Here is an 86,053-nt window from a genome sequence, read left to right as displayed (position 1 = left end):
CCCCAAGGCTGCGTGCAACACGGGTCCGTACGTGGTGTTCTTCGACTTCGATAAGTCGGACATCACCCCGCAGGCTGCGAGCATTCTCAACAGCGCCGTCACCGCTTACGCGAACTGCGGCACTGCAAGCGTGATGCTTGCCGGTCACACCGACCGTGCCGGTACGCCGAAGTACAACGTGGCTCTGGCCGAACGTCGTAACGCTGCTGTCAGCTCGTACCTGAGCGGTCGCGGTATCCCGGCTGCTCGCATCACTGGCGAAGCCTTCGGTGAAACCAAGCCGCGGGTTCCGACCGCCGACGGTGTGCGTGAAGCGCAGAACCGCCGCGTGGAAGTGACCTACGGTCCGGGTTCGGGCATGTAAGCCACTGTTCCCAAGGAACATGAAAAGGGGCCGGAGCAATCCGGCCCCTTTTTTATTGTGCGCCGATCAAGCGAGGAGTCGCAGGAGGCCAAGGCTCACCGCAAGCTCACCAATAGGCACAGCTCTCGCATAACGTGCCGTCCTGCTATCTGGTCAGTGCGCCAGGCGGGGCTGAACGGCGCAAGGCCGCGCCGGATCTGGCAGTGAGCCATCGCACCGAGCAGACGATGATTCGCTATGCCCACAGTTCAGACTGTGGGTGCCGTCATTATCGCCGGGTGCTGAGTCCGACGGGCCAGCCCGCCCACGTCCCCGAATTATTCGCCAGCAGCGGCCCGTGCCCGCTCCGCAATCGTCGCCTCGGCCTTTGGCAGGGTGCGATAGGCGTAGATCAGCAGCGCCAGCGATATCGGCGCCACCCCGATCAGCGATAGAACGCCAATCCGCATGCTCCCGCTCAGCTCGGAAATCTGCCCCACCATATACGGCCCGAGCCCAAGGCCGACCAAGGTTGTCGCGAGGAAGAACGAGGCCGTGGCGGTTCCGCGCATCCGCGGCAGCACCAGATCCTGCGTCGTCGCCGCAGCAGCTCCCAGCGCAGTGGCCGCGAACATCCCCGCAAGGAAGTTCATCAGGTAGAACAGAGCGGGGATTTCGGTGGTGAATCCGATCCAGATCGGAATGACCGGCGCGACAATGCCGAACATGATAACGAGGATTCGTCCCGACGGATTGCGAGAGCGCAGCCAATCCGACAGGCGCCCGCCGAGAATCACCCCGAGGAAGCCCGACACCGCACCGCTGCCGCCCAGCACGAAGGCCAGTTGGTCCTTGGGCAATTTGAGCACAGTCTCGGCATAGGGCGCCGACCAGAAGGCCAGCGCATAGGCACCCAGCGATACGAGCCCGTAGCCCAGCGCCGTGCAGATGAAGGCCGGGGTGCCCCAGATCAGGCTGAAGGTCGCCGGATCGTGCCGCCGCAGTGTCGACGCCCATGAGAACACCGCATAATAGCCGAAGGCGATCGACGACCATTGCGGCAGATTGCCGGTAAGCTCGATCATGATCAGCGCAAAACCGATCATCGCGGCCGCCATCACGAGATTCACGACCGCCGCCATCGGGCCGCGGCGCATCGCGTGGTACAGCGTGAACGGCGGCAACAGCATCGACAGGTCGATGAAGAAATCGACCAGCGGATGACGCCCGCCCACGGTCTCGGCAGCTGGCCGTGCCGGTTCACGCAGCGAGGCAACCCAGATCGCAAGCAGGATGCCCGGAATCCCCACGGCAAGGAAAGCAGCCTGCCAACCCACCAGTCCGGCGATTCCGCCGCCCGGATAGGCCGCGTCCCACACCTTCGAAATCTTGGCGCCGATCAGCAGCGAGACCCCGCCGCCGAGATAGAGGCCCGAGGAATAGATCGCCAAGGCCGTGGCGCGCTTTCGCGCCGGGAAATAATCCGAGATCAAGGAATAGGCCGTCGGACTGGCCGTCGCCTCGCCCACGCCCACGCCCATTCGCGCGAGTGACAGGGTCAGATAATTGCGCGCAAAGCCGGACAGCGCCGTCATCGCCGACCACAGCAACAGGCCGATGGTCAGCAGGCGCACCCGGTGCCAGCGGTCCGCCAAACGGCCAAGCGGGACACCGAACAGCGCATAGAACACCGCAAATGCCGCGCCGCCGAGAAAGCCGAGCTGACCGTCGGTCAGCTGAAGGTCGCGCTTGATGTCGACCGCCAGGATCGAGAGGATCTGCCGATCGATGAAGTTGAGGATATAGACCACAACCAGCACCCCGAGCACATACCAGCTGTAGGCGGGGACGGAATCCTCGCTGCGGCTCTCGGCCGCTTCGGCTTTATCGCTCAATGCTGATCCCCTATCCCGGATGCTCTGCTTATCGACCGGCGCGCTAGAGGCCGGTTACGCCTTATAGCGCGTGCTATCGACAATCCCCGCCTCGGCAAAACCCTTTTTCCTGAGGCGGCACGAATCGCATAACCCGCAGGCGAGGCCTTCGGGCGTCGGATCGTAACAGGACCAGCTCCAGGCCGGATCAAGCCCCAGCCGCGCGCATTCGCGGGCGATGTCGGCTTTGGTCATGTGTTGGAGCGGCGCGTGGATGGTGAACGGTGCGCCTTCGACCCCTGCCTTGGTGCCGAGCCGTGCGGTCTCAGCAAAGCTGGCGATGAATTCGGGGCGGCAATCGGGATAGCCCGAATAGTCGAGCGCATTGACCCCGATGAACACATCGCGCGCGCCTGCTGCTTCAGCGCAGGCGGTGGTGAGCGCAAGAAATACGAGATTGCGCGCCGGGACGTAGGTGACCGGAATGTCGTCCCCCACCCCGCCCTTGGGCACATCGATTGTATCGGTGAGCGCCGATCCGCCAAATGCCCGTAGGTCGAGCGCGATTGGGGTGTGGCGAACAAGGCCCAGTTGCATGGCGATACGTGCGGCGGATTCCAGCTCAAGCCGGTGACGCTGCCCGTAATCGACCGTCAGCGCATGGACCGCAAAGCCGGCTTCCTGCGCCAGGGCTGCCGTCACCATCGAATCCAGCCCGCCGGACAGCAGCACCACCGCCAGCGGCTGCGTGCGCGTATGTTCAGAACCGCTCATGCCGCGCAACTAACACGCACGCGCGCAAAGGCAATCGCGGCGGGTTTCAGCAGTCGCCGGTGCGGCGCGCTTCAGCGGTCAGTTGGAACGGCATGCCATTATGAATGCCTTGGCTTTCCAGCTGAACCAGCGCGCCGGTCTCGCGGCGGATGCTGGTGCGGCCATAGCCGTTGCCCGGGCAGGTATACTGCACCGTGACACGCGCGGCACCATCCTCGACCACGAACTGGCTGCACCCGCTTTCCCGGTGCATCAGCTGGATCAGCTCCGCGCCTGACTTGACGCAGATCTTGCGATCCCGCGCCACGCCGCGCTGCTTGATGGTCCACTCGCCCTTGGCCAGCGTGCCAAGCATCGCAAGGCCATTGCCCTGCGCCACCACCGGCACGGCAAACCACAGCGCCGCCCCGGCTGCAATCGCCCCCAAAGCAAGTACGTGCATTCTGCTGTCGGTTCGATCGGTCATGCCTGTCCTCATGGCAGCTTTCTGCCGCGTCCCATTGCACATTTTGGCCGAAACGCGCCTGATGTGGTGCTTTTTTCGACGAAACGTCAGATCGATAGCGCGAAAGTGCGCGAACAGAAGGCGCAGTCGACCGCGATCAGGCCGTCGGTGCCGCGCATCTCTTCCTGCTCGTCGGCCGGGAAACGCGCGATGATCGTCTCGTAATGCGCCGCACTGCACCGGCATCCGCGCGAAAGCGCCGCACCGGGCACGACCCGGACCTCGTCTTCCTCATGGAACAAGCGCCACGCGATCGCCTCCAGCGAAAGCGTCCGGTCGAGCAGTTCGTCATGGCTGATCGAGCCGGCCATCACCGCAACATGCTCCCAATCGGGATGGTCGAGACGAACGTGCAGCCGTTCGCGCCCTTCTTCGCCATCGGCGAGGTGCTGGATCAGCAGCCCTGCGGCCATCCGCCCGCTTGCACCGGCACGGCTGGCGACGCGAATCAGCGTCGGGATCTGTTCGGACTGGCTGAAATAGCTCTCGCACGCTTCGGCGAGGCTATCGCCTTCCAGCGGGACGATCCCCTGATAGCGCTTATTGCCCTCGGCTTCGAATGTCATCGCGAGATAGCCTTCGCCGAACAGCGTCTGGAGCGCGGGATTGGAACCGAGCTTCGCCAGCCGCTCAGCATCGAAATCGGCATAGCCGCGCACGGCGCCGTCGCGATAATCGACCACCAGCAGTTTCACGATCCCGCCCTGCGTCTGCGCCTGCATGGTGAGCTGCGCGGCGTCGCCCTTCAGCAATCCGCCCATCAGCGTGCCCAGCACCAGTGCTTCGCCCAGCAGATGCGTGATCGGCGCGGGATAATCATGCGCCGAGAGCACCTGCTCCAGCACGCTATCCATCCGCACGATACGCCCGCGCGCGCTGCGGCCCGGCAGGGTGAAGCCCATCAGGGTGTCGGCGAAGGTCTCGGTCATGTTGGTCGTGTCAGTCATGCCGCGCCATATGGGGATCGAACGCGGGCTGCGAAAGACCCCCGCTGACTCCCCCCTAGGTGCCGAGCAGCCCGAAACTCCACAACAGCACCGATTTCTGCGCGTGGATGCGGTTTTCGGCCTCGTCGAACACCACCGATTGCGGGCCTTCGAAGACCTCTTCGCTGACTTCCTCGTCCACATGGGCGGGGAGGCAGTGGAGGAACACCGCATCGGGCTTCGCCTGCGCCATCAGCGCGGCGTTCACCTGATAGGGGGCCATCGCCGCGAGCTTGTTGTGGACGTGCTCCTGCCCCATCGAAATCCAGGTATCGGTCACGATCACATCGGCCCCGCGCGCGGCGGCGGCGGCATCCTGCGTCAGCGTGACGGTCGCCCCGCCAGCCCGCGCCAGTTCGACGAAGGCCGGATCAGGCTCGTAACCCGTCGGGGTCGCCACGCGGACGTTGAACTTCATCAGCCCGGCAGCCTCAAGGATCGAGTGCAGCACATTATTGCCATCGCCGAACCACGCGACCTCGAGCCCCGGCAGCGCCTTGCCATGCTCGATCACGGTGAGCAGATCGGCCATGATCTGGCAGGGGTGCGACATATCGGTCAGGCCGTTGATCACCGGCACCGTGGCATGGCGCGCCATCTCCTCGATCTTGGCGTGATCATCGGTGCGCAGCATGATGCCATCGACCATCCGGCTGAGCACGCGCGCGGTATCCGCGATGCTCTCCCCCCGGCCCAGCTGGCTGGAGGCCGAATCGAGCAGCAGTACGCTCCCACCCAGCTGGCGCATCGCGATGTCGAAGCTGACGCGGGTGCGGGTGGAGTTCTTCTCGAACACCAGCGCCAGCACCCGGCCCTTGAGCGGGGCATCGGCATCGGGCGCGCCTTTCGGCAGGCCCACACGCGCCGCCTTGCGATCAATCGCATCATTGATCATCGCCGCGATATCATCACCGCCCGCATCCGCGAGGTTGAGGAAGTGGCGGAACGCCCCAGTGCCCCCGGTCATGCGGCCTCGGGCACCTTGAAGCTCGCCGCGCCGGCCGACAGCTTGTCGAAGAACTCGTCGATCTCGGCATCGCCGATCACCAGCGGCGGGATAATGCGGATGGTGTTGTCGCCCGCCGCCACGGTCAGCAGTTGGTGATGATCACGCAAGTGCACGTAGAACGGACGGCTTTCCATCTTCATCTTGAGGCCCAGCATCAGACCCTTGCCGCGCACCAGTTCGAACAGCTCCGGGTAATTGCCGATAAACTGCTCAAGGCGCGAGCGCAGGCGCTCCCCCTTTTCGGTGACGGAGGCGAGGAATTCCTCATTCGCCACGGCGTCCATGACCGCCATACCGGCGGCCATCGCCAGCGGGTTGCCGCCATAGGTCGATCCGTGGGTGCCGAAGGTCATGCCACGCGCGGCGTGCTCGGTGGCGATACAGGCGCCAAGCGGGAAGCCGCCGCCGATGCCCTTCGCGGTCGCCATGATGTCCGGCTCAATCCCGTAATGCTCATAGGCATAGAGCTTGCCGGTGCGCGCGACGCCGCACTGCACTTCATCGAGGATCAGCATCAAGCCGTGTTCGTCACACAGCGCACGCAGGCCCGCCATGAACGCCTGCGAGGCCGGACGAATCCCGCCCTCGCCCTGGATCGGTTCAACCAGAATGCCCGCGGTGTGCGGCCCGATCAGCGCCTTGGCCGCTTCCAGATCATCGAAGGGCGCATACTTGAACCCTTCGAGCAGAGGGGCAAAGCCGTGGTGCATCTTGGTCTGGTTCGACGCAGAGATGGTCGCCATCGTCCGGCCGTGGAAGGCATTGTGGAAGGTGATGATCTCGAACCGGCTGGCATCACCCGCCCCGTTTGCGTTTTCTGGGCCCGCGTTCTGGTGATAGGCGCGCGCGGTCTTGATCGCGCATTCGACCGCCTCGGCGCCCGAATTGGTGAAGAACACCGTGTCGCCGAAAGTCGTGTCGACCAGTGTCTGCGCCAGTCGCTCACCCTGCGGGCTGCCATAGAGGTTCGAGACGTGCATCAGCGTCGCGGCCTGTTGCTGGATCGCGCCGATCAACCCTTCATGCGAATGGCCGAGCAGGTTCACCGCAATGCCGCTGGCGAAATCGAGATAGCGGGTGCCATCCTCGTCGATGAGATGGCAGTGCTCGCCGCGCACCGGCCGGACACCGCAACGCGGATAGACGGGCATGAGCGGGGTAATCGACATGGGCTTTGTCCTGAATTGTGAGAATCGGGGGGGGCTTGAAACGCAAATGGCGGCCCTGAACCAGAGCCGCCATCTACAATCCGGTAATCTTCCGCTGACCCTGCGTCAAACCGCGGGGGGCGGTTTCGGCCGAGGTCAGCCTTCGATCGGTGCCAGATTGACGGCGGAATATTTTCCGCGTCGATCGACTTCAAGATCGAATTCGTAGCGTTCGCCTTCGTTCAAGGCCGAAAGCCCCGAACGCTCGACCGCGCTGATGTGGACGAAAGCATCGGGCTGGCCGTCATCACGGACGAGGAAGCCGAAGCCCTTCATCCCGTTGAAGAACTTGACCGTGCCCTTGGCGCGCTCACCCGTCAGCTCGCGAGCCGGAGCAGCGGGCTTGGCCGCCACTGCGATAACATCGCCGACAACCTGGAGATCCTGCGCCGACACCTTGCCGCCGCGATCCACGAGATTGTACTGGAGCTCCTGCCCTTCAGCGAGGCCTTCAAGACCAGCACGCTCGACTGCGCTGATGTGAACGAACACATCTTCGCCGCCGCCTTCTTGCTGAATGAAGCCGAAGCCCTTCTGCGTGTTGAAGAACTTCACCGTGCCCTTGCCGGTACCAACGATCTGGGCAGGCATGCGCGGCGCGCCGCTGAAGCCACCGCCGCCGGGACCACGCGGGCCGCCGCTGAAGCCGCCACCGCCGCTGCGCGGGGCACCGCCACCGCCGCCGCCGTAGCGATCACCGCCGCCGCCGCCGCCGCCAAATCGGTCGCCACCGCCACCGAAGCGATCACCGCCTCCGCCGAATTCGCGCGGAGGCGAGAAACCATCATTCCCACCGCCAAACGGATCGAAGCCATCTTCGCCGAAACCGTCGCGCTTATCGCGTCCGCGCCGGCGTCCCCTATCGTAACCCATAGATCAGTACGTACCTTAGCCACACTGCCCGGCCTCAATCGCGCCGATGTCGTGGACAGTGAGCCGCACCGGAGCCGGACGCGCCGAGCTTGTGGTCCGGCGCGCACGTGTGAAACACATAGCGCACAAAAGCTTGCTTTGCGAACGATTTTACCGAGGGCCCGTTTGGCGTGCCGCCGCCGCGCAGCTGTGCTTGTGCGCCAGACCCGCTTTGGGCATGAAAGGCGGCAACAACACTGGACCAGGCACTGGGGAAAGCAGGACGTATCATGAGCGATTTTCGCCAACTGACCGAAAATGTGCTGGTGAGCCCGCAACTTGCGCTGGAGGATGTCGCGGCGGCTGCGGCGCTGGGCGTGGGTCTCATCGTCAATAATCGCCCCGATGGCGAGGAACCCTCGGCACCGCAGGGGGACGAGATCGCGGCAGCAGCGGCAGCGGCGGGGATGAATTACGTCGCCATCCCGATCGGCCACGCCGGCTTCAGCGAACCGCAAGTTAACGCGATGATCGACGCGCTGGAACAGGCCGAGGGCCCGATTCTCGCCTATTGCCGTTCGGGCACCCGCTCGACCTTGTTGTGGGCGCTGGCCGCCGCCAAGCAGGGCGTCGCGCCGGACGACATCGCCCGCACAGCGGCGCGGGCAGGCTATGACGTCAGCCCGATTCGCGCGATGATCGACATGCTCGCCGCGCGCTGAGGCGCTCCGACATGAATGTCCCGCCATTGCTGGTGCAGACCTTGGGGTCGTTGCTCGCGATCCTTGCGCTGGCGGGTTTAGCATGGTGGCTGAAGCTGGGTGGGTCTCCGACGCTCGCCAGTGATGATGATGTGCGGCGCGCGGCGGGCGAAGTGGAGGATGGCTTCACCCCGGTTGCCACCGCCCACGATGGCAAGGGCGCGCTCGCCCGCGATGCGGCCGGGCGGATCATGGTCATCAAGCGCCACGGCAACCGCTTTGCCGGGCGGGTGCTCGGACCCGGAACCACGGCAAGACTGTGGCGCGATTTGGGGCAAACCGCGGTCGAAGTCGATTGCGGCGAGATGCGCTTCGGCAAAGTGTTTCTCGACATCCCGGACGCCGAGACTTGGGCCGAGGCGATCAATCGGCTAAGCAGACCGCAGGATGCCTGACTTCAACCCCACCCAATATGCCGTGCCGCTGTTTGTGCTGGCGGTGCTGGCCGAGATGATCTGGGCCAAGCTGCGCGCGCCGGAAGCCTATGAGCCGAAAGACACGCTCGTCAGCCTGTCGTTTGGCCTGGGCTCGACCGTCGCGGGGGCGCTGCTGGGCGGTTTCGCCATCACTGTGATGCTGCTGGCCTATGAGTGGCGGTTCATCGATTTCGGGCCGGAATGGTGGGCGGTGTGGTGGGCGTGGCCGGTCTGCTTCGTGCTCGACGATCTCAAATATTACTGGGTCCATCGCGCCGGTCACCGCATCCGCTGGATGTGGGCGAGCCATGTGAACCACCATTCGAGCCAGCACTACAACCTGTCGACCGCGTTGCGGCAGAGCTGGACCGGAGCCTTCACCTTCGGGGTGCTGTTCGCCATCCCCTTGGTGCTGCTGGGCTTCCACCCGGTGATGATCGCGATCTGCGGCGGGTTCAATCTCATCTACCAGTTCTGGATCCACACCGAGGCGATCAAGCGGATGCCGGCGTGGTTCGAAGCGGTGATGAACACCCCCAGCCACCACCGCGTCCACCATGCGACCAACCCGCGCTATCTCGACACCAATTACGCGGGCGTGTTCATCATCTGGGACAAGCTATTCGGCACCTTTACCCCCGAGGTCGATGACGAGCCGATCCGCTATGGCATCGTCAAGCAGCTCGGCAGTTTCAATCTGTTGTGGTCGGTGTTCCACGAATGGATCGGGATGATTGGCGACATCTGGCGTGCGCCGTGGAAGCATAAGCTCAGCTACCTGCTGCGCGAACCCGGCTGGAGCCATGACGGCAGCCGCGAAACCTCTGACATGATCAGGGCCAAGTGGCAGGCCCGCACCGGCGAGGTTGCGCCCGTTGCAACTTCAGTGGCGGATCGAAACCCGATTGCAGGCAGCCAAGAAGCTGCCTAATCTCCTCCGCCAAAGGGAGAGATCATGGAAAGTTTCGACTACATCGTCATCGGCGGTGGCAGTGCCGGTAGCGCTGTCGCAGGGCGGCTCGCGGTGGATGGCACGCGCCGGGTGTGCCTGCTGGAAGCGGGCGGGCGCAACGACAATGTCTGGATCAAGACACCGGGCTTCATGCCCTTCATCCCCGAAAAATCGAACTACCGCTACGAAACCGTTCCGCAAAAGGGCCTGAACGGTCGCACCGGATACCAGCCGCGCGGACGCGGGCTCGGCGGTTCGTCGGCGATCAACGCGATGGTCTATATCCGCGGCAACCGCTGGGATTATGACAACTGGGCGGCAATGGGCTGCACCGGCTGGGCCTATGACGACGTGCTCCCCTACTTCAAACGCGCCGAGGCGAATGAGCGCGGCGGGGACGATTTCCACGGCGCGGGCGGGCCCTTGTTCGTTTCTGACCAGACCGCCGCCAACCCTGCGTCCTACGCCTTTGTCGAAGCGGCCGCCGCGCTCCAGCTGCGCACCAATGCCGACTTCAATGGCGCGCAACAGGACGGCTTTGGCCTGTATCAGGTCACGCAGCGCAAGGGCGAACGCTGGTCAGCGGCCCGCGCCTATGTCGAGCCGATCCGCGATGCGGGGAACTTTGCGGTGCGCACCGATACGCTGGTCGAGAAGCTGGTGATCGAGGGCGGGCGCGTCACCGGGGTGCAGATTCGTCGCGGGGGCCAGTCCGAAACCCTGCTCGCCCGGCGCGGGGTTGTGCTGAGCGCGGGTGCGTTCAATTCTCCGCAAATCCTGATGCTGTCGGGCATCGGCCCGGCGGATCATCTGAAGGCGCACGGGATCGACGTGGTGCTGGATCGCCCGGCGGTGGGCGGCAACCTTCAGGACCACATCGACTACGTCTCCGGCTGGGAGACAGAGAGCGATATTCCGATCGGCAGCACGCTGAAAGGCACGCTCAAGATGGCAGCGGCCATGGTCGAGCACCGCCGCAAGCGGACGGGGGTGATGACCACGCCCTATGCCGAGGCGGGCGGGTTCTGGAGCGTGATGTCGGATGCGCCTGCGCCCGATGTGCAGTGGCACTTTGTCCCCGCGGTCCTGGAGGATCACGGGCGCGAGAAGGTGAAGGCACATGGCTTCTCGCTCCACGCCTGCGTGCTGCGGCCCGAGAGCCGCGGGACGGTGCGGCTGGGCAGCGGAGACGCGGCCGCCGCGCCGGTGATCGATCCAAACTTCCTCGCCGATGATCGCGACATGGCGGTGCTGCGCGCCGGTGTGCGCCTGTCGCACCGGATCGCCGAGGCGCCGCCGATGCGGGCATTCGGCCCGAAGGATCGCCACCCCGTCGACCTGCATGATGATGCCGCGCTCGACGAACTGATCCGCAGCCGCGCGGACACGGTCTATCACCCCGTCGGCACCTGCCGGATGGGCAATGACCCGGATGCGGTGGTCGATCCGACGCTGAAGCTCAACGGGCTGGAGGGCTTGTGGGTGGCGGATGCGAGCATCATGCCCAAGCTGGTCAGCGGCAACACCAATGCGCCGAGCATCATGATCGGTGAGCGTTGCGCCGACTTCGTGATGGCAGCGGAAAGAGCCTGAGCCCCACATCGATGTAGCGTGCTGCTCCGGCCCGAAGGGCCGCGAGCGCACGCGCGCGAGCCGCAGGCGCTCAAGCCCGAAGGGCTTGAAACAGCGCCGAGGACGCTCGCCCGGAGGCGCAAGCGAAAGACAAAAAAAGGCCGGAGACGCTCAAGGCGGCTCCGGCCATATTCAGTCTGTTCGTTCGCAGGAGGAACGGGGTGAGGCGGGGGGAGAGGAGAGGGAGAGAGAGGTCTCCCCCCGCCAAGCTTGGTAGAGAGGGGCTTAGTTGTAAGCCCGCTCCCCATGTTCGGAGATGTCGAGACCGTTGGTTTCGGCTTCGGCGTCGGGGCGCAGGCCCAGGGTGTACTTGAGGATCAGGAACAGCACGGCCGAGACAACGCCGGTCCACACGATGGTGGTGCCCACCGCCCAGCACTGGGTGATGACTTGGCCGACCATGTCGAACTCGCCAGCGACAGCCACCGGAGCGGTGTAATCGATCCAGCCCTGACCGCCGAGCGCGGGGTCAGCGACAATGCCGGTGCCAATCGCGCCAACAATCCCGCCGACGGCATGGATGCCGAAGACATCGAGGCTGTCGTCGTAGTTCAGCTTGTTCTTCACCGTGGTGACGAAGAAGTAGCAAACCACCGAAGCCACAGCGCCGAGGATGATAGCGGTGCCGGGGTGGGCAAAGCCTGCCGCCGGAGTGATCGCCACAAGGCCAGCCACTACACCCGAGACCGCGCCGAGCAGCGAGGGCTTCTTGTGGGTGATCTGTTCGATGATCGCCCAAGCCGCACCGGCTGCTGCCGTGGCAACGAAGGTGTTGATGAAGGCAAGGGCAGCGAAGGCGTTGGATTCGAGCGCCGAGCCGGCGTTGAACCCGAACCAGCCGATCCACAGCAGGCTGGCGCCGATCATGGTCATCACCAAGTTGTGCGGGGGCATGGGCTCCTTCTTGTAGCCGATGCGCGGGCCGATGATGAGGCAGCCGATCAGACCAGCGATCCCGGCGTTGATGTGCACCACGGTGCCACCAGCGAAGTCGAGCGCGCCCCAGCCCCACAGCAGACCCATGTCAGTGGGCGCAGTGTGCAGGAAGTCCGGACCGGCCCAGTACCACACCATGTGTGCGATCGGGAAATAGGCGAGCGTCATCCAGGCGACCACGAAGATGATCAGCGAGGTGAACTTCACGCGCTCGGCAAAGGCGCCAACGATCAGGGCCGGCGTGATGCAGGCGAAGGTCATCTGGAACATCACGAAGACGAGTTCCGGCAGGTAGACCCCATTGGAGAAGGTCGCCGCCAGCGATGTGACGCTGACCCCCTTGAGGAACGCCTTGTCGAGCCCGCCGAACAGCGTCGGGAAGGGCGTGCCAGTGGAAGTGAAGGCCATCGAGTAGCCCCAGCCGAACCATACCAGCGCAGCAACGCAGACGATGGTGAGCACCTGCATCAGCACGCTCAGCATGTTCTTGGCGCGCACGAGGCCGCCATAGAACAGCGCGAGCGCAGGCACGCTCATCATCAGCACAAGCGCGGTCGAGACCATCATCCAGGCGACATCGCCCTTGTTGACCATCTCGGCGGTGGGGGTGAAGGCGGCAGGCGCGGCTTCGGCGGCGGCAGCGGCCGCATCGGCCACAGGCGCAGCAAAGGCTGGCGCGGCGAGCATGATTGCTCCCGTTGCCAGCGCCGCAGTTGTCGAGAGAATACGCTTCATTGCATGGCCCCTTTAAAGCGCGGTTTCGCCGGACTCGCCGGTGCGGATGCGAGTGGCGGACGCGAGATCCAGAACGAAGATCTTGCCGTCGCCGATCGCGCCCGTGTTGGCGGTCTGCTGGATGGTTTCGACCACCTGCGCGGCGATTTCGTCGCTGGCAGCGATCTCGAGCTTCACCTTGGGAAGCATGTTGGTGGAGTATTCGGCACCGCGGTAGATTTCGGTCTGACCCTTTTGCCGACCGAAGCCCTTGACCTCGGTGACGGTCATCCCGGCAATGCCGATGCCGCTCAGCGCTTCACGAACGGTGTCGAGCTTGAACGGTTTGATAATGGCGATGATGAACTTCATCTGTGGCCCCTGTTGCACCGGATTGGTCCGGCCACGGGATACACAGCAACAAGCGTGCCACATTCGTGTAACGGGGCTGACGCAACGGAATCAGCGCCTTTCTTCGCACTTGCAAAAGAATCTGTGCCTAACAATTAGGCAAGTGATTAACGATTGTGCAAGATTTGCGCTGAAGTGCGCTGCAACTTAGCTCTCGTCGCCAGCGATATAGCGGTCGGTCGCGCGGGTTGGCAGGCCGTCGATGCTGCGGGTGCGTAGCGCCATCTTGGCTTCCCACGCCGCCGGGTCGGACTGGCGATGTGCCTTTTTCAGCGTATCGCGCTCGCCCTCCAGCGTCATGAAGGGCACGCCCCAGCCGCACGACGACTGGACGCTCTCGACCGCGATGTCGAAGATCTGCCGCGTGCCGGGCATCAGCGTGAAATGCGCCGCCAGCCCCTCCCACGCGGCATCCTGCGGCAACACCGCCCGTCCGCGCCCATAAATGCGCAGGATCAGTGCAGGCTGCTGGAAATTGCAGAACATCAGCGTGATCCGCCCCTGATCGGCCTGCTCCGCGGCGAGATGCGCGTGAGTCTCGTTACCCGAACCGCCGAGGTCGAGATAGGCGACCCGCGTGGGCGACAGCACGCGGAAGGCGTCATAACCCTTGGGGCTGAGGTTGATCCGCCCCTCCGCCGCTGCGCTGGCGACAAAGAACACCGGCTGGGCGGCGATCATGGCGATGTGCTTTTCGTTCAGTGCCTCGAAGAAATCCGCCATCGCCGCCTCCGTATGCTCAGAGAAAATCGCGCAAGGTGGCGATGAAGCGGTCGAACTGGTCGTGGTGGAGCCAGTGGCCGGCCTTCTCGAACTCGATCACGCTCGCGGTCTTGAAGTGGGCGATCCGCCCGTCCTTCTCCGGGTTCGATGCCCAGCTGTCCGCCCCGTAGAGCAGCAGCGTCGGGCAGGAGATCGCCCCCCATAGCTGCTCGATGAACTCATCGCCGATGTCCTCGACCGGCCAGACGTTGAGGTGCGGATCGAACTTCCAGCTATAGGTGCCGTCCTCGTTGCGGTTGACGCCGTGGACGGTGAGGTGCCGCGCCTGTTCCTCGGTGAGGTAGGCGTTCTCCTCGATCATCCGCGCGAATGCGGCTTCGATGCTCTCGTATTTGCGCGGTGAGCGCCCGGCGGCCTTGCGCTTCTTCTCGATAAATTCGGCAAGGCGCTCGGGATAATGCACCGCGCGCTGCTTGGCGCGCCATTCGGGCGAGGGACCGAGGCCTTCGATCGCCACCAGCTTGGTCACCATATCAGGGAAGGCGCCTGCATAGCGCAGCGCCACGTTGCCGCCCATCGAGTGCGCCACCATCCGCACCGGGCCCACGCCGAGCTGATGGATCAGCTGGGCAAGGTCATAGACCATGTCACCAGCGGAATAGACCCCGTCCGACACCCAGTCAGAATCGCCATGCCCGCGGTGATCCATCGCAATGACGTGGTAATCGGCACTCAGCGCCTCGGCGGTCCAGTCCCACGAGCGCGCATGATCGCGCCCGCCATGCACCAGCACCAGCGGCGGCTTCCCGCGCCCGCCCCAATCGAGGTAATTCAGGCGAAGGCGCTGCGAAATAAAGGTCTGCGAGGTCGGGCCGGCGGTGTGCATAAGCCTGCCATGCCGCGAACCTCGGCCTGCCGCAAGACTACCGTTCCTTCGTGGCCGAGAAGGTCAGCTGCGGGTTCTTCTCGACCTGATAGCTCACGTCCCACGGGCTCTTGGCCATGAACACGTAATCGCCGTCGCGGTCGCGGGCGAGGTTGGCGCGGTTGAACCCGGCGAATTCCTCCAGCGTCTTCTCGTCGCCCTTGATCCAGCGCGCGGTGGCGAAGGGGGAGGGTTCGAGCACGGCTTCGACCTTGTATTCCGCCTCAAGCCGCGAAATCAGCACTTCGAGCTGAAGTTGGCCGACCACCCCGACGATGTGGGCCGAGCCGATGTCCGGGTAAAACACCTGGATCACGCCCTCTTCACTGAGATCGTCCAAGGCCTTGCGAAGCTGCTTGGTCTTGGTCGGATCGCGCAATTGCACCCGGCGCAGGATTTCCGGCGCGAAGTTCGGCAGGCCGGTGAAGCGCACCTGATTACGCTCCGACAGGGTATCGCCCACCCGCAGGGTGCCGTGGTTCGGAATGCCGATGATGTCGCCCGCTTCCGCCGTGTCGGCGAGTTCACGGTCCTGCGCGAAGAACAGGATCGGCGAATGCACCGCAATCGGCTTGCCGAGGCCGCTCGGCGTCAGCTTCATCCCGCGTTTGAAGGTGCCCGAAACCTGCCGCATGAAAGCGATCCGGTCGCGGTGGTTGGGGTCCATGTTGGCCTGCACCTTGAAGATGAAGCCGGTGACTTCGTCGCGCTCCGGGCTGATCTGCTCTTCGCCCGCAGGCTGGGGCCGCGGCGGCGGGGCGTAGCGGGAAATGGCGTCGATCAATTCGGTGACGCCGAAGTTCTTCAGCGCCGATCCGAAATAGACCGGGGTGAGATCGCCGTTGCGGAAGGCCTCAAGGTCGAACTCGGGATAGCCGCCGCGCGCCAGCTCGATCTCGTCGGCGAAGCGTTCGGGGATCGCGGCGGTGTCGCGGGTGCCGAGGTATTCGCGGCTCGGCCCTTCCGGGCGGCCAATGGTGCCGGTCGCGAAATCGAGCAGACCTTCGAACTCGCCGCCCATACCAATCGGCCACATCTGCGGGCTGACATCGAGCGCCAGCATGTCCGCCACCTCGTCCAGCGTCTCGAAGGGATCGCGGCCCTCGCGGTCGACCTTGTTGACGAAGGTGATGATCGGCACGCTGCGCAGGCGGCACACCTCGAACAGCTTGCGGGTCTGCGGCTCGATGCCCTTCGCGGCGTCGATCACCATCACCGCCGAATCCACCGCGGTCAACGTGCGGTAGGTGTCCTCCGAGAAATCCTCGTGCCCCGGCGTGTCGAGCAGGTTGAAGACGATCCCGTCCTTCTGGAAGGTCATCACCGAGGACGTGACCGAGATCCCGCGCTGCTGCTCGATCTTCATCCAGTCAGACCGCGCGCGCCGCGCCTGCCCGCGCGCCTTGACCTCGCCCGCCAAATGGATCGCCCCTCCTTGCAGCAGCAGCTTTTCGGTGAGCGTGGTCTTCCCCGCGTCAGGGTGCGAGATGATCGCGAAGGTGCGGCGATTGGAGGTCATTGCGGGTCGCGCGCGACGCGGAAGCCCGCGAAGTCCTGGTTGACCGGCATCAGCTCGATCCGGTTGATGTTGAGATGCGGCGGCAGGTTCGCGATCCACAGGATCGTGTCGGCGATGTCCTGCCCGGTCATCGGATTGACCCCGCGATAGAGATCGTCCGACGCCTGCTGGCTGCCGGTGCGGACCACGGTGAACTCGGTCTCGACCATGCCCGGCTCGATGCTGGTCACGCGCACGCCGGTGCCGTGGAGATCGGCACGCAGGGCCAGCGTGAAGTGGTTGGCGAAGGCTTTGGACCCGGCATAGACGTTGCCGCCGGGATAGAGGTAGCTCCCTGCGACCGAGCCGATGGCGATGATCGCGCCGCGCCGTTCGATCAGCAGCGGCAGCAGCTTGCGGGTCAACACCACCATCGCGGTGATGTTGGTGTCGATCATCGTGTGCCAGTCATTCAGATCGGCGTTTTGCGCAGGGGTGAGGCCTTGGGCGAGACCCGCGTTGTTCACCAGCAGATCAATGTCGCGGAAGCCCTCGGGCAGCGCGGCGAGCGCGGCATCGAGCGCGGCGGTGTCACGCACGTCGAAGCAGGCGGCGTGAACCTTGTCCGCGCCCAGCTCTGCGACCAGGGCGTCAAGCCGCTCCTGCCGCCGTCCGGTGGCAACGCAGCGCCAGCCGTTCGCGACCAGCGTGCGCACAGTCGCAAGACCGATTCCGGCGGTGGCCCCGGTGACAAACGCCGTTTTCATCCGCGTAGCTCCGCGCCCAGCTTGGTGGCGGCAGCCACAACCCTTTCGGCGATGGCCTTGAGGTCGGCGTCCTTGAAGCTGGTCTCGCCCGGCTGGAGCGTCACTTCGACCGCGACGGACTTGTGGCCTTCCGGCACGCCTTGGCCGGCGAAGACATCGAACACGCGCACGCCGGTGATTGCGGCCTTGTCCGCGCCCTGGACCGCGCGCACCAGATCGCCCGCTGCCAGCGTGGCCGGGACGAGGAAGGCGAAGTCGCGAGTCACGGCTTGCAACGCAGGCGGGGTGAAGCCGGGACGGGCAAAGGCCGCGCCCTTCTTCGCCGGGATCGCATCGAGGAACAGCTCAACCGCCGCAATCGGGCCGTCGACGTCGAAGGTCTTGAGCGTCGCAGGATGCACCATCCCGAAGCGCGCCAGCACGGTCTTGGGGCCAAGCCGCAGGGTCGCCGACTGGCCGGGGTGGAACTGCGGCCCCGCCTCCCCCATCACCATCAGATTGGCGACCGGTGCGCCCGCCGCTTCAAGCAGTTGGAGCGCCAGCGCCTTGGCATCATAGGCGTCGAACGGCTTGGTCTTGCCCGATTGCCAGCCGCGCGGCGTCTTCTCGCCCGCCAGCACGATGCCGAGGGTGGGCTTCTCGTCGCTGAGGCCATCGGCGGCCCGGAAGTAGCGCCGCCCGATCTCGAATAAGCGCGAGGCCGCCGCGCCGCGATCCGCATTGCGCTTGGCCGCCATCAACAGGCCGGGCAGCAGCGACGGACGCATGGCCTTCATGTCCTCGCTGATCGGATTGGCGAGCACCCACGGCCGGTCGTTACCATTAGCGAAATGGTCCGCGGCCCATTCAGGCAGGAAGCTCCATGTGATCGCTTCGTTGAGCCCGCTCGCGGCAGCAGCACGACGCAGGCCGCGTTCGAGCTTTTGTTGCGGCGTTGCGGTGGGGCGGGCGACGCCCTCTGTGCGCGGAAGCGCGACGCTGGCGACCTTGTCGAGGCCGTGGATGCGCACAACCTCTTCGACCAGATCGGCCGGGCCTTCGATGTCGTGGCGGCGCAGGGGGCTAGTCACTTGCCCGTCGCTGCTGACGTTGAAGCCGAGACTTTCGAGAATGCGCTTCTGTTCGGCCTCCGGCACGCCCACGCCGCCGAGGCGCGTTGTCAGTCCGGGGTCGAAGGTGATCACCTTCGCGGTGCTCGGCGGCGAACCGGCGCGGACGACTTCGCTCGGAGTCCCGCCTGCGAGTTCGACAATTAGACCGGTCAGGAGATCAAGGCCCTGATCGAGGAACTCAGGATCAACCCCGCGCTCGAACCGGGTGCGCGCATCGCTCGACAGCCCCAGCTTGCGCCCGGTCGCGCCGATGCGGGCCGGATCGAAATAGGCGATTTCGAGCAGCACATCGGTGGTCGTCTCCGACACACCCGAATGCTCGCCGCCCATGATCCCGGCGATGTCGTGCACGCCGTTGTCATCGGCGATCACCATCATCTCGGCATCAAGCGTGTAGGTCTTCTCGTTGAGCGCCAGCACCTCTTCGCCGTCCTTCGCCCGCCGCGCCACCACCGCGCCCGAGAGCTTGGCAAGGTCATAGGCGTGCGCCGGACGGCCGAAGCCTAGCATCAAGTAGTTGGTCAGATCGACCAGCAGCGAGATCGGGCGCTGGCCCGCGCTCTTGAGCCGCGCCTGAAGCCACTCAGGCGAGGGGCCATTTGTCACGCCAGTTACCACGCGGCCGTAGAAGGCGGGGCAGCCCTCGGCATCGTCGGTGCGGATTTCGACCGGGCAGGCGCCCGCCGCGGTGAACGCCGGCTTGGCAATCGGCTTCAGCGTCCCCAGCCCCTTGGCCGCCAGATCGCGAGCGATGCCATAGACACCCATGCAGTCCGGGCGGTTGGGGGTCACGGCGACTTCGATCACAGGGTCAGCGCCGTGATAGTCGGCGAAACTCACACCCACCGGCGCGTCAGCGGGCAGTTCGATGATGCCATCGTGATCGTCGCCCAGCTCCAGCTCGCGGGTCGAGCACATCATGCCGTTCGATTCGACGCCGCGGATCGCGCTCTTCTTCAGCACCATGCCGTTGGCGGGCACCACTGCGCCGGGGAGGCCCAGCACGCCCTTCATCCCGGCGCGGGCATTGGGGGCGCCGCAGACGACTTGCAGCGGATTGCCATCGCCGGTGTCGACGGTGAGCACCTGAAGCTTGTCGGCATCGGGGTGGCGCGCGGCGGTCAGCACATGAGCGATGCGGAAGCCTGCCAGCTTTTCGGCCGGGTCTTCCACGCCCTCGACTTCCAAGCCGATGGCGTTCAGGCCGTCGCAGATTTCGGCCACCGAAGCGGTCGTTTCAAGGTAATCCTTGAGCCAGGTCAGCGAGAACTTCATGCGCGCGCTCCCACACCAGCGGAGAGGGTCGGCTGATCGAACGGCGAGAAACCGTAATGCGCCAGCCAGCGCGGATCGCCGTCGAAGAAGGCGCGCAGGTCGTTCATCCCGTATTTGAGCATCGCGATACGGTCGATCCCGAGGCCGAAGGCGAAGCCCTGCCACTCTGCCGGATCAAGCCCGGCGAATTCGAGCACGCGGGCATTGACCATCCCGCTGCCACCGATTTCCATCCACGCATGGCCCGGCGCATCGCCGTGACCGCCGACCACGCGGCGACCGCCTTCGTTCGAATAGCCGACATCGACTTCGACGCTCGGCTCGGTGAAGGGGAAGTAGCTCGGGCGCAGGCGCAACACGATATCCTCACGCTCGAAGAAGGCCTTGAAGAAGGTCTCCAGCGTCCACTTGAGGTGGCCGAGGTGGATGTCCTTGTCGATCACCAGCCCTTCGACCTGATGGAACATCGGGGTATGCGTCGCGTCGCTGTCGCTGCGATAAACCCGGCCCGGCGCGATAATGCGGATCGGCGCGCCCTGATCGAGCATTGAACGGATCTGGACGGGCGAGGTGTGGGTACGCAGGAGCACATCCTTCCCCTCGGCGGTCTTGTCCGGGAAGTAGAACGTGTCGTGCATCGCCCGCGCCGGGTGCGTCTCGTCCATGTTGAGCGCGGTGAAATTGTGCCAGTCGTCCTCGATCTCGGGGCCGGTGGCGACCGCAAATCCCAAGTCGGCGAAGATTTCGGCGAGTTCGTCCATCACCTGGCTGACCGGATGCACCGATCCCTTGGGTGCGGCCTGCGCCGGCAGCGTCAGGTCGATCGTCTCGCGCGCCAGCTGTTCTTCCAGCGCGGCGGCTTCCAGCGCGGCTTTCTTCGCATCCAGCGCCTCAGCAATCGCAGCGCGGGCGGATTGGATCGCGGGCGCCGCGGCGGTGCGTTCTTCGGGGTTCATCCCCCCCAGTGTCTTCAGGGCAAGGCTCACCCAGCCCTTCTTGCCGAGCGTTTCGAGCCGCTGCGCTTCAAGCGCATCGAGGGTGGCTGACGCCGCAATCGCGGCCAGCGCAGCCTCTGTCTGGGATGGTATGTCGGTCATGGCCTCGGGTCATCTGCACGCAGGAAACTTGCCGCCGCCCGCTAGCGGCAAATCGCCCGCATTGCAAAGCGCCTGTCTGTTCCATCGCGGTGCAGGACAATTTCGGCCCCACCGGCCGGACCTCAGTCAATGACCTCGCCAAATCACCGCGGCGCAGGCGGGTCCAGGGTCTGCGCCGCACTGCCCCTCGCCCGCGCCCGCGCCTCCATGAACGAGGTCAGGATCGGGTGATCCAGCGCCGCATATTCGCTCGGGTTCATGGTCATGAATTCGCGGAACTCGCGGGTGAATTGCGCCTGATCGTGGTAATGCGCGTCCATCGCCTCGGTCCAGGGACGGCCGCGCTGGAGCATGTAGGTCGTCAGGCTGCGCATGAACCGCTGGCGGCGCATCAAGAGCTTGGGCGCAAAGCCGAAATAGCGCGTGCACACCCGTTCGAGCGTCCGGATACTCATCGCGCAGGCCTCGGCGAGATCGTGGACCGAAGCGTGGTCGCCGTTCACCAGCGCAGCGTGGACACGGGCGATGCGCGCCTCCTCCCGATTGGGCCGCATCGCGCGCTCCATCGCGCCCACCAGCGCTTGGAACTGCTCGTCCAGCGTGGCTTCGGGATCGCACAGGACATCGGTCATCCCGCCGAAATGGGCAAAGGCCGGGTGCGCTGTGCCGTCGCAGATGACGTTGGCGCAATCGCTCGCATCGGCATCGAAGAACCGCGCCCAGCCCAGCGGGAGAAAGCCGACGCCCCACATCCGCACCGGCCCGAGCGTGAAGCGGCACGGCAAGCTGCTCGGTCCGGTGCCGACGAAGGGTGCGCCGCTGACCTTGTGCGCGGCAATCTCGGCCTCGGGCGCGGTGCCGCAGAAAAAGCGGATATTGGCCCATTCCGGCTGGAGATAGTCGGTCACCACCGCGCCGGTTTCGGGCAGATCGAGGGTCAGGTGATAGAAGGTCGTAAAGCACCCTGCGAACTGCGCTGGCGGTTCGCGGAATACGGCTGTCAGCCGCTGGCCCACCGGCGGCCCTTGCCCGCCAGCGGCTTGCTGGTATCCTCCATTCCCCACCGGGTGAGATAACCGCAGGTGGCGCGGTTTTACAAGAAGGATGGCGGATTCATACAATTCACGGTCGCGCAGCGCGCAACAGAAAGGGGCGGCTTCCACAAGGAAGCCGCCCCAGATTTGGTGTTCGGGCCGAAGCCGCTCAGTGCTTACGCCGGAAGAGCAGCCTTCGCCTGAGCGATCACGGCCTTGAAGGCGCCGCCTTCGTTCATCGCGAGATCGGCCATCGCCTTGCGGTCGAGTTCGATGCCCGCCAGCTTGATGCCGTGCATGAACTGCGAATAGGTCAGGCCTTCCATGCGGACGGCGGCGTTGATGCGCTGGATCCACAGGGCGCGGAAGGTGCGCTTCTTAACCTTGCGGTCGCGGTAAGCGTACTGGCCAGCCTTTTCGACCGCCTGACGGGCGACGCGAATGGTGTTCTTGCGGCGACCACGATAGCCCTTGGCTTGCTCGAGGATCCGCTTGTGCTTGGCGCGGGTGGTAACACCGCGTTTGATGCGAGTCATATCAGTATATCCTTATTATCGGGACGCGTGGGGCAGAGCCCGCTCGCATCAATCCAGCCCGTAGGGCGCCCACTTCTTGATCGTCGGCGTATCATTCGCCGACAGGACCGAGGTGCCGCGGTTGGTGCGGATATACTTCGCATTGTGGCTGATCAGACGGTGACGCTTGCCAGCGACGCCGTGCTTGACCTTGCCGGTGGCGGTGATTTTGAAGCGCTTCTTCACACCGCTCTTGGTCTTCAGCTTGGGCATTTTCATCTCCTAGGTGAGACACGTCGGAACCGGCCATGGCAGCCCTTGTCGCCAGGCCGGCTGATTGATTCGTGTCAGTGAAGTGCGCGCGCTTAGGCGGGAAGGGACGCAAAGGCAAGGGGGATGGGGTGCAGGCCGCTACCGTCCGTCCGTGCAGCGGCGGCTTTCGGGAACTACCGTTTGGTGCCGGAGTGACCGGGGATCGGGTGAATTCTTGCCCTGTCCGTCATCCCAGCGAAAGCTGGGACCTAGGGCGGAAAGCGCCGCCCCATGAGGCCCTAGGCCCCAGCTTTCGCTGGGGTGACGGGGATGGCGGCCATGGAGTCGCTTCCCGAACGGCAGCTTCGGGGCGCAAAAGCCGCGAAAGCTGCCGTCGGCAAATCCCCCCGGGCTGCCTACCCGCCTTTGCGGCTGGCTTCAGCGGCTTCGATCGCGCTCTTGTCCCATGTCACGCGGGTCTGGGTTTGCGGATTGAAGCGGTTGTCTTCGTACTTCGCGGCCCCGGCAGCGGCGATTTCCGCTTCGGTCAGGTGCTCGCTCGGCTTCAGGGTAAAGACGTCGATCCCGCGGGTGATCTCGGTGCCGTAGATGTGGCCCTTGTACCAGTAGGTCGACCAGTAACCGCCCACGATCATCTGCTTGGTATCGATCGGCCCGCGGTCGAAATAGGCGATTTCCTTGGGGTTCGCGCTGTCGGTGAAGTCCATGATGCTGAGGCCGCCCTGATACCAGGCCTGCACGAACAGGTCGCGGCCCGGCACCGGAACAATCGAGCCATTGTGCGCGACGCAGTTTTCCATGTCGGTCTGAGGGGCAGGCATCTTGTAGTGCGCGCGGAACACTAGCTTGCGATCGACGATGTCGTAGATTGCGTTGGCGCCCCAGGTCTTGGGATCGGAGGCCTTGCAACGCGGCCGCCCGCCGCCGCCCCATTCGTCGGTGAAGATCACCTTGGTGCCATCATTGTTGAAGGTGGCCGAGTGCCAATAGGCAAAGGTGGTGTCGGTCACCGCATCGATCCGCTTGGGGTTGAGCGGGTCGGCAATGTCGAACAGCAGGCCGTTGCCCGAGCACGCGCCCGCCGCCATCTTCAGCGCCGGGAAGACGGTGATGTCGTGACACTGATCGGTCGGGGCGGTGCGCTGGGTGCCGTCGCCATGATCGCCGCCGGTCCACAGGCCCGCGATCGAGCCGGTTTTCTCGTCCGCGAAAACGCGCGGGCTCTTGACGATGCGCGCCTTGGAAGGATCGGCCAGCGGAATCTCGATCACGTCGATCGAGAACAGCGCGGTGCGGGTGTCGCCCGGAATCTCGCCGATGCAGCCGGCCAGCTCCTCGGTTTCGCGGATACCGGCGGTGCCGGAGTTATAGACCACGATCCGGGTTTCATCGGCGCTGACGATCGAGTGGGTGTGGCTGCCGCGGCAGGTCTGCACTCCGCCGACCTGCACCGGACGGGCGAGATCGGAGATGTCGAAGATGCGCAGGCCGCGGAAGCGTTCCTCGTTGACTTTGCCCGGCGCGCCTTCCAGCCCGCAATCGACCCGCCCGCGGGTCTGCTCGACGCTCATCACAAGGATATTGCCGACCACTGAGACATCGCCCTGCCCGCCGGGGCAGACGACGCTGCTCATCAGGTTGGGCAGGCCATCGGTGCCAAGCTTGTAGATGTTGAACCCGTGATAGGAGCCGGCCACCATCACATCATCGAAGAAGGCGATATCGGTGTTGGCGAAATCGAGCAGCGGGGAACGCTCGGCGAATTCGGTGAGGTCTTCCTCCTCGCGCGCCGGCGTGGCGGCGGCGGGGTCAGCCGCGGCGACGGCGGTTGCAGGCGTCGCTTCGGGTTTGGCTTCCTCCTTCGCTGCATCCTTGTCCTTCTTGGGCGGCACCGGTGGGCGCAGATCGGCCGGGTTGGCGGGGTTGAAGAACCCGGCGGGCTTGGGCAGGGTCGCCACCTTGGTGAGGTTCAGGATCGCCTCGCCCGCATTGTCGAACCCGGCGGCAAGACCCGAGCGCGGATCGCCCGACAGGCCAGCCAGCAGCTTGTCCATCCGCTTGATCTCGGTGGTCTGCTCGCTGTCGATATCGCCGACGAACTGGTAGAGCACGGGGTCAGCGGCCGTGCCGTCTTCGTCGAGCAGCTTTTCGACCATGTCCACCGCGCCCTCATGATGCGCGATCATCAGCGTCAGGAACTGGCGGTCGAATTCCACGCCCTTGGCCGCAGCCAGCGCCTTCATCTGATCGGGCGAGGCCATGCCCTTCATCATGTGGTGCATATGTTCGCCGTGACCCTTCATCATCGGGTCTTCGACCGGCTCGCCCCGTTCGCTCAGCCAGGCTTTCATGAAAGAAATTTCGTCCGCCTGGCTCGACTCGATCCGGCCCGCGATCGCGAGCAGGTCAGCGGTGTTGGTGCGATCCTTGACCAGCACCGCCATCTCGACCGCTTGCTGATGGTGGACGATCATGTGCTGCATGAAGGCGACGTCGGACGCGGTATAGCTCGCCTGCGCCAGCTTGGTCGCCTGATCCGCGGTCAGCGTCTTGCTCGCCTGCCCCGGCGCACCCGGCTGGACGATCTGCACGGTCTGGGCATAGGCGACGCCCGAGGTGGACAGCAGCAAAGCGGCAAAGGCAGCGCGCGCGGCGCTGCGGTGAGCGGTATCGGTCATGATTGTCCCCTTGGAGAAGTGCTTGACCCGCAGACTGCCGCCTTGGCGGGCGCAGTCAAGCCCATGTGATGGTCGGCAAGATGCCTTTCGACGAACCTCCTACCGCGGTCGAGCAGGTGCATGACGCTTCGGTGTGCGGCTCTGTCGCGTGCGCCGCACCTTTCGTCGCATGCGCCCAGATGAGCGCTTGCCGCGGCGAATCGGGCGTGGATAAGTGCATCGTTAAGCCCCAAGAAACCCTGTTGGAGTAGCTTGTCCTCATGACACGCCCCCGCTTTTTCGCTGCTTTCATCGGCCTCGCCACCTCGCTTGCGGTGATGGCGAGTCCTGCTGCGGCAGGCCCGGAGGATCTTGAGGACACCTTCGCGGCAACCTTCGGCACCGAAGCGCGCCAGCCTCCCAGCTTTGAGGCGCTCTACGCCGGCAACTGGCAGCAGCGAATCGCCGAACTTGCCGATCCGGCTCAGGGCCGAATCGGGGTCGCCGCGGTGGACCTGGCCACGGGCGAAGAAGTGATGGTGCTGGGCGACCAGCTGTTCCCGATGGCCTCGACCAGCAAGGTCGCGATTGCCGCCACCTTCCTCGAAATGGTCGAACAGGGGCGTTATACCCTGACCTCCGAATTTCCGCTGATGATGCCGGTCGCCTCGGCCAAGTATTCCTCGACCAAGGCGCCGGTGCGCGCGGGGCAATACATGCCCGCGATCGACCTGATCGAGATCATGATCACCCGCTCGTCCAACCCGGCGACTGACGCGCTGCTGGCAGCGGTCGGCGGCCCGGCAGTGGTCAATGACTGGATCCGGCGGCAGGGGATCACCAACTTCTCGATCAACCGCGACATTGCCACGCTGGTGCGTGATGACGGCGAGTACAACCCGGCCGTCCACATCGACACCCGCGATGCCGCGACGCCGCGCGCGATGGTGCGGCTGCTCTCCGGGCTTTATCGCGGCGATTTCCTGTCCGACCAGAGCCGGCAGGTGTTGCTCGCCGCCATGAGCCGCACCGTCACCGGCAAGCGCCGCATCCCCGCGCATATCCCGCTCGAAGCGCGGGTGAGCCACAAGACAGGTTCGCTCAACAACACCTCCAGCGATATCGGCATCATCGAATGCCCCGATGGCCGCACGATTGCCGTGGCGATCTATGTTACCGGACAGGGCAGCAAGGAGGCCCGCGAAGAACGCATCGCCGCAATTGCGCGCGCGCTTTACGATGGCTTCGCTGTCCGGGCGCAGGCCAACCCGACCCGGAATTGGGCGAACGCGCCTTACGCCACCGGCGGCTGAGCCTTCGTTCTTACGACAGGCAGCAAAAAGGGGCGGCGCCGGGTGGCACCGCCCCTTTTTTCGTAGCCCGTGCCGCCTGAGCAGCGTTGAGCTTCGGGCCGATTACTCGGCGGCGTCTTCAGCTTCGGCAGCGATGTTCGCGGCAGCTTCACCGATTTCGTCGGTGGTCTTCACAGCTTCATCGGCGGCTTCATCGGCAGCGGCGTTGATGTCTTCAGCCGTCGCGTCAGCAGCGGTGGTCACGTCGGTGGCAACTTCATCGCCAGCGGCTTCGGCGTCAGCGGCCATCGCGTCGACGGCTTCATCGGTTTCGGTTTCGGTGGATTCGCTGCAAGCGGCCAGACCGAGGGCCGAAGTAGCGATGGCGGCAGCGAGGATGATCTTGCGCATGGTGTGAATTCCTTATCTCTGCGATTGCAACGCGATGCTGGGCAATGCGCGCCGAAACCGGTTTCTCTCTCGTCCGGTTCACGAAAGAAGATAGGGCGGGAAACCCGGCTCGACAAGGTGGAATAAGGCAACCCGCCCCAATTCTGCCGCATTTTTGCCACAATTGAGATGCGAATGGGGCTGTTGCAGACCCCTACCCGCGAAGCACGGCGGGTGCTAGCAGGCGGCATGGCCGAAAAGCAGCACCTCTACCTCGTCGATGGCTCGTCCTATATCTTCCGCGCCTATCACCGGCTCCCGCCGCTGACGAACCCGGAAGGCACGCCGGTTGGCGCGGTCTATGGCTACACCACCATGCTGTGGAAGCTGGCCGCCGATCTCGACGCGGCGGAGGGGCCGACGCATCTGGCCGTGATCCTGGATGCCGGATCCATCAGCTTCCGCAACGATCTCTACGAACATTACAAGGCCCACCGGCCCGAGCCGCCAGAAGACCTCGTCCCGCAGTTCCCGCTGATCCGCGACGCCACCCGCGCCTTCAGCCTGCCCTGCATCGAAGTGCCGGGGCTGGAGGCGGACGATCTGATCGCCACCTATGCCCGCCGCGCACAGGAACGCGGCTGGGATGTCACCATCGTCAGCTCAGACAAGGATCTGATGCAGCTGATCGGCGACGTGAACGGTGCCCGCATCGACATGCTCGACACGATGAAGAACCAGCGCATCTGGCTGGAAGAGGTCGAGGAGAAGTTCGGCGTCGGTCCCGAACTGGTCGGCGACGTGCTGGCCCTGATGGGCGATGCGGTCGACAATGTGCCCGGCATTTACGGGATCGGCCCCAAGACCGCGTCGAAGCTGATCGCCGAGCATGGCTCGCTGACCGCCGCGCTCGATTCGGCGCCGGCGATGAAGCCCTCCAAGCTCAAGGAGCGCCTGATCGAGGGTCGGGCCGATGCGGAACTCAGCAAGGTGCTCGTCACGCTGAAAGAGGATTGCGACCTGCCGCAGCCACTTGAGGAAATGGTGCTGGGGCCGGTGCCGCCCGAACCGCTGGCGGCGTTCCTCCAGAAGCACGGCTTTACCTCGCTGCTGCGGCGGCTGGATGCGGGATCGGGCAGCCCCTCGCGCCCGACCGATCTCAACCCGCCCAAGCCGACAACCGTCGCGGCGAACGGCAGCGGCGAGGGAAGCCGCCAGCCGCTTCCCGACATGGCCCCGATTGATCACAGCGCCTATGAGACGGTGCAGACACTCGATCGGCTCGAAGCTTGGGTCGCCCGCGCCACTGCCGCACGGCTGGTGGCGGTCGATACCGAGACCACCTCGCTCGATCCGATGCGCGCGGAACTGGTCGGCGTCAGCCTCGCGCTCGGCCCGAATGATGCCTGCTACATCCCGCTCGCGCATGGCGGTACCGACATGTTCGCGCAAAAGCCCGAGCAGGTGCCGGTGTCGCAGGCCCTCGCCGCGCTGAAGCCGCTGCTGGAGGACGATGCTGTCCTCAAGGTGTTTCAGAACGGCAAGTACGATCTCAACATCCTCGCCCGGGTCGGCATCGCCGTGGCGCCCATCGACGACACGATGGTGATCAGCTTCGCGCTCGATGCCGGGCGCGGCGAGGAAGGCATGGGCGGCGGTCACGGGATGGACGAATTGTCCCAGCGCCACCTCGGCCACACCCCGATCCCGTTCAAGGACGTGTGCGGCACCGGCAAGAAGGCGATCCAGTTCGGCGAAGTCCCGCTGGACCGCGCCACCGCCTATGCTGCCGAGGATGCCGATGTCACCCTGCGGCTTTACCGCCACCTGAAGCCGCGCCTTGCTGTCGAGGGCGGCAGCCGGGTGTACGAGCGGGTCGACCGCCCGCTGATCCCGGTGGTCGCCGCGATGGAGCGCGAAGGCATCCGGGTCGACCGCGCCCGGCTCGCCAAGCTGTCGGAGGAATTCGCGATCGAAATCGGCCGGCTGGAGGGTGAGATTCACGCACTAGCAGGGCAGGAATTCACCGTCGGCAGCCCCAAGCAGCTGGGCGATATCCTGTTCGACAAGCTCGGCTACAAGGGCGGCAAGAAGGGCAAGAGCGGGCAGTATTCCACCGATGTGTCGGTGCTGGAGAAACTTGCGGTCGAAGGCGCGCCGATTGCCCGCAAGGTGCTGGAATGGCGCCAGCTGGCGAAGCTCAAATCAACCTACACCGATGCCTTGCAGGAGGCGATCAATCCGGCAACGGGGCGGGTGCACACCAGTTACAGTCTGGTCGGCGCACAGACCGGGCGCCTGTCCTCGACCGATCCGAACTTGCAGAACATCCCGATCCGCACCGCCATCGGCCGCCAGATCCGCGAGGCCTTTGTCCCGGAACCGGGCAATGTGCTGCTGGCGGCGGACTACTCCCAGATCGAACTGCGGCTCGCCGCGCATATGGCGGATGTTGCCAGCCTGAAGGAAGCCTTTGCCGAAGGCGAGGACATCCACGCCCGCACCGCGCGCGAAATGTTCGGCGAAGTCACCCGCGACACCCGGGCGCGGGCCAAGACCATCAACTTCGCGATTCTCTATGGCATCAGCCGCTGGGGCCTGGCGGGTCGTCTGGAAGTGCCGCCGGAAGAAGCGCAGGCGATGATCGACACCTATTTCCAGCGCTTCCCCGGCATCCAGCGCTACATCCACGAAACGCTCGAAAGCGTGCGGGCCAAGGGCTATTCCGAGACGCTGTTCGGCCGCAAGACATGGTTCCCGCGGATCAACTCCAAGAACCAGGCCGAACGGCAGGGGTCAGAGCGCGCCGCAATCAACGCCCCGATCCAGGGCACCAGCGCCGACATCATCAAGCGCGCGATGGCGCGGATGCTTCCGGCACTGGTTGACGCCGGGTTGCATGACGTACGCATGCTGTTGCAGGTTCATGACGAACTGGTGTTCGAATTGCCCGAGGCCCGGGTGGAGGCTGCAACCCCGATTATCCGGCAAGTGATGGCCGAGGCGGCTTTGCCTGCGGTCGAGCTGTCGGTGCCGCTGGGTGTGGATATTGGCACCGGGATGAGCTGGGACGCGGCGCACTAGCCATATCGTCACCTCAGCGGTCGCTGGGATGACGATACGGCCAATGTTTCACGTGGAACATTTGTAAAACACTTAATCGTGCTTCTTGTCCCGGGTCGGCGTCAGCGTCTCCGGTGGGAAGAAGCCGATCGGCTGCACGGCAGCAGCGCGCTTCTTCAGCTCGCCGCGCATTTTCTTGTATTCGTCCTCCATCTCGACCGTGACCGTTGCGCGCGAATCCAGCAGCGCGGCCTCAAAGTCCTGCGCTGCGACCTCGGTGACATCGCCGCCCAGACGCCGCAGTGCGGAAAGACCCGCGCGGCGCACCAGATCTTCGAGGTCCGCGCCGGTAAAGCGCTCGGTCTTGCCCGATAGCAGCGCCAGATCGACATCCTCGGCCAGCGGCATCTTGGCGGTGTGAATGCCGAGAATATGCTCGCGCCCGGCCTTGTCCGGGGTGCCGACGTAGACCAGCTCGTCGAACCGACCTGGCCGCAGCAGCGCCGGATCGACCAGCGTCGGGCGGTTGGTCGCGCCGATCACGACGACCGATTGCAGCTCCTCCAGCCCGTCCATTTCGGCAAGGATGGTGTTGACCACGCGGCCCGTCACCTGCGGTTCGCCCTGGCCTGACCCGCGGGCCGGAACCAGCGAATCGATCTCGTCGATGAACACCACGCAGGGCGCCACCGCACGGGCGCGGGCGAAGAGCTTCGCGATCTGCTGCTCGCTCTCGCCATACCACTTGGAGAGCAGATCGCTCGACTTCATCGAGATGAAGTTCGCCTCGGCCTCCTTGGCGACAGCCTTGGCGAGCAAGGTCTTGCCTGTCCCCGGAGGACCATAGAGCAGGAAGCCCTTGGCCGGACGGATGCCCAGACGGCGGAACGCCTCGGGGTTCTTCAGCGGCAGCTCGATCCCTTCGCGCAGCTTGTCGGTCGCCTCGCTCGCGCCGCCGATGTCGTCCCAGCCGACATTGGGCACCTGCACCATCACTTCGCGCATCGCTGAAGGCTGGACGCGCTTCAAGGCGCTGAGGAAATCGTCGCGCGACACGCACAGGTCTTCGAGCACTTCGGGCGGAATCGTGCGCTCATCAAGGTCAAGCCGCGGCATGATCCGGCGCACGGCTTCAATCGCGGCCTCACGCGCCAGCGCGGCAATATCCGCGCCGACAAAGCCGTGGGTGACGCGGGCGAGTTCATCGAGATCAACCGCGCCCTCGAGCGGCATCCCGCGGGTGTGAATGCCAAAAATCTGCCGCCGTCCGCGCTGGTCAGGGACGCCGATCACGATTTCACGGTCAAACCGGCCGGGACGCCGCAGCGCCTCGTCGATCGCGTCAGGGCGATTGGTGGCGGCGATCACGACCAGATTGGCGCGCTTCTCCAGCCCGTCCATCAGGGTGAGCAACTGCGCCACCAGCCGCTTCTCCGCCTCGCCAGGCACCTGCGTGCGTTTGGGCGCGATGGAATCGATCTCGTCGATGAAGATGATCGCAGGCGCAGCGCGGCTGGCTTCCTCGAACACTTCGCGCAGGCGCTTTTCCGATTCGCCATAGCCCGAACCCATGATTTCCGGGCCGTTGATGGTGAAGAACTCGGCGTCGCTTTCATTCGCGACAGCCTGCGCCAGGCGGGTCTTGCCCGTGCCCGGCGGGCCGTGGAGCAGCACGCCCTTGGGCGGTTCGACCCCGAGGCGGATGAACAATTCGGGATAGCGCAGTGGCAGCTCGACCATCTCGCGCAGTGCCCGTATGGTCTCCTCCATCCCGCCGACATCGTCATAATTCACCACCGCGCGGCCGTGGCTCGGATCCTCGAACTCGGCGCGCAGTTCGACTTCGGTGTTCTCGTCAATATGGACGATGCCCTTGGGGCTGGTCGAGGCGACGGTGAGGCGGATCTGGGTCAGGGCATAGGCGGGCGCGCGCAACAACTGGCGCACGTCGGCCGGCATGTTCTGCACCGGCTGCTGCCCGGTGGTGGCGACCAGATCGCCTGCCATCAGCGGACGGCGGAAGAAGTTGCGCTTCAAGGCCTGCGTCGGCCCGTGCAGCCGCATTTCGCGCTGGGCCGGGGCGAAGACCACGCGCGTGGCAGGGCGCGATTCGCCGCGCACGATCTCGACATGCTCACCCGACCCGCCTTGCGCATTGCCGCGCTGCAAACCGTCGAGCCGCACCACATCCAGCGCGTCATCCTCCGGATAGGCCGCCATCGCGATTGCCGCGGTGGTGCGCTTGCCGCGGATTTCGACCACATCGCCCTCGGTTATCCCGAGCTTCTGAAAGGCCGAACGCGGCATCCGCGCGATCCCGGCTCCCGATTCTTCCTGGCGCGCTGGGGCAACCTGTAACCGCACGCTGCGGATGGGTGTGGCGATTTCGGCGTCGGCCATGGGGCGTTCCTGTGCAGTCGAAGAGATTCATTTGCGAGACCGATAGCTAGGAACGGCAGCAATCGAATGCAATCGGAGGGTTGGCCGACAGAGGCGGACACGAGCCCGGCGACCTCCAACCGGCGCGCGGCGACGCTTCGGGACCGGGCAAGAAAAAAGCCCGGCACTGGGTGCCGGGCTTGAAAAGTTTGGGAGAGGATGCCTGAAAGGCAGGATCTAAATGGCGCAACCGGCTTCATTGTGCAAGTGCGAAACAAGCCTATTTTGTTGCAAAGAACGCAACTAGACCCCAAAAATGTGCAGGTTTGTGCGCAATCTTGCAAATTTCTGCCCAAATCGGCGGCATCCGCTTAATATTTGGGCAGATTTCTTGAATGTGACGGTATTGCGACGCAACATGAACCGCGATTCGACTTTACCCATCGGTGGGCGTGACAGCGGGACGGTAACGCTCTAGTCACGGCCTCGATCCCGAGAGGAGGGATTGACCTTGCCCACGACCACAAAAGGCAGACAGGCCCGATGACCAAGCTCTATCCCGACGCCGCCAGCGCGCTCGCCGGCGTGCTGCGCGATGACATGCTGATTGCCGCAGGAGGCTTCGGCTTGTGCGGACTGCCAGAACGGCTGCTGGATGCGATCCGCGATTCGGGCGTGAAGGGACTGACCTTCGCCAGCAACAACGCCGGGATCGACAATGAAGGCATCGGGAAGCTGCTGCGCACGCGGCAGGTCAAGAAGATGATCAGCTCCTATGTCGGGGAGAACAAGGAGTTCGAACGGCAATATCTCGCAGGCGAGCTTGAGGTCGAGTTCTGCCCGCAAGGCACGCTCGCCGAACGGATGCGGGCGGGCGGCGCGGGCATCCCCGGCTTCTACACCCGCACCGGGGTCGGCACCGAGGTCGCACAGGGCAAGGAGCACAAGGACTTTCCCGATCGTGACGGGGTGATGCAGACCTATATCCTTGAACATGGCATCTTTGCCGACCTCGCCATCGTCAAGGCGTGGAAGGCGGACGAGACCGGCAACCTCATCTTCCGCAAGACCGCCCGCAACTTCAACCTGCCCGCGGCGACCTGCGGCAAGATCTGCGTTGCCGAGGTCGAGGAAGTGGTCCCGGCAGGCGCGCTCGACCCCGATCAGATCCATCTGGCGGGCGTCTTCGTCAACCGGATCGTCTGCGGCGCGCCCTATGACAAGAAGATCGAATTCCGGACTGTCCGGGAAAGGGAGACAGCATGATGGGCTGGAACCGCGACCAGATGGCCGCCCGCGCCGCGCGCGAGCTGAAGAACGGCTATTACGTCAATCTCGGCATCGGCATTCCAACCTTGGTGGCCAACCACATTCCCGAAGGGATGATGGTGACACTGCAAAGCGAAAATGGAATGCTCGGCATCGGGCCCTTCCCCTATGATGACGAGGTCGACGCGGACCTCATCAACGCGGGGAAGCAGACCATCAGCGAGCTGCCGCATTCGGCCTATTTCGACAGCGCCACCAGCTTCGCGATGATCCGCGGCGGGCATATCGACCTCACCGTGCTCGGCGCGATGGAGGTGGCCGAGAATGGCGACATCGCCAACTGGATGATCCCCGGCAAGATGATCAAGGGCATGGGCGGCGCGATGGATCTGGTCGCGGGGGTCAAGAAGATCATCGTGGTGATGGACCACACCGCCAAGGACGGGACGCCCAAGTTCATCCCCGCCTGCACTCTGCCGCTGACCGGCGCGGGCGTGGTGGACATGGTGATCACCAACCTCGCGGTGTTCCAGCGCCCCGACCACAATTCGCCGTTCCGCCTGATCGAGATGGCGCCAGGCGTGACCGAGGCGGATATCGCCGCGACCACAACCGCGCATTACGTGGTCTGATGCGGCGTGGCATTGCGCTCGGGCTGTTTGCGCTGGTCCTCGTGATCGGGAGCTTCCTCGCCTTCACCTCGCCCCCGCGGCTGCTTTCGCTCTATGACAGGGCGCGCGGCGGGACCGCGGGCGCGCAGCAGGTGGCCGAGGGCGCCGCTTTCGGCAGCCACGGGCAAACCCTCGATATCTGGGTGCCCGAAAGGGCGGGCGGCGCGGCGCGGCCGGTGGTGATCTTCTGGTACGGCGGCGGCTGGGCCAAGGGCGACCGCACCTCCTACGCCTTTGCCGGGCGGGCCCTGGCGCGGGCAGGGTTTGTGGTGGTGATCCCGGACTATCGCAAGGTTCCGCAGGTCCACTTCCCCGCCTTCCTTGATGACGGCGCCGAAGCGGTGGCGTGGGTCGAGGACAACATTGCGCAGTTCGGCGGCGATCCCGAGCGCCTCGCCTTCATGGGCCACTCCGCCGGGGCTTACGAGGCGATCATGCTCGCGCTGGACAGCAAGCGCCTGGTGGCGGTCGGGGCTGATCCGGCCAATGTGAAGGCAGCGGTCGGCCTGTCCGGGCCCTATGACTTCTACCCCTTCGACAGCCCGCGCTCGATCGCGGCGTTCAGTGAATGGCCGCAGCCCGAGGCGACGCAGCCGATCACTTTCGCTCGCGCCGATGCGCCGCCCCTGCTGCTGGTGACGTCCGACGGTGACGAGACGGTGCGTCCCCGAAACGCCAACAATCTCGGGGCAACGCTGCGCGAGCTTGGCGCGCCGGTGGAGGTCAAGAACTACGGGCCGCTTGATCACGAGGAGATCGTGATGGCGCTTTCCGTCCCGTTCCGCAGCAAGGGCCCGGTGCTGGCTGACTCTGTCGCTTTCCTCAAGGCGCGGATGGGCGAATGACGATGTGGCTGGCTGAGCCTCGTAACCCCAACGCGCCACTCGCCGGCCTCAAGGTGGTGGAGCTGGCTCGCGTGCTGGCTGGGCCGTTCTGCGGGCAGATCCTCGCCGATCTCGGCGCGGATGTGATCAAGGTCGAAAGCCCGGAAGGTGACGGCACAAGGCTGTGGGGCCCTCCGTGGGTCGAACGCACCGATGCGCAGGGCAAAGTCCACCGCGAGGCCGCCTATTACCACGCCTGCAATCGCGGCAAGCGCTCGATCATCGCGGATTTCGGCGACGCGGATGACCTCGCCCGCGTGCGCGGCCTGTGTGCCGATGCCGACGTGGTGATCGAGAACTTCAAGACCGGCAGCCTCGCCAAGTTCGGGCTCGATTACCCCAGCCTTGCTGCCACCAATCCGGGTCTCGTCTATTGCTCGATCACCGGCTTCGGACAGACGGGGCCGAGGGCGCATGAGGCGGGGTATGACTTCGTCGCGCAGGGCATGAGCGGGCTGATGTCGCTCACCGGCGAGCCGGAGGGGCATCCGGTCAAGATGGGCATTTCGATCAGCGACTTGGCGACGGGCGTCTGGGCCGCGAACGGCGTGCAGGCGGCGCTCTTGATGCGGGCGCGCACCGGCAAGGGCCAGCAGGTCGATATGAGCCTGATCGAGTGCTCAGTCGGACTGCTTGCCAATCAGGCGACCTATTTGTTCACCACCGGCCACAACCCGCCCCGGATGGGCAATGCCCACGCACAAGTGGCGCCTTACGGGGTGTTTGCCGTGCGTGATGGGCATGTGATCCTCGCCCCTGCCAATGACGGACTGTTCCACAAGCTGATGGCAGTGCTGGGGCTGGAGCATCTCTCCACCGACCCGCGCTTCGCCGCCAATGGCGACCGCACCGCGAATGCCAAGGCGCTCGACGCGGAGATTGCTGCGGCGACGGCGGGCTGGACCAAGCAGGGCTTGCTCGATGCCTGCCATGCAGCGGGCGTGCCCGCAGGGCCGATCAACCGGCTGGACGAGGTCTTCGCCGATCCCCAAATCATCGCGCGCGGGATGCGGGTGGAGCTGGGCGGGATGGCGGGGGTGCGCAGCCCCTTCGTGTTCTCGGACGCGGAACTCGCGCTCGACCGACCCTCCCCGATCCACGGGGAACACGGCTGACCACGCCGCGACGGTGTCGGAGACACATGAGACACTGTCCAGAAGCACAAAATCTGCCACCCGGCGCAGGAGTGGGAAAGCTGCGCTATTCGTCCCCCCTAAACACATCACGCTTGCCTCCATCTTAATTTTCTGTATTTTCAGAAATCAAGAAAGGAGCTGCGAGTCGTGGCTGATCTGATGGATATCCCTGAAGCGCGCGCCTTCATCCTCCATTGGGGGGAGATGGGTAGTGCCTGGGGCGTCAACCGTTCGGTCGCGCAAATCCACGCGCTGCTCTATCTCAGCGATCAGCCACTCCATGCAGAAGACATCACCGAGGTGCTCGGGCTCGCCCGCTCCAACGTCTCGACCGGGCTGAAGGAACTGCAATCCTACGGCATCGTCCGCCGCGTCCACATCGAGGGCGACCGGCGCGACCATTTTGTTGCCGAGACCGACCTGTGGGAGGTGCTGATGCGCTTGGCCGAGGAGCGCAAGAAGCGCGAGCTTGACCCCACTATCCGCCTGCTCGGCGAACTGTCCGACAGCATCAAGGCGCGCGGCGAAGTGCCGCCCCATGTGCGCGAGCGGATCGGGCGGATGCACGAATTCATTGGCACACTGACCGGCTGGTATGCCGACGTGCGCCATTTGCCCAAGCCGACGCTGGTACGGCTGATGAAGCTCGGCCGCGGCATCGCCCGCTTCCTGCCGGGCATGGGCGGCGGCGACAAATCCTGACCTGAACCCCTGACGAAGGAGAACCGCCTCTTGGAGCACAACCACGCAAAGTAATTTCGGAAATTCCAGAAATAACAGGAGAAGAAGATGTACGTTATTTACGCCTATGTCGCTTACCTGATCGTCAGCATCGGCCTCACCATCTGGGTCGCGCAGACCCTGTCGAAGAACGGCCTCGTCTTCCTCGTCGAATGCTTCGGGCATGACCGGACGCTGGCGGAATCGACCAATCACCTGCTGGTGGTGGGCTTCTACCTCGTCAATCTCGGCTGGATCCTGCTGACCCTGCGCTTCGGCGCCTCGCCCGAAGATGCGGCGGACGTGATCCGCTTCCTCTCGACCAAGATCGGCATCGTGGTGGTGGCGCTCGGCTTCATGCACTTCTTCAACATGAATGCCATCGCCAAGTTCGGCCGCAAGGTCGGCACCTGGTTCCGCGAGGAACAGTGGGCGGCGCAGGCGCGGCCCGCGAGCCCCGAGGCCTGATCAACCCGCAGGGGGCGACCTTCGCGCCGCCCCCTCCGATTGCGAGGAGGCTGCCATGACACACGCTTTGATCGCCTTTGCCCGCGCTGTCGGCTGGGGGACGCTGGCCGGCGCCGCGCCCTATATGGCGTTGCTGTTAGGCCCCATGCTCTTTAGCCTCTGGGACGGCCAGGACCCGCTTTCGGCCTCCATGCTGGTGCTGTTCCCACTCGTCCTGTCCGGGGCTTTCGTGCTGGGATCGGCGCTGCTGTTCGGCTTGCCGCTGACCTTTTTCCTCAGCGAAAGCGCGCACGAGCACGGCGGCACCTATGCCATGACGGGCGCGGTGCTCGGCCTGCTGGTGCCGGTCGCGGTGCTCGTGTGGATGGGCGGAGGCGTCGGTAGCGAAGTGCTGTTCCTCAGCCTTCCTGGCTGCTTCGCGGGCCTCGTCACCGGCACCAGCTGGGGCCGCTGGCGCGAGGCGCAGCGGGCCCTTTAGGACAAGGCACGCGCGCCTGCCCGCCACAACCGCTCGAACGGACCCTGTCCCACCTTCGCAACCCACCACGGCGACCATGCCAGCATTGCTGCCACCGGCACCAACCCGAGCGCGAGGGATTGCCAGCGGGTCACCTCGCCAAACAACCCCAGCCCCCAGCTGGCAAAGATCGCGGCGAGGATCACGCTGGTCATCAGGTAATTGGTCAGCGACAAACGGCCCACCATTGCCAGCCTGCGGGTCAAGCCGCTGTCCTGGTTGAGAAACGCCATTGCCAGCGCGGCATAGCTCACTCCGAGCAGCGTGTCGAACGGCGCCGAAAGCACCAGCGCCACCGGCCCCACAAGCGGCGCGGGGAAGCCCGTCTCCTCCAGCCACACCGCCAGCAGCAACAGCCCCGGCAGCGCCACCAGCGCGCTCATCCCGGCGATGCGTTGCAGCCGGAACATCCGCCATTCGCCTTTGAGCATCCCGCCCCGCCACAATCCCATGCCAAGCGCGATGGCTGAGAGGTTGAGCGGCAGTGACGCCGCGACCGTCGCCAGCTGGGCCGGAATGCCAAGGCTGCGGCGCGCCACCCTCTCCGCCAGCCCCTCGCGGCCCTGTTCGAGCAGCATCGCAATCGTCGGCGCATCGCGGCCGAACTGCCGCTCGGCCCACAGCAGGGCATCATGCCCGCCCTGCCCCACGTGATAGGCCACCAAGGGCGCACCCAGCGCGACGAGGCCCAGGGCAACGTGAACCAGCAGCAGGCCTAGGGCGACGTTGATCAGCGCCCGCGCCGAGAGCCCCGTCAGCAGCGGCAGCGCCATTCCGGCCAGCGCATAGGCGCGCAAAACGTCATTGCTGGCGAGCAGGGTCGCGTGCGCGAGGCCAATCACCAGCAGCACCGCCATGCGCGCATAATGCGCCCGCCATGGGGCCGTCCCGCTTCGCTCGATCAGGATCAGGCACCCGGCTCCGAACAGCATCGCGAACAGCGTGCGGAACTTGTCTTCGATGAAGACGAAGCTCCCGAGCCACACCCAGTAATCGAGCGGGCTCGTCGCACCGTAGGACAGCGGATTGTAATAGGCTGGCCCCGGCAGCGCGAAGGCGTGGACATTCATGCCCACGATCCCGATCACGGCAAGTCCCCGCAGCGCATCGAGCGCGAGGATGCGGTTCGGGGAAGGAGCGGGTGCCGTCACTGACAGCACCCTTACTCCAAAATCAGGCGAGTGCAGCCTTCAGATCTGCCACCAGATCAAGCCGCTCCCACGGGAAGAAGTCGCCCTCAGCCGCGCGGCCAAAATGGCCATAGGCGGCGGTTGGCTGGTAGATCGGCTTGTTGAGGCCGAGATGCGTGCGGATCGAACGCGGGGTCAGACCGCCCAGCTTGGCAATGCCGAGGATCGCCTGTTCGATTGTGTCGTCGCCCACGGTGCCGGTGTCATGCGTATCGACATAGAGCGACAGCGGCTTCGACACGCCGATCGCATAGGCGATCTGGATCGTGCAGCGGGTGGCGAGGCCAGCGGCGACCACGTTCTTGGCGAGGTAGCGGGTGATGTAGGCGGCCGAACGGTCAACCTTGGTCGGGTCCTTGCCGCTGAACGCGCCGCCGCCATGCGGGGCCGCGCCGCCGTAAGTGTCGACGATGATCTTGCGGCCGGTCAGCCCGGCGTCACCATCCGGCCCGCCGATTTCGAACGTGCCGGTCGGGTTGATGAAGTACTCGGTCTCACGCAGGAGAACCGGCGGGATTACATCGGCGATCACCTTCTTCACATAGGCTTCAAGCTCGGCCTGCTTGGCCGGATTGTTCTCGTCATAGCCCAGCTTGTGCTGGGTCGAGACGACGATCGCGGTCGCGGCGACCGGCAGCGAGCCTTCGTAACGCAGCGTCACCTGGCTCTTGGCATCGGGCTCAAGGAAAGGCGCCGCGCCCGAGTGACGGTCGGCCGCCATACGTTCGAGGATCTTGTGGCTGTAATAGAGCGTCGCGGGCATCAGGCCCGGGGTCTCATCGGTGGCGTAACCGAACATGATCCCCTGATCGCCCGCGCCTTCATCCTTGTTCTCACCCGCGTCCACGCCCTGCGCGATATGCGCCGACTGGCCGTGCAGGCGGTTGATGAATTCGAACTTCTCCCAGTGGAAGCCGTCCTGCTCGTAACCGATGCGCTTGACGGTCTCGCGCACGGTGGCTTCGATTTCTTCCTGAGCGCCGGGCGCCCATTCGTTGTTCTCGAATACGCCCTTGCAGCGGATTTCACCGGCGAGGACAACCAACTGGGTGGTGGTCAGCGTTTCGCAGGCGATGCGCGCTTCGGGGTCTTTCGACAGGAACAGATCGACGATCGCGTCGGAAATCTGGTCGGCGACCTTGTCGGGGTGGCCTTCGGAAACGCTTTCCGAGGTGAACAAGTAATTGGTGCGCATGAATACTCCGGGGGCTGGAGAGTGCGGATCGGGGCGGGTGCGAAGGCCGCCTTATAGAGATATAAGGAAACCTTTATGTCTCACTTTCTTGCCGACCGCCCTAGCCGCGCACGCGGGTGAGCGCAAGCACTCTCGGCAGTCCCAAACCGAGTGCGATGAACAGCGCCGCCCACGCCAGCGTCAGCGCATGGCCGAACTGCGCGAAGAGGGTGGCCGGTTTGGCTGCGGGGATAAAGCCCTCCAGCGTGTCCGCCTTGCCCGTGGCGATATGCCCGCGAACCACGCCGTCCGCGTCGATCACCGCACTGATGCCGGTGGTGGTCGAGCGCAGCACGGGCAGGCCTTCCTCAGCCGCACGCATCCGCGCCTGGGCGAGGTGCTGCGGGGGCCCCCACCAGCCGAACCAGCCGTCATTGGAAGGGTTGAAGATGTAGTCCGGGCGATTCGCCTTGTCCGCCACCGCGCCCGAGAACACGATCTCGTAACAGATCATCACCCCGGCCTTGCCATGCACTCCCAGATCAAGCGTGCGCGGGCCGGGGCCGGGCAGGTAGTCGATGCTGCCCGCCACCAGTCGCGACAGGCCGAGCGGTTCGAGGATGGGCCGCAGCGGCAGATATTCGCCGTAAGGGACCAGATGCGCCTTGTCATAACCGCCGACGATCTGCCCTTCGCCATCGAGCGCCATCACCGAATTGCGTGCGCTGACAGCGCCGGGGACATTGCCGGGACGCGGCGCGATATTGAGGTTCACCACCCCGGTCAGCAGTGTCGATTGCGGGCCAATCACCGTGCCAATGCGCCGCCGCGCCAGCTTGGGATCGCCGCCGGCGGTCATCTGGAGATAGTAGCGGGTCGGGTAGCCGTCCTCGAGATAGTCCGGCAGCGCGCTTTCCGGCCACAGCACGATCCGCGATTGGTCGCGTCCCGGCGTGGTGAGGCGGGCGATCCGGACGAATTGCTCGTCGAACTTCGATCCGTCGTTGATCTCTGACTGGGGGATGTAGGGCTGGACGAGGGTGTAGCGCAAATCGCTGTCAGCTGCGGGCGTGGCCGGGACAAGCATGACCGCGATCAGCGGCACCAGCGGAACGATCAAGTCGGTCGCGCGCCTGCGGATGATCGCGGCGAGCACACCGCAGCCGAGCAGCACGGTCAGGCCCGACAGGGCATAGGTGCCCATGAACGGCAGCACCCTCGCAACGCCCGGCGTGTCCCACCCACCCAGCAGCATCAGTCCGACCGGCGGCCACGGGTAGCCGGTGAACACCCAGCCGCGCAGCCATTCGGTGACGATCCACGCCCCTGCCAGCACCAGCCCGAAGGCCCAGAGCGGACGCTTCTTCGCCAGCACATGCGCGGCGAGCGCGGCGAGCGCGGGATACCAGGCGAGGTAGATGCACAGCAGCGGCACTGCCAGCCAGCCGAGAAACTCGGGCATCTTGGCCTGATGGGTGAAGGCGGTGGCGATCCAGTTGTTGGCGAGCGTCAGATGCGCCCAGCCAAAACACCACCCGATCCACAGCGCTGCGCGCTTGGTCGGCGCGGCATGAACCAGCCACACGAATCCTGCCAGCGCGGCGAGGCCCAGCGGCCACAGGTGCAGCGGCGGGTAGGCGCAGGCCCCGATCAGCCCGAGCGCGATGGCGGCAAGCGCCGGACGGCGCTGCATCAGCGCCGCAACCGCAGCCAGCCGCTCAATCATCGCAGCTTATTCGACCGTTTCGAGCGCGCCGCCGGTATCGCCCGAGCCGCCATCGTCGCCGCGGATCGAGGGCGGGAGGATCGACGAATCGATCACAGCGCGATCATCATCCGCCACCTTGCGCGGACGGCGCGCACGGACGGGCTTTTCGGCGCGCGGTTCAACGGGCTTCTCCGCCCGCGGTGCTTCGGCCCGCTCAGGGCGGCTTTCGCTGCGTTCTTGGCGCTCAGCCCGTTCGGGACGAGCGGCACGCGGCGCGCGGTCATTGCGGTCCTGACGGTTGTCGTCACGTCCGCCTTCACGTCCACCCTCTCTGGGCTTGCGCGGCTGGCGACGCGCATTCGGCTGGCGGTCGCCGCGATCATCATTGCGGTCATCGTTGCGCCCGTCATCACGACCGATGTCGCGATCATCGTTCAGGAAGCTCTCGCCTTCCTGACCGGGCTCGCCCTCGTCCATGTCGGAGCGCGGGGCATTGTCCTGCTGTTCGTAGCGCGAGCGGGTCGGCTGTTCGTTACGACGGCCCGAGCCGAAATCGATATCGTCATCGCCGTATTCTTCGGCCTGGTCGCGCTCGTCATTGCGACGCGGTCCGCCGCGCTGCTCGTCCACGCGGGCCTTGTTATCGGCGATCACGCGGAAATAGTGATCCGCGAACTGGAGATAGTACTCCATCTGCACGCGGTCGCCATTGTGGTGGGCGTCCTGCGCGAGCTTCTTGTACTTATCGAGCATCTGCGGGGCATTGCCGCGCGCCCGGCTGTCGATCCGGTTGAGCTGGGCGCCATTGCCGCTCTGATTCCGGTTACCGCGCCCACGGCGACGGTTATTCCGATTATTATTGTTGTTATTCAAGGAAGTAGTTCCTTATCAGCGACCCGGCGCAAAAAAATGCCTGCACGCGCGGTCAACAGACCCCTTGTCCCTGCGCCTTACGTCAGGCCCTGACATCATGTCAGGCCGGGCGTGCTGCGCGCTCCGCGCTGCCGCAGTCGGGGACACGCCCTGACGGCCGAATCAGCTGAGTTTAGGAGCTTGGCTCAGCGATTTGCGCCCTTCGCAGATCATCTGGCCTTCCGGGGACGTAGCGATGCCGAAGCGGTTTGCCAAGCCCCGCCTTGCTTTTCTGTCACATGAGAATCAGCCCACGGGGCCGGCCGGCGAGGTCGCGGCGCAGGACCGTCGCAAAGCCCGATGCCGCCGCCAGCGCACCGACAGCCTCGGCCTGGTTCGCTCCGATCTCGAGGATCGCGATGCCATCCGGGTTCAGCAGAGCGCGCAATTGGGGGATCAGGACGCGGTAATCGTCGAGCCCCTCCGGCCCGGCGAACAACGCGCTGGCAGGCTCATGCTCGCGCACCTGCGGCTCAAGCTGCGCGTCCACCTCGACATAGGGTGGGTTGCACAGGACGAGGTCGAAAGTGCCAAGACCGTCCGCCCAGCCGGGCGTGTGCCAGTTGCGATGAAGCCATGCGCTGCACTGCGTCAGCCCCAGCGCAGCAGCATTGCGTGCCGCCACCGCCAGCGCATCGTCTGAGGCATCTATGCCGACGCCCTCCCAGCCTTCACGGTTCGCCAGCACAGCGAGCAGGAGCGCGCCTGAGCCTGTGCCCAGATCGATCACGCGGCCCTGCATGCCCTCGCGTTCGAGCGCCGCTTCGATCAACGTCTCACTATCCCCGCGCGGGATCAGGGTGGCGGGGGTGACGGCCAGCGTGAGGCCGTAGAACTCAGCGGTGCCGGTGATGTAGGCGACGGGTTCGTGCGCCGCGCGGCGCTCGATCAGCACGGCGAATCCTTCCGGCGCGGGGTCGCGCATCGCCCTCAGGAGCATCTCCGAGCGGGTGAAGCCGAGCGCGTGCGCCATCAGCAACTCCGCATCCAGCCGCGCGGTGTCGCTGACGGAGGCGAGGCGTGTCGCGGCAGTGCGGATGGCGTCGCCGACGGTCATGCTACACTCCGTTCGTGTCGAGCGAAGTCGAGACACCTTTGCGGCTTCACCTCTCGACTTCGCTCGAGGCGAACGGGAATGGGGTGCTGCATCACTCAGCCAGCGCCGCCAGCCGCTTGCCCTCGTCCTCGGCGATCAGCGCGTCGACCAGTTCACCCAACCCTGGCCCGGCGAGCACCTCTTCCAGCTTGTGCAGCGTCAGCCCGATGCGGTGATCGGTGACGCGGCCTTGGGGGAAGTTATAGGTGCGAATGCGTTCCGAACGATCGCCGCTGCCGACCATCGCCTTGCGCGCCTCGGCCTCGGCGCCCTGGGTGGCCTCGCGCTGGGCGTCGTAGAGCCGGGTGCGCAGCACCTGCATCGCCTTTTCCTTGTTCTTGTGCTGGCTGCGCCCGTCCTGACAGGTGACCACGGTGCCGGTCGGCAGGTGGGTGATGCGCACCGCCGAATCGGTGGTGTTGACGTGCTGCCCCCCCGCACCCGACGCACGATACACGTCGATCTTGAGGTCTTTTTCCTCGATCGAGACATCCACCTCGTCCGGCTCCGGCAGCACCGCGACGGTCGCCGCCGAGGTGTGGATGCGCCCGCCGCTCTCGGTCACGGGGACGCGCTGGACGCGGTGGACGCCGCTTTCGAACTTGAGTTTCGCGAACACGCCCGTGCCGGTGACGTTGGCGATCACTTCCTTGAACCCACCGATGTCGCTCGCGTTGATGCTGACCGCCTCGACCTTCCAGCCCTGCTCGGCGGCGTAGCGTTCGTACATCCGGTAGAGATCGGCGGCGAACAGCGCGGCCTCATCGCCCCCCGTCCCGGCGCGGATTTCGAGCATCGCGGGCTTGGCATCGGCCGAATCGCGCGGCAGCAGCGCGATGGCGAGGCGGCGTTCGAGATCGGGGAGGGTCGCCTTGATCTCGGCGAGCTCGTCCTCGGCCATGGCCTTCATCTCGGGGTCGGCGAGCATCTCGGCCAGGCCCGCCATCTCCTCACGCGCCGATTTCACCTCGGCGGCGATCTTCGCCACGGGTTCCAGTTCCGCATAGTCGCGGGAGGCGCGCACAAAGGCCTCGCCCTCGAGCGTGCCCGAGGCCATGCGCGCTTCCAACTCCGCAAAGCGATGCGCGATCTGGTCAAGGCGTTCGGGGGGGATTTGCATGGTGATCAGGCGCCAAGTTTAACGGCGAACTCGCGCAATGCCTGGCCGATGCGCTCGATGTCAGCCTCATCACCCTTCATCCGAGGTGGCTGGAGATTGCCGTCAGCATCTTCGCTATAGGCCATGATCACCTTCGCACCGCTTTTAACTGCCTTGTCAAACCGTTTGCGCGGCGATCCGGCTGCAAAGACCTCGGCTGTTACGCCCTCGCTCCGGGCCATCATCGCGGTCCGCACGCCCGCCGCATGAAGTTGCTCGCTGTCTCCTTCGACTACGACGGCGAATTCCAGCGCAGCTTCCTCCCGCGCATCCACCAGCATAGCGAGCCGCTCGATCCCTGCCGCCCAGCCCACCGCCGGGGTCGACGCGCCGCCGAGGCTTTCCATCAGCCCATCATAGCGCCCGCCCGCCAGCACCGTGCTCTGGCTCCCCAGGGCCGCAGCCGAAACGCCGCCCTCGTCGGGGATGAATTCAAACGCGGTGTGGCGATAGTAGTCGAGCCCGCGCACGAGGCTCCCCGCGCGCACCCACTTCACGCCCGCTGCATCCAGCCCGCTCGTCACCGCAGCGAAGAAGCCCCTCGCCTCCTGCGAGAGAAACGCATCGATCTTCGGCGCATCCGCCAGAAACGCCTTGTCCCGCGGGTCCTTGCTGTCGAGAATCCGCAGCGGGTTCTTTTCCAGCCGCTCCTGCGATTCCTCGGACAGCTGATCCTTCACGGCGCGGAAATAGTCGATCAACGCCGCCCGCCACGCCTCGCGGCTTGCACCGTCGCCCAGCGTGTTGAGGTGCAGGGTCACATCATGGATGCCCAGCTCCTTCAGCAGCTGGTCGGCCATCGCCAGCAGCTCGACATCGGCCTGCGGTTCGCCCGCGCCGATCACTTCGGCGTCGATCTGGTGGAACTGGCGGTAGCGGCCCTTTTGCGGGCGCTCATAGCGGAATAGCGGGCCATGCGTGGCGACCTTCAGCGGCGCATATTGCTGCCAGCCGTTGGTAAGGAAAGCGCGCGCGATCCCGGCGGTGAATTCCGGACGCAGCGTCAGGCTCTCGCCGCCGCGGTCGTCGAAGGAATACATCTCCTTCGACACCACATCGGTCGTTTCGCCCAGCGAGCGGGCAAAAACCTCGGTCTTTTCGAACACTGGCATTTCGACCCGGCGGAAGCGATACAGGCGGCGGACGCGCTCGAAGGTTTCGACCACGAAGGCGAAAGCCTCGGCATCGGCGCCGAAGATGTCCTGGGTGCCTCTGATGGCCTGAGGGGTTTTTGTGCTCATAGGGCTGCGCGATTAGGCTTACGCAGGCTCTTTCGCAATCCTGCGGCACGCATTAAGGGCCCGCGCGTTACCTCTCTCATTCGCAAGCCATAAAGAGACCTGCCATGCGCATCGACAAGATCCCCACCGGCGTCAATCCGCCCGACGATCTCAACGTCATCATCGAAGTGCCGACGGGCGGCGAGCCGGTGAAGTATGAATTCGACAAGGAAAGCGGCGCGCTGTTCGTCGACCGCATCCTGCACACACCGATGCGCTATCCGGCGAACTACGGCTTCGTGCCGCACACGCTGTCGCCCGATGGCGATCCGCTCGACGCGCTGGTGATCTCGCGCTCGCCCTTCATCCCCGGCTGCGTGGTGCGCGCGCGTCCGATCGGCGTGCTGAACCTCGAAGACGAGCAGGGCGGCGATGAAAAGCTGATCTGCGTGCCGGTGAACGAGACGTTCCCCTATTACGCCGATGTGATCGAGACGAGCGATCTGCCGTCGATCATCTTCCAGCAGATCGAGCACTTCTTCACCCACTACAAGGATCTGGAAGCCGAAAAGTGGGTCCGCGTGGGCAAGTGGGGCAACGCCGCCGAAGCGCGTCAGATCACCATCGAGGCGATCGAGCGTTATAACGCTGGAAAGTAAGGTTCTGCCCTCCAAGTCCCTCCCCGTCCGGATCGGATGGGGAGAGACCGATTTCATCCAATCCTGGTTGATATGCGCTGGGATCGGTCGCTTTAGCGACCGCCAGGCCAACGGCCGCCCGCAGGCGCCGATAGCGTAGCGAAGAAACAGAGCAGAGGATGGGCGGGCGGAGGCCCGCTCACCGCCTAGAACAGGCTCAAAACGGCCTTGAACACCAGCGTCAGACCGAAGGGCAACCCGATCGCCAGCGCCCACAGGGTCATCACATCGCGCTTGAACGCGGGGGCGTAGGCGGGGTCGATGGCTTCGGCATCGCTCAGCACCGACCAGCGCTTTTCGAACCAGCGGCACACCGGGATAATCCCGGCCACCAGCACGATCAGCGCGAGATAGGGCAGCAGGCTCGACGTGCCTTCCGCCAGCGCCTTGACCGTCACGAAGATTTGCAGCGCCGTATAGACCAGCAGACCGTAAGCGACATGATCGCTCATCGCCTTGCGCCAGTCCCGCGCCCGCGTGGCGGACAGTGCCTGGCTTTTGCCCTGCTCATTGGATTTCATCATGCTGGCCGCTCCCCAACGGTCTGTTGTGATCCGGGCAGTATCGCAAAGCTTCTGCAAGGTTGCAAGAAGGCGCGGAAATCCGCCATTTTGTTGCGCCAAACGCACAGAACGAGGCACAAGTTGCTCAAATGACGCGGGCTTTGCCGGGCGTTGCGACAGGACGACGTCGATTGGTCAGCACTAAGCAAAAATCCTGCCAAACGCCTCGCGCCCCTTTTCTGCGGCTCGAAGGCTGCTAAAGCTCCCAGACACATGACCACGACCCTTTCCGATCCGCCCAGCGAGGCAGCGCCGGTTCAGCCGCTCGGCAGCGGCCTTGAAGTGATCTCGATCGCCAAAAGCTACGACAAGCGCGCGGTGCTGACCGATATCTCCTTCGAGGTGGCCAAGGGCGAGGTGTTCGGCCTGCTCGGCCCCAATGGCGCGGGCAAGACCACCTGCTTTTATTCGATCATGGGGCTGGTGAAGCCGGATTCGGGCCGCATCCTGATGGACGGCGAGGATGTGACCAAGCTGCCGATGTATCGCCGCGCGATCCTCGGGCTGGGCTATCTGCCGCAGGAAACCAGCATCTTCCGCGGGATGACCGTGGAGCAGAATATCGCCTGCGTGCTCGAACTGGGCGAGCCTGATGCGGCGACCCGCGCCAGCGAGCTTGAGCGGCTGCTCGACGAGTTCGGCCTCACCCGCCTGCGCGAATCGCCGGCGATGGCGCTATCGGGCGGGGAGCGGCGGCGTTGCGAGATTGCCCGCGCGCTGGCGGCCAAGCCCTCGATCATGCTGCTGGACGAGCCCTTCGCAGGGATCGACCCGCTCTCGATCAGCGACATCCGCGATCTCGTGAAAGACCTCAAGCAGCGCGGCATCGGCGTGCTGATCACCGATCACAACGTGCGCGAAACGCTCGATATCGTTGACCGCGCCTGCATCATCTATGGCGGGCAGGTGCTGTTCGCGGGCTCCCCCCAGGAACTGGTGGCGGACGAGAACGTGCGGCGGCTCTATCTCGGTGAGAGCTTCACGCTCTAGCGCTGATTGGCATGGCATTAGGTCCCCGCCTTGACCTGAGGCAATCGCAATCGTTGGTGATGACGCCGCAGTTGCAGCAGGCGATCAAGCTGCTGGCGGCGTCAAACCTCGAAATCGAAAGCTTCATTGCCGAGGCGCTGGAGGCCAATCCGCTGCTCGACACCGGCGGGCCCGCCGATGTGGGAGAGCCGGAACGGATCGAGGTCGCTGCCCCCCCGGGTGAGGACGCGCCTGCCGATGAATTGATGCTGCGCGGCGGGGGCGAAGGCGACGCGCCGCTCGATCTGTCCTCGGTGGATCGTGACTGGGACACCGGCGACGGGGAAGCGCGCAATGCCCGCGATGCCGAATGGGGCGCGGCGGCCGGCGGGTCTGGTGGCGACTTCGATGACGCGCCCGACTGGGAGCAACTGCGCGCTGCGGAAATCACGCTGTCCGAACATCTCGAAGGGCAGATCGGCGCGCTCACCAGCGATCCGCGCACCGGGTTCATCGCGCGCCACATCATCGGGCTGCTTGATGATGCGGGCTACCTTGGCACGCCGATCGATGAAGTCGCCGATGATCTGGGGGTGGAGCTGTTCGAGGCCGAAGCGGCGCTGACGCTGGTGCAGTCGCTCGACCCCACCGGCGTGGGCGCACGCAATCTCGCCGAATGCATCGCGATCCAGGCGCGCGAGGCGGATCGTTATGACCCTTGCATGGCCGCGCTCATCAGCAATCTCGATCTGGTCGCGCGCGGCGAAGTCGAGCGGTTGAAGCGCCTGTGCCGCGTCGATGACGAGGATTTCGCCGACATGCTGCGCGAACTGCGCAGCTACAACCCGCGCCCCGGCCTCACCTTCATGCCGTCCGACAGCAGCTCCGTCGTGCCCGACATCCTGATCACCGCCAATGCGGCGGGCGGGTGGGACATTGCGCTTAACGAGGACACCCTGCCCAAGCTGATCGTCAATCGCGGCTACTTCGTCGAATTGAACGCCGGGGCGACCAGCAAGGAATCGCAAGGCTGGCTCAAGGAGAAGCTTGCCGACGCGCATTGGCTGATTCGCGCGCTCGACCAGCGGCAGAAGACGATTCTCAAAACCGCTGCGGAAATCGTGAAGCAGCAGGACGGCTTTTTCCGCCGCGGTGTGTCCGAACTGCGCCCGCTCACCTTGCGCGAAGTGGCCGAGAAGATCGAAATGCACGAAAGCACGGTCAGCCGGGTGACCAGCAACAAGTACCTCGCCTGCGCGCGCGGGACGTTCGAGCTGAAGTATTTCTTCACGAGCGGGGTCGCCTCAGCCGACGGCGAAGGCGCGTCCTCTGCCGCGATCAAGTCCCGCATCAAGGCACTGATCGACGCCGAAACCGCCAAGAATATCCTGTCCGACCAACAGCTTGCCGAAATGCTCCAGAAAGAAGGCTTCGACCTCGCGCGGCGCACCGTGGCGAAATATCGCGAGGCGATCGGGCTGGGCTCCAGCGCCGAGCGGCGGCGGGCCAAGAAGCTGGCGGGCGCGTCTTAGGATTTGCCTGCAAGGGGCGACCCATACGTAAACGTCTCACCCTGCGCGATAATTCGCTGCTGCGGCGGTGTGACTCGAAAGACTCACTTCAAAACGTTAACGCGCTAAACTTCTTATTAACCTTTTTTGGTGAGAAGTGGCGTGGTTAACAGACGGCAACCTCTCCTAAGCAGGGGTTACCAGGGGACAGACAGGGGACTAAGATGCGCGTTCTGCTGATCGAAGACGAACCGACCACTGCCAAGGCGATCGAGCTGATGCTCACCACCGAAGGCTTCAATGTCTATTCGACCGACCTCGGCGAGGAAGGTTTGGATCTCGGCAAGCTGTATGATTACGACATCATCCTGCTCGACCTGAACCTGCCCGATATGCATGGCTATGACGTGCTCAAGAAGCTGCGCGTCGCCAAGGTGCAGACGCCGGTGCTGATCCTTTCGGGCATTTCCGAGATGGATTCGAAGATCCGCAGCTTCGGCTTCGGCGCGGACGATTACGTCACCAAGCCGTTCCACCGCGAAGAACTGGTCGCCCGCATCTATGCTGTGGTGCGCCGTTCGAAGGGTCACTCGCAGTCGGTCATCCGCACCGGCAAGCTGGCGGTGAACCTCGACGCCAAGACGGTCGAAGTCGATGGCGCCCGCGTGCACCTCACCGGCAAGGAATATGCGATGCTGGAGCTGCTCTCGCTCCGCAAGGGCACCACGCTGACCAAGGAAATGTTCCTCAACCACCTCTATGGCGGGATGGACGAGCCGGAACTCAAGATCATCGACGTGTTCATCTGCAAGCTGCGCAAGAAGCTGTCGCTGGCGTGCGGCGGCGAGAACTACATCGAAACCGTGTGGGGCCGTGGCTATGTGCTGCGCGACGACGAAGCGGTGGTCGAAGCGGCGTAATCTGTTTTTCGAGGGCGCCTCCTCGCCCTCGTCCTCGGCGCGGTTCGATCCCTGCGGGATCGAGCGCCTGCGGGCGGCCGGTCGGCCTTGCGGCCCTGACGGGCCGGCACAGTGCCATGAGATTTGAACGCCCGGGGCCTTGGCTCCGGGCGTTCTGCTTTTCATCCTACGCGGTTGAAGACGATGGCCTTGGGCTCGGGCATATCCCCGTTCGCCCAGACGATCGTTTCGGTCATGGTCCGACCGTCCTTCGCAACCGTATAGACCCGCGTCGAAACGCGCTGGCCGTCCTTGGCGAGCGTCATCACCAGCGTATCGGGCTCCGGCTGGCGCAGCGCGACCGAATCGATTTCCGCCATCGAGCCGCCCACCGGCACCGCCACCCCATCTAGCGCCGCAGTCGATTCGGCTTTGATTTTCGCGCCGTCGCGGTTCTCGACCCACACCAGCGTATGCAATCGCCCGTCGACTTGCGGCGTGAAGGTGATCGTCACCGCGAGAGGACGCTCGTTCTCGGGGAGCCGCGCCACATCGAGCGACCAGCGCCCGGCGAGCGGTGTGGCAGCGGCCTGCGCGGTTTCGGCAGCCTCGGGCATGGTCATGGTGCCTGCAACCAGTGCAAGGCCCAGAGCAGCAGCGGGGAGCATGAAAGCCATGGCGATCTTTCCTTTCGTCCATTCGAACCCCTTTCGGCGGGGCACGGACGGTTCCTCGGCGGAAGGTTCGCCAGGGAACAGATCGATTTTCCTGTCCCAGATTTTCTGGGCATCAAGCAGCCGCGCCAGTTCGCGGCTGCTGCCCACCCCGGTCTTGCGCCGCGCCTCGCGCAGCCGCTCGTTGATCGACGCTTCCGAGCGATCCAGCCCGGCAGCGATCGACTTCACCGTGTGCCCCGCCGCCAGCAGGCGCAGGACTTCGAGCTCCTTGTGGTTGAGCACCTCGGCACAGATGGGGGACGGGGTCGTCATCGGCTCTGATCACCACAAGGCGCCGCCGTGCGTCCAGCACGATTTTCTTGTGCCGCGACGGGCTGCGTGCCAAGCGCCCGCCCCATGACAGCGTTCAAGGAAGGCGATCCGACCACCATTGCGCGGCTTTATGGCCGCTCGGTCGGGAAGAAGTTGCGCAAGTATCAGCAGGGGTTGGTCGATACCCTCCTGCCGCAGATTTCTGTGCCTGCCGAAGGCCCGGTGACGAGCGAGATCCTGTTCAGCGATTCGCGCCCGCTGCATTTCGAGATCGGCTTCGGCGGGGGTGAGCATCTCGCCTATCGCGCCGATTTGCTGCCCGATCACGGCTTCATCGGCGCAGAGCCCTTCGTCAACGGCGTGGCGCAGGCGTTGACCCATGTCGCCGACCAGCGCCTCGCCAACATCCGGTTGCATCACGGCGACGCGCTGGAGGTGCTCCAGCGCATCCCCGATGGCGCGCTCACGATGGCCTATCTGCTCCACCCCGACCCTTGGCCCAAGGCGCGCCATGCCAAGCGGCGCATGGTCAACGACGGTCCGATCAAGCTGCTCGCTGCCAAGATGAAGCCCGGCGGCGAATTCCGGTTCGGCACCGACCACGCGGTGTACCTGCGCTACGCGCTGATGGTGATGCAGCGCCACACCGACCTGTTCGAATGGGTGGTGGAGAAACCCGCCGACTGGCAGGTGCGCCCGTCAGGCTGGCCGGAGACCCGCTACGAACACAAGGCCCGCACGGTCTATGGGCACGAAGTGTGGTACTTCCGGTTCCGACGGCGGTAAGCCTCAGCGCCTGTCGGCGGGAAGAAGCGCATAGGTGACCACATAGGCGTCGTGATCTGACAGCTTGCCACCGGCATCCGGCCCGTCAAACCACGCCTCGATCCGCACCGGGCGGAGGAACGTGCGTGCGCCGTCATCGTAGATTTGCAGGTCCTGCGTGTCGAACCACGGTTCGTCCCCGTCGAAGCTGAGGCGGATGTCGCAGGCTGGCTTGGCCGGATCGGCACGGGCTTCGAGGCAATAACGGCGCGCCAGTTGGTAGCCGTTCTGCTGCTCGAAAGCATCGAACCGGGCGGGGTTGCGGCGCATGTTGAAATCACCTGCCAGCACCAGCGGGCTGGCGACCTGGCTGACCCGGTCGAGGAAGTCGGCCAGCTCGGCTGCCTGGGCGTTGTGGGCGGCGAGGTGCTTTTCCGGCGGGGCCTTGGAGGCGCCTTGTGCGTTCATGTGGGTGGTGGCGATCTCGATGGGATCGGGGAGTCCCGGCACCGCGATCCGCACCAGCATCACGCCCTTGTTCGCGAGGCAATCCCACCCCGCACAGGAGGTCGGCCCATAGGGCTGGGAATAGGCCGCCGTGATCGGATAGCGCGAGGCGATGGCGATGCCGCTGCCCATGAAGCGGATGCCCCACTCGCCGCGCAGATAGTTGCGCTTGCGCAGCACCGGATCGCGGGTCTTGGGCAAGCCGGAACGGGTCGGCGCGCGCGGGCCGAGTGCGACATAAGGATGCGGGGTCGAGGTGGCGGTGCGCAGCGCTGCGGTGCTGAAGGCTTCCTGAAACAGGATCACGTCAGGCAGGACACCGGCCTGCTCCATCCGCGCGAATTCCGCTGTCATCGCCTCAAGGAACGGTGTTCGCCCGGTGCGCGCGGGCCAGGTGAGGCCTTCGATATTGTAGGTCATCACGCTGAGCGTGGCTGGGGCCGGGCCGGGCGCAGGCGCGACTCCGGCGACTGGCGCGGGCACGTCGGGATAGGACACGCACCCACCCAGCCCCAGTGCCAAGGCAGCGGCCCGCCAGCCCGCGCGGATCATTCCGCAGCGCTTTTCACGATCACCCCGTCCTTCATGATGACGGTGAAATTGCGCGCCGGATCGCCGATCAGGTCGATATCGGCCAAGGGATCGCCGCGCACCAGAATGAGATCGGCGAGCGCACCCTGCTCGACCACGCCCAATCGCCCTTCATAAGGCGTGCGCGGGCCGGACAAGGCGAGCAGTTCGGCATTGCCCGAGGTCACCAGCTTGAGCAGTTCGGCGGGGGTGAAATAGGGCTTCAGCCGCAGGATATAGGCGTTCTGCTGAGCATTGAGGTCAGGCTCGAACAGGAAGTCCGTGCCCCACGCCAGCTTCACGCCGAGCCGCTTCGCCATCGGCCAGACGATCTTCTGCCCTTCGATCACGGGTTTTCTCTTCTCGCGCCGCTTGGGGTCCATCGCCTCGGTCGAATCGACCAGCATCTGCCCTGACAGCCAGATGCCCTTTTCCGCCATCAGCTTGAGCGTGTCTTCATCGAGCAGGTTGCCATGCTCGATCACCTTCACCCCCGCCTCGATCGCGCGGCGCACCGATTTGGGGTGATAGGCGTGGACCGTGACATAGGTGTTCCAGTCAGACGCGGCATCGACCGCCGCCTTCATTTCGTCGAGCGTGTATTGGGTCACGTCGAGCGGATCATATTCCGAACTCGTGCCCCCGCCGGCCGCGATCTTGATCTGGCTGGCGCCGAGCCTGAGGTTCTCGCGCACCGCGGTCAGCACTTCGTCGCGGCCGTCGGCGACGACGCTCGCCCAGATTTCCTCAGCCTTCGACATTTTGCCGGAAAAGCGGCGCGACGGTTCGCTCGGATGCCGCAGGTCGGCATGGCCCGAGGTCTGCGAGATCATCGGCCCTGACGGCCAGATGCGCGGGCCCATCACCTTGCCGCTGTCGATCAACCGCTTCAGCTGGAACGCGGGCCCGCCGACATCGCGCACCGCGGTAAAACCGCGCAGCAGCATCGCACGCGATTGCGCGGCGGAGAGCGTCATTACCTTCTCAAGGCTCATGTCCGGCGCGGCCATCTCGGCTGGGGAGAGGCTGTTGAACATCATGTGGACGTGGTTGTCGATCAGGCCGGGCATCAGGGTCTGCCCCGTGCCGTCGATCACGGTCGCTTCCGGCGAGGCAGGCGCGGCGTCAGGCCCGATCGCGGCGATGACATTCCCGCGCACCACCACGGTGGTCGGCGCAGACAAGGTGTCGGCGGTGCCATCGAACACCCGGACATTGGTAAACACCACCTCCTGCGCGGCGAGCGGCGCGAAAGGCGCCAGCAGGCACGCGGTCAGCACGGCAAGGCCAGCGCGCAGATAAGCCGAAATCATGTCATCCCCCTCGTCCCGTGATCGCGCGGCGAAGATGCCATGCCGCGTTCGACATGCCAATGTTTTGTCAGGGAATTGGTTTCGCAGTTCGCCACCACGGCATGAACGCGAACACCACCTGCCCTGCCAGCCCGAGCAGCGCATGCGGTTGCCGCAACCCCGCGAGCCACTGCGCCGGTGTCTCACCCGAAAGCACCCCAGCCAGTGCGCACTCCGCCGCCATCAGAATCGCGAAGGCCAGCACGCCAAGGGTCAGCGCCTCGCGCCGCGTGGCGATGGCGAAGCGGCGCAAAATCCATCCGGCCGCAAACCAGCTCGCCGCGAGGATGATCGGCAGTTCCAGCAAGGTCGCGGGCATCAGCCCCACCCGCGGAATCACCCACAGCACCCGCACCGTCCCGAGCACGAAGCCCAGCGCAAACACAATGGCCCAATAGGTTACCGCTGCCGTCACGACCCGCATCGCCCCGCCTCCTGTCTCGCCCTGCCGCAGCCAGCCTGCGGCTCGTCCGATCCCCGCAGCTTACCACACCCATGACAGAACATCGCGGACCGGTTGGGGCCACAGCGGAATGGGGGTGCAATCATTCACCGGAGACGACCAACATGACCATCACGACGCTCAAGGATCTCTACGTCGATCAGTTGCAGGACCTCTACAGCGCCAATCGCCAGGCCATTCAGGTCACGCGCGAGCTGAAGGAAGCCGCCAGCTCGGCCCAGCTGCGCAAGGCGCTGACCGCAGGCGTGGACGGGATCGAGGAGGGCATGGATCACCTCAAGACCCTGATCGAGAACCACGACGCCAACCCGCGCGGCGAACATTGCAAGGGTATGGAAGGCCTCGCCGCCGAAGCGCGCGCGCATGGGGTCGAAGCGGATTTCTCCGACGAGGACGTCCGCGATGCCTCGATCATCGCGCAGTACCAGCGCATGACGCACTATGGCATCTCGGGCTATGGCACGGCAGCGGCCTTCGCGCGGCGGCTTGGGCTGGAGAATGACGCCAGCGTCCTCGCGCAGTGCCTCGAAGACACCCGCAGCGGCGACAAGCACATGACGCAGATCGCTTCGGGCGAGGTTAACCCCGCCGCTGCCGAAGCGTAAGGGTGGCAGGAGCCCGGCGTGATCCGCCGGGCTCCGCTATCTCACCCCACGATGCCCGCGCCCGCCAGCACGGCGAGGGTCAGCACATCGGGCACGCTGGCGGTCATCGGCACGATCTGCACCGGCTTTTCCATGCCGATCAGCATCGGGCCGATCGTGGCATTGCTGCCCAATTCGCGCAGCAGCTTGGCCGAGAGGTTCGCCGATTGCAGCCCCGGCATGATCAGCACGTTCGCCGGGCCGGACAGGCGGCTGAACGGGTACAGCGCCATCACCTTGGGATTGAGGGCGGCGTCAGGCGCCATTTCGCCTTCATATTCGAAGCCCGGATCCTCCCGGTCGAGAATCGCCACCGCCTCGCGGATTGCCCCAAGCCACTGGCCCGAGGGGTTGCCGAAGGTCGAATAGCTGAGGAACGCCACGCGCGGCTCATGCCCCATGCGCCGGGCGACCGCGGCGGTCTCCTTGGCGATATGGGCCAGCTCAGCGGAATTGGGCCGTTCGTTGATCGTCGTGTCGGCGAGGAAGGTGGTGTGGTTCTTGCCGATCATCATGTGGATGCCGAACGGCAGCGCGCCCTGCTTGTGATCGAGCACCAGGTTCACCTCGCGCACGGTCTGCGCAAAGGTGCGGGTCATGCCGGTGATGATGCCGTCGCCGTGGCCGAGCGCGACCAGCAGCGACGCAAAGACGTTGCGGTCCTGATTGACCATGCGCCGCACATCCCGCTCGGTATAGCCGCGCCGCTGGAGCCGCTTGTAGAGGTAATCGACCATCGCGGGCACGTGCTCGCTATCGGCCGAGTTCTGGATTTCAAAGCTGCCCGGATCGCCAACCGAAAGCTGGTGCAGCTTGTCGAGCACCGCCTTGGTGCGGCCCACCAGGATCGGCGTGCCATAACCGAAATCGCGGAACTGGATCGCGGCGCGCAGCACCACTTCTTCTTCCGCCTCGGCAAAGACCATCCGCTTGGGGTTGGCCTTGGCGACTTCGTACACGCCGCTCAGCACCGACGTGGTGGGGTTGAGGCGGCTGCGCAGCTGGATGCGATAGGCTTCGAAATCCTCGATCCGCGCCTGCGCCACACCCGAATCCATCGCCGCCTTGGCGACGGCGGAGGACACCACCTCGATCAGACGCGGGTCGAACGGAGCGGGGATGATGTAGTCGGTGCCGAACTTGTGGTTCTTGCCATAGGCGCTCGCCACTTCCTCGGGCACCTGACGGCGCGCAAGCTCGGCGATGGCGTGGGCGGCGGCGACCTTCATCTCTTCATTGATCGTGGTCGCCTGCACATCCAGTGCGCCGCGGAAGATGAAGGGGAAGCCCAGCACGTTGTTGACCTGATTGGGGAAATCGCTGCGCCCGGTGGCGATGATCGCGTCGGGGCGAACGGCCTTGGCTTCATCCGGCATGATTTCCGGGACGGGATTGGCCATGGCGAAGATGATCGGCTTGTCCGCCATCTTGCGCACCCATTCGGGCTTCAGCGCACCGGCAGCCGACAGGCCGAGGAAGATGTCCGCACCCACCAGCGCTTCTTCAAGGCTGGTCGCGTTGGTGGAGACCGCGTGGGCGCTCTTCCATTGGTCCATGCCTTCGCGGCCCGGGGTGATCGGGCCGGAACGGTCGCACATGATCACGTTGTCGTGGCGCACGCCCATCGCCTTGATCAGCGCGGTGCAGGCAATCGCCGCCGCGCCCGCGCCATTGACGACGACCTTCACGTCCTTGAAGTCGCGTCCGGTGATGTAGCAGGCGTTGAGCAGGCCCGCGGCGGTGATGATCGCGGTCCCGTGCTGATCGTCATGCATCACCGGAATCTTCATCCGCTCGCGCAAGGCGGCTTCGATGATGAAGCATTCCGGCGCCTTGATGTCTTCAAGGTTGATGCCGCCAAAGGTCGGCTCCATCAGCGCAACCGCGTTGATGAAAGCCTCGGGGTCTTCGGTGGCGAGTTCGATGTCGATCGAATCCACGTCGGCGAACCGTTTGAACAGCACCGCCTTGCCTTCCATCACCGGCTTGGAAGCGAGCGCGCCCAGGTTGCCCAGCCCGAGGATCGCGGTGCCATTGCTGATCACGGCGACCAGATTGCCTTTGACGGTGTAGCGCGCGGCGAGCGAGGGATCGGCGGCGATCGCTTCCACCGGCACGGCGACGCCCGGCGAATAGGCCAGGCTCAGGTCGCGCTGCGAGGTCATCGGCTTGGTGGCGACAATCTCGAGCTTACCGGGGCGGATGGTCTCGTGATAGAACAGCGCCTCGCGCGCGGTGAAGCCGCCCTTGTTCGGTGTGGCGTTCTCATCGGCCATGATGCCTGATCCCTCTGCTTGTCCGAATGGAAAATCGCGTTCCGCTTAGCCTCACCAAGGCCGTTGCGATAGGCCGGAAATGGCGCGGCGCGGGGGAAAGCCGTAGCGGCGGACATTTCCGAATCGCAGGCGATGGGGCAATGCCGGAATGATGGCCGCCCTTCCCGATTCCAAACCCACGCCGATGATGGCGCAATACCTCGCGCTGCGCGAGGAAGCGGGCGATGCGTTGCTGTTCTACCGGATGGGCGATTTCTTCGAACTGTTCTTCGAAGACGCGCGCACGGCGGCTCAGATTCTTGACATCGCGCTGACCACACGCGGCGAACATGGCGGCGCGCCGATCCCGATGTGCGGGGTGCCGGTGCATTCGGCGGAAGGCTATCTCGCGCGCTTGATCAAGGCGGGCTGCCGGGTCGCGATTGCCGAGCAGGTCGAAACGCCCGACGAGGCCAAGGCGCGGGCCAAGCGGGAAGGCACACCTTCGTCAAAGGTGCTGGTGGGCCGTGCCATCGTGCGACTGGTAACGGCGGGGACGCTGACCGAGGAAGCGCTGCTCGAACCGCGCCGTGCGAATGTGTTGGTGGCGCTGGCGGAATTGCGCGGGACGGTGGGGATTGCCGCGGTCGACGTGTCCACGGGCGCGATGGTGCTGGAGGAATGCGCTCCCGATCAGCTCGGCGCGGCGCTGGCGCGGCTGTCTCCGAGCGAGGTCGTGGTCCCCGAAGACTGGCCACACGGCCCCGATGAGAGGATCTCCCGCCCGCGCAATTCTTTCGCGAGCGATGCCGGGGCGGAACGGCTGAAAGCGGTGCATGGCGTGGCGACGCTCGATGCGTTCGGTGATTTCTCGCGGGCGATGCTAGGCGCGGCGGGCGGATTGATCGCCTATCTCGACCATGTCGGACGCGGGAGGCTGCCGCTGCTCCTGCCCCCGGTGGCGCGCGCTGCCGAGGCGGGCATGGCAATGGATGCGGCGACGCGGGCGAGCCTCGAAATCCTTGAAAGCACCACCGGCGGGCGCGCGGGCAGCCTGATCGGCGCGGTGGATCGCTGCGTGACGGGCGCAGGTTCGCGGCGGCTGGCGGAGGATCTGTCTGCGCCCCTGCTCGATGTCGCGCAGATCGAAGCCCGCCTCGCGCTGGTGCAGTTCTGGCGCGACCGGCCGATCGAACGCGCGCAATTGCGTGAAGCCTTGCGCGCCATTCCTGATCTGGGCCGCGCGCTTGGGCGGGTGGTGGCAGGCCGCGGCTCTCCCCGCGATCTCGGCCAGCTGCGCGACGGGCTGTCCGAGGCGATGCGCCTGCACCATTGGCTGAGCGGTGCGCCGGATCGGCCCGCGCTGCTCGATGCCGTTCTGGCAAAGCTCACCGGCCACGGCGCGCTGACCGATTGGCTGTCGCGCGCGCTGGTGCCCTCACCCCCGACCGAGCGCAGCGGTGGCGGGTTCATCGCGGACGGTTATGACGCCGCGCTCGACGAATTGCGCGCCACCTCCGGCGATGCGCGCCGCGCGATTGCGGCGATGGAAGCGCGCTATCGTGACGAGACCGGCATCGCCACGCTCAAGATCCGCCACAACGGTGTGCTCGGCTATTTCATCGAAGTGGGCGCGCGCTATGCCGATGCGCTGATGGCGCCCGACAGTGGCTTCACCCATCGTCAGACGATGGCAGGCGCGGTGCGGTTCAACTCGCTGAAGCTCCATGAGGAAGCCGCCCGCATCGCCGAGGCGGGGGGCCATGCGCTGGCGGCAGAGGAGGCGCACTTCGAGGAACTGGTCGCCGCAGTGGTCGCCGCGCGCCACGCCATCGCCGCCACCGCCGCCGCGCTCGCCCGGATCGATGTCGCCGCCGGCAATGCCGAACGCGCCAGCGAATCCGATTGGTGCCGCCCCGAGATTGCCGAAGACGCAGGCCTCTCGATCACCGCAGGCCGTCATCTGGTGGTCGAAGCGGCACTCGCCAAAGCGGGTGAGCGGTTTGTGGCGAATGACTGCCAACTGGCCGAGGCCAATCGCCTCTGGCTGATCGGCGGGCCGAACATGGGCGGCAAGTCCACCTTCCTGCGCCAGAACGCGCTGATCGTTCTGTTGGCGCAAGCGGGATGCTTTGTACCATCATCGGCGGCGCGTATCGGCCTGGTTGACCGGTTGTTTAGCCGAGTGGGCGCGGCCGACAACCTCGCACGGGGCCGCTCCACCTTCATGGTCGAGATGGTCGAGACCGCCGCCATTCTGGCGCAGGCCACCTCCCGCAGCTTCGTGATCCTCGACGAAGTGGGGCGCGGCACCTCGACCTATGACGGGTTGGCGCTGGCCTGGGCGGTGGCCGAGGCGGTGCATTCCACAATCCGCTGCCGGTGCCTGTTCGCGACCCATTATCACGAACTCGCGCGCCTGGCCGAAACCTGCGAGGCACTGAGCCTCCACCACGTCCGCGCGCGGGAATGGCAGGGCGATCTGGTGTTGTTGCACGAACTGGCCGACGGCCCGGCCGATCGCTCCTATGGCCTCGCAGTCGCGCGGCTGGCGGGTGTCCCGGCCCCGGTGGTCGCCCGCGCCAAGGCGGTGCTCGAAAAGCTCGAAGCGACCCGCACCGCGACCGGCGGGATTGCCGCAGGCCTCGGCGATCTGCCGCTCTTCGCCGCGCTGGCTGCCGAGCCGACACCCGCCTCACCCGAGCAGCAACTCGCCGAAGCCCTGCGCGACGCCGATCTCGATGCGCTCACCCCGCGCGAGGCGCTCGATTTGCTTTACGAGTGGAAGCGGGCGCTGCCCAAACCCAAGCACTGAGCGCCAAGGCGCAGCACAAGCCCGACGTCAGGGCCGGCGAGTTTCATGCAAAGCGTCCGGCCCGGCATCGTCATCATCTTCATCCTCGTCGAGCGCGTCTTTGCCGCTGTCTCGATAGCGGGTGGGCTCATCGTCATGTTCGGGCTCGCCTGCAAAGGCTGAATTGTCGATCGTGCCAGTCTCTTCCATGTGGCGCATGATGTCGATCAGATCGGCGGCGTCCCCACCGTCATCGTCCAGACCAGTCGCAGGTGGCTTGCGGCTCTCGGTTCCCCCGGCGCGGCCTGACACGCGATCAAGCGCATCTGCGGCGACATCCTGCGCCTGTTCGCCGCGCTCATCCTGTTCGGCATTGCGGGTTTCATGTGCCAGCCCTTGCAGGCGATCGTCATCCAGTGAGGGAGCGGGGGTCTTGCGGTCGGACATGGTTCTTCTCCTTGCCCAAGCATAAGCCTGCAAACCGCCTCGATGTTGCACGCGGGGCGGCAGTCCGGTTGCCCAGCGGGACGGAGCACTTTGCACGAAGTTTTAACCGCGTCTGCGCTATGCACGAGCCATGTACAAGTCGGTGTTCCAGAACAGCAAAGCCGCGCTCGCCTTTGCCGGACTGACAGTGTTCAGCGCGGTATCGCTCGTCGGCTCGTCGGAAGACAGCGGCATCGTCGGCAAGGCGGCCGACTTTATCGGCGCCCAGCGCGCGAACATTGCGAGTGAGGCGCAGGCATTTGCCGAGGGCCAGAGCCAGGGCGACAAGCCGGGCCAGGCCGGTTCGGGTTCGGGCAGCAATAGTGCGGTCTTCGGCGACTATGGAGCGGACAGCGCGAGCGGCGCGAAGGCCTCTGGCACGGCTGCGAATTCAGTCAGCAATCCGATGACCGCGCCGCTATCGCCGACCGCGGTGGTGGATCACCGCGGACCCACGATAATCAGCGAGCCGTTTATCTCAGAGCGCGAAATGACGATTGAGCCGAAGTAGCCCCTCAGCGGGTCGGCACCGGAACCTCACCCGTGTAATCGTAGAACCCGCGTCCGGTCTTGCGGCCGAGCCAGCCGGCCTCGACATACTTCACCAGCAGCGGCGCCGCGCGATACTTGCTGTCGCGGGTGGTGGTGTAGAGCACGTTGATAATGTCGAGACAGGTGTCGAGCCCGACGAAATCAGCGAGTTGCAGCGGCCCCATCGGGTGGTTGAGGCCGAGGCGGCAGCCCTTGTCGATATCCTCGATTCCCGCCGTCGACTGGCCGAGCACGAACACCGCCTCGTTGATCATCGGCAACAGGATGCGGTTGACGACGAAGCCGGGTTCGTCCTGACTCAGCACCACTTCCTTGCCCAGCCCCTTGGCAAAGGCAGTCACACGGTCCGTGGTGTCCTGCGCCGTCGCGAGGCCGGGGATGACCTCGATCAGCCCCATGACGGGCACCGGGTTGAAGAAGTGCAACCCGATGAACCGCGCCGGATCGGGCGAGTGGTTGGCCATGCGAGTGATCGGGATCGATGAGGTGTTCGACGCCATGATCGCGCCCTCGCTGAGCACCTTGCCAGCGTTTGCGAAGATCGCGTTCTTGATCTCCTCACGCTCGGTCGCGGCTTCGATGATGAGGTCGGCCTCAGCGAAAGGGGCGTAATCGGCGACAGGGGTGATGCGCGCGAGCAGGCTTTCGGCCTCCGCTGCTTCGATCTTGCCGCGGCCCATCAGCTTGACCAGCGCCTTCTCAACATTGGCCTTCCCCGCTTCGGCGCGGGCGAGGTCAACATCGGTCAGCATCACGTTCATGCCGTTGGCGGCAATCGTCTGGGCGATGCCGGTGCCCATTTGTCCGGCCCCGATGACGGCGATGGTGCGCATGATGTGTCCTTCGCAAGTGCAGCAATTGGCCGCGCTGTTAGCGACGGGCTCAGGCAAAAGCTAGCGATTAGCGCCGGGGACCCACTTCACATCGCGCTTGCCGTTATCGTTCACCACACGGGCGAGTACGAACAGATAGTCCGACAGGCGGTTGATATAGGCCAGCGCCGCCGGATTAACGGGCAATTCGGCGGCTAGCATCACCATGGCCCGCTCTGCCGCGCGGGTGGTGGCGCGGGCGACGTGCAGACGTGCGGCAAGTTCGGTCCCGCCGGGCAGGATAAAGCTGGTCAGCGGCTGAAGCTTCTCGTTCAAGGCATCGATCCGCGCTTCGAGCCATTCGGCCTGCGACGGCACCATGCGCAGCACCATTTCCGACGGCGCGAAATCTTCGCCCGGCGTCGCCAGATCGGCGCCCAGATCAAACATGTCGTTCTGGATACGGGTGATGTCAGCGCCCGGAGCGCCGGACATCAGCACCGCCGCGAGCCCGATCGCGCTGTTCGCCTCGTCCACCAGCCCCATCGCGTTGATGCGCGCGGAGTGCTTCGGACAGCGCGAGCCATCGACGAGGCCCGTGGTGCCATCATCCCCGGTGCGGGTGTAAATGCGGTTCAGCTTGACCATGGGGCGAAGGGCTTAGCGCGATGCTGCCATGATGATCGCCACCACCACGATTGCCAGCGCCTGATATTTGATACGCGCGAACATCGCCTTGTTCTGGGCGAGCTGCATATCAGTCGCGGTCGAGCCTTCGCCGGTTTCAAGGTCGATCTTGGTCGTCTTGAGGAAGGCGACGATCCCCTTGATCAGCGAAAAGGCCACCAGTCCCATGAGGACAAGCAATACGGGCACGAGGACATAGTTCATGCGTCTCTAAATGGACGCTTGCGCGCTAGGTTCCAAGTGACAAATGTTGCAACCTGAGTTGCTCGGCAAGCATTCGCCCATCCTCGCCCGCCGCGCGCCGCTCTGCCAAGGCCGGTGATCCCCGGCGTTTGGCAAGTTTTTCGCCATCTGTGTCGAGCAATAGCGGGTGGTGATGCCAGCGCGGCACCGGGAGCCCGAGCAGGGCCTGCAGGGTGCGGTGCACGTGGCTCGCTGCAAACAGATCGGCCCCGCGCGTCACCAGCGTCACGCCGTCCGCCGCGTCATCGAGCGTCACCGCGAGGTGGTAGCTGGCGGGCAGGTCCTTGCGCACCAGCACGACATCGCCAAGGCCGGAGAGGTCGACCGCTTGCGATCCGGCGAGCGCGTCCTCCCAGATCAGCGGGCCGGTCTCCGCCATCGCCTTCGTCGCGTCCAGCCGCCACGCGGCGGGGCGGGAGGGGTCAGGCGGTTGCCGCTTGCAGGTGCCGGGGTAGATGAGGCCGCTTGCCCCGGCCGACGCGCCGGGGTCGGAGCCTTCCATCGCCCCCGCTTCCTCGATTTCCTTGCGGGTGCAGGTGCAGGGATAGATGAGCCCGCGCGCCTTCAGCGCCTCGGCGGCAGCGGCATAGTTGGCGAGCCGGGTCGATTGTGCGGGCACCTCGTCCCATTCCAGCCCGAGCCATTCCAGATCGCGGCGGAATTCATCGGCCAGTTCCGGGCGGGAGCGCGGGCCGTCGATATCCTCGATCCGCAGCAGAAACCGCCCGCCGCTTTGCCGCGCCAGATCATGCGCGACAATGGCGCTCAAGGCATGGCCAAGATGCAGGTGCCCATTGGGGCTGGGCGCAAATCGCGTCACATGCGGCACACGGTCATGCATCGTCGCCCCATGCCACAGGACATATTGTTGCGCTATCCACAGCCTCTCCACAGCGCGTCCCTGTGGATACCCACCCTGTAACGGGTTTGACTCTTTGCCGTGCCACGTCAGGATGCACGTCAATCAGGGAGGAACGCGCATCGTGTTCAATGCCGAACTGATCGAAAGAGTTGCCCGGTTCCGCGGGGTTGATGAGGACCCGACGCGCAACCTGTCTGCGTGCCCGGCGCTGGTGCTCAACGCCGATTACACCCCCTTGTCCTATTACCCGCTGAGCCTGTGGCCGTGGCAGACCGCGATCAAGGCGGTCTTCCTTGACCGGGTGGACATTGTCGCCAGCTACGACCGCGAAGTGCACTCGCCCAACTTCGACATGAAGATCCCGAGCGTCATCGCGCTCCGGCAATATGTGAAGCAGAGCGAATTTCCCGCCTTCACCCGCTTCAACGTGTTCCTGCGCGACCGCTTCCAGTGCCAGTATTGCGGGAGCACGGAACATCTGACCTTCGACCACGTGACCCCGCGCCGGCTCGGCGGAAGGACGACGTGGGAGAATATCATCACCGCCTGCGCCCCGTGCAACATGAAGAAGGGCGGCCGCACCCCCAAGCAGGCCGCGATGCCGGTCCACCAGACGCCGATCCGTCCGACCAGCTGGCAGTTGCAGCAGCACGGCAAGCTGTTCCCGCCCAATTTCCTCCACGAAACCTGGCGCGACTGGCTGTATTGGGACGTCGAGCTGGAGGCGTGATCGCGCTGACGCGGGCTGACTTCAACGTGACCAGTGCGCCGCGCGATTGCTGCGGCTGACGCGCAGCGTGGCGGGGTCATCACCGTGCCGACGCTCAAAGGTGAAGCCGTCAGTGGCCGGATTGTCCCACAGGGCAGGCGTCATCGGCGCACCTTCGGGTGACAGCCACGCCCCGCCCTCGGCAAATGTGATGAATGAGGCGAGGTAATGCGCGCGCTGTGCGGCCAGCGCGGCGACATGATCCTCAAGCGCCGTGTCGCGCCCTTCCCATACCACCGGCATATCCTGGCAATAGGCGTTGTTGTTGCCGTGCTGGGTTCGACCGAACTCGTCCCCGGCGGTCAGCATGATCGTGCCGGTCGAGGCGAACAAGGTGCCGAGCAGCGCGCGCACATCGGCAGCGCGGCGGGCGAGCACTTGCGGGTCGTCGGTCGGCCCCTCGACGCCGCCATTCCACGCGTGGTTCTCGCCATGTCCGTCGCGATTATCCTCGCCATTGGCGTGGTTGTGGCGGTGTTCGTAGGCGACCGTGTCCGCGAGGGTGAAACCGTCATGCGCGGCGAGAAAGTTGATGCTGCGACAATCGGCACCGAACAGATCGGATGATCCCGCGATGCGGGTCGCGAGCGCGCCTGCCGTCCCGGTCCCGCGCCAGAAGCGGCGGACATCGTCGCGGAAGGTGTCGTTCCATTCGAGCCAGTTGGCCGGGAAGCGCCCCAATTGGTAACCGCCGGGGCCGATGTCCCACGGCTCGGCAATCATCACCCGGTCGGCGAGGCGCCGGTGGGCGGCGAGTTCTTCGAAAATCGGAGCGTGGGGGTCAAACCCCGGCCCGCGCGCGATCACGGGGGCGAGGTCGAAGCGGAAGCCGTCGATACCGCAGTGGCGCACGAAATGGTCGAGCGTGTCGATCATCAACTGCCGCACCGCCGGGTTCGCGAAGTCCAGCGTATTGCCGCAGCCGGTGTCGTTGATGAGGCTGCCATCGGGCGCGCGGGCATAAGCGGCGGGGTCCAGCCCGCGCAGGGACAGCGTGCCGCCGTGAATGTCGCTCTCGCCCGAATGGTTGAACACGAGGTCGAGGATCACGCCAATCCCTGCCGCGTGGAGCGCTGCCACGGTCTCGCGCAACTCCGCCACGCCGCCGGGACACAGGCCCACATCCAGCGCCATCATCGCCACCGGGTTGTAGCCCCAGTGATTGGCGAGGCCCAGCGGCGGCAGGTGCCGCTCGTCGATCCAGGCGATGATCGGCATCAGTTCGACCGCGCTCACATGAAGCTTCTTGAGGTGCGCGATCACGGCAGGGTGGGCGAGCGCGGCGACGGTGCCGCGCTGGGCTTTCGGCACATCGGGGCGGAGCGCGGTGAAGCCCGCGACGTTCAATTCGTAGATCAGCCCGCCGCGCTGGAACCGGGGAGGAGCGGGCGGCACCTCCGGCAGCGGCCCTGTTGCGATGGCGCGCGGGACGATGTCGGCGGTGTCCTCGCCAAATTGTGCGAGGCGCGGGTGCTGGACGAAGCGGCGATCGAGTTCCAGCGCGTAGGGATCGACCAGAAGCTTGGCCGGATCAAACCACAGATTGTGCTCTGGCGCATAGGGGCCGTGTGCCCGATAGCCGTAGCGAGCGCCGGTCAGGTCGCCGGGTAGGTCAAGGGCCCACCCCTCTTGCGCGCGGGTCATCGGGTGGCGGGTCTCAGCTGCGCCATCGAACAGGCACAGCTCCACCGCTTCGGCCTGCGGCGCGCGCACCGCGAAACGGGTGCTGCCGCCCGCAACCTTCGCACCCAAACTTGTGGTCACGTCACCACATCGGGCGCGGTGCGGCCGGTGTGCGCCGCGATACCGGCAATGGCCTCGGCCGCGGCGATCAGATCAGCGAGCATGGCGGGGGTTTCCTCGGCCAGCCGCCCCTCCGGCCTTTCGTAACGCTCAAGATAGACCCGCAAGGTCGCGCCTTCGGTCCCCGTTCCCGACAGGCGAAACACGATCCGCGATCCGCAGGCGAACATCACCCGCACGCCCTGATTGCGGCTCTCCGATCCATCGACCGGATCGACATAGGCGAATTGATCGGCGGCAGCGACGGTCAGCGGCCCGAAGCTCTGTCCCGGCAGGGCCGGCAGCGATGCCTCCAGCCCCGCCATCAGCGTGTTGGCTTTGGCCGTTTCGATCGCCTCGTAATCGTGGCGGGCATAGTAATTCCGCCCGAACCGCGCCCAGTGCTCTTTGGCGATCTGCATTACCGACTTGCCCGTGACGGCGAGGATATTGAGCCACAGCAGCACTGCCCACAGCCCGTCCTTCTCGCGCACATGATCGCTGCCGGTGCCAGCGCTTTCCTCGCCGCAGATCGTGGCCTTTCCGGCATCGAGCAGCGTGCCGAAGAACTTCCACCCCGTTGGCGTTTCCCATGCTGGAATGCCGAGCGCTGCCGCGACCTTGTCGGCGGCGGTGCTGGTCGGCATGGAGCGGGCGATGCCCTTCAGCCCTCCGGCATAGGCAGGCGCGAGATGCGCGTTGGCCGCCAGCATCGCCAGCGAATCTGACGGCGTGATGAAAACACCCTTGCCGATGATCAGGTTGCGGTCCCCATCCCCGTCCGAGGCCGCGCCCAGCGCCGGGGCATCGGGGGACATCATCAGATCGTAGAGCACCTTCGCGTGAACCAGATTGGGGTCCGGGTGATGCCCGCCGAAGTCCTCCAGCGGGGTGCCGTTGTGAACCGTGCCCGCCGCAAAGCCGAGGCGGCGTTCGAGAATTTCATGAGCATAGGGCCCGGTCACCGCATGCATCGCGTCAAAGGCGATCGAGAGCCCCTGCGCCGCCGCCGCGCGGATCGCGGGGAAATCGAACAGCTCCTCCATCAGATCGGCATAGTCAGCGACGGAATCGATCACTTCGACCACCATTGCGCCGATCTGCGAGGTGCCGATCCGGTCGAGGTCCACCGCCTCGCCCTCGACCATCATCCACCGGTCGATGGTCCGGGTGCGAGCGTAGATCGCCTCGGTCACGGCTTCGGGCGCGGGGCCGCCGTTGGCGATGTTGTACTTTATGCCGAAATCCTCGTCCGGCCCGCCGGGGTTGTGGCTGGCCGACAGGATCAGCCCGCCGCTCGCGCCATATTTGCGGATCACGTGGCTGGCGGCGGGGGTCGATAGGATGCCGCCCTGCCCCACCAGCACACGGGCATAGCCATTGGCGGCCGCCATCTGGATCGCCCGCTCAATCACCGTGCGGTTGTAAAACCGCCCGTCGCCGCCGATCACCAGCGTCGATCCGGCTGGCCGTTCCGCCACATCGAACACCGACTGGATGAAGTTTTCGGCATAATCCGGCTGCTGGAACACCCGCACCTTCTTGCGCAGGCCCGATGTGCCGGGCTTCTGGCCGTCGAACGGCGTGGTCGCGACGGTCGTGATCATCTCTGTTCCTCAAGCAACTGGCGGTAGAGCCCGGCATAGGCAGCGCCGCTCGCCCCCCATGAAAAGTCCGCTGTCATCCCGTTTTTCTGGAGCCGCTTCCACTGCGCTGGCTGCGCGTAAAGCGCGACCGCGCGGCTCACCGCCATGGCGAGCGCGCCGTGGGTGACGGCGTTCATCTCAATGCCGGTCGCCACTCCTGCGGCGAGCGCGGCAGGGTTGGCATCGATCACCGTATCGGCGAGGCCGCCGGTGCGCGAGACGACCGGCACGCAGCCATAGGCCAAACCGTAAAGCTGGGTCAGGCCGCAGGGCTCGAACCGGCTCGGGATCAGGATCGCATCCCCGCCGCCCTGCAAGCGGTGGGAAAGGCCCTCGTCATAGCCCAGCCGCACGCCGACGCGCCCCGGATGGCGCGCGGCGGCGGCGAGGAAGGCATTGGCAATCTCCACATCGCCCGAACCAAGCAGCGCCAGCCGTCCACCGATCCCGACGAGGTGATCGACCACGGTTTCGAGCACGTCCATGCCCTTCTGCCAGGTGAGCCGACTGACCACCACGAACAGCGCGCCATCATCGCGGTCGAGCCCGAACTCCTGCTCGACGGCGCGCTTGTTCTTCGCCCGCGCGGCCAGCTTTCCTGCGGAGTATTGGGCGGCAAGATGCGGATCACTCGCCGGATTCCATTCCGCAGTGTCGATCCCATTGAGAATGCCGTGAACGCGGTTCGATCGCGCCAGCACCACTCCCTCCAGCCCCATCCCGAATTCGACCGAGCGGATTTCGCCCGCGTAGGTGGGGCTCACGGTAGTGATCGCATCGGCGAGCTGCATTCCGGCCTTGAGGAAACCGACCCCGCCGTAAGACTCAACGCCATCGACCGTCCACGCCGCTGGCGGCAGGCCAAGCTGCGGGAAGATCTCGGCGGGGTAGTAACCCTGAAACGCCATGTTGTGGATGGTGATGACACTCGGCACCGCGCGTCCGCCTGTCAGCGGGGCGAGGCGCAAATAGGCCGGCACCAGCCCGGTCTGCCAATCATGCGCATGGACCAGATCGAAGCTGCGGCCCTTCACCGCCCCACCCGCAATATCCGCCGCCGCGCGGGCGAAGGCGGCAAAGCGGCGCCAATTGTCGTCCCAATCCCGGCCCGTAGCGTCCGAGTATGGCCCGCCCGGCCTCGCGAACAGTGCCGGCGCATCGAGCACCAGCAGCGGATAGCCGCCGATTTTGCCCGCCAGCAGCCGCGCTTTCTCGCCCAGCAGCGCGTCCCATGAATGGACCGCCTTCGCCTTGCCGAGCGCTGTCAGCACTGCGGGATAGCCGGGGATGAACGTCGTCACCTCCACGCCTTGCGCCGCCAAGGCGGCTGGCAGCGCGCCCGCCACATCGGCAAGCCCGCCGGTCTTGACCAGCGGCACCGCCTCTGACGCGACCGACAGGACTTTCATCGCCATGCTTCGAGCCCCCCTGTCGCTACAGCCTTGCCATCATGTCGCGGGTGACGAGCGCCACGCCTTTCTCCGACACGCGGAACCGCTGCGCATCCAGCACCGGGTCTTCGCCGATCACCATGCCTTCGGGGATGCGTACGCCGGAATCGATGATCACCTTGCTGAGCCGCGCCCCGCGCCCGATGTTGCAATAGGGCAGGATCACCGCTTCGTTGACGTTGGAATAGCTGCCGATCTTGACCCCGGTGAACAGCAGGCTGCGGCGCACTTCCGAGCCAGAAATGATGCAATCGCCCGACACCAGCGAGGACACCGCAAAGCCGCGCCGTCCGTCCTCGTCATGCACGAACTTGGCGGGGGCGGCGACGACGGCGTCGGTCCAGATCGGCCAGTCACGGTCATAGAGGTTGAGCTTGGGCACCGTATCGGTGAGGTCGAGATTGGCCTCGAAATAGGCATCCAGCGTGCCGACATCGCGCCAATACTCCTCGATCTCCTCGGCCGCGCGGATGCAGGAGTTGGTGAAGCGGTGGGCCACCGCTTTGCCGTGCTTGACGATATAGGGGATGATGTCGCCGCCAAAGTCGCGGCTGGAGGCCGGATCGTCGGCATCGCGGCGCAGCTGCTCGAACAGGAAATCGGTGTTGAAGACGTAGATGCCCATCGAAGCGAGCGCCATGCCCTCGTCCCCCGGAATGCCCGGCGGGTCTTTGGGCTTTTCGACAAAGGCGGTGATGTTGTCCGCGCCGTCGACATGCATCACGCCGAAACCGGTCGCCTCCATCCGCGGCACCACTAGGCATCCCACCGTGACATCCGCACCCGAATTGACGTGCTGTTGCAGCATCAATTCGTAGTCCATCTTGTAGATGTGATCGCCCGCGAGGATCACCATGTACTTGGGCGCGTGAGCGGCGATGATGTCGATGTTCTGGAACACCGCATCGGCGGTGCCTTCATACCACTGGTTTTCCGAGACGCGCTGGCTGGCGGGGAGGATATCGAAGCTTTCGTTGCGTTCGGGCCGCATGAAGTTCCAGCCGCGCTGCATATGGCGGATCAGCGAGTGCGCCTTGTATTGCGTCGCCACCCCGATGCGGCGGATGCCGGAGTTGATCGCGTTCGAGAGCGCAAAGTCGATGATCCGCGACTTGCCGCCGAAATAGACCGCCGGCTTGGCGCGCCGGTCGGTCAGCTCCATCAACCGGCTGCCGCGTCCGCCTGCCAGCACATAGGCCATCGCATCACGCGCAAGCGGTCTGCCCGAAGTCCTCTCAATCATCCCATTCTCTCCCCGTGGATCTGGCTTTTGCGCCTTCTTATCCTGTGAATTGCAGCATTATCGTGGCGAGCGGCGGCAGCACGATATGTGCCGCGCCGTCTGCGGCTGTGACTTGACCCATGTTGCCCTTGCCGCTGCCGCCGTAGATTTCGGCATCGCTGTTGAGCACTTCGGCCCATGTCCCGTCATGGGGAAGGGGCAGGCGGTAGGCGGTGTGGAACGCGGGCGTCATATTCGCGATGACAGCCACCGGTGCCTCGCCGGGCGCCTTGCGCAGCCAGGCGAACACCGAGTTGTCGGCGTCATCGGCGATGAGCCATTCGAAGCCCTCACCCTCGCAATCGCGGGCGTGGAGCGCGGGAGTCTGGCGGTAGAGGCGGTTCAAATCCCGGATCAGGTCGGAAACCCCGCGATGCGCAGGCGCGTCCAGCAGCTCCCAATCGAGCGCGCGCTCCTCGCTCCATTCGCGGCGCTGGGCGAATTCCTGCCCCATGAACAGCAGCTTCTTGCCGGGATAGCCCCACATCATCGCATAGTAAGCGCGCAGGTTGGCGAATTGCTGCCAGTCATCGCCGCTCATCTTGCCGAGGATCGTGCCCTTGCCGTGCACCACCTCGTCATGGCTCAGCGGCAGGACGAAATTCTCGGAGAAGGCATAGACGAGGCCGAAGGTGATCTCGTGATGATGGTATTTCCGGTGGATCGGATCACGCGCCATGTACTGGAGCGTGTCGTGCATGAAGCCCATGTTCCACTTGAACCCGAAGCCCAATGCTGTGCGCGGGCCTTCGTCGAAAGCGGGGTGGGAGACGCCGGGCCATGAGGTCGACTCCTCAGCAATCGTCATCACCCCGGCGTGGCTGCCATAGAGCGCACGGTTGGTGGCGCGCATGAAGTCCACCGCCTCCCAATTCTCGCGCCCGCCTTCGGCATTGGGGATCCATTCGTCGGCTTTGCGGGAGTAATCGCGGTACAGCATCGAGGCGACCGCATCCACGCGCAGGCCGTCGACGTGATATTGCTCGGCCCAGAACAGCGCGTTGTTGACGAGGAAGGAGCGCACCTCCTTGCGCCCGAAATTGTAGATCGCGGTGTTCCAGTCGGGGTGGAAGCCGAGGCGCGGGTCTTCATGTTCGTAGAGCGCGGTGCCGTCGAAGCGGGCAAGGCCATGCTCGTCGACGGGGAAGTGCGCGGGAACCCAGTCGATCAGCACGCCGACTCCGGCACGGTGCGCGCCATCGACGAACCTAGCGAAGCCCTCAACGTCGCCGAACCGGGCCGATGGCGCGTAAAGCCCGGTGGTCTGGTAGCCCCAGCTCGGGTCATAGGGATGCTCGGAGACCGGCAGGAACTCGATATGGGTGAAGCCCATTTCCGTGACGTAGGGAATCAGGCGCGCGGCCATTTCGTCCCAGGTCAGGAACCAGCCGTTATCGTCGCGCTGCCACGAACCGGGGTGGACCTCGTAGATCGATATGGCCTCGCGCCGGGGATCGACACTGGCCCAGTGCGCGCGGTGGGCGGCGTCGCCCCATTCGCGCTTGCCGGGGCGAGCGACGATGCTGGCCGTCTTGGGGCGCAGCTCGCTGACGAAGGCGAAGGGATCGGCTTTCAGCGGCTGCACCGTGCCATCCGGGCCGGTGATGCGATATTTGTAAGCGGTGCCTGCGCCGATATCGGGGATGAAGATTTCCCACACCCCGATGTCGACCCGGCGGCGCATCATGTGGGCCGCGCCGTTCCAGCCGTTGAAATCGCCAACAAGGTTCACGAGCCGCGCATTGGGTGCCCAGACCGCAAAGTGCACGCCCTGCACGCCTTCGTGGTCGATCACATGCGCGCCGAGCTTGTCAAACAGACGCAGGTGCGTGCCTTCCGCGATCAGGAAATCATCCATTGGGCCGAGCACCGGGCCGAAGCTGTAGGGGTCCGTCACCCACCATTCGTTGCCGTAACCGCGGCAGCGATACTTCACCGGCTTGGGCTTGCCCCGCAGCTTGCCCTCGAACACCGCGCTATCCACGCGGGTCATTGTGCCGAGCTTGCCGCCCTTCAGCGAAAACGCCTCGGCTTCTTCCGCCCCGTGCAGAATCGCGCGGGCGAAGGTGCCTTCCGGCCCTTCGTGCGGCCCCAGCAGCGCAAACGGATCGGCGTGAGTGCCGTCCAGCAGCGCAGCAATGGCCTCTGGTGGGGGTTTCACAGCACGCCCCAGATCTCGCGCGCATATTCGCCAATCGTGCGATCGGACGAGAACCAGCCGACATTGGCGATGTTCATGATTGCCGATTTGCGCCACGCCGCCCGGTCGCGCCAGCGCGTGTCGACGTCCCGCTGGGCGGCGGCATAGGCATCGAAATCGGCCGCGACCATGAACCAGTCGGAGCTGTAAAGCGCGTCCATCAGCCCCTTGTACCGGTCTGGCTCGTCCGGGCTGAACACGCCGTTGGCGATGGAATTGACTGCCTGCGCCAGTTCGCGCGAGCCTTCGATCACGGCGCGCGGGTTGTAGCCATCGGCCCGCTGGGCGGCGACTTCCTCCGCCGTCAGCCCGAAGATCACGATATTCTCGCGCCCGACGCGCTCCATGATCTCGATATTCGCGCCATCCAGCGTGCCGATGGTGAGCGCGCCGTTGAAGGCGAACTTCATGTTGCCGGTACCGGAGGCTTCCATCCCGGCGGTCGAGATTTGCTCCGACAGGTCCGCTGCCGGAATGATCCGCTCGGCCAATGACACGTTGTAGTTGGGGACGAACACCACCTTCAGCAATTCACCCACGCTGGGGTCGCAATTGATCCGCTTGGCGATGTCATTGGCGAGTTTGATGATCAGCTTGGCGTTGTGATAGGTCGGCGCGGCCTTGCCGCCGAAGATCTTCACGCGCGGCACCCAGTCGCGTTCGGGATGGCTGCGGATCTGGTCATAGAGCGCCACGGTCTCGATCAGATTGAGCAGCTGGCGTTTGTATTCGTGGATGCGCTTGATCTGGACATCGAACAGCGCGTCGGGATCGAGCCGGATGCCGGTCAGTTCGCGCAGGTGGTTCGACAGATCGACCTTGTTGGCGCGCTTGATCTCGTCAACCCGCTCCCCAAAAGCGGCATCGCCAGCAAATTTCGAAAGATCGGCAAGCTGCTCGGCCTCGGCCATGAAGCCATTGCCGATGCCCTCGCGGATCAGGCTGGTGAGGCGCGGGTTCGACTGGTGCAGCCAGCGGCGCGGAGTCACCCCGTTGGTCTTGTTGTTGATCCGTTCGGGGTAGAGCTGGTGGAGATTGGCGAACACCGTCTGCTTCATCAGATCGGTGTGCAGCGCGGCGACCCCGTTGACCGAATGCGCGCCCACGAAAGCGAGGTTCGCCATCCGCACGCGCCGCTCGCCATGTTCGTCGATCAGCGAGATCGCGGCAATCGCCGCATCGTCCAGCCCGGCCTTGCGCGCCTCGCGCAGCACCTTGGCGTTGATCGCGTAGACGATCTGCATGTGGCGCGGCAGCAGCCGTTCGAACAAGGGGAGCGGCCAGCTTTCCAGCGCTTCGGGCAGCAGGGTGTGGTTGGTGTAGCCGATCGTGGCGCGGGTGATGTCCCATGCTTCGTCGAAGTCCAGCCCATGCTCGTCCTTGAGCAGCCGCATCAGCTCGGCCACCGCGACGGAGGGGTGGGTGTCGTTCAGCTGGATTGCCGCCTTGTCGGGCAGGGTGCGGATGTCGCCATAATATTGCACGTGGCGGCGGACGATGTCCTGAATGCTGGCCGACGAGAAGAAGAACTCCTGCCGCAGCCGCAATTCCTGCCCGGCCGGAGTCGAATCCGCCGGATAGAGCACCCGCACCAGACTATCGGCGCGCACCTGCCCGGCGAGGGCACCGGCGTGATCGCCGGCATTGAAGGCATCAAGCTGGATCGGGTCCATCGCATTGGCGGTCCACAATCGCAGCGTGTTGACCCGCTTGCCCTGCCAGCCCACCACCGGGGTATCGACTGCGGTTGCCTCGATCTTTTCGCCCGGGGTCCAGCGGATCTTCCCCGCATCGCTGGTCACCTCACCGCCGAAGCCGACGAGGTAGGAGCTTTCGCGCCGCTCGAACTCCCAGGGATTGCCATGGGCGAGCCAGGTTTCGGGCAGCTCGACCTGCCAGCCGTCGTCGATCCGCTGGCGGAACATGCCGTTGATGTAGCGGATGCCGTAGCCGAAGGCGGGGATGTCGAGGCTGGCGAGGCTCTCCATGAAGCACGCCGCCAGCCGCCCCAGCCCGCCATTGCCGAGCGCGGCGTCAGGCTCAAGCTCCTCCAGCGCCGCCAGATCGAGGCCGTGTTCGCGCAGCGCCTGCTCCATCTCGCGCGTGACGCCGAGGTTCGACAGCGCATCGCGCAGCAGCCGCCCGATCAGGAATTCGAGGCTGAGGTAATAGACCCGCTTCGCCCCGGCCTCATGCGCGCGGGAGGTCGAGGCGAACCAGTTGTCAATGATGTCATCGCGCAGCGCGAGCACGGCGGCATTGTACCAGTCATGCGGCTTGGCCGCGCGTTCGTTCTTGCCGACGCGGTGGCGCAGGGCGCCGACAATGCGGGCTTCGAGTTCCCCTGACTTGCCGTTCGGGCCAATTGTCACGCGGCGCATACTCCTTCTGGTGCCCACAAGGGCTGGGGTTGGCGATGTGCCAGCACTTTGACAGTTGCCCGTGTGCCCCCCGGCTGTGGGTACCACACTAATCCGGTGCGCCGGTGTGCAGCAATCGCAGAAGTGACGCCACAATCGTATTCATGCGCATGAGATGGCCGCGTCCGACTTGCCAAGCGGCCGATGCGGCCCGATGCCGGGCTAAGGACAGGCCCAATCGGACGGAGACAGCGATGGAGCAACTGCACGCGCTGGCACAGGCTTGCGGGGTCGCGCGCGAATGGACCGACGTCGAGGGCCGCCAGCAGATCGTCGCCGATGACGCGCTGGCGGAGGTGCTGGCGGCCCTCGGCCATGAAGCGGGCAGCGAGCGGCAGATTGCTCGCAGCCTCGTCGCAGTCGAGGAGCGTCGCGCTGCACTCCCGCCGATGCTGGTCGCCGATTGCGGGGCGAGTATTTCCCTGCCCTTCACCCCAACCCGCGCCGAGGCAAACGGTGAGGACGGCCTCACCCGCCCGCTCGCGATTGAAGGTGATCGGCTGACGGCCCCCGATGCGCCGGGCTATTACGACATCGTGCTGGATGGCCGCCCGCTGAAGCTGGCGGTCGCTCCGGCCAAATGTCCCTTGCCTGCCGCAGCCGGTCGCCGCCCGTGGGGCGTGTCGTTGCAAATCCCGGCATTGCGCAGCGCGCAGCCTTCGCCCTTCGGCACCTTTGGCGAGCTGGCCGAGGCCGCGCGGCAGTTCGGCGCGGCGGGCGCGGACGCACTGGCAATCAATCCGGTGCACGCGCTGTTTCCGGGACATGGGGTGGGATACAGCCCTTATTCGCCCTCCAGCCGGTTGTTCCTCAACGGCGCGATGGGCGATCCCGCGCTGGCGGGCCTGCCTCCGCTCGCACCTTCGGTCGAGGCCGGGCCGCTGATCGACTGGGCGGGCGCATTGCCGCGCCGCCTGGCCGAATTGCGCAAGGTCTTCGCCGCGCTCACCCCGGCGCAGCGTGCGGGGATGACCGCGGCGGACGACGCAATGCTGCGCCGCCACGCGCTGTTCGACGCGCTCGATTGCCATTTCCGCCCGGCGGGTGCGCATGGCTGGCGCGATTGGCCTGCCGCGTTCCACGATCCGCAAGGCAACGCCGCCAGCCGCTTTGCTGCCGAACACCCGGAGGAGATCGCCTTCCACCTGTTCCTGCAATGGCTCGCGCGGCAGGGGCTTGCGGCGGCGCAGACTGCAGCCAAGGACGCGGGCATGGGCGTCGGTCTGATCGCCGACCTTGCCGTCGGCGTCGATCCGGCGGGCAGCGATGCGTGGTCGCTGCGCCATGCGATGCTCGACGGGCTGACCATCGGCGCGCCGCCCGATCCGCTCGGGCCGCTGGGGCAGAACTGGTCGATCACCGGCTTTTCGCCCGAGGGCCTGCGCGCGAGCGGCTACGCGCCATGGACCGCGATGATCCGCGCGGGCCTCGCCGCAGGCGGCGGGCTCAGGATCGACCACGCCTTCGGCATCGCCCGGCTCTGGGTCATCCCCGCAGGCGGCGCGACGCGCGACGGCGCTTACCTCAGCTACCCCTTCGAAGACCTGATCCGCCTCGCCACACTTGAAGCGCACCGCGCCAACGCCTTTATCATCGCCGAAGACCTCGGCACTGCGCCCTACGGCTTCACCCAGGCCGTGACCGAGCGCCAGATGCTCGGCATGCGCGTGCTGTGGTTCGAACGCGCCGCCGATCACGGCTTCATCGGCGCGGCTGATTACGAGCCCCTCAGCGCCGCGATGAGCGGGACGCATGATACCGTCACTGTCGCCGGATGGTGGCGCGGGCGCGATCTCGACTGGGCGGAGGAGCTGGGCCGCCTCCCCGAAGGCACCACCCGCGCCGAGGCCGAGGCGATCCGCGACTGGGACCGCGGGCTCTTGTGGTCAACGCTCGACCACACCGCCCCCCGCCCCGCGCCCGACAATCCCGCGCCGGTGGTCGATGCCGCCATGGCCCACATCGCCCGCACGCCTGCGGCCATCGCGCTGGTGGCGCTGGAGGATTTGCTCGGGCTGGAGGAGCAGCCGAACCTGCCCGGCACCGTCACCGAGCATCCCAACTGGCGCCGCCGCCTCGACGCGCCGACCGGCGATCTGATCGCGGACGCGCATGTGCGGCACCGCTGCGCGATTCTCGGCGGCACAGACGCGAGCTAGGCGCAGCTTTCGGGCCATCCCAACAAAATTGACGATACGCCCCGCCCCCTAGCTCGGCTATCCCCTTGGGCCACAACCGCGACCAGGGAGAGGTGCGCTATGGATCTGGGACTTAAGGGCAAGAAAGTCATCATGAACGGCGGGGCGCACGGCCTTGGCCTGCAAGCGCTCAAGCTGTTCGCGGCCGAGGGCGCGGATGTCGCGTTCTTCTCGCGCAAGGAAGACAAGATCGCCGCTGCTGTCGCCGAAATCGACGCCGTCGGGCCGGGCAAGGTGTTTGCCGAAGTGTTCGACATGGCGACCGGCACCGAGGCCTATCAGGCGTGGCTGGAAAAGGCCGCGCAGGAACTCGGCGGCTGCGATATCTTCGTTCACACTGCGAGCGCCTCAGGCACTGGCGGGGCGGGTGACTGGCAAGCCTGCCTCGACATGGACATCAAGGGCGCGGCCTATGCGGTCGAGACGCTGACGCCTTACCTTGAGGCGTCTGGCACCGGCTCGATCGTGATGTTGTCGAGCACCGCCGCGCTCGAAACCTTCATCGCGCCCAACCCGTTCAACGCGCTGAAGGCTGCGCTGATCACCTATGCCTCGCAGCTTAGCCAGGCCTATGCGGCCAAGGGCATCCGCGTGAACACGGTTTCGCCGGGTGCAATCTATTACAAGGGCGGCAACTGGGAGATCATCGAGGAGCACATGAAGCCGCTCTACGATGCGACCCTCGCCAAGATGCCCACGGGCCGCTTCGGCGAGCCGGTCGAGGTCGCCAAGGCGATCGTCTTCGTGGCGAGCCCGGCGGTGCCCTACATGACCGGCGCGAACATCGTGGTGGACGGCGGGTTCACCCAGCGCGTCCAATTCTAATCTTCCCTCTCCTCCAAAGGTGACACAAATGGCCGAGATCGACCGCGACAAGCTGCTCGACATCTACACCCGCACGATGAAGGTGAACCGCACCGACGAGAAGTTCCGCGAGCTGCTGATGGGCGGCAAGGTCGCGGTGATGTATTACTGCGTGCGCGGGCAGGAGCTGGTCTCGGCAGCGGCCATGGCGGCGCTGGAGAAGGAAGACTACGTCGTCTGCACCTATCGCGGCCAGGGCGAACAGACCGCCAAGGGCATCCCGATGGAGAAGTGGTGGGGCGAATGCCTCGGCAAGGCGACCGGCACCTGCAAAGGCAAGGGTGGCACCATGCACATCACCGATCCCGAGACGGGGATCATGGTAACGACCGGCGTCGTCGGCTCGGGCCTCCCGATCGCCAACGGCCTTGCCATGGCGAGCCAGAACAATGGCGACGGGCGTGTGACGCTGGTGAGCTTCGGCGACGGCGCGGCCAATATCGGCGGCTTCCACGAGGCGATGAACATGGCCCAGCTCTACAAGCTGCCGGTCATCTTCCTGTGCCAGAACAACCGCTACGGCGAGCACACCGCCTACGCCGATCACACCGACAGCCCCAATATCGCCACGCGCGCGGCAGGTTACGGGATGAAGGGCGTGACGGTTGACGGCAACGACGTCCACCAGATCTACCCCGCGATGCAGGAAGCCGTCGCCCGCGCCCGCGCCGGTGAGGGGCCGACGCTGGTTGAAGCCATGTGCTACCGCATGATGGGCCACTTCTTCGGCTCGGACTTCAGCTACATGCCGCCCGAGCACATCGCCGAAATGAAGGCCGAAGACCCGTTGCCCAAGCTGCGGCAGGTGATGCTCGACTACCAGTTCACCGAGGAGGAGCTGGACGCGATCGTTGCCGACATTGACGCGCAGATCAACGCAGCGGTCGAGCACGCGCTGAATGCGCCGCTGCCCGATACCGACGAAATCTACAAAGACGTGCTGGAGGAGACCGCCTGATGGCCCAGATCACCATGACCCAGGCGCTGAACCTCGCCATCGACGAGGCGATGGCCGACGATCCGGGCGTGTTCTGCCTCGGCGAGGACGTCTCCGCCAAGCAGGGCGGCGGGGTGTTCAAGGTCACCTCGGGCCTGACCGAGAAATATGGCGAACACCGCATCCGCGCGACGCCGATCTCGGAAACCGCGATCATCGGTGCGGCTGTCGGTGCCGCTCTCGCCGGGCAGCGCCCGATTGCCGAGATCATGCTGATGAACTTCGTCGGCGTGTGCATGGACCAGATCGTCAACCACGCGGCCAAGCTGCGCTTCATGTCGGGCGGGCAGACCCCGTGCCCGATGGTGATCCGCACCACCACCGGCGTCGGCGTGGGCTTCGGCGGGCAGCACTCGGACATGCTCGAAGCGTGGTTCGCCCACGTGGCGGGCATTCATGTGGTGACGCCCTCCAACCCCGCCGATGCGCGCGGGCTGATGCGCGCCTCGATTGACGCGAACGACCCGGTGATCTTCATCGAGAACATCCTGTGCTACGGCCTCAAGGCGGAAGATCCCGGCCCGGGTTACCGCGTGCCGCTCGGCAAGGCGGCGATTGCGCGCGAGGGGACCGACATCAGCCTCATCACCTATGGCCGCACCGTGCTGGACGCTCTGGCCGTGGCGGATGATCTGGCGAAGGAAGGCATCTCGGTCGAGGTTATCGACCTGCGCACCATCGCCCCCTACGATGAGGCGACCGTGCTGGCGTCCGTCCGCAAGACTGGCCGCGCAATCACCCTGCACGAAGCCGTTCGCCCGTTCGGCACCGGCGCGGAAATCGCGGCCAACATTCAGGAAAAGTGCTGGGACAGCCTCAAGGGCCCGGTGCGGCGCATTGGCGGGACGTTCTCGGCCGTGCCCTTCGCCAGTCACCTCGAACAGGCATGGATTCCGCAAAAATCGGACCTCATCGCACAAATCAAAGCAAGTGTGGGCAAACTCTAAATGGCATCAGAAATCCGCATCCCCAAGCTCGGCATGAGCGCGGTCGAAATGACTCTCGTCGAATGGATGTTCGGCGAAGGCGAACGCGTCGAGAAGGGCGAGATCATCTACACCGTCGAAACCGACAAGAGCACGACCGAGATCGAAGCCCAGGCCAGCGGGATCATCCATCCCACCGGCGAGGAAGGCGCGGTCTACAAGGTCGGCGATCTGATCGGCACCATCGACGAGGGCTGAGGGTGTGGCTTCTCCCAGAGAAATGTTGGCGAATGTCTACGCCACCGCCGGCACCCGCGACTGGGCGGCGGTGGAGGCGCTGATCCACCCCGATTTCGTGCTCTACGAGGCCAATTCGCTCCCCTTTCCGGGCGAGTGGCGCGGCAAGGACGCGCTGCAACGCTGCGCGGCGGCGATGTATGGCACCTGGGCCGATACCAAGCTCGAAATGCTCGATTGCACCGGGGGTGATACCTGGGCGGTGATGGTGATCCGCCTGACCATGCACCCCAAGGACGGATCCGCCCCCTTCACCCAGACAATCTGCGAGGCCGGGTGCTTCGAGGACGGGCTGCTGCGCGAATTGCGCATTCATTATTTCGACGCCGCCGAAGTCGCCGCGCGGGCTTAAAACGCAGGTTCACCGATCCCCTCGACCGCTTACGCAGAATGGCGTATTCTCTCGGCCCGGAACGCCGCCATAGAGCGACGGCAATCAACATGGGGCCGATCCGGTGAAACAGTCGCTTATCAACCTGCTTCCGCCTGCCACCGTCGCGGCGATCTGGGCCTTCTGGGGCTTGGCGCCCGCCGCGTGGACCCAAGGTCCGTGGGCGATCATGGCGGTGGGCCTTGGCACCCTCGCCTTCGTCCAGCTGCTTGAGCTGGTGTTCGAACGGCACGAAGGCTGGCGCATCAACCGGCGAGAGCTGTTGACCGACGTTTTCTATGTCGCCTTCGGCTACGGCGTGATCGGGTTCCTCAGCGACACGCTGGTCAACGGCCCGCTGGGCGAATTGAAAGAGGCCTGGGGCATCGGCACCCCGTGGCTCGCAGCCAGTCCGTTCCTGGTGCAGGTGCTGGTGGTGATGTTCGTGTTCGAATTCGGCCAGTACTGGATGCACCGCGCGATGCACAACTGGACGCCCCTGTGGCTGACCCACGCGCCGCATCATCACATCACGCAATTGAATGCGATGAAGGGCTTTATCGGCAATCCGATCGAACTGTTCCTGATCAGCCTCGGCATAACGGCGCTGCTGGATGTGGACCTCAACGCCCTGTTCGCCGCCATCACGGCAGGCGGCGCGATCGCGACCTATGCCCATGCCAATGTCCGCGCCGATCCGCCGATCTGGTACGGGTATTTCTTCACCACCATCCGCAACCACAGCCTGCACCACACGGCGCTGAGCTATGAGGACACTCGCTGCAACTACGGCAACAGCGTGATCTTCTGGGACCGCGTGTTCGGCACCTACAAGGAGGGTGAGAGCGAGGTGGTCGGGCAGGATGATCGCAAGCGGCTCTCGATCAAGGAGCAATGGCTGTTCCCGCTGCGCCCGTGGCTGGAGAAACGCAAAACCGCGGCCTGAGCATCGAAGTGAGTCAAACCCTGTGTCAAGCACGGGGCGACGAGTCCGTCAGGCCTGACCTCAACCGGTCCCATAGCGACCCCAATCGCAGTCGCCCTCAAGTAGCGCAGCGATAGGGCGCACAAAGACGCGCGCGCAGGTGCCCGGAACGTAGCGCAGCGAAGGGGAAGAATAGCGCTGAAGGCGTCGGCCCGGCTGGGCCGGCAAAACGCCAAAGGCTCATTTCCGCCCCGCATGGGCGGAAATGGTGCTGCTGGGGAGGATTGAACTCCCGACCTCACCCTTACCAAGGGTGCGCTCTACCACTGAGCTACAGCAGCGCCGGTATGGGCGGGCGCTATTGTCGCGCGGCCTCGTCTTGTCAACGCCCTTATTGCGCTAACGCTGCGGTAGCCGTGCGCAGGCTTGAAGCTGGCGACCACTCAGGCCAAAGGGTTTCGCATGGGTGAAGGCTCCCGCAAGAATATGTCGCGCGAGGAACGGCTCGCGGCCAAGCTGCGCGAGAATCTGCGGCGCAGGAAGGCGCAGGCGCGGGCCGCGGGTGGCCTTGCGCGCGATTCGGATGCGGCAAATGCAACGGAATCGCTTCCCAATCCCGCGCGCGAAAGCTAACCCCGCGCGCTCTGACGCAGTGAGGGGATCGGGCCGCTCGCGGCGCGGTAATACGGAGTAAGAATGCCCAAGCTCATCCTTGTCCGCCACGGCCAGAGCCAGTGGAACCTTGAAAACCGCTTCACCGGCTGGTGGGATGTCGATCTGACGCCGCAGGGCGTGGCCGAGGCGACCTCAGCGGGCGTGCTGCTGCGCGAGAAGGGCGTGCTGCCGACCTACGCCTTCACCTCGCTCCAGACCCGCGCGATCAAGACGCTGCATCTGGCGCTGGAAGCGGCCGGACGCTTGTGGATTCCCGAGACGAAGGACTGGCACCTCAACGAACGCCACTATGGCGGGCTGACCGGCCTCGACAAGCAGGAGACGCGGGACAAGCACGGTGACGAACAGGTGCTGATCTGGCGCCGCAGCTTCGATGTCCCGCCGCCGGAGCTTGAGGCCGCGAGCGAATTCGATCTCGCCGCCGACCCGCGCTATGCCGGGATCGCTATCCCCACTACCGAAAGCCTCAAGCTGACGATCGAGCGCGTGCTGCCCTATTGGCAGGAGGCGATCCTGCCGGTGCTGGCGCGCGGCGAGACGGTGATTATCGCCGCCCACGGCAACAGCTTGCGCGCGCTGGTCAAGCATCTCTCGGGCATTTCCGATGCGGACATCACCGATCTCGAGATTCCCACCGGCCAGCCGATCATCTACGACTTTGACGCCGATATGGTGCCCGGCGCGCGGTACTATCTGAAGGACGCATGATGGAAGCCACCGGGGGGAAGGTCGCGATCGTGATGGGGAGCCAGTCCGACTGGCCGACCATGAAAGCCGCCGCCGACGTGCTGAGCGAGCTGGAAGTGGCTTACGAGGCGCGAATCACCTCGGCCCACCGCACACCGGACCGGATGGTCGCCTTTGCCAAGGGTGCGGAGGGCGAGGGCTTCAGCGTCATTATCGCCGGCGCGGGCGGCGCGGCGCACTTGCCCGGCATGATCGCCAGCATGACGCATCTGCCGGTGCTGGGCGTGCCGGTGCAGTCGAAAGCCTTGAGCGGCATGGATAGCCTGCTCTCCATCGTGCAGATGCCGGGCGGCGTTCCCGTCGGCACGCTGGCGATTGGTGAGGCAGGCGCGAAGAACGCCGGGCTCCTCGCCGCCGCGATCCTGGCGCTGGGCGACGAAGATCTGTCCGAACGCCTGCAAGACTGGCGCGCCGCCAACAGCGCTGGCGTTGCCGAGGTGCCGGAGGATTGATGCTTCCCCCCGGCTCCACCATTGGCATTCTGGGCGGCGGTCAGCTGGGCCGGATGATGGCCGTTGCCGGTTTGCAGCTCGGCTACAAGGTGATCGGCTTCGCGCCGGAGGGTGATAATGTCGCCGCCGATGCCTCGTCCGATTTCATCACCGCCGATTGGGACGATGCCGCTGCGCTCGCCGCATTCACGGGCCGCTGCGATGTCGTGACCTGGGAGTTCGAGAACGTGCCGCTCAGCACGGTCGCCGCGATCCCCCCGCACCTGCTCGCCTGCCCTGCGCGCGCGCTGGAGGTGGCTCAGGACCGGCTGAGCGAGAAGGCGTTTGCCGCAAGCCTCGGCGGCACGCCTGCGCCCTACGCACGGGTCGAGACCGAGGATGACTTCGCCGCCGCGCTTGTCCGGGTCGGCACCCCCGGCATCCTCAAGACCGCGCGCGATGGATATGACGGCAAGGGCCAGTGGCGCGTGCGATCAGCGCTGGAAGCCAGCGGCGTGCGCTTTCCCGGCGTGACCTGCATATACGAAGGCTTCGTGACCTACGAGACCGAGTTTTCGGTGATCCTTGTGCGGGGCAAGGACGGCAGCGTGAAGTTCTGGGACTCCACCGCCAATCTGCATGAAGGCGGCATGCTGGCGCAATCGATCCTGCCCGCCGGTGCGCTGGTCGAAGCGCAGGTGCCCGCCGCGCGCGAGCTCGCTGCCAAGGTCGCCGAGGCGCTGGGCTATGTCGGGGTGCTGACGCTGGAGTTCTTCGCCACCCGCGAAGGCCCGGTGTTCAACGAGATGGCGCCCCGCGTGCACAATTCCGGCCACTGGACCATCGAGGGCGCGGCCGCCAGCCAGTTCGAAAACCACATCCGCGCGATCTGCGGCTTGCCGCTGGGGGTCACCAAGACCCGCTTCGAAGCCATCGAAATGCGCAACATCGTCGG

Annotated in this window: 79 protein-coding genes and 1 tRNA gene (1 of these 80 running past the window's edge); 34 read left to right on the top strand and 46 right to left on the bottom strand. The window is 65.3% G+C overall.

What is annotated here, in order from left to right; translation table 11 throughout:
- A partial coding sequence (locus GVM20_RS10500; RefSeq protein ID WP_199799550.1) for an OmpA family protein occupies window positions 1-364 on the top strand: 364 nt, incomplete at its 5' end.
- Window positions 365-681: 317 nt separating this feature from the next.
- On the opposite strand, the gene GVM20_RS10495 is transcribed toward GVM20_RS10500, so the two are convergent.
- The 7 genes from GVM20_RS10495 to GVM20_RS16455 all read right to left on the bottom strand — a co-directional run bounded on the left by GVM20_RS10495 (window position 682) and on the right by GVM20_RS16455 (window position 7,572).
- Window positions 682-2,238, bottom strand: a complete 1,557-nt coding sequence (locus GVM20_RS10495) for a spinster family MFS transporter (protein WP_166547137.1) — start codon at window positions 2,236-2,238, stop codon at window positions 682-684.
- 54 nt (window positions 2,239-2,292) lie between these two features.
- A complete protein-coding gene (queC, locus tag GVM20_RS10490; protein ID WP_166547136.1) occupies window positions 2,293-2,991 on the bottom strand; it encodes a 7-cyano-7-deazaguanine synthase QueC in 699 nt (232 codons plus the stop codon).
- 46 nt (window positions 2,992-3,037) lie between these two features.
- Window positions 3,038-3,457: a DUF3617 domain-containing protein gene (locus GVM20_RS10485; protein ID WP_234031949.1), complete on the bottom strand. Its 420-nt coding sequence runs from the start codon at window positions 3,455-3,457 to the stop codon at window positions 3,038-3,040.
- Window positions 3,458-3,543: 86 nt separating this feature from the next.
- Window positions 3,544-4,443, bottom strand: a complete 900-nt coding sequence (hslO, locus tag GVM20_RS10480; RefSeq protein ID WP_166547135.1) for an Hsp33 family molecular chaperone HslO — start codon at window positions 4,441-4,443, stop codon at window positions 3,544-3,546.
- A 55-nt stretch (window positions 4,444-4,498) separates the two neighbouring features.
- Window positions 4,499-5,449, bottom strand: a complete 951-nt coding sequence (argF, locus tag GVM20_RS10475; protein WP_166547134.1) for an ornithine carbamoyltransferase — start codon at window positions 5,447-5,449, stop codon at window positions 4,499-4,501.
- A complete protein-coding gene (locus GVM20_RS10470) occupies window positions 5,446-6,660 on the bottom strand; it encodes an aspartate aminotransferase family protein (protein WP_166547133.1) in 1,215 nt (404 codons plus the stop codon). The genes argF and GVM20_RS10470 overlap by 4 nt, the downstream gene beginning before the upstream one ends.
- A 135-nt stretch (window positions 6,661-6,795) precedes the next feature.
- Complete coding sequence (locus GVM20_RS16455) at window positions 6,796-7,572, bottom strand: cold-shock protein (RefSeq protein ID WP_166547132.1); 777 nt, start codon at window positions 7,570-7,572, stop codon at window positions 6,796-6,798.
- 269 nt (window positions 7,573-7,841) lie between these two features.
- On the opposite strand from GVM20_RS16455, the gene GVM20_RS10460 reads away from it, so the two are divergent.
- The 4 genes from GVM20_RS10460 to GVM20_RS10445 are packed head-to-tail and all read left to right on the top strand — an operon-like array spanning window position 7,842 to window position 11,273.
- Window positions 7,842-8,273 carry a protein tyrosine phosphatase family protein gene (locus GVM20_RS10460; protein ID WP_166547131.1) on the top strand — a complete coding sequence of 144 codons (432 nt, stop codon included), beginning with the start codon at window positions 7,842-7,844 and terminating at the stop codon, window positions 8,271-8,273.
- Between the two features lie 11 nt (window positions 8,274-8,284).
- Window positions 8,285-8,707 carry a hypothetical protein gene (locus tag GVM20_RS10455; RefSeq protein WP_166547130.1) on the top strand — a complete coding sequence of 141 codons (423 nt, stop codon included), beginning with the start codon at window positions 8,285-8,287 and terminating at the stop codon, window positions 8,705-8,707.
- A complete protein-coding gene (locus GVM20_RS10450; RefSeq protein ID WP_166547129.1) occupies window positions 8,700-9,659 on the top strand; it encodes a sterol desaturase family protein in 960 nt (319 codons plus the stop codon). Before GVM20_RS10455 ends, GVM20_RS10450 begins: the two co-directional genes overlap by 8 nt.
- A gap of 24 nt (window positions 9,660-9,683) precedes the next feature.
- Window positions 9,684-11,273 (top strand): GMC family oxidoreductase, encoded by a 1,590-nt coding sequence (locus GVM20_RS10445; protein WP_166547128.1) that lies wholly within the window; start codon window positions 9,684-9,686, stop codon window positions 11,271-11,273.
- 264 nt (window positions 11,274-11,537) lie between these two features.
- On the opposite strand, the gene GVM20_RS10440 is transcribed toward GVM20_RS10445, so the two are convergent.
- The 12 genes from GVM20_RS10440 to GVM20_RS10385 all read right to left on the bottom strand — a co-directional run bounded on the left by GVM20_RS10440 (window position 11,538) and on the right by GVM20_RS10385 (window position 25,270).
- Window positions 11,538-12,983, bottom strand: a complete 1,446-nt coding sequence (locus GVM20_RS10440; RefSeq protein WP_166547127.1) for an ammonium transporter — start codon at window positions 12,981-12,983, stop codon at window positions 11,538-11,540.
- A 12-nt stretch (window positions 12,984-12,995) separates the two neighbouring features.
- Window positions 12,996-13,334 (bottom strand): P-II family nitrogen regulator, encoded by a 339-nt coding sequence (locus tag GVM20_RS10435; protein WP_066531788.1) that lies wholly within the window; start codon window positions 13,332-13,334, stop codon window positions 12,996-12,998.
- Window positions 13,335-13,520: 186 nt separating this feature from the next.
- A complete protein-coding gene (locus GVM20_RS10430) occupies window positions 13,521-14,096 on the bottom strand; it encodes a pyridoxamine 5'-phosphate oxidase family protein (RefSeq protein ID WP_166547126.1) in 576 nt (191 codons plus the stop codon).
- Between the two features lie 16 nt (window positions 14,097-14,112).
- Complete coding sequence (locus tag GVM20_RS10425; protein WP_166547125.1) at window positions 14,113-14,982, bottom strand: alpha/beta fold hydrolase; 870 nt, start codon at window positions 14,980-14,982, stop codon at window positions 14,113-14,115.
- Window positions 14,983-15,019: 37 nt separating this feature from the next.
- Window positions 15,020-16,540: a peptide chain release factor 3 gene (locus tag GVM20_RS10420; RefSeq protein ID WP_166547124.1), complete on the bottom strand. Its 1,521-nt coding sequence runs from the start codon at window positions 16,538-16,540 to the stop codon at window positions 15,020-15,022.
- Entirely contained in the window at window positions 16,537-17,286 is a 750-nt protein-coding gene (locus GVM20_RS10415; protein ID WP_166547123.1) for an SDR family NAD(P)-dependent oxidoreductase, read from the bottom strand. The genes GVM20_RS10420 and GVM20_RS10415 overlap by 4 nt, the downstream gene beginning before the upstream one ends.
- Complete coding sequence (pheT, locus tag GVM20_RS10410) at window positions 17,283-19,673, bottom strand: phenylalanine--tRNA ligase subunit beta (RefSeq protein WP_166547122.1); 2,391 nt, start codon at window positions 19,671-19,673, stop codon at window positions 17,283-17,285. Before pheT ends, GVM20_RS10415 begins: the two co-directional genes overlap by 4 nt.
- A complete protein-coding gene (gene pheS / locus GVM20_RS10405) occupies window positions 19,670-20,770 on the bottom strand; it encodes a phenylalanine--tRNA ligase subunit alpha (RefSeq protein WP_166547121.1) in 1,101 nt (366 codons plus the stop codon). The genes pheT and pheS overlap by 4 nt, the downstream gene beginning before the upstream one ends.
- A 143-nt stretch (window positions 20,771-20,913) precedes the next feature.
- Window positions 20,914-21,834, bottom strand: a complete 921-nt coding sequence (locus tag GVM20_RS10400) for a helix-turn-helix domain-containing protein (protein ID WP_166547120.1) — start codon at window positions 21,832-21,834, stop codon at window positions 20,914-20,916.
- Window positions 21,835-21,980: 146 nt separating this feature from the next.
- Window positions 21,981-22,340: a 50S ribosomal protein L20 gene (rplT, locus tag GVM20_RS10395; RefSeq protein ID WP_160759675.1), complete on the bottom strand. Its 360-nt coding sequence runs from the start codon at window positions 22,338-22,340 to the stop codon at window positions 21,981-21,983.
- Between the two features lie 48 nt (window positions 22,341-22,388).
- Entirely contained in the window at window positions 22,389-22,592 is a 204-nt protein-coding gene (gene rpmI, locus GVM20_RS10390; protein ID WP_026092007.1) for a 50S ribosomal protein L35, read from the bottom strand.
- A gap of 395 nt (window positions 22,593-22,987) precedes the next feature.
- Window positions 22,988-25,270, bottom strand: a complete 2,283-nt coding sequence (locus tag GVM20_RS10385) for a DUF305 domain-containing protein (RefSeq protein WP_166547119.1) — start codon at window positions 25,268-25,270, stop codon at window positions 22,988-22,990.
- Window positions 25,271-25,530: 260 nt separating this feature from the next.
- On the opposite strand from GVM20_RS10385, the gene GVM20_RS10380 reads away from it, so the two are divergent.
- The gene (locus GVM20_RS10380) at window positions 25,531-26,562 is read left to right on the top strand and encodes a serine hydrolase (protein ID WP_166547118.1); all 1,032 of its coding nucleotides are present in this window, start codon (window positions 25,531-25,533) and stop codon (window positions 26,560-26,562) included.
- Window positions 26,563-26,664: 102 nt separating this feature from the next.
- On the opposite strand, the gene GVM20_RS10375 is transcribed toward GVM20_RS10380, so the two are convergent.
- A complete protein-coding gene (locus tag GVM20_RS10375; protein ID WP_160759679.1) occupies window positions 26,665-26,952 on the bottom strand; it encodes a hypothetical protein in 288 nt (95 codons plus the stop codon).
- Window positions 26,953-27,180: 228 nt separating this feature from the next.
- Between GVM20_RS10375 and polA the strand changes: the two genes are divergently transcribed.
- Entirely contained in the window at window positions 27,181-30,015 is a 2,835-nt protein-coding gene (gene polA, locus GVM20_RS10370; protein ID WP_166547150.1) for a DNA polymerase I, read from the top strand.
- A gap of 72 nt (window positions 30,016-30,087) precedes the next feature.
- Here the strand turns inward: polA and GVM20_RS10365 are convergent, their stop codons facing one another.
- Window positions 30,088-32,394: a CDC48 family AAA ATPase gene (locus GVM20_RS10365; protein ID WP_166547117.1), complete on the bottom strand. Its 2,307-nt coding sequence runs from the start codon at window positions 32,392-32,394 to the stop codon at window positions 30,088-30,090.
- A gap of 522 nt (window positions 32,395-32,916) precedes the next feature.
- On the opposite strand from GVM20_RS10365, the gene GVM20_RS10360 reads away from it, so the two are divergent.
- The 7 genes from GVM20_RS10360 to GVM20_RS10330 all read left to right on the top strand — a co-directional run bounded on the left by GVM20_RS10360 (window position 32,917) and on the right by GVM20_RS10330 (window position 37,999).
- Window positions 32,917-33,639 carry a CoA transferase subunit A gene (locus GVM20_RS10360; RefSeq protein WP_166547116.1) on the top strand — a complete coding sequence of 241 codons (723 nt, stop codon included), beginning with the start codon at window positions 32,917-32,919 and terminating at the stop codon, window positions 33,637-33,639.
- Window positions 33,639-34,274: a 3-oxoacid CoA-transferase subunit B gene (locus tag GVM20_RS10355; RefSeq protein ID WP_166547149.1), complete on the top strand. Its 636-nt coding sequence runs from the start codon at window positions 33,639-33,641 to the stop codon at window positions 34,272-34,274. Before GVM20_RS10360 ends, GVM20_RS10355 begins: the two co-directional genes overlap by 1 nt.
- Window positions 34,274-35,158 (top strand): alpha/beta hydrolase, encoded by an 885-nt coding sequence (locus tag GVM20_RS10350; RefSeq protein ID WP_166547115.1) that lies wholly within the window; start codon window positions 34,274-34,276, stop codon window positions 35,156-35,158. Before GVM20_RS10355 ends, GVM20_RS10350 begins: the two co-directional genes overlap by 1 nt.
- Window positions 35,159-35,160: 2 nt before the next feature.
- Window positions 35,161-36,312, top strand: a complete 1,152-nt coding sequence (locus GVM20_RS10345) for a CaiB/BaiF CoA transferase family protein (RefSeq protein ID WP_166547148.1) — start codon at window positions 35,161-35,163, stop codon at window positions 36,310-36,312.
- Between the two features lie 168 nt (window positions 36,313-36,480).
- Window positions 36,481-37,035 carry a GbsR/MarR family transcriptional regulator gene (locus GVM20_RS10340; RefSeq protein WP_353653140.1) on the top strand — a complete coding sequence of 185 codons (555 nt, stop codon included), beginning with the start codon at window positions 36,481-36,483 and terminating at the stop codon, window positions 37,033-37,035.
- Window positions 37,036-37,122: 87 nt separating this feature from the next.
- Window positions 37,123-37,521, top strand: coding sequence for a hypothetical protein (locus tag GVM20_RS10335; RefSeq protein ID WP_166547114.1), 399 nt, complete (start codon window positions 37,123-37,125; stop codon window positions 37,519-37,521).
- Window positions 37,522-37,576: 55 nt separating this feature from the next.
- Window positions 37,577-37,999: a hypothetical protein gene (locus GVM20_RS10330; RefSeq protein ID WP_166547113.1), complete on the top strand. Its 423-nt coding sequence runs from the start codon at window positions 37,577-37,579 to the stop codon at window positions 37,997-37,999.
- Here GVM20_RS10330 and GVM20_RS10325 read toward each other — a convergent pair.
- From GVM20_RS10325 to hisS, 7 genes are all read right to left on the bottom strand, one after another.
- Window positions 37,996-39,189 (bottom strand): DUF418 domain-containing protein, encoded by a 1,194-nt coding sequence (locus GVM20_RS10325; protein ID WP_353653139.1) that lies wholly within the window; start codon window positions 39,187-39,189, stop codon window positions 37,996-37,998. The genes GVM20_RS10330 and GVM20_RS10325 overlap by 4 nt on opposite strands.
- Before the next feature lie 22 nt (window positions 39,190-39,211).
- Entirely contained in the window at window positions 39,212-40,423 is a 1,212-nt protein-coding gene (gene metK / locus GVM20_RS10320; protein ID WP_166547112.1) for a methionine adenosyltransferase, read from the bottom strand.
- Between the two features lie 100 nt (window positions 40,424-40,523).
- A complete protein-coding gene (lnt, locus tag GVM20_RS10315) occupies window positions 40,524-42,128 on the bottom strand; it encodes an apolipoprotein N-acyltransferase (protein WP_166547111.1) in 1,605 nt (534 codons plus the stop codon).
- A gap of 6 nt (window positions 42,129-42,134) precedes the next feature.
- A complete protein-coding gene (locus tag GVM20_RS10310; protein WP_166547110.1) occupies window positions 42,135-42,983 on the bottom strand; it encodes a DUF4167 domain-containing protein in 849 nt (282 codons plus the stop codon).
- 274 nt (window positions 42,984-43,257) lie between these two features.
- A complete protein-coding gene (gene prmC / locus GVM20_RS10305; protein WP_166547109.1) occupies window positions 43,258-44,079 on the bottom strand; it encodes a peptide chain release factor N(5)-glutamine methyltransferase in 822 nt (273 codons plus the stop codon).
- Between the two features lie 91 nt (window positions 44,080-44,170).
- Window positions 44,171-45,238: a peptide chain release factor 1 gene (gene prfA / locus GVM20_RS10300; RefSeq protein WP_166547108.1), complete on the bottom strand. Its 1,068-nt coding sequence runs from the start codon at window positions 45,236-45,238 to the stop codon at window positions 44,171-44,173.
- 5 nt (window positions 45,239-45,243) lie between these two features.
- Complete coding sequence (gene hisS / locus GVM20_RS10295; RefSeq protein WP_166547107.1) at window positions 45,244-46,518, bottom strand: histidine--tRNA ligase; 1,275 nt, start codon at window positions 46,516-46,518, stop codon at window positions 45,244-45,246.
- Between the two features lie 104 nt (window positions 46,519-46,622).
- On the opposite strand from hisS, the gene ppa reads away from it, so the two are divergent.
- Window positions 46,623-47,156 (top strand): inorganic diphosphatase, encoded by a 534-nt coding sequence (gene ppa / locus GVM20_RS10290; RefSeq protein ID WP_166547106.1) that lies wholly within the window; start codon window positions 46,623-46,625, stop codon window positions 47,154-47,156.
- A 185-nt stretch (window positions 47,157-47,341) separates the two neighbouring features.
- Here ppa and GVM20_RS10285 read toward each other — a convergent pair whose 3' ends face one another.
- Window positions 47,342-47,719 (bottom strand): hypothetical protein, encoded by a 378-nt coding sequence (locus GVM20_RS10285; protein WP_166547105.1) that lies wholly within the window; start codon window positions 47,717-47,719, stop codon window positions 47,342-47,344.
- A gap of 252 nt (window positions 47,720-47,971) precedes the next feature.
- Here GVM20_RS10285 and lptB point away from each other — a divergent pair, with 252 nt between their 5' ends.
- From lptB to ctrA, 3 genes are all read left to right on the top strand, one after another.
- Complete coding sequence (lptB, locus tag GVM20_RS10280; protein ID WP_166547104.1) at window positions 47,972-48,748, top strand: LPS export ABC transporter ATP-binding protein; 777 nt, start codon at window positions 47,972-47,974, stop codon at window positions 48,746-48,748.
- An 11-nt stretch (window positions 48,749-48,759) separates the two neighbouring features.
- A complete protein-coding gene (gene rpoN / locus GVM20_RS10275) occupies window positions 48,760-50,259 on the top strand; it encodes an RNA polymerase factor sigma-54 (RefSeq protein WP_166547103.1) in 1,500 nt (499 codons plus the stop codon).
- 203 nt (window positions 50,260-50,462) lie between these two features.
- Window positions 50,463-51,158, top strand: a complete 696-nt coding sequence (ctrA, locus tag GVM20_RS10270; RefSeq protein ID WP_160759700.1) for a response regulator transcription factor CtrA — start codon at window positions 50,463-50,465, stop codon at window positions 51,156-51,158.
- Window positions 51,159-51,319: 161 nt separating this feature from the next.
- On the opposite strand, the gene GVM20_RS10265 is transcribed toward ctrA, so the two are convergent.
- Window positions 51,320-52,126, bottom strand: a complete 807-nt coding sequence (locus GVM20_RS10265) for a helix-turn-helix domain-containing protein (protein ID WP_166547102.1) — start codon at window positions 52,124-52,126, stop codon at window positions 51,320-51,322.
- An 84-nt stretch (window positions 52,127-52,210) separates the two neighbouring features.
- On the opposite strand from GVM20_RS10265, the gene trmB reads away from it, so the two are divergent.
- Window positions 52,211-52,912: a tRNA (guanine(46)-N(7))-methyltransferase TrmB gene (gene trmB, locus GVM20_RS10260; protein WP_166547101.1), complete on the top strand. Its 702-nt coding sequence runs from the start codon at window positions 52,211-52,213 to the stop codon at window positions 52,910-52,912.
- Between the two features lie 3 nt (window positions 52,913-52,915).
- On the opposite strand, the gene GVM20_RS10255 is transcribed toward trmB, so the two are convergent.
- From GVM20_RS10255 to GVM20_RS10245, 3 genes are all read right to left on the bottom strand, one after another.
- Window positions 52,916-53,950 carry an endonuclease/exonuclease/phosphatase family protein gene (locus GVM20_RS10255; RefSeq protein WP_166547100.1) on the bottom strand — a complete coding sequence of 345 codons (1,035 nt, stop codon included), beginning with the start codon at window positions 53,948-53,950 and terminating at the stop codon, window positions 52,916-52,918.
- A complete protein-coding gene (locus GVM20_RS10250) occupies window positions 53,947-55,281 on the bottom strand; it encodes a metal-dependent hydrolase family protein (protein ID WP_166547099.1) in 1,335 nt (444 codons plus the stop codon). Before GVM20_RS10250 ends, GVM20_RS10255 begins: the two co-directional genes overlap by 4 nt.
- A 67-nt stretch (window positions 55,282-55,348) precedes the next feature.
- Complete coding sequence (locus GVM20_RS10245) at window positions 55,349-55,744, bottom strand: hypothetical protein (protein ID WP_166547098.1); 396 nt, start codon at window positions 55,742-55,744, stop codon at window positions 55,349-55,351.
- 143 nt (window positions 55,745-55,887) lie between these two features.
- Between GVM20_RS10245 and GVM20_RS10240 the strand changes: the two genes are divergently transcribed.
- Window positions 55,888-56,388 (top strand): YciE/YciF ferroxidase family protein, encoded by a 501-nt coding sequence (locus GVM20_RS10240; RefSeq protein WP_166547097.1) that lies wholly within the window; start codon window positions 55,888-55,890, stop codon window positions 56,386-56,388.
- Between the two features lie 41 nt (window positions 56,389-56,429).
- Here GVM20_RS10240 and GVM20_RS10235 read toward each other — a convergent pair whose 3' ends face one another.
- Window positions 56,430-58,703, bottom strand: coding sequence for an NADP-dependent malic enzyme (locus GVM20_RS10235; RefSeq protein ID WP_166547096.1), 2,274 nt, complete (start codon window positions 58,701-58,703; stop codon window positions 56,430-56,432).
- Window positions 58,704-58,854: 151 nt separating this feature from the next.
- On the opposite strand from GVM20_RS10235, the gene mutS reads away from it, so the two are divergent.
- Window positions 58,855-61,497 carry a DNA mismatch repair protein MutS gene (mutS, locus tag GVM20_RS10230; protein ID WP_502706193.1) on the top strand — a complete coding sequence of 881 codons (2,643 nt, stop codon included), beginning with the start codon at window positions 58,855-58,857 and terminating at the stop codon, window positions 61,495-61,497.
- A 27-nt stretch (window positions 61,498-61,524) separates the two neighbouring features.
- Here the strand turns inward: mutS and GVM20_RS10225 are convergent, their stop codons facing one another.
- Window positions 61,525-61,923 carry a hypothetical protein gene (locus tag GVM20_RS10225; RefSeq protein ID WP_199799549.1) on the bottom strand — a complete coding sequence of 133 codons (399 nt, stop codon included), beginning with the start codon at window positions 61,921-61,923 and terminating at the stop codon, window positions 61,525-61,527.
- A gap of 130 nt (window positions 61,924-62,053) precedes the next feature.
- Between GVM20_RS10225 and GVM20_RS10220 the strand changes: the two genes are divergently transcribed.
- Window positions 62,054-62,473, top strand: a complete 420-nt coding sequence (locus GVM20_RS10220) for a hypothetical protein (protein WP_166547095.1) — start codon at window positions 62,054-62,056, stop codon at window positions 62,471-62,473.
- 4 nt (window positions 62,474-62,477) lie between these two features.
- Here GVM20_RS10220 and GVM20_RS10215 read toward each other — a convergent pair whose 3' ends face one another.
- Genes GVM20_RS10215 through gluQRS form a run of 4 tightly spaced genes read right to left on the bottom strand, consistent with a single transcriptional unit; the run spans window position 62,478 to window position 65,097 of the window.
- Entirely contained in the window at window positions 62,478-63,347 is an 870-nt protein-coding gene (locus tag GVM20_RS10215) for a 3-hydroxyacyl-CoA dehydrogenase NAD-binding domain-containing protein (RefSeq protein WP_166547094.1), read from the bottom strand.
- A gap of 60 nt (window positions 63,348-63,407) precedes the next feature.
- The gene (locus GVM20_RS10210; protein ID WP_166547093.1) at window positions 63,408-63,974 is read right to left on the bottom strand and encodes a cob(I)yrinic acid a,c-diamide adenosyltransferase; all 567 of its coding nucleotides are present in this window, start codon (window positions 63,972-63,974) and stop codon (window positions 63,408-63,410) included.
- Window positions 63,975-63,986: 12 nt separating this feature from the next.
- Entirely contained in the window at window positions 63,987-64,217 is a 231-nt protein-coding gene (locus GVM20_RS10205) for a hypothetical protein (protein ID WP_160759710.1), read from the bottom strand.
- A gap of 25 nt (window positions 64,218-64,242) precedes the next feature.
- Window positions 64,243-65,097: a tRNA glutamyl-Q(34) synthetase GluQRS gene (gene gluQRS / locus GVM20_RS10200; RefSeq protein ID WP_166547092.1), complete on the bottom strand. Its 855-nt coding sequence runs from the start codon at window positions 65,095-65,097 to the stop codon at window positions 64,243-64,245.
- A 142-nt stretch (window positions 65,098-65,239) separates the two neighbouring features.
- On the opposite strand from gluQRS, the gene GVM20_RS10195 reads away from it, so the two are divergent.
- Window positions 65,240-65,848, top strand: coding sequence for an HNH endonuclease (locus GVM20_RS10195; protein WP_166547091.1), 609 nt, complete (start codon window positions 65,240-65,242; stop codon window positions 65,846-65,848).
- A 21-nt stretch (window positions 65,849-65,869) separates the two neighbouring features.
- On the opposite strand, the gene glgX is transcribed toward GVM20_RS10195, so the two are convergent.
- The 6 genes from glgX to GVM20_RS10165 are packed head-to-tail and all read right to left on the bottom strand — an operon-like array spanning window position 65,870 to window position 76,620.
- On the bottom strand, window positions 65,870-67,651 hold the full coding sequence (gene glgX / locus GVM20_RS10190) for a glycogen debranching protein GlgX (protein WP_166547090.1): 1,782 nt from the start codon (window positions 67,649-67,651) through the stop codon (window positions 65,870-65,872).
- Window positions 67,648-69,276, bottom strand: coding sequence for an alpha-D-glucose phosphate-specific phosphoglucomutase (locus GVM20_RS10185; RefSeq protein WP_166547089.1), 1,629 nt, complete (start codon window positions 69,274-69,276; stop codon window positions 67,648-67,650). Before GVM20_RS10185 ends, glgX begins: the two co-directional genes overlap by 4 nt.
- Window positions 69,273-70,730 (bottom strand): glycogen synthase GlgA, encoded by a 1,458-nt coding sequence (gene glgA, locus GVM20_RS10180; protein WP_166547088.1) that lies wholly within the window; start codon window positions 70,728-70,730, stop codon window positions 69,273-69,275. The genes GVM20_RS10185 and glgA overlap by 4 nt, the downstream gene beginning before the upstream one ends.
- A gap of 19 nt (window positions 70,731-70,749) precedes the next feature.
- Window positions 70,750-72,009, bottom strand: coding sequence for a glucose-1-phosphate adenylyltransferase (gene glgC, locus GVM20_RS10175; protein ID WP_166547087.1), 1,260 nt, complete (start codon window positions 72,007-72,009; stop codon window positions 70,750-70,752).
- 37 nt (window positions 72,010-72,046) lie between these two features.
- Window positions 72,047-74,209 (bottom strand): 1,4-alpha-glucan branching protein GlgB, encoded by a 2,163-nt coding sequence (glgB, locus tag GVM20_RS10170; RefSeq protein ID WP_166547086.1) that lies wholly within the window; start codon window positions 74,207-74,209, stop codon window positions 72,047-72,049.
- Entirely contained in the window at window positions 74,206-76,620 is a 2,415-nt protein-coding gene (locus GVM20_RS10165; RefSeq protein WP_353653138.1) for a glycogen/starch/alpha-glucan phosphorylase, read from the bottom strand. The genes glgB and GVM20_RS10165 overlap by 4 nt, the downstream gene beginning before the upstream one ends.
- Before the next feature lie 242 nt (window positions 76,621-76,862).
- Here GVM20_RS10165 and malQ point away from each other — a divergent pair, with 242 nt between their 5' ends.
- The 7 genes from malQ to GVM20_RS10130 all read left to right on the top strand — a co-directional run bounded on the left by malQ (window position 76,863) and on the right by GVM20_RS10130 (window position 83,266).
- Window positions 76,863-78,827, top strand: coding sequence for a 4-alpha-glucanotransferase (gene malQ / locus GVM20_RS10160; protein ID WP_166547084.1), 1,965 nt, complete (start codon window positions 76,863-76,865; stop codon window positions 78,825-78,827).
- 99 nt (window positions 78,828-78,926) lie between these two features.
- Window positions 78,927-79,691, top strand: coding sequence for an SDR family NAD(P)-dependent oxidoreductase (locus tag GVM20_RS10155; RefSeq protein ID WP_166547083.1), 765 nt, complete (start codon window positions 78,927-78,929; stop codon window positions 79,689-79,691).
- A gap of 28 nt (window positions 79,692-79,719) precedes the next feature.
- Entirely contained in the window at window positions 79,720-80,688 is a 969-nt protein-coding gene (locus tag GVM20_RS10150; RefSeq protein ID WP_166547082.1) for a thiamine pyrophosphate-dependent dehydrogenase E1 component subunit alpha, read from the top strand.
- Window positions 80,688-81,674, top strand: a complete 987-nt coding sequence (locus GVM20_RS10145; RefSeq protein WP_166547081.1) for an alpha-ketoacid dehydrogenase subunit beta — start codon at window positions 80,688-80,690, stop codon at window positions 81,672-81,674. Before GVM20_RS10150 ends, GVM20_RS10145 begins: the two co-directional genes overlap by 1 nt.
- Complete coding sequence (locus tag GVM20_RS10140; protein ID WP_166547080.1) at window positions 81,675-81,911, top strand: biotin/lipoyl-containing protein; 237 nt, start codon at window positions 81,675-81,677, stop codon at window positions 81,909-81,911.
- Between the two features lie 22 nt (window positions 81,912-81,933).
- On the top strand, window positions 81,934-82,302 hold the full coding sequence (locus GVM20_RS10135; RefSeq protein ID WP_166547079.1) for a nuclear transport factor 2 family protein: 369 nt from the start codon (window positions 81,934-81,936) through the stop codon (window positions 82,300-82,302).
- Window positions 82,303-82,405: 103 nt separating this feature from the next.
- A complete protein-coding gene (locus tag GVM20_RS10130; protein ID WP_353653137.1) occupies window positions 82,406-83,266 on the top strand; it encodes a sterol desaturase family protein in 861 nt (286 codons plus the stop codon).
- A gap of 245 nt (window positions 83,267-83,511) precedes the next feature.
- On the opposite strand, the gene GVM20_RS10125 is transcribed toward GVM20_RS10130, so the two are convergent.
- A tRNA-Thr gene (locus tag GVM20_RS10125) sits at window positions 83,512-83,586 on the bottom strand.
- Between the two features lie 121 nt (window positions 83,587-83,707).
- On the opposite strand from GVM20_RS10125, the gene GVM20_RS10120 reads away from it, so the two are divergent.
- From GVM20_RS10120 to GVM20_RS10105, 4 genes are all read left to right on the top strand, one after another.
- A complete protein-coding gene (locus tag GVM20_RS10120) occupies window positions 83,708-83,878 on the top strand; it encodes a hypothetical protein (RefSeq protein WP_166547078.1) in 171 nt (56 codons plus the stop codon).
- Window positions 83,879-83,941: 63 nt separating this feature from the next.
- A complete protein-coding gene (gpmA, locus tag GVM20_RS10115) occupies window positions 83,942-84,628 on the top strand; it encodes a 2,3-diphosphoglycerate-dependent phosphoglycerate mutase (protein ID WP_166547077.1) in 687 nt (228 codons plus the stop codon).
- A complete protein-coding gene (gene purE, locus GVM20_RS10110; protein ID WP_166547143.1) occupies window positions 84,628-85,119 on the top strand; it encodes a 5-(carboxyamino)imidazole ribonucleotide mutase in 492 nt (163 codons plus the stop codon). Before gpmA ends, purE begins: the two co-directional genes overlap by 1 nt.
- A protein-coding gene (locus GVM20_RS10105; RefSeq protein ID WP_166547142.1) for a 5-(carboxyamino)imidazole ribonucleotide synthase crosses the window boundary here: on the top strand, window positions 85,119-86,053 show its 5' portion. 133 nt of this gene lie beyond the right edge of the window; the window shows 935 of its 1,068 coding nt (coding positions 1-935); it begins with the start codon at window positions 85,119-85,121; the stop codon falls past the right edge of the window. Before purE ends, GVM20_RS10105 begins: the two co-directional genes overlap by 1 nt.

Source organism: Porphyrobacter sp. SLTP (assembly GCF_009905735.1).
Lineage (GTDB): Bacteria > Pseudomonadota > Alphaproteobacteria > Sphingomonadales > Sphingomonadaceae > Erythrobacter.
This window is presented reverse-complemented; position numbering and strand designations above follow the sequence as displayed.

Coding starts and splice junctions, on each gene's coding strand:
- queC (WP_166547136.1), bottom strand. CDS start 2,991: ATGAGCGGTTCTGAACATACGCGCACGCAGCCGCTGGCGGTGGTGCTG.
- GVM20_RS10485 (WP_234031949.1), bottom strand. CDS start 3,457: ATGACCGATCGAACCGACAGCAGAATGCACGTACTTGCTTTGGGGGCG.
- hslO (WP_166547135.1), bottom strand. CDS start 4,443: ATGACTGACACGACCAACATGACCGAGACCTTCGCCGACACCCTGATG.
- argF (WP_166547134.1), bottom strand. CDS start 5,449: ATGACCGGGGGCACTGGGGCGTTCCGCCACTTCCTCAACCTCGCGGAT.
- GVM20_RS10470 (WP_166547133.1), bottom strand. CDS start 6,660: ATGTCGATTACCCCGCTCATGCCCGTCTATCCGCGTTGCGGTGTCCGG.
- GVM20_RS16455 (WP_166547132.1), bottom strand. CDS start 7,572: ATGGGTTACGATAGGGGACGCCGGCGCGGACGCGATAAGCGCGACGGT.
- GVM20_RS10460 (WP_166547131.1), top strand. CDS start 7,842: ATGAGCGATTTTCGCCAACTGACCGAAAATGTGCTGGTGAGCCCGCAA.
- GVM20_RS10455 (WP_166547130.1), top strand. CDS start 8,285: ATGAATGTCCCGCCATTGCTGGTGCAGACCTTGGGGTCGTTGCTCGCG.
- GVM20_RS10450 (WP_166547129.1), top strand. CDS start 8,700: ATGCCTGACTTCAACCCCACCCAATATGCCGTGCCGCTGTTTGTGCTG.
- GVM20_RS10445 (WP_166547128.1), top strand. CDS start 9,684: ATGGAAAGTTTCGACTACATCGTCATCGGCGGTGGCAGTGCCGGTAGC.
- GVM20_RS10440 (WP_166547127.1), bottom strand. CDS start 12,983: ATGAAGCGTATTCTCTCGACAACTGCGGCGCTGGCAACGGGAGCAATC.
- GVM20_RS10435 (WP_066531788.1), bottom strand. CDS start 13,334: ATGAAGTTCATCATCGCCATTATCAAACCGTTCAAGCTCGACACCGTT.
- GVM20_RS10430 (WP_166547126.1), bottom strand. CDS start 14,096: ATGGCGGATTTCTTCGAGGCACTGAACGAAAAGCACATCGCCATGATC.
- GVM20_RS10425 (WP_166547125.1), bottom strand. CDS start 14,982: ATGCACACCGCCGGCCCGACCTCGCAGACCTTTATTTCGCAGCGCCTT.
- GVM20_RS10420 (WP_166547124.1), bottom strand. CDS start 16,540: ATGACCTCCAATCGCCGCACCTTCGCGATCATCTCGCACCCTGACGCG.
- GVM20_RS10415 (WP_166547123.1), bottom strand. CDS start 17,286: ATGAAAACGGCGTTTGTCACCGGGGCCACCGCCGGAATCGGTCTTGCG.
- pheT (WP_166547122.1), bottom strand. CDS start 19,673: ATGAAGTTCTCGCTGACCTGGCTCAAGGATTACCTTGAAACGACCGCT.
- pheS (WP_166547121.1), bottom strand. CDS start 20,770: ATGACCGACATACCATCCCAGACAGAGGCTGCGCTGGCCGCGATTGCG.
- rplT (WP_160759675.1), bottom strand. CDS start 22,340: ATGACTCGCATCAAACGCGGTGTTACCACCCGCGCCAAGCACAAGCGG.
- rpmI (WP_026092007.1), bottom strand. CDS start 22,592: ATGCCCAAGCTGAAGACCAAGAGCGGTGTGAAGAAGCGCTTCAAAATC.
- GVM20_RS10385 (WP_166547119.1), bottom strand. CDS start 25,270: ATGACCGATACCGCTCACCGCAGCGCCGCGCGCGCTGCCTTTGCCGCT.
- GVM20_RS10380 (WP_166547118.1), top strand. CDS start 25,531: ATGACACGCCCCCGCTTTTTCGCTGCTTTCATCGGCCTCGCCACCTCG.
- GVM20_RS10375 (WP_160759679.1), bottom strand. CDS start 26,952: ATGCGCAAGATCATCCTCGCTGCCGCCATCGCTACTTCGGCCCTCGGT.
- polA (WP_166547150.1), top strand. CDS start 27,181: ATGGCCGAAAAGCAGCACCTCTACCTCGTCGATGGCTCGTCCTATATC.
- GVM20_RS10365 (WP_166547117.1), bottom strand. CDS start 32,394: ATGGCCGACGCCGAAATCGCCACACCCATCCGCAGCGTGCGGTTACAG.
- GVM20_RS10360 (WP_166547116.1), top strand. CDS start 32,917: ATGACCAAGCTCTATCCCGACGCCGCCAGCGCGCTCGCCGGCGTGCTG.
- GVM20_RS10355 (WP_166547149.1), top strand. CDS start 33,639: ATGGGCTGGAACCGCGACCAGATGGCCGCCCGCGCCGCGCGCGAGCTG.
- GVM20_RS10350 (WP_166547115.1), top strand. CDS start 34,274: ATGCGGCGTGGCATTGCGCTCGGGCTGTTTGCGCTGGTCCTCGTGATC.
- GVM20_RS10345 (WP_166547148.1), top strand. CDS start 35,161: ATGTGGCTGGCTGAGCCTCGTAACCCCAACGCGCCACTCGCCGGCCTC.
- GVM20_RS10335 (WP_166547114.1), top strand. CDS start 37,123: ATGTACGTTATTTACGCCTATGTCGCTTACCTGATCGTCAGCATCGGC.
- GVM20_RS10330 (WP_166547113.1), top strand. CDS start 37,577: ATGACACACGCTTTGATCGCCTTTGCCCGCGCTGTCGGCTGGGGGACG.
- metK (WP_166547112.1), bottom strand. CDS start 40,423: ATGCGCACCAATTACTTGTTCACCTCGGAAAGCGTTTCCGAAGGCCAC.
- lnt (WP_166547111.1), bottom strand. CDS start 42,128: ATGATTGAGCGGCTGGCTGCGGTTGCGGCGCTGATGCAGCGCCGTCCG.
- prmC (WP_166547109.1), bottom strand. CDS start 44,079: ATGACCGTCGGCGACGCCATCCGCACTGCCGCGACACGCCTCGCCTCC.
- prfA (WP_166547108.1), bottom strand. CDS start 45,238: ATGCAAATCCCCCCCGAACGCCTTGACCAGATCGCGCATCGCTTTGCG.
- hisS (WP_166547107.1), bottom strand. CDS start 46,518: ATGAGCACAAAAACCCCTCAGGCCATCAGAGGCACCCAGGACATCTTC.
- ppa (WP_166547106.1), top strand. CDS start 46,623: ATGCGCATCGACAAGATCCCCACCGGCGTCAATCCGCCCGACGATCTC.
- GVM20_RS10285 (WP_166547105.1), bottom strand. CDS start 47,719: ATGATGAAATCCAATGAGCAGGGCAAAAGCCAGGCACTGTCCGCCACG.
- lptB (WP_166547104.1), top strand. CDS start 47,972: ATGACCACGACCCTTTCCGATCCGCCCAGCGAGGCAGCGCCGGTTCAG.
- rpoN (WP_166547103.1), top strand. CDS start 48,760: ATGGCATTAGGTCCCCGCCTTGACCTGAGGCAATCGCAATCGTTGGTG.
- ctrA (WP_160759700.1), top strand. CDS start 50,463: ATGCGCGTTCTGCTGATCGAAGACGAACCGACCACTGCCAAGGCGATC.
- GVM20_RS10265 (WP_166547102.1), bottom strand. CDS start 52,126: ATGACGACCCCGTCCCCCATCTGTGCCGAGGTGCTCAACCACAAGGAG.
- trmB (WP_166547101.1), top strand. CDS start 52,211: ATGACAGCGTTCAAGGAAGGCGATCCGACCACCATTGCGCGGCTTTAT.
- GVM20_RS10255 (WP_166547100.1), bottom strand. CDS start 53,950: ATGATCCGCGCGGGCTGGCGGGCCGCTGCCTTGGCACTGGGGCTGGGT.
- GVM20_RS10250 (WP_166547099.1), bottom strand. CDS start 55,281: ATGATTTCGGCTTATCTGCGCGCTGGCCTTGCCGTGCTGACCGCGTGC.
- GVM20_RS10245 (WP_166547098.1), bottom strand. CDS start 55,744: ATGCGGGTCGTGACGGCAGCGGTAACCTATTGGGCCATTGTGTTTGCG.
- GVM20_RS10240 (WP_166547097.1), top strand. CDS start 55,888: ATGACCATCACGACGCTCAAGGATCTCTACGTCGATCAGTTGCAGGAC.
- GVM20_RS10235 (WP_166547096.1), bottom strand. CDS start 58,703: ATGGCCGATGAGAACGCCACACCGAACAAGGGCGGCTTCACCGCGCGC.
- mutS (WP_502706193.1), top strand. CDS start 58,855: ATGGCCGCCCTTCCCGATTCCAAACCCACGCCGATGATGGCGCAATAC.
- GVM20_RS10225 (WP_199799549.1), bottom strand. CDS start 61,923: ATGTCCGACCGCAAGACCCCCGCTCCCTCACTGGATGACGATCGCCTG.
- GVM20_RS10220 (WP_166547095.1), top strand. CDS start 62,054: ATGTACAAGTCGGTGTTCCAGAACAGCAAAGCCGCGCTCGCCTTTGCC.
- GVM20_RS10215 (WP_166547094.1), bottom strand. CDS start 63,347: ATGCGCACCATCGCCGTCATCGGGGCCGGACAAATGGGCACCGGCATC.
- GVM20_RS10210 (WP_166547093.1), bottom strand. CDS start 63,974: ATGGTCAAGCTGAACCGCATTTACACCCGCACCGGGGATGATGGCACC.
- GVM20_RS10205 (WP_160759710.1), bottom strand. CDS start 64,217: ATGAACTATGTCCTCGTGCCCGTATTGCTTGTCCTCATGGGACTGGTG.
- gluQRS (WP_166547092.1), bottom strand. CDS start 65,097: ATGCATGACCGTGTGCCGCATGTGACGCGATTTGCGCCCAGCCCCAAT.
- GVM20_RS10185 (WP_166547089.1), bottom strand. CDS start 69,276: ATGATCACGACCGTCGCGACCACGCCGTTCGACGGCCAGAAGCCCGGC.
- glgA (WP_166547088.1), bottom strand. CDS start 70,730: ATGGCGATGAAAGTCCTGTCGGTCGCGTCAGAGGCGGTGCCGCTGGTC.
- glgC (WP_166547087.1), bottom strand. CDS start 72,009: ATGATTGAGAGGACTTCGGGCAGACCGCTTGCGCGTGATGCGATGGCC.
- malQ (WP_166547084.1), top strand. CDS start 76,863: ATGGAGCAACTGCACGCGCTGGCACAGGCTTGCGGGGTCGCGCGCGAA.
- GVM20_RS10155 (WP_166547083.1), top strand. CDS start 78,927: ATGGATCTGGGACTTAAGGGCAAGAAAGTCATCATGAACGGCGGGGCG.
- GVM20_RS10150 (WP_166547082.1), top strand. CDS start 79,720: ATGGCCGAGATCGACCGCGACAAGCTGCTCGACATCTACACCCGCACG.
- GVM20_RS10145 (WP_166547081.1), top strand. CDS start 80,688: ATGGCCCAGATCACCATGACCCAGGCGCTGAACCTCGCCATCGACGAG.
- GVM20_RS10140 (WP_166547080.1), top strand. CDS start 81,675: ATGGCATCAGAAATCCGCATCCCCAAGCTCGGCATGAGCGCGGTCGAA.
- GVM20_RS10135 (WP_166547079.1), top strand. CDS start 81,934: ATGTTGGCGAATGTCTACGCCACCGCCGGCACCCGCGACTGGGCGGCG.
- GVM20_RS10120 (WP_166547078.1), top strand. CDS start 83,708: ATGGGTGAAGGCTCCCGCAAGAATATGTCGCGCGAGGAACGGCTCGCG.
- gpmA (WP_166547077.1), top strand. CDS start 83,942: ATGCCCAAGCTCATCCTTGTCCGCCACGGCCAGAGCCAGTGGAACCTT.
- purE (WP_166547143.1), top strand. CDS start 84,628: ATGGAAGCCACCGGGGGGAAGGTCGCGATCGTGATGGGGAGCCAGTCC.